The organism is Streptomyces sp. WZ.A104, from assembly GCF_002382885.1.
Classification (GTDB): Bacteria; Actinomycetota; Actinomycetes; order Streptomycetales; family Streptomycetaceae; genus Streptomyces.
In genome coordinates this window covers 1-115,343 of sequence record NZ_NWVL01000004.1, presented here as the reverse complement: position 1 = coordinate 115,343, position 115,343 = coordinate 1, and the positions used below count along the sequence as shown (strand labels likewise).

73 protein-coding genes and 4 pseudogenes (1 of these 77 running past the window's edge) are annotated in these 115,343 nt (G+C 70.8%); 46 read left to right on the top strand and 31 right to left on the bottom strand.

All coding sequences use genetic code 11. The annotated features are described in order from the left end of the window. A protein-coding gene (locus CIB93_RS03280; RefSeq protein ID WP_096623857.1) for a non-ribosomal peptide synthetase crosses the window boundary here: on the top strand, positions 1–8,824 show its 3' portion. The gene continues 2,075 nt to the left of window position 1, outside the view; only the last 8,824 of its 10,899 coding nucleotides appear in the window; the start codon falls outside the window, past its left edge; its stop codon occupies positions 8,822–8,824. A 9-nt stretch (positions 8,825–8,833) separates the two neighbouring features. After that, complete coding sequence (locus tag CIB93_RS03275; protein ID WP_096623855.1) at positions 8,834–10,534, top strand: ABC transporter ATP-binding protein; 1,701 nt, start codon at positions 8,834–8,836, stop codon at positions 10,532–10,534. A 25-nt stretch (positions 10,535–10,559) separates the two neighbouring features. Here the strand turns inward: CIB93_RS03275 and CIB93_RS03270 are convergent, their stop codons facing one another. The 3 genes from CIB93_RS03270 to CIB93_RS03260 all read right to left on the bottom strand — a co-directional run bounded on the left by CIB93_RS03270 (position 10,560) and on the right by CIB93_RS03260 (position 13,958). After that, positions 10,560–11,684, bottom strand: coding sequence for an alpha/beta hydrolase-fold protein (locus tag CIB93_RS03270; RefSeq protein WP_096623853.1), 1,125 nt, complete (start codon positions 11,682–11,684; stop codon positions 10,560–10,562). A gap of 136 nt (positions 11,685–11,820) precedes the next feature. Continuing rightward, positions 11,821–12,771 (bottom strand): arsenic resistance protein, encoded by a 951-nt coding sequence (locus CIB93_RS03265; protein ID WP_096623959.1) that lies wholly within the window; start codon positions 12,769–12,771, stop codon positions 11,821–11,823. 209 nt (positions 12,772–12,980) lie between these two features. Continuing rightward, positions 12,981–13,958: a DUF3048 domain-containing protein gene (locus tag CIB93_RS03260; protein WP_096623851.1), complete on the bottom strand. Its 978-nt coding sequence runs from the start codon at positions 13,956–13,958 to the stop codon at positions 12,981–12,983. A 396-nt stretch (positions 13,959–14,354) separates the two neighbouring features. Between CIB93_RS03260 and CIB93_RS03255 the strand changes: the two genes are divergently transcribed. Together CIB93_RS03255 and CIB93_RS03250 are read left to right on the top strand one after the other, a co-directional pair. Then, entirely contained in the window at positions 14,355–14,810 is a 456-nt protein-coding gene (locus CIB93_RS03255) for a hypothetical protein (protein ID WP_096623849.1), read from the top strand. Next, positions 14,807–16,981, top strand: coding sequence for an NB-ARC domain-containing protein (locus tag CIB93_RS03250; protein WP_096623847.1), 2,175 nt, complete (start codon positions 14,807–14,809; stop codon positions 16,979–16,981). The genes CIB93_RS03255 and CIB93_RS03250 overlap by 4 nt, the downstream gene beginning before the upstream one ends. 20 nt (positions 16,982–17,001) lie before the next feature. Here the strand turns inward: CIB93_RS03250 and CIB93_RS03245 are convergent, their stop codons facing one another. Next, positions 17,002–18,690 carry a hypothetical protein gene (locus CIB93_RS03245; RefSeq protein ID WP_179499941.1) on the bottom strand — a complete coding sequence of 563 codons (1,689 nt, stop codon included), beginning with the start codon at positions 18,688–18,690 and terminating at the stop codon, positions 17,002–17,004. Positions 18,691–19,065: 375 nt separating this feature from the next. Here CIB93_RS03245 and CIB93_RS03240 point away from each other — a divergent pair, with 375 nt between their 5' ends. Continuing rightward, a complete protein-coding gene (locus CIB93_RS03240) occupies positions 19,066–20,115 on the top strand; it encodes a chitinase (RefSeq protein ID WP_096623843.1) in 1,050 nt (349 codons plus the stop codon). A 218-nt stretch (positions 20,116–20,333) separates the two neighbouring features. Then, entirely contained in the window at positions 20,334–21,977 is a 1,644-nt protein-coding gene (gene pgm, locus CIB93_RS03235) for a phosphoglucomutase (alpha-D-glucose-1,6-bisphosphate-dependent) (RefSeq protein ID WP_096623841.1), read from the top strand. Positions 21,978–22,207: 230 nt separating this feature from the next. Here the strand turns inward: pgm and meaB are convergent, their stop codons facing one another. From meaB to CIB93_RS03220, 3 genes are read right to left on the bottom strand one after another with little or no spacing between them, the layout of a single operon-like run. Then, the gene (gene meaB, locus CIB93_RS03230; RefSeq protein ID WP_096623839.1) at positions 22,208–23,209 is read right to left on the bottom strand and encodes a methylmalonyl Co-A mutase-associated GTPase MeaB; all 1,002 of its coding nucleotides are present in this window, start codon (positions 23,207–23,209) and stop codon (positions 22,208–22,210) included. 12 nt (positions 23,210–23,221) lie between these two features. Then, positions 23,222–25,450 carry a methylmalonyl-CoA mutase gene (gene scpA, locus CIB93_RS03225; protein WP_096623837.1) on the bottom strand — a complete coding sequence of 743 codons (2,229 nt, stop codon included), beginning with the start codon at positions 25,448–25,450 and terminating at the stop codon, positions 23,222–23,224. After that, entirely contained in the window at positions 25,450–27,312 is a 1,863-nt protein-coding gene (locus CIB93_RS03220) for a methylmalonyl-CoA mutase family protein (protein ID WP_096623835.1), read from the bottom strand. The genes scpA and CIB93_RS03220 overlap by 1 nt, the downstream gene beginning before the upstream one ends. 269 nt (positions 27,313–27,581) lie before the next feature. Between CIB93_RS03220 and CIB93_RS03215 the strand changes: the two genes are divergently transcribed. The 3 genes from CIB93_RS03215 (at position 27,582) to CIB93_RS03205 (ending at position 29,537) form a co-directional block, all read left to right on the top strand. Further along, on the top strand, positions 27,582–28,100 hold the full coding sequence (locus tag CIB93_RS03215; RefSeq protein WP_096623833.1) for an SHOCT domain-containing protein: 519 nt from the start codon (positions 27,582–27,584) through the stop codon (positions 28,098–28,100). A 96-nt stretch (positions 28,101–28,196) separates the two neighbouring features. Further along, a complete protein-coding gene (locus CIB93_RS03210; RefSeq protein WP_096623831.1) occupies positions 28,197–28,994 on the top strand; it encodes a tyrosine-protein phosphatase in 798 nt (265 codons plus the stop codon). A 51-nt stretch (positions 28,995–29,045) separates the two neighbouring features. Further along, on the top strand, positions 29,046–29,537 hold the full coding sequence (locus CIB93_RS03205; protein WP_096623829.1) for a GNAT family N-acetyltransferase: 492 nt from the start codon (positions 29,046–29,048) through the stop codon (positions 29,535–29,537). Positions 29,538–29,598: 61 nt separating this feature from the next. Here the strand turns inward: CIB93_RS03205 and CIB93_RS03200 are convergent, their stop codons facing one another. After that, positions 29,599–29,979, bottom strand: coding sequence for a VOC family protein (locus tag CIB93_RS03200; protein WP_096623827.1), 381 nt, complete (start codon positions 29,977–29,979; stop codon positions 29,599–29,601). A 133-nt stretch (positions 29,980–30,112) separates the two neighbouring features. Between CIB93_RS03200 and CIB93_RS03195 the strand changes: the two genes are divergently transcribed. Further along, positions 30,113–30,619 carry a DUF6328 family protein gene (locus CIB93_RS03195; protein WP_096623825.1) on the top strand — a complete coding sequence of 169 codons (507 nt, stop codon included), beginning with the start codon at positions 30,113–30,115 and terminating at the stop codon, positions 30,617–30,619. On the opposite strand, the gene CIB93_RS03190 is transcribed toward CIB93_RS03195, so the two are convergent. From CIB93_RS03190 to CIB93_RS03185, 3 genes and pseudogenes are all read right to left on the bottom strand, one after another. Then, positions 30,616–31,443: a VOC family protein gene (locus tag CIB93_RS03190; RefSeq protein WP_096623823.1), complete on the bottom strand. Its 828-nt coding sequence runs from the start codon at positions 31,441–31,443 to the stop codon at positions 30,616–30,618. The genes CIB93_RS03195 and CIB93_RS03190 overlap by 4 nt on opposite strands. Positions 31,444–31,627: 184 nt before the next feature. Next, a pseudogene (locus tag CIB93_RS37635) lies at positions 31,628–31,872 on the bottom strand (cation transporter); the annotation flags it as partial. Positions 31,873–31,892: 20 nt separating this feature from the next. Then, positions 31,893–32,225, bottom strand: coding sequence for a DUF6479 family protein (locus CIB93_RS03185; protein ID WP_096623821.1), 333 nt, complete (start codon positions 32,223–32,225; stop codon positions 31,893–31,895). A gap of 181 nt (positions 32,226–32,406) precedes the next feature. Between CIB93_RS03185 and CIB93_RS03180 the strand changes: the two genes are divergently transcribed. The 8 genes and pseudogenes from CIB93_RS03180 (at position 32,407) to CIB93_RS03145 (ending at position 42,425) form a co-directional block, all read left to right on the top strand. Further along, positions 32,407–32,796 carry a hypothetical protein gene (locus CIB93_RS03180; RefSeq protein WP_096623819.1) on the top strand — a complete coding sequence of 130 codons (390 nt, stop codon included), beginning with the start codon at positions 32,407–32,409 and terminating at the stop codon, positions 32,794–32,796. A 49-nt stretch (positions 32,797–32,845) separates the two neighbouring features. Then, complete coding sequence (locus CIB93_RS03175; protein WP_096623817.1) at positions 32,846–33,409, top strand: (2Fe-2S)-binding protein; 564 nt, start codon at positions 32,846–32,848, stop codon at positions 33,407–33,409. Further along, complete coding sequence (locus CIB93_RS03170; protein WP_096623815.1) at positions 33,406–34,410, top strand: xanthine dehydrogenase family protein subunit M; 1,005 nt, start codon at positions 33,406–33,408, stop codon at positions 34,408–34,410. The genes CIB93_RS03175 and CIB93_RS03170 overlap by 4 nt, the downstream gene beginning before the upstream one ends. A 235-nt stretch (positions 34,411–34,645) precedes the next feature. After that, complete coding sequence (locus CIB93_RS03165) at positions 34,646–36,742, top strand: xanthine dehydrogenase family protein molybdopterin-binding subunit (protein WP_096623813.1); 2,097 nt, start codon at positions 34,646–34,648, stop codon at positions 36,740–36,742. A gap of 181 nt (positions 36,743–36,923) precedes the next feature. Then, the gene (locus CIB93_RS03160) at positions 36,924–37,382 is read left to right on the top strand and encodes an ATP-binding protein (protein ID WP_096623811.1); all 459 of its coding nucleotides are present in this window, start codon (positions 36,924–36,926) and stop codon (positions 37,380–37,382) included. Positions 37,383–37,550: 168 nt separating this feature from the next. Then, positions 37,551–38,963 carry an NADP-dependent succinic semialdehyde dehydrogenase gene (locus CIB93_RS03155; RefSeq protein ID WP_096623809.1) on the top strand — a complete coding sequence of 471 codons (1,413 nt, stop codon included), beginning with the start codon at positions 37,551–37,553 and terminating at the stop codon, positions 38,961–38,963. A gap of 46 nt (positions 38,964–39,009) precedes the next feature. Beyond that, positions 39,010–41,401 (top strand): annotated as a pseudogene (locus CIB93_RS03150) (phosphoketolase). A gap of 64 nt (positions 41,402–41,465) precedes the next feature. Beyond that, positions 41,466–42,425, top strand: a complete 960-nt coding sequence (locus CIB93_RS03145; protein WP_096623807.1) for a D-2-hydroxyacid dehydrogenase family protein — start codon at positions 41,466–41,468, stop codon at positions 42,423–42,425. A 24-nt stretch (positions 42,426–42,449) separates the two neighbouring features. On the opposite strand, the gene CIB93_RS03140 is transcribed toward CIB93_RS03145, so the two are convergent. Beyond that, positions 42,450–43,565 carry a chemotaxis protein gene (locus CIB93_RS03140; protein ID WP_096623805.1) on the bottom strand — a complete coding sequence of 372 codons (1,116 nt, stop codon included), beginning with the start codon at positions 43,563–43,565 and terminating at the stop codon, positions 42,450–42,452. Between the two features lie 118 nt (positions 43,566–43,683). On the opposite strand from CIB93_RS03140, the gene CIB93_RS03135 reads away from it, so the two are divergent. From CIB93_RS03135 to glsA, 3 genes are all read left to right on the top strand, one after another. Further along, complete coding sequence (locus tag CIB93_RS03135; RefSeq protein ID WP_096623803.1) at positions 43,684–44,178, top strand: DUF1269 domain-containing protein; 495 nt, start codon at positions 43,684–43,686, stop codon at positions 44,176–44,178. A gap of 75 nt (positions 44,179–44,253) precedes the next feature. After that, on the top strand, positions 44,254–44,799 hold the full coding sequence (locus CIB93_RS03130) for a hypothetical protein (protein ID WP_096623801.1): 546 nt from the start codon (positions 44,254–44,256) through the stop codon (positions 44,797–44,799). A gap of 13 nt (positions 44,800–44,812) precedes the next feature. Continuing rightward, entirely contained in the window at positions 44,813–46,162 is a 1,350-nt protein-coding gene (gene glsA, locus CIB93_RS03125) for a glutaminase A (protein ID WP_096623799.1), read from the top strand. A 7-nt stretch (positions 46,163–46,169) separates the two neighbouring features. On the opposite strand, the gene CIB93_RS03120 is transcribed toward glsA, so the two are convergent. Continuing rightward, on the bottom strand, positions 46,170–47,006 hold the full coding sequence (locus CIB93_RS03120) for an endonuclease I family protein (RefSeq protein WP_096623797.1): 837 nt from the start codon (positions 47,004–47,006) through the stop codon (positions 46,170–46,172). Positions 47,007–47,241: 235 nt separating this feature from the next. Here CIB93_RS03120 and CIB93_RS03115 point away from each other — a divergent pair, with 235 nt between their 5' ends. The 3 genes from CIB93_RS03115 to CIB93_RS03105 all read left to right on the top strand — a co-directional run bounded on the left by CIB93_RS03115 (position 47,242) and on the right by CIB93_RS03105 (position 50,005). Beyond that, positions 47,242–47,454, top strand: coding sequence for a hypothetical protein (locus CIB93_RS03115; protein ID WP_096623795.1), 213 nt, complete (start codon positions 47,242–47,244; stop codon positions 47,452–47,454). Positions 47,455–47,569: 115 nt separating this feature from the next. Continuing rightward, positions 47,570–48,724 carry a methyltransferase gene (locus CIB93_RS03110; protein WP_096623793.1) on the top strand — a complete coding sequence of 385 codons (1,155 nt, stop codon included), beginning with the start codon at positions 47,570–47,572 and terminating at the stop codon, positions 48,722–48,724. A gap of 102 nt (positions 48,725–48,826) precedes the next feature. Beyond that, positions 48,827–50,005 (top strand): acyl-CoA dehydrogenase family protein, encoded by a 1,179-nt coding sequence (locus tag CIB93_RS03105; protein WP_096623791.1) that lies wholly within the window; start codon positions 48,827–48,829, stop codon positions 50,003–50,005. Between the two features lie 258 nt (positions 50,006–50,263). Here the strand turns inward: CIB93_RS03105 and CIB93_RS37380 are convergent, their stop codons facing one another. Next, complete coding sequence (locus CIB93_RS37380) at positions 50,264–50,473, bottom strand: DUF4158 domain-containing protein (protein WP_143659979.1); 210 nt, start codon at positions 50,471–50,473, stop codon at positions 50,264–50,266. Positions 50,474–50,699: 226 nt separating this feature from the next. After that, complete coding sequence (locus CIB93_RS03100) at positions 50,700–51,098, bottom strand: DUF302 domain-containing protein (RefSeq protein ID WP_096623789.1); 399 nt, start codon at positions 51,096–51,098, stop codon at positions 50,700–50,702. A 153-nt stretch (positions 51,099–51,251) separates the two neighbouring features. On the opposite strand from CIB93_RS03100, the gene CIB93_RS03095 reads away from it, so the two are divergent. The 3 genes from CIB93_RS03095 to CIB93_RS03085 all read left to right on the top strand — a co-directional run bounded on the left by CIB93_RS03095 (position 51,252) and on the right by CIB93_RS03085 (position 53,783). Next, a complete protein-coding gene (locus CIB93_RS03095) occupies positions 51,252–52,610 on the top strand; it encodes a rhodanese-like domain-containing protein (protein WP_096623787.1) in 1,359 nt (452 codons plus the stop codon). 67 nt (positions 52,611–52,677) lie between these two features. Then, the gene (locus CIB93_RS03090) at positions 52,678–53,043 is read left to right on the top strand and encodes a rhodanese-like domain-containing protein (protein WP_096623785.1); all 366 of its coding nucleotides are present in this window, start codon (positions 52,678–52,680) and stop codon (positions 53,041–53,043) included. Continuing rightward, positions 53,040–53,783, top strand: coding sequence for a sulfite exporter TauE/SafE family protein (locus CIB93_RS03085; protein WP_096623783.1), 744 nt, complete (start codon positions 53,040–53,042; stop codon positions 53,781–53,783). The genes CIB93_RS03090 and CIB93_RS03085 overlap by 4 nt, the downstream gene beginning before the upstream one ends. Positions 53,784–53,803: 20 nt before the next feature. Here the strand turns inward: CIB93_RS03085 and CIB93_RS03080 are convergent, their stop codons facing one another. Beyond that, positions 53,804–54,091 carry a metal-sensitive transcriptional regulator gene (locus tag CIB93_RS03080; RefSeq protein ID WP_030329940.1) on the bottom strand — a complete coding sequence of 96 codons (288 nt, stop codon included), beginning with the start codon at positions 54,089–54,091 and terminating at the stop codon, positions 53,804–53,806. A gap of 83 nt (positions 54,092–54,174) precedes the next feature. On the opposite strand from CIB93_RS03080, the gene CIB93_RS03075 reads away from it, so the two are divergent. Further along, positions 54,175–54,747, top strand: a complete 573-nt coding sequence (locus tag CIB93_RS03075) for a rhodanese-like domain-containing protein (RefSeq protein ID WP_096623781.1) — start codon at positions 54,175–54,177, stop codon at positions 54,745–54,747. 92 nt (positions 54,748–54,839) lie between these two features. Here CIB93_RS03075 and CIB93_RS03070 read toward each other — a convergent pair whose 3' ends face one another. Next, positions 54,840–55,715, bottom strand: a complete 876-nt coding sequence (locus CIB93_RS03070) for a universal stress protein (protein ID WP_096623957.1) — start codon at positions 55,713–55,715, stop codon at positions 54,840–54,842. Between the two features lie 287 nt (positions 55,716–56,002). Here CIB93_RS03070 and CIB93_RS03065 point away from each other — a divergent pair, with 287 nt between their 5' ends. Together CIB93_RS03065 and CIB93_RS03060 are read left to right on the top strand one after the other, a co-directional pair. Beyond that, positions 56,003–56,902 (top strand): universal stress protein, encoded by a 900-nt coding sequence (locus CIB93_RS03065; protein WP_179499940.1) that lies wholly within the window; start codon positions 56,003–56,005, stop codon positions 56,900–56,902. 109 nt (positions 56,903–57,011) lie between these two features. Then, positions 57,012–57,689 carry a pyridoxamine 5'-phosphate oxidase family protein gene (locus tag CIB93_RS03060; protein WP_096623777.1) on the top strand — a complete coding sequence of 226 codons (678 nt, stop codon included), beginning with the start codon at positions 57,012–57,014 and terminating at the stop codon, positions 57,687–57,689. 86 nt (positions 57,690–57,775) lie between these two features. Here CIB93_RS03060 and CIB93_RS03055 read toward each other — a convergent pair whose 3' ends face one another. Continuing rightward, positions 57,776–58,657 carry a universal stress protein gene (locus CIB93_RS03055; RefSeq protein ID WP_096623775.1) on the bottom strand — a complete coding sequence of 294 codons (882 nt, stop codon included), beginning with the start codon at positions 58,655–58,657 and terminating at the stop codon, positions 57,776–57,778. A gap of 181 nt (positions 58,658–58,838) precedes the next feature. Between CIB93_RS03055 and CIB93_RS03050 the strand changes: the two genes are divergently transcribed. The 3 genes from CIB93_RS03050 to CIB93_RS03040 all read left to right on the top strand — a co-directional run bounded on the left by CIB93_RS03050 (position 58,839) and on the right by CIB93_RS03040 (position 62,753). Continuing rightward, on the top strand, positions 58,839–59,744 hold the full coding sequence (locus CIB93_RS03050) for a universal stress protein (RefSeq protein ID WP_096623773.1): 906 nt from the start codon (positions 58,839–58,841) through the stop codon (positions 59,742–59,744). Positions 59,745–59,838: 94 nt separating this feature from the next. Next, entirely contained in the window at positions 59,839–62,244 is a 2,406-nt protein-coding gene (gene ppsA / locus CIB93_RS03045) for a phosphoenolpyruvate synthase (RefSeq protein WP_096623771.1), read from the top strand. A gap of 5 nt (positions 62,245–62,249) precedes the next feature. Beyond that, the gene (locus CIB93_RS03040; RefSeq protein ID WP_096623769.1) at positions 62,250–62,753 is read left to right on the top strand and encodes a flavodoxin domain-containing protein; all 504 of its coding nucleotides are present in this window, start codon (positions 62,250–62,252) and stop codon (positions 62,751–62,753) included. A gap of 195 nt (positions 62,754–62,948) precedes the next feature. Here the strand turns inward: CIB93_RS03040 and CIB93_RS03035 are convergent. Further along, positions 62,949–63,515 (bottom strand): annotated as a pseudogene (locus CIB93_RS03035) (CBS domain-containing protein); the annotation flags it as partial. A gap of 106 nt (positions 63,516–63,621) precedes the next feature. Continuing rightward, complete coding sequence (locus CIB93_RS03030) at positions 63,622–65,049, bottom strand: MBL fold metallo-hydrolase RNA specificity domain-containing protein (protein WP_096623767.1); 1,428 nt, start codon at positions 65,047–65,049, stop codon at positions 63,622–63,624. Between the two features lie 174 nt (positions 65,050–65,223). Between CIB93_RS03030 and CIB93_RS03025 the strand changes: the two genes are divergently transcribed. The 3 genes from CIB93_RS03025 to CIB93_RS03015 are packed head-to-tail and all read left to right on the top strand — an operon-like array spanning position 65,224 to position 69,498. Beyond that, entirely contained in the window at positions 65,224–66,267 is a 1,044-nt protein-coding gene (locus CIB93_RS03025) for a zinc-dependent alcohol dehydrogenase family protein (RefSeq protein ID WP_096623765.1), read from the top strand. A gap of 22 nt (positions 66,268–66,289) precedes the next feature. Continuing rightward, a complete protein-coding gene (locus CIB93_RS03020; RefSeq protein ID WP_257001986.1) occupies positions 66,290–67,093 on the top strand; it encodes an HAD family phosphatase in 804 nt (267 codons plus the stop codon). Next, positions 67,075–69,498: a glycoside hydrolase family 65 protein gene (locus CIB93_RS03015; RefSeq protein ID WP_257001985.1), complete on the top strand. Its 2,424-nt coding sequence runs from the start codon at positions 67,075–67,077 to the stop codon at positions 69,496–69,498. The genes CIB93_RS03020 and CIB93_RS03015 overlap by 19 nt, the downstream gene beginning before the upstream one ends. Positions 69,499–69,548: 50 nt before the next feature. Here CIB93_RS03015 and CIB93_RS03010 read toward each other — a convergent pair whose 3' ends face one another. After that, a complete protein-coding gene (locus CIB93_RS03010) occupies positions 69,549–70,541 on the bottom strand; it encodes a nitroreductase family protein (protein WP_096623761.1) in 993 nt (330 codons plus the stop codon). Next, complete coding sequence (locus CIB93_RS03005) at positions 70,535–71,206, bottom strand: CBS domain-containing protein (RefSeq protein WP_179499936.1); 672 nt, start codon at positions 71,204–71,206, stop codon at positions 70,535–70,537. Before CIB93_RS03005 ends, CIB93_RS03010 begins: the two co-directional genes overlap by 7 nt. Positions 71,207–71,538: 332 nt before the next feature. Here CIB93_RS03005 and CIB93_RS03000 point away from each other — a divergent pair, with 332 nt between their 5' ends. The 3 genes and pseudogenes from CIB93_RS03000 to CIB93_RS02990 form a co-directional block, all read left to right on the top strand. After that, a complete protein-coding gene (locus CIB93_RS03000) occupies positions 71,539–71,928 on the top strand; it encodes a hypothetical protein (RefSeq protein ID WP_179499935.1) in 390 nt (129 codons plus the stop codon). 10 nt (positions 71,929–71,938) lie between these two features. After that, positions 71,939–74,617, top strand: coding sequence for a cation-translocating P-type ATPase (locus CIB93_RS02995; RefSeq protein ID WP_306454799.1), 2,679 nt, complete (start codon positions 71,939–71,941; stop codon positions 74,615–74,617). A 29-nt stretch (positions 74,618–74,646) separates the two neighbouring features. Next, positions 74,647–75,884, top strand: a pseudogene (locus CIB93_RS02990) (GAF domain-containing protein); the annotation flags it as partial. 111 nt (positions 75,885–75,995) lie between these two features. Here CIB93_RS02990 and CIB93_RS02985 read toward each other — a convergent pair. The 4 genes from CIB93_RS02985 to CIB93_RS02970 form a co-directional block, all read right to left on the bottom strand. Next, positions 75,996–76,688 carry a response regulator transcription factor gene (locus tag CIB93_RS02985; RefSeq protein WP_096623755.1) on the bottom strand — a complete coding sequence of 231 codons (693 nt, stop codon included), beginning with the start codon at positions 76,686–76,688 and terminating at the stop codon, positions 75,996–75,998. A 1,389-nt stretch (positions 76,689–78,077) separates the two neighbouring features. Further along, entirely contained in the window at positions 78,078–78,680 is a 603-nt protein-coding gene (locus tag CIB93_RS02980) for a GNAT family N-acetyltransferase (protein WP_096623753.1), read from the bottom strand. Next, positions 78,673–79,290 carry a hypothetical protein gene (locus tag CIB93_RS02975; protein ID WP_096623751.1) on the bottom strand — a complete coding sequence of 206 codons (618 nt, stop codon included), beginning with the start codon at positions 79,288–79,290 and terminating at the stop codon, positions 78,673–78,675. Before CIB93_RS02975 ends, CIB93_RS02980 begins: the two co-directional genes overlap by 8 nt. After that, on the bottom strand, positions 79,280–79,912 hold the full coding sequence (locus CIB93_RS02970) for a TetR/AcrR family transcriptional regulator (protein ID WP_096623749.1): 633 nt from the start codon (positions 79,910–79,912) through the stop codon (positions 79,280–79,282). Before CIB93_RS02970 ends, CIB93_RS02975 begins: the two co-directional genes overlap by 11 nt. 826 nt (positions 79,913–80,738) lie before the next feature. On the opposite strand from CIB93_RS02970, the gene CIB93_RS02965 reads away from it, so the two are divergent. Genes CIB93_RS02965 through fabD form a run of 6 tightly spaced genes read left to right on the top strand, consistent with a single transcriptional unit; the run spans position 80,739 to position 107,220 of the window. Next, positions 80,739–81,446, top strand: a complete 708-nt coding sequence (locus CIB93_RS02965) for a Rieske 2Fe-2S domain-containing protein (RefSeq protein ID WP_218839750.1) — start codon at positions 80,739–80,741, stop codon at positions 81,444–81,446. Then, complete coding sequence (locus CIB93_RS02960) at positions 81,443–92,101, top strand: non-ribosomal peptide synthetase (protein WP_096623747.1); 10,659 nt, start codon at positions 81,443–81,445, stop codon at positions 92,099–92,101. The genes CIB93_RS02965 and CIB93_RS02960 overlap by 4 nt, the downstream gene beginning before the upstream one ends. Positions 92,102–92,125: 24 nt before the next feature. Next, complete coding sequence (locus CIB93_RS02955) at positions 92,126–96,550, top strand: beta-ketoacyl synthase N-terminal-like domain-containing protein (RefSeq protein WP_096623745.1); 4,425 nt, start codon at positions 92,126–92,128, stop codon at positions 96,548–96,550. Then, positions 96,543–104,912, top strand: a complete 8,370-nt coding sequence (locus tag CIB93_RS02950) for a type I polyketide synthase (protein WP_096623743.1) — start codon at positions 96,543–96,545, stop codon at positions 104,910–104,912. Before CIB93_RS02955 ends, CIB93_RS02950 begins: the two co-directional genes overlap by 8 nt. Beyond that, entirely contained in the window at positions 104,909–105,973 is a 1,065-nt protein-coding gene (locus CIB93_RS02945) for a ketoacyl-ACP synthase III family protein (RefSeq protein ID WP_096623741.1), read from the top strand. The genes CIB93_RS02950 and CIB93_RS02945 overlap by 4 nt, the downstream gene beginning before the upstream one ends. After that, entirely contained in the window at positions 105,973–107,220 is a 1,248-nt protein-coding gene (fabD, locus tag CIB93_RS02940; RefSeq protein ID WP_096623739.1) for an ACP S-malonyltransferase, read from the top strand. Before CIB93_RS02945 ends, fabD begins: the two co-directional genes overlap by 1 nt. Positions 107,221–107,313: 93 nt before the next feature. Here fabD and CIB93_RS02935 read toward each other — a convergent pair whose 3' ends face one another. The 5 genes from CIB93_RS02935 to CIB93_RS02915 are packed head-to-tail and all read right to left on the bottom strand — an operon-like array spanning position 107,314 to position 110,396. Then, the gene (locus CIB93_RS02935; RefSeq protein ID WP_096623737.1) at positions 107,314–107,946 is read right to left on the bottom strand and encodes a DUF6875 domain-containing protein; all 633 of its coding nucleotides are present in this window, start codon (positions 107,944–107,946) and stop codon (positions 107,314–107,316) included. Then, positions 107,943–108,506, bottom strand: coding sequence for a hypothetical protein (locus tag CIB93_RS02930; protein WP_096623735.1), 564 nt, complete (start codon positions 108,504–108,506; stop codon positions 107,943–107,945). The genes CIB93_RS02935 and CIB93_RS02930 overlap by 4 nt, the downstream gene beginning before the upstream one ends. A gap of 9 nt (positions 108,507–108,515) precedes the next feature. After that, a complete protein-coding gene (locus CIB93_RS02925) occupies positions 108,516–108,716 on the bottom strand; it encodes an MbtH family protein (protein WP_306454798.1) in 201 nt (66 codons plus the stop codon). Positions 108,717–108,759: 43 nt separating this feature from the next. Next, positions 108,760–108,996, bottom strand: coding sequence for a hypothetical protein (locus CIB93_RS02920; protein WP_096623731.1), 237 nt, complete (start codon positions 108,994–108,996; stop codon positions 108,760–108,762). Beyond that, positions 108,993–110,396 carry a class I adenylate-forming enzyme family protein gene (locus tag CIB93_RS02915; protein WP_096623729.1) on the bottom strand — a complete coding sequence of 468 codons (1,404 nt, stop codon included), beginning with the start codon at positions 110,394–110,396 and terminating at the stop codon, positions 108,993–108,995. The genes CIB93_RS02920 and CIB93_RS02915 overlap by 4 nt, the downstream gene beginning before the upstream one ends. 496 nt (positions 110,397–110,892) lie before the next feature. Here CIB93_RS02915 and CIB93_RS02910 point away from each other — a divergent pair. Continuing rightward, positions 110,893–115,343, top strand: a 4,451-nt coding sequence (locus tag CIB93_RS02910) for an amino acid adenylation domain-containing protein (protein WP_257001983.1), incomplete at its 3' end; no start/stop codon positions are given.

Genomic DNA, 115,343 nt, shown 5'->3' with positions numbered 1-115,343 from the left:
GGGCCTCCATGTGACGCCACGCCAGATCTTCACCAACACCGTCATCGGGGCACTGGCGGCGGTGGCGAGCCGTGAGGACGTCACCGCCGTGGACCGCGGTGACGTAGCCACCGGCCCGGTCATGGGATCGCCCATCGTGCAGTGGCTCGGCGAGACCACGGACGCGATCGACGGCTTCGTCCAGTCGGTCGTCCTGAACACCCCGGCCGCCCTCACCGCCGACGCGCTCGACCGCATCCTCGCCGCCGTGCTCGCCCGGCACGACATGCTGCGCGCCCGGCTGGTGCGCGGCGGCCGCTGGGGCTTCGCCATCCCGCAGCCCGGCCAGGGCGCCATCGGGTGGCAGGAGAGCGACGCCCCGCTGGAGCAGTGCGTCGCGCTGGCCACCGACGGGCTCGACCCGGCGGGCGGGGTGATGCTGCGCGCCGTCTGGCGCCGCGAGGCCCGGCAACTGGTCCTGGTGGCCCACCACGTCGTGATCGACGGCGTGTCCTGGCGCATCCTGATGGACGATCTGGCCACGGCCTGGCGTCAGTCGGCCTCCGGAAGCCCCGTCGACCTGCCGCCCGTCGGAACCTCGTTCCGCCGCTGGACCCAGCTGCTGGCCCGTGCCCCCTTCGCCGCGGACCGTACGCACTACGAGGCCCCGCTGCCCGCGCCGGACGCGCCGCTCGGCAGGCGGGCCCTGGCCGAGACCGACACCGTGGCCCGCGAGCGGACCCGGACCGTCTCCGTCGGGCCCGAGCACACGGCCGCGCTGCTCGGCGAGGTCCCCGCGAAGTTCCACGCGGGCGCCAACGACGTCCTGCTCACCGCCCTCGCGGTCGCCCTCGCCCGCTGGCGCCGCGACCACGGGCAGGACCAGACGTTCGCCCACATCGAGCTGGAGGGGCACGGCCGAGAAGGGCGGTTCGTCGCTGAAGCGGCGGGATGCGAACCCGAACTGTCGCGTACGGTCGGCTGGTTCACCACTCTCTTCCCGGTCACCGTGGACCCCGGAACGGCCGCCGACCTCACCGCGCCCGCCTACCTCGCCGCCGCCCTCAAGGCGGTCAAGGAGGACCTCGCCCGCACCCCTTCCGGCGGCCTCTCCTACGGCGCCCTGCGCTATCTGTCCGGAGCGGGCCTGGCCGGACCGGCCCCCCAGGTCCTCTTCAACTACCTGGGCCGCTACGACGCGGGAGCCTCCGGTGACTGGCAGCTCGCGGGCACCACAGGGCAGTTGGGCGAGAGGCGCGACCCGGACATGCGCCTGCCGCGTGCCCTGGAGTTCAACGCGATCGCCGAGCCCGACCCGAACGGCCACTACGCACTGGTCACCACCATCTCCTGGCCCGAAGGCGTCTTCACCGACGACGACATCGACACCCTCGCCGACTACTTCCGCTCGGCCCTCACCGCACTCGCCACCCTCGAAACGGGCGGTCACACGCCCAGCGACTTCCCGCTGGTGCCGCTCACCCAGGCCGACGTGGACGAGCTCGACGGACCGGCCCTGCGCGACATCCTTCCGCTCACCCCGTTGCAGGAAGGCCTCTACTTCCACTCCGTCTTCGACGGCGCCACCACGGGCAGCTACGTCGAACAGCAACTCCTCACGCTGGACGGCGAGGTGGACCCCGAACGGCTCGCCGCGGCGGCCACCCGGCTGCTCACGCTCCACCCCGGCCTGGCGGCCCGCTTCACGTCCCTCGCCGACGGCCGGGTCGTCTCCGTCGTCGAGAGCGGCATACGGGCGCCCTTCACCACACTGGACCGTCCCTCCATCACCGAGGACGAGATCCGCGACCTCGCGGAGCGGGACCGCCGTGCCGGGTTCGACCTCGCCGCCGGGCCGCTGATGCGGTACACCCTCATCCGCGCCGGTGCGGGCCGCACGGTCCTGGTGCAGACGGTGCACCACATCATCGCCGACGGCTGGTCGGTGCCTCCCATGCTCCGTACGCTGCTGGCCGAATACCACGCGCCCGGGACGGTGTACCCGCTCGGCGGCTACCGCGACTACGTGAACTGGCTCGCCGGGCGCGACCAGGACGAGAGCGGCCGCGTGTGGCGCGAGGAACTCGACGGCCTGCCCGGCCCGTCCCTCGTGGCCGAAGGGCACACCCCCTCCGCGCGGTTCGCCGACCTCGCCGCCGAGCCCGCCGAGGACGTCGACGCAGCCGCACGGTCGGCCGGGGTGCCCCTCAGCGTGGCCGTGCACAGCGCGTGGGCGGTGACGCTGGGCGGCATCCTGTGCGGCAGGGACGTCGTCTTCGGCTCCACCGTGTCGGGGCGCGACGCGGCCGTGCCCGGCATTCGGGACATGGTGGGCCTGTTCATCAACACCGTTCCGGTGCGCGTCCGTTGGGAAGGCACCGACACCGCACGGGACCTGCTCGCGGCGGTCAAGGCGCACCAGGGCAGGGTGCTGGCCCACCAGCATGTCTCCCTGGCGAGGATCGGCCGGCAGAGCGGCGCGGGCTCCCTCTTCGACACCCTGGTGGTGTTCGACGTGGCGACCGACGTGGACGCCCTGCGCGGCCCGGACGACACCCTCGTCATCACCGACATCGTCAACGAGGGATCCCCGCACTACCCGTTGACGCTGGTGGTCGAGCGAGGGCGCGACGGCCGCCCGCGCTTCAACCTCATCTACGACGGTGAGCTGCTGCGCCGGGAGGGCGCTGAGGCGATCCTGCACACCTTCACCCGGACCCTCGCCGAGCTGCTGGCCGACCCGGACACCCCGGTCGACGAGCTGGCCCCGAAGGCCGACAGGGCGCCGGAACGGTCCGCCCCGGTGACCCTGGGCGCGCTGTTCGACGCCGCGGCACGGCGCCACCCGGCGGCCACCGCCGTCACGCAATGCGCCCTCGGCGGCGGTACCCGCTCACGGACGTACGGAGAACTCGCCGCGGAGAAGGACGCGTTGGCGGCAACCCTGCGCGCGGCCGGAGTGCTCCCCGGCCGACGGGTCGCCGTAGCCGTGCCCCGCTCCCTGGAGCAGGTCGTCGCCCTGATCGCGGTCGTCACCGCCTCAGGCGCGTACGTACCCCTGGACCTCGCCTACCCGGACGAGCGGCTGGAGTACATCCTCGCCGACGCCGCCCCGCAGGTCGTCCTCGTGGACCGCGAACAGCACGGCCGCTTCACCCGGCTGCTGGAACGGGCGGGCGTGGCGGCCCGCGTCCTCGTCCAGGGCGACCGGCTCCCGGCCGACGAGGAGACCGCCGCGCCCGAAGCGACCCCGCAGGACCCGGCGTACATCATCTACACCTCCGGCTCGACCGGCCGGCCCAAGGGCGTCGTCGTACCGCACTCCGCGGTGTCGGCGCTCCTCGCGAACACCCGCCCCGACATGGGCTTCGGACCCGACGACGTGTGGGTCCAGTTCCACTCCTTCTCCTTCGACTTCGCCGTCTGGGAGCTGTGGGGCGCGCTGGCACACGGCGGCGAGCTGCTGGTCCCGGAGTACGCACTGACCCGCTCCCCGGTCGACTTCCACAGGCTGGTCCGCGAGCGCGGCGTGACCGTCCTCAACCAGACCCCGTCCGCGTTCTACCGGTTCATCGAGGCCGACCTGCACGCCGACCGGCCTGTCACGGCGCTGCGCCGGATCATCTTCGGCGGCGAGGCCCTCGACCTCGGGCGGCTGCGCGGCTGGGTCGAACGGCACGGCACCGGCACGCCCGAACTGGTCAACATGTACGGCATCACCGAAACCACCGTCCACGTCACCCACCGGGTGCTGACGGACGACGACTTCGCCCGGGGCACGGACGCCAGCCCCATCGGCGGCCCCATCCCCGGCCTGACCGCCTATCTGCTCGACGACCGGCTCCGCCCGGTGCCGCCGGGGCGGGTGGGAACCATCTACGTCGCGGGCGACCAGGTCTCTCCGGGATACCTGGGCCGGCCCGGACTCACCGCCGGACGGTTCGTGGCCGACCCGTTCGCGGCCGACGGCTCCCGCATGTACCACACGGGAGACCTCGCCCGGCGGACGCTCGACGGCGAGCTGGAGTTCGCCGGCCGCGCCGACGACCAGGTACAGCTGAAGGGATTCCGGGTCGAGCTCGGCGAAGTGGAGGGAGCCGTACGGGAGCTGGACGGGGTCGTCGATGCGGCCGTCACCGTGGCGGACAGCGGCGACCACCTCGTCGCCCATGTCGTGGGCGAGGTGCCCGCTGACTGCACCGCCCGGCTCTCCGCCAAGCTGCCCGTACACATGGTCCCGGGCCGGGTGCTGCCGGTCGACGCGCTGCCGCTGACGGTCAACGGAAAGCTCGACCGCGAGGCCCTCACCGAGCGCGCCGCACAGCAGGAGGTCAGCCAGCGGGAGCAGGCCACCGACGACTCCGCACTCACCGCACTGGTCGACATCTTCGCAGCCGCGCTGCCCGGGGCCGCCGTGGACGCCGACACCGACTTCTTCGCCGCCGGGGGCGACAGCATCGTCGCCATCACCGTGATCAACCGGGCCCGCGCACTCGGCCTGCCGATCGCACCCCGGGACGTATTCCTCCTCAAGACCCCGCACGCCCTCGCGGACCACCTCGCCACGCGCGCCCCGCAACGCGCCGCACCCGTGCCGCCCCGCCGCGAGGACGGTCCGCTCCCGGCGACACCGATCATCCTGCGTCAACGCGAACTCGGCGGCTCACTCGCCCGGTTCGCCCAGGCCAGGACCCTCGTCGCCGCCGAAGGAACGGGACTCGCGGACGTACGGCGCGCGGCGAGTGCCGTCCTGGCCGCGCACCCCGCCCTGCGCCTGCGCCTCCAGGTCGAGCACGGCGTGTGGGCCCTTCGCACCGAACCCGCCCGCGAGGCCGACGTCGTGCAGGTGGACACCACCGACGCGACGGCCGCCGCGAACGAGGCCGCCGGACGGCTCGACCCCGAGACCGGAGAGGTGGCCGCCTTCACCTGGCTGAAGCCGAGCCGCACCCTGGTGGTCACCGTGCACCACCTCGCCGTGGACGCCGTCTCCTGGCTCGTTCTCCTCGACGACCTGGCCACCGCCCTCGGCGGCTCCCCGCTGCCGCCGCCGACGACCTCGTACGCCGAGTACGCCGAAGCCCTGGCCGTACGGTCGGGGGAGCCGGCCGAGGCCCTCGGCCACTGGATCACCACCCTTCAGTCACCGCCGCTGCTGCCCGCCGTCACGGGGACGCGCGAGATCACGGTGGTCCTGCCGCCCGAAACGAGCGACCGGGTGACGCGCACCGCGCCCGGCGCACTCGGCCTCGGCCTCACCGAGCTGCTGTGCGGCGCCCTGCGCACCGCGCTGACGCAGATCCAGGCCGCCGCGCCCACCGACCTCGCCGTCGACCTTGAGCGGCACGGCCGGGTCCCGGCCCTGGAGCACCACGACTACTCCCGTACCGTCGGCTGGTTCACCTCCATCGCCCCCGTACGCCTCACGGCCCACACCGACCCGGTCACCGCCGCGCGCGAGGTCGCCGAACGCCAGCCGGACGAGCACGGCCACACCGCCTACGGCCGGCTCCGGTACCTCAACCCGCAGACCGCCCCGCTGCTGACCGCCCGCCCTCAGATCCTCTTCAACTACCTCGGCCGGGGCGCCGAATCCCGCGCCCCCCACCTCACCGGCGGCGAGCGGAGCAGCCCGTACGCCGTCGAGGTCAACGCCTGGACCGACGAGGCCACCGGAAGCCTGCACGCGGCCTTCACCCTCGCCGACGGCGTCCCGGACGCGATCGCCGGACACTGGCTCGCCGCCCTGGAGCAGATCGCCCACGCCTCCGCGACGGCCGAACGCACGGCCCCGGTCACCCCGCTCCAGCGGGGCCTGTTCTTCCAGGCCCAGATGGCGGGCGCGGCCGGGCACTACGTCGCCCAGAGCTACTTCACCTTCGACCGCCGCCTGGACACCGACGCGCTGGCCGACGCCATGGCGTACGTCATCGCGCGCCACCCGGTCGTCGGCGCGGGCTTCACCACCGGCGACGACGGAAACCCGGTCCAGGTCCTGAAGTCGGGCCGCCGGGTCGGCGTCCGGGTGGTCGAGGCGACGACGGACGCCGAGACCGAGGCCCTGCGCACCCGGGACCGCGAGCGAGGCTTCGACCCGGGGGAGCCGCCGCTGATCCGGATCACCGTCGTGCGGCGGCCCGACGGCCACGACGACCTGCTGCTCAGCTACCACCTGCTGCTCTGGGACGGCTGGTCCCGCGAGATCCTGCTGCGCGACCTGTTCGACGCGTACGAGGCCGTCGTCGCGGGCGAGCCGTGGGACACGGCCCCCGCCGTGCCGGGCTTCGAGGAGTACGCCCGGGAGCTCGCCGCGAAGGACCCGTCCGAGTCCGAGCGCTTCTGGGCGGAGCACCTCAAGGGCCTGCCGGGGCCGACGCTGCTCGCCGGACCGGCCCCGGCCCTGGCCCAGGAGCTGCCCCAGCCGCTCGTGCACTCCCTCTCGGCCGAACTGACCGAGCTGCTGCGGGAAGCGGCCCGGGTCCACGGCGTCACCCTGAACTCGGTGCTGACCGGGGCCTTCGGCCTCCTCCTCGGGGCCCGCACCGGCCGCGCCGACGCCGTCTTCGGCGTCACCGTCTCCGGCCGCGAGGGCGAGGGGCACTCCGGCATCGTCGGCGTACTCCTCAACACCGTCCCGATGTGGACGCGGGCCCGGCCCGACGACACGGTCGGCGCCTACCTGGCGGCCGTGCAGGCGTCGCGGGTCGCGGCGATGGACCATGAGCACCTGGGGCTCGGAGAGATCCAGCGCGCCAGCGGCCACGACACCCTCTTCGACAACCTGTTCGTGCTCCAGAACTTCCTGGACCGGGACGCCTTCGCCGCGATGAACGCCCGCCACGGCATCACATCCGTCCGGGCGGACGACTCCACCCACTACCCGTACACCTGGGTCGTCACGCCTGGCGACCGGCTCACGGTCAAGCTGGAGCACCGCCACGGCGACCCCGAAGCCGCCCGCCTGCTCCTCGACGACTACCTGCGTGTCCTGGAGGACGTGGCGGGGGCGACCGGCCCGATGGGCGCGCTGCCCGGTCCGGGACCGGACCCCGAGCCCGCCGACCGCACGGACATCGGCACGGACACCGTCGTGGACCGCTTCGACCTCGCGGCCGACCGCGATCCGCAACGGATCGCGCTCGTCGCCGACGGTGCGACCATGACCTTCGCCGAACTGCGTGACCGCAGCCGGGCCGTGGCGGGCGTACTCGCCGGGCGGGGCATCGGCCCGGAGACCACCGTGGGGCTGGCGATCCCGCGCTCCCCCGACTGGATCGCGGCGCTGTTCGCCGTCCTGCGGGTCGGCGCCGCGTACGTGCCGCTGGAACTGGACCACCCCGACGAGCGGATCGCGGCGATCGTCGAGGACGCGCGGCCCGAGGTCATCCTCACCGTGAGCAGCGTGTCGCCCCGGCTGAGCGGCGAACTGATCGAACTGGACCGCCCGTTGCCCGAGGCGGAGCCGTTCGTGACGTTCACGCCCGAGGACCCGGACCGGCTGCGCCACCCCGCGTACACGATCTACACCTCGGGATCGACCGGGAAGCCGAAGGGCGTGGTGACCGCCTACGCCGGGCTCACCAACATGCTGATCAACCATCAGCGCCGGATCTTCGAACCGGTGCTCGCCGACCACGGCCACCGGACCTTCAGGATCGCGCACACCGTGTCGTTCGCGTTCGACATGTCGTGGGAGGAGCTGCTGTGGCTCGCCGACGGCCACGAAGTCCACATCTGCGACGAGGAGTTGCGCCGCGACGCACCCCGGCTGGTCGAGTACTGCGGCGAGCACGGCATCGACGTCGTCAACGTGACCCCGACCTACGCCCAGCAGCTGGTCGCCGAAGGGCTGCTCGACAACCCCGAACGACGCCCCGCGCTCGTGCTGTTGGGTGGTGAAGCCGTCACCCCGACGCTGTGGCGGCGGCTCGCCGGGACGAAGGGCACGGTCGGCTACAACCTGTACGGGCCCACCGAGTACACCATCAACACCCTTGGCGTCGGCACCTTCGAATGCCAGGACCCGGTGGTCGGCGTGGCGATCGACAACACCGACGTGTACGTCCTCGACCCCTGGCTGCGGCCGCTGCCCGACGGAGTGGCCGGCGAGCTGTACGTGGCGGGCGTCGGCATCGCGCGCGGCTACCTGGGCCAGAGCGCCCAGACCGCGCTCCGCTTCGTCGCCTGCCCCTTCGGCGCACCCGGCGAGCGCATGTACCGCACCGGGGACCTGGTGCTCCGCAGGCCCGATGGGAACATCGCCTACCTGGGCCGCACCGACCAACAGGTCAAGATCCGCGGCCACCGCGTCGAACTGGGCGAGGTCGAGGCCGTGTTCGCGGCCCACCCGGCGGTCCGCTTCGTCGCCGCGGTCGCCCAGCCGGACCCCCAGGTCGACGGGGCTCACCGGCTGGCCGCCTATCTCGTCCTGGCGGACTGGGCCGACCTGGCCCGGGTCGCCGCCGAAGTCGGCGCGGGACTTCCGGACTTCCTGCGCCCCACCCACTACGCGCAGGTCGACAGCATCCCCCTCACCGTGAACGGGAAGGCTGACACCAAGGCGCTCCCCGATGCCAGGCCGCTGGGCGCGCTGGCCACGGCGCAGGAGCGCGGACCGGAGACCGAAACCGAGAGGGTGGTCTGCGAGTTCTTCGCCGAGGCGCTGGACCTGGACGACGACGAGGTGAGTGCGGTGAGCGACTTCGTGTCCCTCGGCGGACACTCCATGCTGGCGGTGCGGCTGATCGGGCTGCTCCGCCGGGAGTACGGTCCTGTGATCACCATCCGTGATCTGTTCACCCTGCGAACCCCGGAAGCGATGGCCCGCCACCTCGATGAGAACTGACGTCCATTGATGAAGACCGACACGCAGCGGCCCCGCCCGGGCGCCGCCATCCTGCGAACCGCCCTGCGCCGCAACATCGGCGCCATGATCGCGGGCACCGTCCTCATGGGCCTGTACCAGGCGGCGGAGACCGCGTTCCCCATCGCGCTCGGCATGATCGTCGAGCACACGATGCAGGACCGCAGCCTCCCCTCGCTCGGAGTGTCGATCGGCGCGCTCGCCGTGATCATCACGACGGTGTCCCTGTCGTGGCGGTTCGGCATGCGGGTGCTGCAGAAGGCCAACACGACCGAGGCGCACCGCTGGCGGGTCCGGGTCGCGGCCTGCGGGCTCCAACCGGTGGCCAGGGACGTCGACGGCCTCAAGTCCGGTGAGATCCTGACCATCGCCACCGAGGACGCCGACCAGACCGCCGACATCATCGAAGTGGTGCCGCTGCTGATCAGCTCTCTGGTCGCCGTGTCGGTCGCGGCCGTGGCACTGAGCCTGGCCGACCTCCGGCTCGGCCTGCTGGTGGTCGTGGGGACCGTCGCGATCCTGTCGGTCCTGGCCGTGATGTCCAAGCGGATCGGCGCCAGCACCCAGGAGCAGCAGGCCAAGGTGGCACGGGCGGGAGCCAAGGTCGCCGACCTCATCATCGGCCTGCGCCCGCTCCACGGCTTCGGCGGCAACCACGCCGCGTTCGGCTCCTACCGCAAGGTCAGCACCGACGCGAAGCGCCAGGCCGTCACCGTGGCCCGGGTGAACGGCCGGTACGCGGGCACCGCGCTGGCCCTCAACGCGGTCCTCGCCGCGGCGGTCTCCCTGACGGCGGGCTGGCTGGCGTTCGAGGACCGGATCACCATCGGGGAACTGGTGATGGCCGTGGGCCTCGCGCAGTTCATCATGGAACCGCTGAAGATGTTCTCCGAGATGCCCAAGTACGTGATGATCGCCCGGGCTTCGGCCGAACGGATGGCGCTGGTGCTCTCCGCCCCACCGGTGGCGACACCGGGCCCCGGCCGCCCGGAGCCGGGCGGAACCCTGGAGGTCGACTGCGTACGGCACGGCACCCTGCGGGAGCTCAAGTTCACCGTGAACGCGGGCGAGTTCTTGGCGATCGCCGCCTATCAGCCGCGCGCGGCGGCAGACCTCGCCGCCGTCCTCGCGGTGAACGTCGCCCCCCACGCGTACGGGGGAGTGGTGCGCATCGGAGGCCAGGAGATCGCGGAGCTGTCGGTCGAAGCCGTACGCGAGCACATGCTGGTGAACCCGTACGACGGGGAGATCTTCGCCGGTACACTCCGGACGAACATCGACCCGTCGGGCACCAGCCGGACGGTCGAGGAGGCCGTCGAGGCGTCCATGCTCACCGACGTCGTCGCCCTTCACCGCGAGGGCCTGGACTACGCGGTCCGCGACCGAGGGGCGAACCTCTCCGGAGGCCAGCGGCAACGCCTTTCGCTGGCCCGCGCGTTGGCCGCCGACACAGAGGTGCTGGTCCTGCACGACCCGACGACGGCCGTCGACGCGGTCACCGAGCAGCTCATCGCGCGCAACATCGCGAAACTGCGCAGAGGCCGGACGACGGTGGTGATCACCAGCAGCCCACCGCTCCTGGACGCGGCGGACCGTGTCCTGGTCCTCGACGAGGGCGTGATCACCGCGGAGGACACGCACCGCAACCTGCTGGCACGGGACGAGGCGTACTGCCTGGCCGTGGCGAGGTGAACCGGGGGGCCCGCCCTGCAACCCCTCAGCCCAGCGCCCAGGCCACATCCCTCAGCAGCGCCTGCCGCCAGCCCGCGCGGTCGTGCGCGGAAGCCGAACGTGACACGCGCACGGTGGCGCCCGACCGCTCGGTCAGCGTCTCGGTCAGCTCGCAGTGGGGCAGCATGGAGGCCTCGTGCTCCCCCACGTCGAACGCGCACCGCAGCCGGGACAGGTGGGCGTCCCGCCGCAGCCGCCCGGCGATCGCGCCCCCGACGGCCCCGCCCAGCGGATCCGCCGACTCCATGGCCCCGGGCGCCCACCAGAAGGACCCCGACTGACAGGCGATACGGGAGACCAGCTCCGGGAACTCCAGAGCCGCGTACAGCGCGCTCAGCCCGCCCAGGCTCTGCCCGGCCACCACCAGCCGGTCCGGATCGGCCACCACGCCGGACTCGGCCACCAGCGGCAGCAGTTCGTCCCGGACCGCCTCCCACAGCTCGGGGCGGCAGCCGAACTCCGCCTCCCGGTCCTTGGCGGGCACGAAGACGAGGGTGACCGGAGGCATGTCACCCGCGTCGAAGGCCGCGTCGAAGGCAGTCATGGCCGGGTGCAGATACAGCCAGTCGTCCCCGTCGAGCAGCAGCACCACGGGACCGCCGCCGCCCACCGGGTGGACGCGCACGGTGCGCCGCCCGCCGAGCCGGCCGCTGTTCCAGCGGAGCCGGGTACGGGGAAGGGGCAGGACGTCGTCCGGGCCGAGGGCGGGCCAGTGTGGCTGGGGCGGGGCATCCGGCGTCGCGGCGATGGACCGCTCGCCGCCTGCGCCGACCGGGTTGCACGGATCGGCGTGGGCGGCCCCTCCCGCCAGGACGCGGTAGGTCACCCGCAGCCGCGCGGGCATGCGCACCTCGGCGTACCAGCAGTCCGTGGAGCCCCAGCGACGCAGCGGCACGGGCGGTGACCAGCTCTCGAAGTCGAGTACAGCCTCGGAGCCGCGCCACAGGAAGAGGGTCAGCCAGCCCCCGCCGTCGGCGGGTACCGACACGGGTGTCCGTGCCGCCGCCCAGAACGCGTCGGTACCGGGCCGGGACAGCAGCCCGAACGCGGCGAAGGGGTGCTTGTCGTCGGTGGTCGCGCCGGAGGGGGGAGGCGGTGAGGCACTCGTCATCAGGTGACCCTAACCCAACGGGCGCAGGGGTGGGTTACCCGAACTGGCCTATGAACAAACGCACTTGTGTCCCGATGTGCCCGCCCCTGCCCCGGTGGGCCGGAACGCGCCCGCGCGCGGCCGTGGCGGGTGCGGGTCAGTCCCGGGGCGGAAGCAGCCGGGGTACGACCCGCACGTAGGCCACCATGCCGATCACCTCGACCAGGGTCTGCGCGACCACGACCACCGCGGCGACGGCCAGCGCGTCCGGGAGCGCCAGGGCCAGGGGGAGGACCACCAGGGAGTTGCGGGTCGCGCCCGTGAACACGATCGCCCGCCCGGCGGGGACGTCCAGGCGGAACGCGCGGGCGACGCCGAGCCCCGCGAACGCCATCACGACGAGAAAGAGTACGTAGAACGGGACGACGCGGGCCACGTACGCCACGCTGCCGGTGTCGCCGAGCTTCGGCAGCTGGGAGGCGGCCACCGTGAACAGGACGGCGGCCATCAGCGGCACCATCGCCGTGCCCATGGCGTCGGCGGCCTTCCGCCCCGCCGGGCGGCGTGCGGTCCAGGCCTGGGTCAGCCAGGCCAGAACCAGCGGGATCACGATCAGGACGACGAACGCCTCGACGAACGGTCCGGCCTCCACCACGTCGGCCAGGCCCGGCCCCAGGAACAGGAACAGATAGCCCGGCAGCAGCACCATCTGGGCGAGCAGCAGGAGAGGGGTGGCGGCCAGCAGGCGCTGGTTGTCGCCTCCGGCGAGCCCGCTGAAGACGATCACGTAGTCGATGCACGGTGCCAGCAGCACCAGCAGGACACCGACGCGGACCGCCTGTTCGTCGGGGAGGAAGGCGAACATCGCGGCGACCACCAGCGGCACCACGACGAAGTTCACCACCAGTGCGGCGGCCAGGAAACGGCCCGCCCGCAACGAGCGCCACAGTTCCGCGGCCGGCACCTGGAGGAACGTCACGTACAGCAGGGCGGCCAGCGCCGGGTTGATGGCGTGCTCCAGGCCCGGTCCCGCATCCGGAGCGAACCGGCCCACCAGGCCTCCGGCGGCGAGGGCCCCGACATAGACGGCGACCTGGTGGCGTTCCATGCCTGCGACCAGGCCGGACGGGGACGACGACAACGTACGTGCTCCTTGTGCGCGGCTGCGTGCGGCGGGCTGCGGCCCCCCGACGCAGTCGACCGTAGACCGTCGGCCCGGCCCCGGTGCGCCTGCCCCGCTGCTGGAAGGGGGGCAGGCGCCCGGCCGCCCTCCCGAGGGATCGCCCGTACCGTCTCGTCGGCCCCGCCGCCGGCTGTTCAGCGGGCGGGGCTTCCCCCGCTCGGCGCGTAGAGGATCCAGAGCGGCCCCTCGGCGAGATCGACGCGCTCGCCGTCCGGGGTGCTGAACCCGGTGGGGTCCTCGGCCGAGGCGCGCGACCACCGGGCCTCGTGGGCGCGGCCGTCACGCAGGACGAGCGCGTCGCCCGAGCCCACGGTCTCGGTGAACGGGCTGACGCTCCCGGACCGGTCGCGGAAGTCCGAAGGGCGTACAGTCACGTCCTGGACGATGACCGTACCGGCCCCGATCCGCGCCCCGTCGGAGGTACGGGCGGGGGAGCCGTCCAGCGAGACCAGCCACCGGCCCCGCTCGGCGGACCAGGTGAAGCTGACGGCGGCGGACGGGTAGCGGACCGTATGGCTGTCCTCCGGCTCCCCGCCCGGCGGAGCCGCCCCGAAGCGCAGCCCCAGCGCCTCGACGGCGTTGACACCGGACGCGGCGTACGGGATCTTCTCCGGCCGCAGGTAGAGATTGTGCGGGGCGGGCCGGTCGGGCCCCCGGAAGTAGGCCTGCGGTGCCTTCGACGGAGGTACGGCCTCCAGCGGCGCCCGGTCGATGACCGGCAGCAGTCTGCTGTGGGCGCCGGAGAACGCCAGCGTCGGCCGTTCGAACTGGCGCAGCAGCTCCAGATCGGTCTCCCGGGCGCTGCGGACCGGGCCGATGGCCGGTGGCAGATCCGAGGAGTAGACGGCGAGGATGCGGCTGAGCCCGGCCTCCACCTGCTCGACGTAGACGATGTCGGCCCGCTCCAGCCCGGTGTGGGGCCGGGCGGGTGCCACTTTGTCGATCTTCACGGCGAGCACGTGGCCCTCGGTGCCCGAGCCCGTCCCAGACGGGGAGCTGCCGCGGGGTGTCGGCCCGGAGCCGTCCCCGCCCGTGCACCCGACCGAGAGGAGGGCCAGGACGAGCGTGGTGAGCAGCGCTGCGGCCCACGTCTTCACTCCGGCTGGGGACATGACGACCGCCCTTCCTGGGTGCCGGCCGGCGGTGCCGGCGGAACGCTGCCGCGTCGCGGCCCCCTACCCATCATCACGCGCCGGGCGGCCCGACGGTTGCGGAGGGCGCCGCGAGGCAGCCTGTGGCCCGCGGGCCACAGGCTGAGTGAGTACTCACTCCGTGATCTCGGGGCACGCGGTCAGTGACCGACCTCGCGGCCCCGCCGTGGCACCGGCCTTTCCCGCGCACGGGAGCACAGCCCTCCACAGGGCCGGTACGCCACGGGCGACATGGCCGGAACTGCACCGCGCCGCGCCCTCGATTCCGCTTCCGCGGGGACTGTTCGCTCTCTACGGTTGCTACCAGTGACGGGCCACCCGCCCGTACGGTGTGAGGAGCGAGGCAGAGGGGGTTCGGTGGAAGCCGAGTTGATGACACTGGCGGCATCGGGTGCGACGACCGTCGTGGGGCTGATGGCGACGGAGGCCTGGACGCAGGTACGCGGGCGGCTGGCCCGGTTCCTGTCCCGAGGCGAGGGCACCGACGCGGTCGACGCCGAGCTGGAGGAGTCCCGCGCCGAGCTGACGGCGGCCCGGGCCGACGCGGACGAGGCGACGGCGGCCGACATCGAGGCGGAGTGGCGGACCAGGCTCCGCCGGGCCCTGCGCGCCAACCCGGAGGCCGCCGAGGAGCTGCGGACCCTGCTCGACGAACTGGCGCCCCTCCAGCCGTCGGCCCCCACGGTGTCGGTCTCCAACTCCGTCAGCGGAGGCACCCAGTACGCCCCGGTGGTCCAGGGGCAGAACATCTCCCACTTCACGCTGAACGGCTCCGGTGTGACGGCCCCGGAGCAGCGGCCGGGCGCGGAGTGACGGCGGGGCGGACGGGCGGGTCCGAGCCGGTCTCCTCGCGCAACGACCTGTCCGGCACCACCTACGGGCCGACCGTCCAGGCCGGGGCGATCCACGGCGGCATCACGTTCAACGTCCAGGAGACGCCGCCGTCCGGAACGTATGTTCCACCCGATGAGATCCCGCCACTGGCCGTACGGTTCGTCAACCGGGCCAAGGGCCTGGCCGCGCTCGACACCTGGCTGGCCCGGAACGGAGCCGACGGTGGGGCGAGCGTCGGCTTCGCCGCGTTGTACGGTCTGCCCGGCGTCGGCAAGACCGCCCTCGCGACCCACTGGGCGGAGCGCGAACGGGAACGGTTCCCCGACGGGCAGATCTACGTGGACTACGCCTCCCTGCGCACGGAGTCGAAGGCCCCCGACATCTCCGAGGCCGTACGGCGCTGTCTGAAGTCCCTGGGGGTCGACGACCCCTACATCCCGGCGACGCTGGAGGACCGGACCCGGCTGCTGCGGACCCGGTCGGCGGGCCGACGGCTGCTGATCTTCCTGGACAACGTCTCGGGCCCCGCCCAGGCAGCCGCCCTCATGCCGAAGGGAAAGGGCAGCGCGCTGCTCGTCGCGAGCGGGAGCCTCATCGGGGAACTCGCCCTGGACGGGGCACGGTTGATGCCGGTGGAGCCGCTCGACCAGGACAGTGGCCTGAAGGTGCTCGCCGACCGGTGCGGAACCGGCACGGTCGAGGCCGACCCCGCCTCGGCGGAACGCCTCGTGGAGCTGTGCGGCGGGCTGCCGGTGGCGCTGCACGTGGTCGCCGCCCGGCTGGCGGCCGACACCCGGCTGACCCTGGCGGGGCTCGTGGCGGAGCTGGCCACGGAATCGCGCCGACTGGCAGGAATGTCCCTGGGAGAGGAACGGTCCGTGTCCGCCGCCTTCGACCTCGCCTATCGTGAACTCGCTCCGGAAGCCGCCCGGCTCTACCGTCTGCTGGGCTGGCACCCGGGCGCCTCCTTCGACGCCGGGGTCGCCGCGGTGGCGGCGGACCTGGCCCCGGGCCCGGCCGCGGACGCGCTGGAATCCCTCCACCGGGCAGGCCTCCTCGACCGGACGGCGGACGGACGCCTCCGCTTCCACGACCTCGTACGCCTGCACGCCCGGGAACGTGCGACGGAGGAGGAGCGCCCCGGCGAACGGCTGGCGCTGGTACGGCGGGTGACCCTGCACTATCTGGCCCTGACCGCGCTGGCCGACCGGGCCGTGCGGGAGGACCGGCTCCGCATCGCCGACCACACGCGGTTGCTCGCCGGCGTTCCCGACCCCTTCGCCGCCGAGGGCGCACCGCAGCCCGTGGACTGGCTGGAGGCCGAACACCGCAACATCCTCGGCGTACTGCGGGCCGCCGCGCGCGAGGAGACGCTGCAGACCGAGGTGTGGCAGCTCGCCGAGGCGCTGACCGTACTGTTCCTCCACCACCGGCATCTCGGTGACTGGCAGGAGTCGCTCGAACTGGGTGCGGCGGCGGCCGCCGAGTCCGTGGTGCCCGCGGCGGAGGCGAGGCTCCGCAGTCTCCTCTCCCGCCCCCTGATGGATCTCGGGGAGTACGCGGCCGCACGGAGCCAGCTGGAGCGGGCCCAGGCCTGCGCCGAGGTCTCGGGAGACCTGGTCGTCCGCGCCTCCGTACAGGAATTCTCCGGCCGGTACTGGGACCAGCGCGACCCGGTCCGGGCCATGGAGGCCTACCGCGGCGCCCTCGAACTCAACACGGCCGCGAACGAGGGGCGCGGAGCCGCCATAGCGTCCTACTTCCTGGGTTGTGCCCAGGACGCCGCCGGGAACCCCGCCGAGGCGCTGGAGACCTTGCGCGGCGCGCACGAACAGCTCATCGCCCGCGAGGACCTGAGAATGGCGGCCCGGGTCCGCATGGCCATCGGCCTCGTACACAACCGCCTGGACGAGACGGAGGAAGCGGTCCGGTCCCTGAGCGAAGCCGCCGAGGTCCTCCGCGCGCAGGAGGCGACCCACTACGAGGCCCAGGCGCTCGTCGCGCTGGCCGACATCGAACAGCGCATCCAGGGCGACCCCCGCCGGGTGCGCGGCCATCTGGAACGGGCGCTCGCGATCTTCGAGGCCGGGGGAAGCCCCCGGGCGCAGGAACTCCGCGAGCGGCTGGAGGAAGGACCGGCGGACGACTGACCCGCCCAACAGCTATGTGCTCAGGCCGAGATGCCGCCCGCCGGCGGTGTACGCAGCCTGAGTACCACGTCCTCGTCGCGCGCTCCGAAGCGGACGGTCAGCTGGGCGTCCGCCAGCGGAGCGGCGGCCCGCAGCAGGGCGTGGACGGCTGCTGCGGGCAGGCCCGGACCGGTCGCCGGTCCGGTCATCGCCGCCTCCACGATCCGCCCGTCCCGCAGTCCCACCAGATGCCCGCCTCCGCGCACGGAGGCCGCTGCGAGACGACACCCCGGGAAGCGGCTCAGTGTGTCCCCGATCCACTGGAGCGCCGCCGTCGCGGCAGGGGCGGGAGCGCCTCGGAGCAGCGCCGAGGCGTTCTCCTTCGTGTTCCGGTCCGCCTCCCGCTCGTCGCAGGCGAGATGGACGAAGCGCCCGGCCGTCTCGTCCTCGCCCGGAGACACCGCCGCGGGCCGCCTGCGTACGGTGACGGTGTCCGCCGAGACGGTGGTGGTGACCCGCCAGGAGGTGACCGCCGCTCCCGTCTCCTCGGGCTCGCCCAGGTAACGGTCGGGCGGGGGCGTGTGCGTCGGTTCCGGGAGGTCCAGCAGGTGGTAGAGGGCGGTACGCAGCCGGGCCAGGGCCCGTCCCGGCTGGTCGAACGCCCCCTCCGCGACCGCGGTGAACCGGTCCCGGCCGGCCAGCGCGGACGTGATCTGTTCGTATAGGTCCCCCGGACCGTGGAGGCGGGGCGCGGCCCGCCCGAGCGCGGCCACGGCGGTGCCGTCGACCGCCTCGCTGCCGAAGGCCCCGAGCAGGACGGGTTTGCCGAGCGCCGCCCCGTACAAGGTCACCGAACCGTGATCGCCGACCACGACATCCGCCGCGACCAGGGCCGACCGCCAGGCATGCACATGCGGGACCAGCATCAGACCGGCTTCCAGAGCCGGGGCGAGAAGGGTGCGTACCTGCCAGGAACCGTGCCCCGCCCAGACGTTGGGGTGAATGATCGCCGCCACCCGGAACTCGTCGTAGGGCAGTGCCGCCAGCACCCGGGCCGCCAGCCCCGGGTCCCGGCCGATCAGCGAACTGCCGCCCCAGGTGGAACTGAGCACCACCAGCCGGTGCCCGGCCGGAACCCCGAGCGCGCGCCGGTACGCCCCCGCCCGCCCGGCGCTGACGAGCAGCTCGTCGTAGCACGGGTCGCCCACGAGCAGGGTGCGCCCGGCCGCCTTGGGGTGCGAGGAGAGCAACTGCTCCTCCTGGCTCGGATGCGAGATCGCCAGCCATGCGCGCCCGGACTCCAGGAGGCTGTCCGGTACGACCCCGGACAGCCGGTCGCGTGGCCCCCGGGAGTCCGGTACCTGCTTCTGGAAGCCGATGCCGTGCGGCAGCACGAGGACCGGGCAATGCCCCTCGGGAACCTCGATGTTCTCGCTGGCGGTGAGGATCAGGTCGGGCTCGGCGTGACCTACCTGTTCCCAGGGGATGACCCGGCAGCCCGCGTCGTGCAGCAGCTCCAGCACTCCGTCGTTGAACGCGGAGGTGGGGTCGTGGGCGAAGACGACCGTCACCCGGGCGTCCCCGCGCAGCAGGGCGGGGAGGCATTCGAGGACCCGTACGGTCGAGGTGACCGTACGGGCCGCTACGACCAGGGTCTTCTCACCCCGAAAGGTGTTCCACCGTTCGGCGTCGGTCCCGACGGGGACGCGGAGGGGCTGGCTAGCGTGCATGGCCACCCCGAAAGGCTACGGGCACACCGCTCGATCGCGGCTCGCGGCTCGCGGCTCGCGGCTCGCGGCTCGCGGCTCGCGGCTCGCGGCTCGCGGCTCGCGGCTCGCGGCTCGCGGCTATGGTAGGCCTATCGCATGTCAAGTGGTACTGCAACCCTTTCGGGTATCGAACTGAGGTCCCTGGCAGTCGTATTGTACGGGCATCATCCCTGGTCGGGCCGCTCGTCCGCCCCCCGCCAGGTCCGCTTCGACTTGGTCCAGACCTCTTGACCGTAGGTCTGGACCATTCTACGGTTTGTCAGGGGCACGACATGGGGTGGGCGGTGCGAACCCTTCGCACCGGCGCGGCAGACCCGGGCAGGAAGGACACGCGTCATGGGCAGGACATCACGGCTGCTGGGCACCGCACTGGCCGCGGCACTCGTCGTACCGACGCTGGTCGGGGCCGCACCCCCGAAGGCCGCCGACGAGACCTGTGCGGTCAAGTCGAAGCCCGCCGGCAAGGTGCTCCAGGGGTACTGGGAGAACTGGGACGGCGCGGCCAACGGAGTGCACCCGCCGCTCGGCTGGATCCCGATCACCGACTCCCGTATCGCCGAACACGGCTACAACGTCATCAACGCGGCCTTCCCCGTCATCCGCTCCGACGGAACCGTGCTGTGGGAGGACGGTATGGACAACACCGTCAAGGTCGCCACCCCCGCCGAGATGTGCGAGGCCAAGGCCTCCGGCAGCACCATCCTCATGTCGATCGGAGGTGCCACGGCGGGGATCGACCTCAGCTCCAGCGCGGTGGCCGACCGGTTCGTCGAGACGATCGTCCCGATCCTGAAGAAGTACAACTTCGACGGCATCGACATCGACATCGAGACCGGCCTCATCAGCACCGGCAACATCAACGAACTCTCCGCCTCCCAGGCCAATCTGATCCGCATCATCGACGGCGTCCTCGCCGCGATGCCCCCTGGCTTCGGACTCACCATGGCCCCCGAGACGGCGTACGTCACCGGCGGCAGCGTCGTCTACGGCTCGATCTGGGGCGCCTACCTCCCGATCATCAAGAAGTACGCCGACAACGGCCGGCTGTGGTGGCTGAACATGCAGTACTACAACGGCAGCATGTACGGCTGTTCCGGCGACGCCTACTCCGCCGGTACGGTCGAGGGCTTCGTCGCCCAGACCGACTGCCTCGACGCCGGGCTCGTCATCCAGGGCACCACTGTCAAGGTGCCCTACGACAAGCAGGTGCCGGGCCTGCCCGCCCAGGTCGGAGCGGGCGGCGGCCACATGTCCACCGGCCTCGTCGCCCAGGCGTGGAACCACTACGACGGCGCGCTCAAGGGGCTGATGACCTGGTCCCTGAACTGGGACGGCTCCAAGGGCTGGACCTTCGGCGACAATGTGAAGGCCCTGCAGGGCCGTTGAGCACGCGTGCCTGCGCTCTCCCCGCCCCCGGCCCCCCGCGGACCGGGGGCGCGGTGCCGACCCGGCCGGGGAGCGACGCGAGGAAGGCGTGAACCGGTCGCGCACCGGGGCGGCCGAGGCGACAGAATCGGGTACGGACCGGGGGTGATCCTTATCCCCGGTGCGCCGGCCCGTCTCCCCGCGGCCCGGCCGACGACGAAGACGTACGAGGAGACCCGATGGCGCACGAACGGGCCGGGCAGCCGGCGCAGTCCGCGGACCTGGTCGACGTGGCACGACTGGTGACGGCCTACTACGCCCTGCACCCCGATCCGGCCGACCCCGCCCAGCGGGTGGCCTTCGGCACCTCGGGCCACCGCGGGTCCTCGCTCGCCGCCGCGTTCAACGACGACCACATCGCCGCCACCACCCAGGCGATCTGTGACTACCGCACCCGCCGGGGCACCGACGGGCCGCTGTACCTCGGGGCCGACACCCACGCCCTGTCCGAACCGGCCCGGGGCACCGCCCTGGAGGTGCTCGCCGCCAACGGGGTCACCGCCCTCATCGACAGCGCCGACGGCTACACCCCGACTCCCGCCGTCTCGCACGCCATCCTCACGTACAACCGGGGGCGCGCCGAGCACCTGGCCGACGGCATCGTCGTCACCCCGTCGCACAACCCGCCGGCCGACGGCGGCTTCAAGTACAACCCGCCCAACGGCGGCCCGGCCGCATCGGACGCCACCTCCTGGATCCAGGACCGGGCGAACGCCCTGATCGAGGCCGGACTCGGAGAGGTCCGCCGCATTCCGTACGCCCGTGCCCTGGCCGCCGACACCACGCACCGGCACGACTTCCTGAGCACGTACGTCGACGACCTGCCCGCCGTCCTGGACCTGGACGCTGTACGGGAGGCGGGCATCCGGATCGGCGCGGACCCGCTCGGCGGCGCCTCCGTCGCGTACTGGGGGCGCATCGCGGAACGCCACCGGATCGACCTCACCGTGGTCAACCCGCTCGCCGACCCCACCTGGCGGTTCATGACGCTGGACTGGGACGGCAAGATCCGCATGGACTGCTCGTCCCCGCACGCCATGGCCTCGCTGATCGAGCAGCGCGACGCGTACACCATCGCCACTGGGAACGACGCGGACGCCGACCGGCACGGCATCGTCACCCCCGACGGCGGCCTGATGAACCCCAACCACTACCTGGCCGTAGCCATCGACTACCTCTACACCCACCGCGACGCCTGGCCCGCCCGAACAGGTATCGGCAAGACCCTGGTCTCCTCCTCGATGATCGACCGGGTCGCCCACGACCTCGGCCGCAGCCTGGTGGAGGTCCCGGTCGGCTTCAAGTGGTTCGTCGACAGCCTCTACGACGGCAGCCTCGGCTTCGGCGGCGAGGAGTCCGCCGGGGCCTCGTTCCTGCGCCGCGACGGCCGCGTCTGGACGACGGACAAGGACGGCATCCTGCTCGCCCTCCTCGCCTCCGAGATCACCGCCGTCACCGGCTCCACCCCCTCCCAGCACTACGCGCAGCTCACCGCCCGGTTCGGCAGCCCGGCGTACGCGCGCATCGACGCGCCCGCCACCCGCGAGGAGAAGGCGGTCCTGGCGAAGCTCTCCCCGCAGCAGGTCAAGGCCGACACCCTGGCCGGGGAACCCGTCACCGCCGTCCTCACCGAGGCACCCGGCAACGGGGCGCCGATCGGTGGCCTCAAGGTCTGCACCGACAGCGCCTGGTTCGCCGCCCGCCCCTCGGGCACCGAGGACGTCTACAAGGTGTACGCGGAGAGCTTCCAGGGACCCGAACACCTCGCCCAGGTCCAGGAAGAGGCGCGCGCCCTGGTCTCGGAGGCGCTCGGCAGCGCCTGAACCGGCAGTGCGTACGCCGCCGGGGGCCGGGACGGACCGTGTCCCGGCCCCGGACGGTTCAGGCCCCCGTCGTCCTGCTCGACGAGCCCGCCACCGCCCTCGGCCATGCGGTCGAGGTCCTGGACCCCGTGCGTGAAGTCGCAGCCGAGGACCGGACCATCGTCCGGGTCGTCCACGACCTCGCCGCCGCCCGTGAGCCGACACCTTGGCCGCCCCGCGCGCGGGACGGTTCAGCCGGACGTCCCCGCGTCCCCCCGGAACACCCGAAGGATCTCCTCGGCGGCCAGCGTCGCCGTCAACGTGCCCTCCCTGACCCGCTGTTCCAGCTCCGGCGTGAGCTTCCGCACCGCCGGATGGGACCGCAGGCTGTCCAGCAGCTCGTCCCGGACCATCGACCAGGTCCAGTCGACCTGCTGGTCCCGGCGCTTGGCCGCCAGCCGCCCGGTCGACTCCAGGACCCTACGGTGCTGCTCCAGGCGGTCCCAGAGCGTGTCGAGCCCCGTCGACTCGCGTGCGCTGCACGTCAGTACCGGGGGAGTCCAGGCCGCGTCCGCCGGGTGCATCAGCCGCAGTGCGCCCGCCAGTTCGCGTGCCGCCGAGCGGGCGTCGCGCTCGTGCGGACCGTCGGCCTTGTTCACGGCGATGGCGTCGGCCAGCTCCAGGACACCCTTCTTGATGCCCTGCAACTGGTCGCCGGTCCGGGCCAGGGTCAGCAGCAGGAACGTGTCGACCATGTTGGCCACCGCAGTCTCCGACTGCCCGACCCCCACCGTCTCCACGAGCACCACGTCATACCCCGCCGCCTCCATCACCACGATGGACTCCCGGGTCGCCTTCGCCACCCCGCCCAGCGTGCCCGCCGTGGGGGAGGGGCGGACGAAGGCCGCAGGGTCCACCGCGAGGCGTTCCATCCGGGTCTTGTCGCCCAGGATGGAACCGCCCGTACGGCTGGAGGACGGGTCCACGGCCAGCACCGCCACCCGGTGCCCGAGCCCCGTGAGCATCGTGCCGAGCGCATCGATGAACGTGGACTTGCCCACGCCCGGCACCCCGCTGATCCCGATCCGCCGCGCCGCTCCCGCGTGCGGCAGCAGGCGGCTCAGCAACTCCTGCGCCAGCACCCGGTGTTCGGCCCGCGTCGACTCGACGAGCGTGATCGCACGAGCCACGAAGGCCCGCTTGCCGTCGAGCACTCCCTGCACATAACCGTCGATGTCGATCTTCACAGCCATCCGGTCAGCGGCTCACAGCTCGTGGCCGAGCGCGGCGCCGAGCCGCGTCACCAGATCGTGGGCCGCGTCCGGGATCACCGTGCCCGGCGGGAAGACCGAGGCCGCTCCCGCCGCGTGCAGGGCCTCGATGTCCTGCGGCGGAATCACCCCGCCCACCACGATCATGATGTCCTCCCGGCCCTCGGCGGCCAGCTCCTCGCGCAGCGCGGGCACCAGGGTCAGGTGCCCGGCCGCCAGCGAGGAGACGCCCACGATGTGCACGTCCGCCTCGACGGCCTGCCGCGCCACCTCGCCCGGCGTCTGGAACAGCGGGCCGACATCCACGTCGAAGCCCAGGTCGGCGAAGGCCGTGGCGATCACCTTCTGGCCCCGGTCGTGGCCGTCCTGGCCCATCTTGGCGACGAGGATGCGCGGACGGCGCCCTTCCGCCTCCTCGAAAGCGTCGACCAGCTTGCGTGTGCGGTCCACCGAAGGGGATTCCCCTGCCTCTTTGCGGTACACACCGGAGATCGTACGGATCTGCCCGGCGTGCCGCCCGTACACCTTCTCCAGGGCGTCCGAGATCTCCCCGACCGTGGCCATCGCGCGGGCCGCGTCGACCGCCAGCGCCAGCAGATTGCCCTCCAGGCCCGGCCCCGGGTCCCGCTCGGCGGCGGCCGTCAGCGCCCGCAGCGCCTCCTGGCACACCACCTCGTCGCGCTCCTCGCGCAGCCGCCGCAGCTTCTCGATCTGCTGGGTGCGCACCGAGGAGTTGTCGACCTTGAGCACATCGATCTGCTCGTCGGTCTCCACCCGGTACTTGTTCACCCCGATCACCGGCTGCCGCCCGGAGTCGATCCGCGCCTGCGTACGGGCGGCGGCCTCCTCCACCCGGAGCTTGGGGATGCCCGCGTCGATCGCCTTGGCCATCCCACCGGCCGCCTCCACCTCCTCGATGTGCTGCCAGGCCCTCTCCGCCAGGTCGCGCGTCAGCTTCTCCACGTACGCGCTGCCGCCCCACGGGTCGATGACCCGGCAGGTACCCGACTCCTGCTGGAGCAGGAGCTGGGTGTTGCGGGCGATCCGCGCCGAGAAGTCGGTGGGCAGCGCCAGTGCCTCGTCCAGTGCGTTGGTGTGCAGCGACTGGGTGTGCCCCTGGGTCGCGGCCATCGCCTCCACGCACGTACGCGTCACATTGTTGAACACGTCCTGCGCGGTCAGCGACCACCCCGAGGTCTGCGAATGGGTACGCAGGGAAAGCGACTTGGCGTTCTTCGGGTCGAACTGCTTGACCAGGCGCGCCCACAGCAGCCGGGCCGCCCGCAACTTGGCGACCTCCATGAAGAAGTTCATGCCGATCGCCCAGAAGAACGACAGCCGGGGAGCGAACGCGTCGACGTCCAGGCCTGCTTCCTGCCCGGCGCGCAGATACTCCACCCCGTCGGCAAGCGTGTACGCCAGCTCCAGATCGGCCGTCGCCCCGGCCTCCTGGATGTGGTAGCCGGAGATCGAGATGGAGTTGTAGCGCGGCATCTTCTGCGAGGTGAACGCGAAGATGTCGGAGATGATCCGCATCGAGGGCGTCGGCGGATAGATGTAGGTGTTGCGGACCATGAACTCCTTGAGAATGTCGTTCTGAATGGTCCCGGCCAGCTTCTCGGGCGGTACGCCCTGCTCCTCGGCGGCCACGATGTACAGGGCCAGCACGGGGAGCACCGCGCCGTTCATCGTCATCGACACCGACATCCGGTCCAGCGGAATGCCGTCGAACAGCTGGCGCATGTCGTAGATCGAATCGATCGCCACCCCGGCCATGCCGACATCGCCGGTCACCCGGGGGTGGTCGCTGTCGTAGCCCCGGTGGGTCGGCAGGTCGAAGGCGACCGAGAGGCCCTTCTGCCCGGCCGCGAGGTTGCGGCGGTAGAAGGCGTTGGACTCCTCGGCCGTGGAGAACCCGGCGTACTGACGGATCGTCCAGGGCTGGTTGACGTACATCGTCGGGTACGGCCCGCGCAGATACGGGGCGATGCCCGGGTACGAGTGCAGCGCGTCCAGGCCTTCGAGGTCGTCGCCGGTGTAGAGGGGCTTGACCGTGATGCCCTCGGGCGTCTCCCACAGCGGGGCGGCCTCGGAGCCGTCCGCCGCCTTCGCCACGGCCGCCTGCCACTCCTCGGCGGAGCCGGCGGGCGCTGCGGCGGAAGTGAGCGGCACGTCGGAGAAGTCGGGAACGGAGGACTTCCGGTCCGTGGGCGGTGTCGGCATCACGCCACTCCCATGCGGTCGAGTACGGAGGTGAGAACGGCGACCGTGTCGCAGCCCGCGAAGACGTAGGAGTCGACACCGGCGTACTCGCCGGGGCGTCCGGCGAGGAACACCTGTTCCGCGCCCGCCGACTTCAGCGCCCCGGCCACCTGCTCCGCCTGTTCGGCGTACAGCGCGTCCGACGAGCACAGACACGCGACGCCCGCCCCGGAGGCGGTCAGCGCGCCGGCCGCCGTCTCCGCGTCCACGGACACCGGATCGTGCACCGCCTCGATCCCGCCCGCCCCGAAGAGGTTGACGGCGAAGGAGACCCGCGCGGTGTGCGCGGCGGCCGGTCCCAGTGCGGCGATGAACACCTTCGGGCGGGCGCCCGTCGCGGCGAGGTGCGCGTCGGAGCGGGCCCGCAGTGCCTCGAACGCCTCGTCCCGGCGGACCCGGGGCAGACCGCCCGGAGCCCCGGCGTACGGGTCGGGCGCGGGCTCGCGCTCCACCGGGCGCTCGGAGGGCATCGGGAACTCGCTCACCCCGGTGACCGGCTCCTTGCGGCGGGCCAGCTTCGCACTGCGCGCCGCCCAGGTGGCGGCCAGCCGCTCCGCGACCATTCCGGAGCGCAGGGCCGCGGGCAGCCCGCCCGCCCGCTCGGTCTCCTGGAAGAACGCCCAGGCGGCCGCGGCCAGCTCGTCGGTCAGCCGCTCCACATACCAGGAGCCGCCCGCCGGGTCGATGACCCGGGCCAGATGCGACTCCTCCATCAGGATCGTGGAGGTGTTGCGGGCGATCCTGCGCGCGAACGCGTCGGGGAGACCCAGCGCGTGATCGAACGGCAGGACGGTCACGGAGTCCGCGCCGCCGACACCCGCGCCCAGGGTGGCCAGCGTGGTGCGCAGCATGTTCACCCACGGGTCGCGGCGGGTCATCATCACCGGCGAGGTGACGGCGTGCTGCCGCTGGGCCCCGGCCCCGGGCGCGCCCGAGGCCTCGGCGACCCGCGCCCACAGCCGGCGCGCCGCGCGCAGCTTGGCGATGGTCAGGAACTGGTCGGCGGTGGCCGCGTAGCGGAACTCCAGCTGGCCGCAGGCCGCGTCCACGCTCATCCCGGCCTCGGTCAGGGCCCGCAGATAGGCGACCCCGGTGGCCAGGGAGAGCCCCAGCTCCTCACCGGCCGAACCGCCCGCCTCGTGGTACGGCAGCGCGTCCACGGCGAGCGCCCGCAGGCCCGGGTACTCCGCGCCGCACACCCGCGCCCAGCGCACCGCGGCGGTGAGGTCCCCCTCGACGCCGGTCCGCGCCTCGTGGCCGAGCGGGTCGACGCCCAGCGTGCCGCGTGCCTGGCCCTTCGCGACGCCGCGCTTCTCGTACAGCGCGAGCAGCGCGCCCACCGCGGCATCGGTGTCGTCCGGGGCGTCCAGGGCGATGGGGGCGAGGTCGAGGTAGACCCCGTCCAGCGCGCGGGCCAGCGCGTCGGCGGGGACACCCGCCGGGCCGCCCACGGTGAGCCAGAGCGAGGTGACCCCGTTCTCCAGATCGCCGAGCACCGCCTCGTTCAGCCGGGCGGGGCCGGTGAGGGTGTGGCGTTGGCGCACGTCCCAGCCGCCCGCCGCGTTCCCCTCGGCCCTGCTGCCCCGGGTGAAGGGGGCGAAGCCGGGAAAGCCGGTGTCCGGCGACCTGTCGTGCGCGGTGTAGAGGGGGCGGGTGATGAGCCCGTCCTCCAGTGTGGTGGACAGCGCTTCCTCGGCGGCCGAGCCCGAGACTTCCTTGCCCGACTTGCGCAGTACGCCTTCGACGAGGCGTTGCCACTGGTCATGGGAGGGGTCGGGGAACGCGGCGGCCTGAGAGAGCCCGTCAGCAGGCTGGACCGTCATGCTCAGATGCTAGGCCAGTGCGCGGAATGAGCAGCAGGGGCACGTGCTGTGACCTTGCCCTCTCGGGTATGCACTTGATCCTTTACGTACGGTCGCGTAACCGGCGCGGTGGCCGGGCTTCGGGCAACACGGCGGCCCTCGGTATCGGGATGAAATCGGATGTAGATGCATATTATGTGCGAAGTTTCCCGATTTCTTATTCATTCTCTGGAATGCCCGTATCCACCCCGGCGCGCCCGAGGCCGCCGGGATACGGAGAGGACGCGACCGTGGCCGTCGGACCTGTGGAGTACCTCGTCATCGCCTTCCCCGGCAGCCGCTTCACCGGGGCCGTCGCTCCCGCCCTCGCCGACGCCGTGGCGTCCGGATCCCCGCGCGCCACGGACCTGGCCTTCGTCCGCCGGGCCGAGGACGGCTCACTGGTCCGGGCCGGGCTGCGGGAGCTGGACCCGGAAGGGGTCGTGCCGCTCGACGCGGGGGAGGGCGGGGCGGCGCCGGAGCTGAACCCCGAGGACATCGAGGTGCTCGGCGGCAGCGTGCCCGAGGGCGATTTCGCCGCGCTCGTCGTCCGGGAGGACCTGTGGACCACTCCGGTCGCCCGTGCCGTCCGTGCGGCGGGGGGCGCGTTCGTCGCGCACGAGCGCCTCGGCACGGACGGGACCGACGCGGAGGAGGCCGTTGGCGACGACATCATCGACCGGCTGGAGCGGCTCGCCGACCTGTGGAAGCGGGACGTGCTCAGCGACGAGGAGTTCGTGCAGCAGAAGACGAAGCTCCTGTCGGACTGATGCTCCCGCCGGACCGGGCTCCCGCCGGACTCGGGGTCCGGACGCCGCCTGGTATGTGGAGTTCCTGGAATTCATCGGGGAAAGAGGCAGTTCATCGTGCAGACCGCCCGCACCGTTCCGGCCGCCACCGTTGTCAATCTGCGCGACCTGGGGGGTATCACCCTGGGCCGTGACAGCAGGGTGCGGCAGGGCGTCCTGTTCCGTTCGGGGCAGCTGAGCGAGCTCGACCCGGCCCGCGACCGGGCGGTGGCCGCACTCGGTATCCGTACCGTCGTCGACCTGCGCACCGCCGACGAACGCCAGTGGGCCCCGGACCGGCTCCCGGACCGGGCCAGGCTCTTCGTCGCCGATGTGCTCGGCGACCACCCGGGCGTCGCGCCCGCCAGACTGCGGTCCCTGCTCGCCGACCCGGACGAGGCGGAGCGGACCCTCGGGGGCGGCCGGGCCGAGGAACTCTTCGCCGACACCTACCGCAAGATGGTGCTCTCACTCGGTGCCGCGGCCGCCTACCGGGCCTTCCTGGAGACCGCCGCCGACCCCGGCGCACGTCCGGTGCTCTTCCACTGCACGGCGGGCAAGGACCGCACCGGCTGGGCGGCGGCCGTCCTGCTGATGATCCTCGGGGCGTCCCGCGCGAGCGTGCGGGCGGACTTCCTCGCGGTGAATCCCGCGGCGCGGCGGGCCTTCGCCCCCTACGTCCAGAAGTTCCTCGACGGCGGCGGCGATCCCGCGGTGGCGGCGGCGATCATCGAGGTCCGCCCCCGCTACCTGGAGGCGGCGCTCGACGCCATGGACGAGCGCTGGGGCGGCCTCGACGGCTATGTGCGCAACGGGCTGCGCGTGCCCGAGGGAGCGCTGAGGCGGTTGCGCGAGGGCCTCGTGATCAGTGGCTGAAACAGCGGAGACCGGCCCGAAGCCGCCGCTGTGGTGCGTCATACTCACCGTATGACAGCAGGCATGCCGCGGCCCGGTCGTGCCGCACGATCCACTGATGCGACGATCCGCCGTGCCCTTGCGGGCGACGCCGCACGGCTGACCCGGCTGGTCCGCACCTCCCGCGCCTACGAGGGCCCGTACGCCCCGATGGTCCAGGGCTACCGGATCGGCCCCGACTACATCGAGACGCACCGGGTCTTCGTCGCCGCGGACCTCGGCACGGACCGGGTCCTCGGCTTCTACGCCCTGCTCCTCGACCCGCCCGAGCTGGACCTGATGTTCGTTGCGGACGAGGCCCAGGGGCGCGGGATCGGCCGCCTGCTCATCGGCCATCTGCGCGAGGAGGCCAGGAGCGCCGGCCTGAGCGGCGTCCGGATCGTGTCCCACCCGCCCGCCGAGGGCTTCTACCGCAGTGTGGGCGCCGAGCCCGTCGGTACGGTCCGGGCCAACCCGCCCGCCGTGCTGTGGGACCGCCCCGAGCTCCTGCTCCGCACCGGCTGAGCATCACGGGAAGGGCCCGGCCGCGTGGAGCGGGCCGGGCCCCGAAGGTGTCTGTTGGTGATCAGCCGCCGTACGGGCGGGTGATCAGCTCCAGACCGTGACCGCTCGGATCGGGGAAGTAGACCCCCCGGCCGCCGTCGTTGTGGTTGATCTCGCCGGGGTGCTTTCCGTGCGGATCGGCGAAGTACTCGATGCCCAGCTCCTGGATCCGCGCGAACGCGGTGTCGAACTCCGCCTCCGAGATCAGAAAGGCGTAATGCTGCGGGGTGATCGACTCCGCGGGAACCGTCGCGAAGTCCAGGGTGACGCTGTTCGCGAGAACGACCGGAACGAACGGACCCCACTGTGCTCCGACCGCCAGGCCCAGCAGATCCGCCAGGAACTCGGCGGACTCCCGGTTGTCCCGGCCATGAATGATGGTGTGGTTCAACTCGACTGACACGGTGGAATGCCTCCAACAGGCATCTCACGGGCTACCTCCACGCCTCACCCGGCCGGTGACCGACGCGCGATGCCCTGCGGACGAGCTTAAGCGGACGGCACGCCCCGGTGCACGGAACGGAGAGGGAGGCCGCGTGACATCCAGCAGTGGACGTCAGGAGACCCAGGAGGAGCGGGCGGACCGGCAGTGGTCCGAGCTGCTCCAGGAACTGCGTGTCGCACAGACCGGGGTGCAGATCCTCTTCGGCTTCCTGCTCGCGGTGGTCTTCCAGTCGAGGTTCACGGAACTGGGGGACACCGACCGGACCATCTACGTGGTGACGGTCATGCTGGGGTCAGGGACAGCGGCGACCCTCATCGGCCCCGTCTCGTACCACCGACTGCTCACCGGCCGCCGGATGAAGCCCCAGACAGTCATCTGGGCGTCGCGGCTGACCGTCCTCGGGCTGGTGATGCTGTTCTGCACGATGTGCTCGACGCTCCTGCTGATCCTGCGCCTCTCCGTGGAGAACGCCCTCGCCCTGTGGCTGGTCGGGGCGATGGCCCTCTGGTTCGTGATCTGCTGGTTCGTCCTGCCCGTCTGGGCGCTGGCCCGGGACCGGTCCGGCGCGCGCGACGGGGAACCGCGGCGCGAGCCCTAGACGGTGCCCGAGCCCACCGGTGTACGTACATCGGTCACCGTGAACAGCGCGCCGTCGGGATCCCGCAGCGTGACCTCCGTGCCACCGAGGACCGTACGCTCCTCGACGAGCACGCCACCGAGCCGGCCGGCCGCTGTGACCGTCTCCGCGAGGTCCGCCACCGGGAACTGCACCTGCCAGTGCGGGCGCACCAGGGGATCGACCGCGGACTCCACCGCCCCGGAACTGATCCGGGCCAGCGGCCGCCCCTCGCAGCGCACGATGACCTCCTCGCCCTCGTACGCGACATCGCAGCATCCGGGCCGTCCGCTCGCCCAGTCGAGTACTTCGCCGTAGAAGATCGCCGCGTCGAAGGCGTTGCGGGTCCGCAGCCGCAGCCAGGCGTGCGCGTGGTCGGCCGGGGCCGGCGGCGAGGCGGCGGCCTCGGCGCGCTCCCACAGGCCGAAGGCCGCCCCGTCCCGGTCCGACGCCAGCACCCCGCGCCCCGTGGCGATCGTCAGCGGCCCCACCGCCACCGTCCCGCTGCGTTCACGGACCCGGGCGGCGGCCACGTCCGCGTCGGCCACCGCGAAGTACGGCATCCAGGCCACCGCGACCTGATACGTGGACGAGACGGCGACGACACCGGCGACCGGCACCTCCCCGCGGCGCGCCACGGAGAACTCCGCGCCGAGCCGCCCGGGCCGGAACGACCAGCCCAGTACCTCGGCGTAGAACCGTTGGGCGGCCCCCAGGTCCCGGGTCATCAGGTTGACCCAGCACGGCGCGGCCGGTCCGGTCAGCGGAGCCGCCGACGGGGCCGTACGAGGATCGCTTCCGGTCATGTCCACTGCCTTCTTCGGGCGGCGGCCCCTGTTCCGCCGCCGCGGTCCAGCAACCAGCCTCGGACGGCCCGCCCGGTCCCGCAACGCGGCCGCGCCCTCACAGTCCGGTGCGCGGCGGGGCGTTCGTGATGTCGGGGAAGACGTGGTGGGCCTCGGGCCACCGGTCGGTCATCGCCTCCCTGGTACGCGCATCGGCGCGGCGGCGGCTGCGCCGAAGCGCGGCGAGCAGGAAGACCTCGTTGAGGCTGTCGGCGACCGAGTGGGCGGCCTCCGACAGCAGGCGGCCGATCCGGAGACCGGACCGCCCACGGTCTTGGCGGCGGCGATCACCGGATCGGCCGCCAGCGCTACGAGGACGGTGAAGCGGGTGCGTCGGTCGGCAGCGTGCCGGCCGTCACGACCTCCTGGCCGGAGGGGGCCGACGCACAGCCCCCGCAGGAGGGGGGCGATCAGCTGCGCGGGGGCTCGCTGTCGGGGGGCAGAGGCCCGTTGCCGTGGTCCTTGAGCTCGTACGGAGACAGGGCGTGGCCGTCCTCGGGGAACCGGTCGGAGGAGTGGGTGTCGTGCTGGTCGATGTGGGTGCGGTGGTCCGGCTTCTGCGGCTGCTCATGCGGGTGGGGCGGCGGCGGTTCGGCGTCACGCTTGCGCTTTCCGAGGATGAAGCCGCCGATCAGCATGCCTACGACGGCCAGGGCCGCGACGCCCATGAGGACCCCGAGGGGCCCTGCGCCGTCGGCGAGGGTGGCCGGGGCGGAAAGTTCTACTCCGTTCAGAACGTCCATACAGTCCGCATACCCCGCGGGGCGAGGGTCAGTCCGCTATTCGTAGCAATTCATGTTTTATGGGTATCTCATCGGAAAAGCGTTTCGTGGCGAAGTTGCCCTCCCGTGTCGCCGTCGGACGGATGCGGGGTCAGCCTGGAGTGGGTCCCCGAAGGCCGGCACCCCGGCGAAAGGAACCACGGTGAACAGCACACCCGAGCAGAGCGGCGCGGACCACCCGGCGGGCCGGGAGGTGGTGATCTCGCTCAGCCGGGGCGAAGCCCAGGACGTCCGGACCGTCTTCGACGTCCTTGCCGACGCCTTCGAGTCCGACCGGCGGGCGGGCGAGATCCCCGGACAGACCCTGGGGCACCACCCGACCGCCTGGGTCACCACCGTCGACGTGTCCGAACCCCGGCCCACGACCGCCCCCGTCCGCCTCTCCGCACCGGTCACGGTGGACGCCCAGGGCGGCTACTGGGCGGTCGACCGGCTGCGTGACCACCTCGGCGGCGCCTTCGCCGTGAGCGTCGTCGGCACGGCTGCCGGGGACCAGGAGCTGGAGGTCCGGCTGCGGCTGGAGAGCCGCTGAAGGCCTGAACGGTCCCCCGTGGAGAACAGCAAGCGTGAAAGGCGGGCGCATGGATTCCCTCGCTCTGGGAGCGGACCTCGAACCGGAACCGGTCGTCGACGAACGCTCCACCGTGACTCTGCACGTCAACGGCACCGCGACGACGCTGACGATCGACCACCGCAGCACGGTCCTGGAGACCCTGCGTGACCGACTCGGTCTCACCGGCGCCAAGAAGGGCTGCGACCACGGCCAGTGCGGAGCCTGCACGGTTCTGGTCGACGGGCGGCGGGTCACCAGCTGCCTGCTGCTCGCCGTCACCCAGGACGGCGCCGCGATCACCACCGTGGAAGGGCTCGCCGACGGCGGGACCCTGCACCCCGTGCAGCAGGCGTTCGTCGAACGGGACGCCCTCCAGTGCGGGTTCTGCACCCCCGGCCAGATCTGCTCCGCCGTCGGCATGCTCGGCGAGGCCGCCGACGGCTTCCCCTCCCACGCCACCGAACCGGATGCGCCCTCCGGCGGACGGGCGGACCTCGGCCCCGACGAGATCCGCGAACGCATGAGCGGCAACCTGTGCCGGTGCGGGGCCTACCCCCGGATCGTCGAAGCCATCGAGGACGTGATCCCGTGAGGCCCTTCGGCTATGTACGCCCCGCCTCCACCGCCGAGGCCGTACGTCTCTGCGCGGCCAGGCCCGGAGCCCGCTTCCTGGGCGGCGGCACCAACCTGGTGGACCTGATGAAGCTCGGCGTGGAGGCGCCCCGCGTCCTCATCGACGTCGCGGGGCTTCCCCTGGACCGGGTGACCCGGACGGCGGACGGCGGCCTGGCCATCGGCGCCACCGTCCGCAACAGCGATCTCGCCGCCCACCCCGAGGTACGGGAGCGCTATCCGGCGCTCTCGCAGGCGCTGCTGGCCGGGGCCTCCGGGCAGCTCCGCAACACCGCCACCACCGGCGGCAACCTGCTCCAGCGCACCCGGTGCCGCTACTTCCAGGACGTCTCCAAACCCTGCAACAAACGGCTTCCGGGCTCCGGCTGCCCGGCCCGCGAGGGAACCCACCGCGACCTCGCCGTTCTCGGCCACTCCGAGGAGTGCGTGGCCACCAACCCCTCCGACATGGCCGTGGCCCTCGCGGCGCTCGACGCCACCGTGCTGCTGCTCGGCCCCGAGGGCGAACGCACGGTCCACGCCACCGACTTCCACCGCCTCCCGGGCCGCAATCCGGACCAGGACACCGTCGTCAGACCCGGCGAACTGATCACCGGGGTGATACTGCCGCCTCCGGTGCCGGGCGCCCTCTCCCGCTACCGCAAGGCCCGCGACCGGGCCTCGTACGCCTTCGCCCTGGCCTCCGCCGCCGCGAACGTCCGGGTGGAGGGCGGGTACGTGACGCACGCGGCCCTCGCTTTCGGCGGCCTCGCGCACCGGCCCTGGCGGGCCCGGCGGGCCGAGGCCGAGCTGCGCGGGGCGCCGGCCACCCCGGCCGCCTTCGAACGCGCCGTGGACGCGGAGCTGGCGGGGGCCCGGCCGCTGCGCGACAACGCCTTCAAGGTGGACCTCGCCCGCCGGCTCGCCGTGGACGTGCTCGGCGAACTGACCGGCAGACAGCAGCCGGCCCGGACGGGCTGAACCGACCCGTCGGGCGGCCGCCCGACTCGCCAGGTGGCCGCGCCCGCCCTGCCGGACTGTCCCCGTTGGTCTGTCGGACTGCCGCCCGCCCTGCCGGACTGTCCGCGTCGGCCCGACAAGCTCCGCCCGGACCGGCTGGACCAGCCCCGCGCGCACTGCCTGAGCCGCTCGGCTCCCGCCCCCCGAGGGCCTGCCCCCGAGGCCCCCAAGCCCCCCCGACCCGAGGACCCGCCCCATGACCCACGTCCCGCAGTTCCCCGGTGCGAGCCTCGTCCGCAGAGAGGCCCGGGAGAAGGTCACCGGTACCGCCCGCTACGCGGCCGACGTCGTTCCGCCCGGCTGTCTCTACGCCTGGCCGGTCCCGGCCACCATCGCGGCCGGGCGGGTCGCCGCGGTGCGGGCCGTCGATGCCCTCGCCGTCCCGGGGGTCCACACCGTCCTGACCCACGACAACGCGCCGACGCTCGAAGAGCCCGACGACCCGATCCTCTCGGTGCTTCAGAACGACCGCGTCCCGCACCACGGCTGGCCCATCGCCCTGGTGATCGCCGAAAGCCCCGAGGCGGCCAGGACCGGGGCCGGGGAGCTGCTGGTCGCCTATGAACGCGACCCCCACGACGTGACCCTCTCGGAGGACCATCCCGGCCTGTACACCCCCGAGGAGGCCAACGGTGGTCACCCCGCCGTGCGGGAGCGCGGCGACGTGGACAAGGCCCTGGCCTCGTCCCCCGTACAGATCGACGCGACCTACCGGATGGGCGCGCTGCACAACCACCCGATGGAGCCGCACGCCGCCACGGCCTCGTGGAGCGGCGGACACCTGACCGTCCACGACTCCAGCCAGGGGTCCGCCACCGTGCGCGGCAGCCTCGCGCGGGTCTTCGGCCTCGACCCGGACCGGATCACCGTCGTCTCCGAGCACGTGGGCGGCGGCTTCGGCTCGAAGGGCACCACGCGTCCCCAGGCGGTCCTGGCCGCGATGGCCGCCCGGCACACCGGACGGCCGGTCACGCTGGCCTTCCCCCGCGGCCAGCTGGCGGAGGTCGTCGGCCACCGTGCGCCCACCGTCCAGCGGGTCCGGCTCGGCGCGGACCTCGACGGGACGCTCAGCGCCGTCTGCCACGAGGCCGTCACCCACACCTCCACGGTGAAGGAGTTCGTCGAGCAGGCCGCCGTGCCCGCACGGGTCATGTACGCCTCACCGCACAGCCGCACCGCGCACCGGGTCGCCGTCCTCGACGTGCCCAGCCCCTCCTGGATGCGCGCACCGGGGGAGGCCTCGGGGATGTACGCCCTGGAGTCCGCGATGGACGAACTCGCCTCCGCGCTCGGGCTCGACCCCGTGGAGCTGCGGCTGCGCAACGAGCCGGAGACCGAGCCGGACAGCGGCCGCCCCTTCAGCAGCCACGGCCTGGCCGCCTGCCTGCGCGAGGGCGCGGCGCGGTTCGGCTGGCACGACCGCGACCCCCGCCCCGCCGCCCGCCAGGAGGGCGGCTGGCTCCTCGGTACGGGCGTGGCCTCCGCGACGTACCCGGTGCTCGTCTCCCGCTCCACCGCGAGCGCCCACGCGGCGGAGGACGGCACGTACCGCGTCGAGGTGAACGCCACCGACATCGGCACCGGGGCCCGCACGGTTCTCGCCCGGATCGCCGCCGACGCCCTCGGTACGGACCCGGACGCCGTCGCCGTCGCCATCGGCTCCACCGAGCTGCCCACCGCCCCGCTGGCCGGCGGCTCCTCCGGCACCGCGTCCTGGGGCTGGGCGGTGCACAAGGCCGCCTCGGAGCTGGCCGACCGGCTCGCCGCGCACTCCGGCCCGCTGCCCGCCGAGGGGCTCACCGCGACCGCCGACACCGAACAGGAGACCGCCGCCGAGTCCCCGTACGCGCGGCATGCCTTCGGTGCCCACTTCGCCGAGACGGCCGTCGACGCCGTCACCGGAGAGGTGCGCGTACGCCGTCTGCTGGGCGTGTACGCCGCCGGGCGCATCCTCAACGCGGCCACCGCACGCTCCCAGTTCACCGGTGGCATGGTGATGGGCATCGGCATGGCGCTCACCGAGGGCTCCGGCATCGACCCGGCCTTCGGCGACTTCACCGCCAAGGACCTCGCCTCCTACCACGTGCCCGTCTGCGCCGACACGGCCGACATCCGGGCGCACTGGATCGAGGAGGACGACCGTCATCTGAACCCGATGGGCAGCAAGGGCATCGGCGAGATCGGGATCGTCGGCACCGCCGCCGCCATCGGCAACGCCGTCCGCCACGCCACCGGCGCCCGGCTGCGCGAACTTCCCCTCACCCCGGACCGGTTGCTGCCCTACCTGCTGTGACCGCCCCCCGCCCCCACCGACACGGACGGTCCCCCTGTTGCGCGACCGGCGTCCCCGGCGCACCCTGATGAGTGACCCAGAAGTGATAAGTGCTCACGCTTCGTGTTCGGGGGTCGTTCGTACGACGGGGTGAAGTACGACGGGGTGAAGCACGTGGGCCTCGTGGTGAGGAGCCCCGACGATGACCGTTCCCCTCGACCGGCACTACTCGGTCGAACTGCAGGTGTCGGCAGAGCGCGTTTCCCAGCTGCGGCGGATCGTCGCCGCACACCTTCGTCACTGGAGTCTCGATCTGCACGTCCGGCCCGTGTGCCGGGCCCTGGACGAACTCCTGACCAACGTCCACCGGCACGTCGGCGACGGCAACAGCTGCGTCGTCGAACTCCGCTGGACCGGACGGCACGTCACCGTGTCCGTGGCGGACAACAGCGCCCGGATGCCCCGGCTGCTGCCGGCCGGCGGCGGGCTGAGCCGGGTGATGGCCCTCAGCGACAGCTGGGGCACCTGCCGGACCACGGACGGCAAAGTGGTCTGGTTCACCCGCTACGCCGAGGCTCCGCGCGCCGCGGGACTGGTCCCGCGGGCTCCGCTGACCGGTGTCCGTACCTCCCGCCGCACCCCTCTCGCGGCGCTCGTATAACCCGTCCGGCAAGGACGGCCCGCACCCCGGCCGACGCGGAACGTGCCCTCCGGCACGCATGATCCGCGTCGGCCGGGTACGTGCGGGGCGGGGGAGGGCCGCGTTGCGCGCACCGGTGCGGCGCGGCACGGTCGAAGTACCGAGGCACCACGCAAGGAGGCCACTGTCATGCCCATCGCGACGGTCAACCCCGCGAACGGCGAACTGATCAAGTCCTACGACGCCCTCGGCGAGGAGGAGACCGAACGGCGGATCGCCGCGGCCGCCGACACCTTCCGCCAGTACCGCACCACCCCCTTCGCGCAGCGGGCCGCCTGGCTGAACCGGGCCGCCGACCTGCTCGACGAGGACGGCGACACCATCGCCCGCACCATGACCGTCGAGATGGGCAAGCCGGTCACGGCGGCCCGCGCGGAGGCCGCCAAGTGCGCGAAGGCGATGCGCTGGTACGCCGCCCACGCCGAGGCCCTGCTCGCCGACGAGCACCCCGACCCCGACGACGTACACGACTCCGGTGCCTCCCGGGCGCTGGTCCGCTACCGTCCGCTCGGCGTGGTCCTCGCCGTGATGCCGTGGAACTTCCCGCTGTGGCAGGTGGTGCGGTTCGCCGCCCCCGCACTGATGGCGGGCAACGTCGGCCTCCTCAAGCACGCCTCGAACGTCCCCCAGACCGCCCTGTACCTGGAGGACCTCTTCCACCGGGCCGGATTCCCCGCGGGCTGCTTCCGCACGCTGCTGATCGGCTCGGGCGCCGTCGAGGCCGTGCTGCGCGATCCCCGGGTCGCCGCCGCCACCCTGACCGGCAGCGAACCGGCGGGCCGCTCCGTCGCGGCCGTCGCGGGCGACGAGGTGAAGAAGACCGTGCTGGAGCTGGGTGGCAGCGACCCCTACCTCGTCCTGCCCTCCGCGGACGTGGCGAAGGCCGCCGCCACCGCCGTCACCGCACGCGTCCAGAACAACGGCCAGTCCTGCATCGCCGCCAAGCGGTTCATCGTGCACGCCGACGTCTACGACACCTTCGCCGAGCACTTCACCGCGGGCATGCTCGCCCTGACCGTCGGCGACCCGCTGGAGGAGGCCACCGACATCGGTCCGCTCTCCACCGAACAGGGCCGCACCGACCTGGAGGAACTCGTCGACGACGCCGTCGGACGGGGTGCCGAGGCGCTGTGCGGCGGTCGCCGTCCGGAGAAGCTCGGCGGCGGCCTGGAGAACGGCTGGTTCTACGAGGCCACCGTGCTCGCGGGTATCACCACCGCGATGCGCATCCACCGCGAGGAGACCTTCGGACCGGTCGCCACGCTCTACCGGGTCGCCGACCTCGACGAGGCCGTCCACCTGGCCAACGACACGCCCTTCGGCCTCAGCTCCAACGTCTGGACCCGCGACCCGGCCGAGATCGAGCGCTGCGCCCGCGATCTGGAGGCCGGCGGCGTCTTCTTCAACGGGATGACCGCCTCGCACCCCGCCCTGCCCTTCGGCGGCATCAAGCGCTCCGGTTACGGCCGGGAGCTCGCCGGACACGGCATCCGCGAGTTCTGCAACGCCACCACGCTCTGGTACGGCCCCGAGACGCCCTGACGCGGCACCCGCCCCTGTGCCGTCACCCGACGAGGAGACCTGCCCCGTGAGCGACACCTCCGCCCCGTCCGCGCCCCCCGGGCTCCCCGCCGAGGAGCTCGCCGCCCTCGACGCGCACTGGCGCGCCGCCAACTACCTCGCCGTCGGCCAGATCTACCTGATGGCCAACCCCCTGCTGACCCGGCCGCTCGTCCCCGAGGACATCAAGCCCCGGCTGCTCGGCCACTGGGGCACCTCGCCGGGGCTCAACCTCGTCCACACCCACCTCAACCGCGTCGTCAAGGCCCGAGACCTGAGCGCGCTGTGCGTCTGGGGACCCGGACACGGCGGACCGGCCGTCCTCGCCAACGCCTGGCTGGAGGGCAGCTACTCCGCGACCTACCCGGACGTCGGCCGGGACGCCGAGGGCATGGGCCTGCTGTTCAGACAGTTCTCCTTCCCCGGCGGTGTGCCCAGTCATGTCGCGCCCGAGGTCCCCGGCTCCATCCACGAGGGCGGCGAACTGGGCTACGCACTCGCCCATGCCTACGGGGCCGCCCTGGACCACCCGGACCTGCTGGTCGTGTGCGTGGTCGGCGACGGCGAGGCCGAGACCGGGCCGCTCGCCGGGTCCTGGCACGCGAACAAGTTCCTCGACCCCGTCCACGACGGCGCGGTCCTGCCGGTCCTGCACCTCAACGGCTACAAGATCGCCAATCCGACGGTGCTCGCCCGGCTGCCCGAACAGGAGCTGGACCAACTGCTGCGCGGCTACGGGCACGATCCGCTGTACGTCACCGGCGACGACCCGGACGCCGTGCACCGGGCGCTCGCCGCCGCGATGGACACCGCCCTCGACCGCATCGCCGCGTACCAGCGGGCCGCCCGCGAGGACGGGACCACCGGACGCCCCCGCTGGCCCATGATCGTCCTGCGTACCCCCAAGGGCTGGACCGGCCCCGAGGAGGTCGACGGCCTCCCCGTCGAGAACACCTGGCGCTCCCACCAGGTCCCGCTCTCCGGCGTCCGCGACAACCCCGAGCACCTGCGGCAGTTGGAGGCCTGGCTGCGCTCCTACCGTCCCCGGGAGCTCTTCGGCGCCGACGGGCGCCCCACCGAACAGGTCCTGGCCTGTGTGCCCGAGGGGGACGCCCGGCTCGGCTCGACCCCGTACGCCAACGGCGGCCTCCTCCTGCGGGACCTCCCGCTCCCCTCCCTGGAGGACCACGCCGTACGCGTAGACAAACCCGGCACCGTACTCCACGAGCCCACCAAGGTGCTCGGCGGTCTCCTGGAAAGCGTCATGGCCGCCACCGAGGGGCGCAGGGACTTCCGGGTCGTCGGCCCCGACGAGACCGCCTCCAACCGGCTGGACGCCCTCTACCACGCGACCGGCAAGGCCTGGCAGGCGTCCACCCTGCCCACCGACGAACACCTCTCCCGCGACGGCCGGGTGATGGAGGTGCTGTCCGAACACCTCTGCCAGGGCTGGCTGGAGGGCTATCTGCTCACCGGACGGCACGGTCTCTTCTCCAGCTACGAGGCGTTCGCCCACATCGTCGACTCCATGGTCAACCAGCACATCAAATGGCTGCGCACCTCGCGCCGACTGCCCTGGCGCAGGCCCATCGCCTCGCTCAACTACCTGCTGACCTCGCACGTCTGGCGCCAGGACCACAACGGCTTCTCGCACCAGGATCCCGGCTTCGTCGACCACATCCTGAACAAGAGCTCCGCGGTCGTCCGCGTCTACCTCCCGCCGGACACCAACACCCTGCTCTCCGTCACCGACCACGTCCTGCGCAGCCGGGACTACGTCAACGTCGTCGTGGCCGGGAAACAGCCCACGTTCGACTGGCTGACCCTGGAGGAGGCCCGCGCCCACTGCGCCCGGGGGGGCCGGGACCTGGGAGTGGGCCGGGACCGAGCACGGCGGGCGGGAGCCGGACGTCGTCCTCGCCTGTGCGGGAGACGTGCCCACCCAGGAGACACTGGCCGCGGCAGGCCTGCTCCGCCGTCATCTGCCCGAACTGGCCGTACGTGTGGTCAACGTGGTCGACATCGCCCGGATGATGCCGCACGAGGAGCATCCGCACGGCATGCCGGACGCCGAGTACGACGCCCTGTTCACCCGCGAGAAGCCGGTGATCTTCGCGTACCACGGCTACCCCTGGCTGATCCACCGGCTCGCCTACCGCCGGGCGGGCCACCCCAACCTGCATGTGCGCGGCTACAAGGAGGAAGGCACCACGACCACGCCGTTCGACATGGTCGTACGCAACGACCTCGACCGCTACCGGCTGGTCATGGACGTCATCGACCGCGTGCCGGGACTGGGCGTCCGCGCTGTCGCCGTACGCCAGGCGATGGCGGACGTGCGCACCCGCCACCACGCCTGGATCCGCGAGCACGGCACGGATCTTCCCGAGGTCGTGGAGTGGCGGTGGGACGGCGGCTGACTCCCGGCTCGGTCTGATGGGCGATCATGGACGGCGACACCCGCCCCGACGGAGAGAGCCTGCCATGAAGCTGCGCTGTGCCGTGATAGAAGACTTCCAGTCCGTGGCGACCACGGTCGTCGACTGGTCGCCCGTCACCACCGATGTGGAGGTCGTGACCTTCACCGGGCATCTCGCCACGGAGGACGAACAGGCCGCGGCCCTCGCGGACTTCGACATCGTGGTCACTCTGCGCGAGAGGGTGCCGTTCCCGGCGGCGCTGTTCGCCCGGCTGCCCCGGCTCCGGCTGCTGGTCGCCTCCGGCATGCGCAACACCGTCATCGACTACGCGGCCGCCGAACGGCACGGCGTGGTCGTCTGCGGCACGGCCAGCTCCTCCACCTCGCCGCTCGAACTCACCTGGGCCCTGCTCCTCGGCCTGGCCCGCGGGATCGTCCCGGAGAGCGAGGCCATCCGCACGGGCGGCCCCTGGCAGTCCACCCTGGGCGCCGATCTGCACGGCCGACGGCTCGGACTGCTCGGACTGGGGAAGATCGGCGGGCGGATGGCGCAGGTGGGCCGGGCCTTCGGCATGGACGTGCTGGCCTGGAGCCAGAACCTCACCAAGGAGCGGGCCGAGGAGGCCGGAGCCGCCCTCGCCGCCTCCAAGGAAGAGCTGCTGGAATCCAGCGACTTCGTCTCCGTCCACCTGGCCCTGAGCGACCGGACCCGGGGCCTGATCGGTGCGCCCGAACTCGCGCTGATGCGCCGCGGCGCCTATCTGATCAACACCTCCAGGGCGGCCATCGTCGACCAGGACGCCCTGCTCGCGGCCCTGCACGCGGGCGCCATCGCCGGGGCCGGGGTCGACGTGTTCGACATCGAACCCCTCCCGGCCGACCACCCGATGCGCACGGCCCCGCGCCTGCTGGCCACCCCGCACCTGGGCTACGTCTCCCGCGCGAACTACGAGCTCTACTACGGCCAGGCCGTGGAGGACATCCGGGCGTTCCTGGACGGCGAGCCGGTCCGCCGCCTCCCGTAGGTCCTGTCGCGCAGGGGGGCGTCCTCAGTAGCGCAGCGCCGCCGCGATCCGGCCGTGGCCGTCCAGCGAGCCGTCCTCGACGAACACCACATCGGCGCCGCCGTCCAGCGCGGATTCGACCAGTTCGTCGACGACGTCCTCGCGGACCTGCCCGTCCGCGCTCTGCGTCGTCCCCTCGGGCACCGGCTCCAGGTGCTCGTCGGTCACCCGGGCGGTGGCCTGGAAGTGCTCCTCGACCGCCACCAGACCAGCCCGGCCCTCCCGGACGGCGGCCCACACCTCGTCGAGCCCGCCCGCGAAGGTATGGGCGCTGCGGGCATGGTCGAGGCGGGTGTCGACCTGCGCGGCCGCCTGCCGGGCGCCCTCCGCGAGGGCGGGCCGCAGCTCTCTGAGCACCTCGGCGGGCGGCAGGTCGGCCGGAGCGCCCTTGGCGACCCGGCCGACGGCCGAGGCGGAGGCCGCACCGACCTCGTCCAGGAGGGCGAGGGCCGGTGCCAGGCCCATCAGATACAGCGGCCGCGGATCGTCGGCGAGCACCGCGCGCAGCTTCTCGTCGACCGTACGGAAGAAGTTCCGCGTCTCCTCGTCGGTGAAGGTGCTCGGGGTGTCGCCGATCCGCTCCTCGCGCTGCGGGTTGGGCGGCTCCTTCGGGGCGGTCAGCGGGAAGCCGCCCGTCTCCTCCGGCCGGATGCCGTCGCCCGTGCCGATCCACAGCGTGGCGTGGTCGGCGGCGAGCGTGAGTACCCGGAACGGCCGGGTCTGGGCCTTGGCCGCGACGAGATTGCGGGTGAGGAAGGTGTCGCTGAACACCACCCGTTCGGGCGCGACACGCGGGAGCCGCCAGATCCGGTACTCCTCGGTGGTGGCCAGGATGACCAGGGAGTCCAGCGCCCCGCGCGGATCCACCTCGGCCGCGGCCCGCTCCAGCTGGGCCTGGAGCGCGGCCCGGACCTCGCGGCTGACCTCCGGGTCGGCCTCCAGGCGGTGGCCCGCCTCCGCCATCAGGTTGCGCAGCCGCACGGGGTCCTGGGCGTTGTCCGGGGCCTTGCGGTGGGTCGGCATGGTCAGGGACAGGGCCGGATAGGGCCGGGTCGCCCGCAGCTCCCGCAACAGGTCGGCGGTCAGGGCGTCCGTATCCATCGTTCCCTCCCAGGGCTCGACCCGCTCCCGTATGAAGCGGATGCTTCGACGAGTCAATTCATACCTTTTGATCCTAGTATGAGCGAGTTGGTGATCATTGGCTGCGGAGGTGCGCGCGATGTCCACGCTCACGGTGTGGAAGTTCCGGACGGCCGAGGGCGCGGAGAACGTCGAGGAGGCGCTGAAGTCCCTGCAGAAGGAGGGGCTGATCAAGATCCTCGACGCCGCGGTGGTCAGCTGGCCCGCCGACCGGGCCAAGCCCAGGACGAGGCAGCTGCTCAGCCTTGTCGGCGCCGGAGCCCTCAGCGGCACCTTCTGGGGCATGCTCTTCGGGCTGATCTTCCTCATGCCGCTGCTGGGTGCGGCCATTGGTGCGGCCGCCGGGGCGCTGGGCGGAAAGCTGGCCGACGTCGGCATCGACGACGACTTCATCGCCGAGGTCAAGGAGAAGGTGACCCCCGGAACGTCGGCGCTGTTCCTGCTCACCATGAACGAGGTGCCCGACCGGATCGGCGCTCAACTGCCCGGTGGCGGCGCCGAACTGCTCCACAGCAACCTCGACACCGAGCGCGAGGCGAAGCTCCGCGACATCTTCGGCGACGAGACGGCGTGAGGGGGCACGCGCTCGATCGCCCCCCAGTCCGACGCCTTCCCGATCTTCTCTCTCCTTCGATTGGACGGACCGTCCGTGAAAGCGAACCTCCCCGCGCGCGCCCTGACCCCCGTCGTGGCCGTCGCCCTTCTCGCCGCCGGTGCGGCGGCCTGCGACTCCGACATCAGCGGCCAAGGCACCAACCAGGGCGTCCACACCCTCACGCCCGAGTCGCCCGAGGCGCACGCGTCGCCGTCGGAGTCCCCGAGCCCGCGCACCCAGCAGAGCTTCGCCGCCTCCGTGTCCGCCGAGTCCGAACGCGTGCGGCAGGAGGCCGCCCAACGGCTCGAAGGGGTCGAGGGCCGGGGCAACGCGGCCGGTGACGTCTCGGTGAACGGACTGCCGCTCACCGCGTCCGAGGAGGTTCGCAGCGCGCTCGTCCGGGTCACCAACTCCACCGACGAGCCCGCGTTCTACGCCGTGAAGGTGGAGTTCGTCGATGCCGAGGACAAGGTCCTCGACACCGTCGTCGTCGGCGTTGAGGACGCGCCGCCGGACCGCACGGTCAGCCTCCAGGCCAACAGTCGCGAGGCCGCCGGGGTGAAGACCTTCCCCCGCGTCGCCCAGGCCGAGCGCGGCTGAGGGGGCGGCGAAGATGAGCGCCGTCGACGCGGTGACCGACTCGCTCCAGCGGCTGCACGCCGAATTCGTGGCCGTACGGGACGGGAAACCGGCCGACTACATCCCCCAGCTGACCCACGCCGACCCGGACACCTTCGGACTGGCCCTGGTCAGCATGGACGGGCACCGCTACAGCGCGGGCGAGGCCGAGACTCCTTTCACCCTCCAGTCCGTCTCCAAACCATTCATCTACGCTCTCGCCCTGTCCCTCCTCGGCCTCGACGAGGTGAGCCGGTGGGTGGGCGCCGAGCCGAGCGGTGAGGCGTTCAACGCCATCAGTCTGGAACCCGGCACGGGCAGGCCCGCCAACGCCATGGTCAACGCCGGGGCCATCGTCACCACCGCCCTGATCCCCGACGCCCCCGACGCCCCCGCCTTCGACCGGATCCTGCACTGCCTCGGCCGCTTCGCCGGACGGGAACTGGACGTCGACGAAGAGGTGTTCACCTCCGAGTCCATGACCGGTGACCGCAACCGGGCCCTGGCGTATCTGATCCGTTCCACCGGCACCATGCCGGTCGACCCGGTGCTGGCGGTGGACCGCTACTTCCGGCAGTGCGCCATCCGTGTCACCGCCCTCGACCTCGCCACGATGGCCGCGACGCTCGCCTACGGAGGGCTGAACCCGGTCACCCGGACGAGGGTCGTCTCCGACGAGGTCGCCGCCCGGGTCCTCGCCGTCATGGCGACCTGCGGCATGTACGACGGCTCCGGCGACTGGCTGCTGCGCGTCGGGCTGCCCGCCAAGAGCGGTGTGTCCGGCGGCCTCATCGCGGTGGGCCCGGCCCGCTTCGGGGTGGCGACGTACAGCCCACCGCTGGACGCCACCGGCAGTTCGGTACGCGGTCACGCCGCACTGGAGGCGATGTCGGAACGCTACGGGCTCCACCTCATGCTCAACCCCGCGCTCCCCGGTTCCACCGTCACCCTCGTCACGACCGCGGACGACCTCCCCTCAGCACCCTCGGCCGAGCGCGAACGGGTCCTGCACGAACAGGTCGGCGTCGTCGCCGCCCAGGGGTCCATCGACTTCACGGCCGCCGAGCGCGTGCTGTACGCCCTGGACGAGTCGGGGCCGGACGGCGGCTCGGTGGTGCTCGACCTGCACGACGTCACCTCCGTCGACTCGGTGGCCCTGGGGATGCTGCACACCGGCCTCGCCCGCCTCGCCTCCGACGGGCGCCGCGCGGCGGTCGTCGATCCGCGCGACCTGCTGGGCCCGCCGGACGTCGTACGGCAGGGGACCGGCCAGGACCTGCCCCGCTACGCCACCCGTGTGGAGGCGGTCGAAGGGTGCGCGCGGGCCCTGGCCGGGGAGGGCTGAACCGGGACTACCAGATGGCGCCGACCCACTCGGGGTGATCGATGAACGGGTTGCGGTTGTGCTGGAACCGCTCGAATATGACGTCGTTGCGGCGCTTCTCGAAGGCGTCCGGCGGGTCCTCCTGGCTCCACCGCTTCAGGACGGACAGCCTGCCCATCCACGGCGTGGAACCGTTGTTCACCCGGTCGTTGGGTTCGAGGTCGGCGAAGGCGTCGTTGCCCTCGTAGCGCACGGCCATGTAGAGGATCATGCGCGCGACGTCGCCCTTGACCGCGTCGCGCGGCTCGAAGGAGTCGCCGTCGGTGAAGTTCCCCGGTGCGGAGCCCAGTTCGCTGCCGCCGTTGTCGAAGTCCTTGTTCCCGCGGATGGAGTTGACCTGGACGTCCTCGGGGCGCAGATGGTGGATGTCGGTCCCCGGACCCCTTGCGGTGCCGAAGCCGCCGTGGGACTTGGCCCAGACGTGCTCCCGGTTCCACTGGCCCGGATTGCCGCCGTTGTCGTTCTTGGACCGGGAGCGCCCGGTGTAGAGCAGGACGACGGCAGAGGGGTTGGCGGGGTCCTCGTCCGTGGCCTTGAGGGCGTCCCACACCTGGCTGTAGGAGAGCTTGGTCTGGTCGCTGATGATCGCGTGCAGGGCGGTCTTCAGCTCGGCGCCGGTCTTGCCGAGGGCGTCCTGGTAGTAGGTGTCATCGAGGGTGGCGGAGGTGGCGTAGGTGGCGGTGTAGGGTCCGGGCGCTGGGACGGCGAGGTTCGCCGGGGCCGCGGCCGCGGTGCCGCCGAGTATGGCGACAGCGGCCACCGCGGCCGACAGCGGACGCGCGTAGAGCGAATGACGACGGGACATGTGGGGTGTCCTCTCCGGAACACTGGCACCGCGACGAGAACCCTGGGTGGGGGCGCTGACGCGGCGGCCGTGCGGTAGGTGGTCAGCGGGGAGCGTCGCACACGCACCGTGCCGTAGGTGTGAACACGGCGTATCTATCATGTGCAGGTCAAAAATCGGGTTCGTGTCGCCCGTGCCCCTCGGATGCGGCCGGGTGTCCGCGGGGCGAGAATGACCGAAAGGACGAGGAGGCGGCATGAGCGAAGAGCCCGAATCCGTATCCGCAGCCATGGCCGAGGCGCGGCGCGTCACGCCCGACCGGCTTCTGCACACCGGCGCGAGCGACCGGCCGAGCGCCGAGGACCTGGTGCTCGCCTCGGGGCGGGACCTGACACCCCGGACGCTGGAATGGGCGCGGCGCAAGCTGGCGGTCGAGGGCCGGTCGGCCCTCGACAAACAGCTGCCCTGACCGGGCCGACCGGTGCAGGGAGTGTGCCGTGGGCCGTACGCAGAAGGCGGGCGCGGCCGGTGAGCCGGGGAGCGTGTGGGGCGCCCCCGGTTCCCTCGGCTAGCCTGAGTCACATATGAACCGTCTGACGACCTCACAGGGCGCTTTCGAGCTCGCCCGCTTCCCCGAGCACCCGCGCGATCCCTTCCGGGCGTGGGACGCTGCCGACGAATACCTGCTCCGGCAGCTGACGGACCCCGAGGCGGGCCCGGTCGACCTCTCGGGCACGGTCGCCGTCGTGGGGGACCGGTGGGGAGCGCTCGCCACCGCGCTGGCCGCGCACCGGCCCGTCCAGATCAGCGACTCGTACCTGGCCCGGCGCGCCACGCTCGCCAACCTCGCGCGCAACGGCCTGGACGCCGGCGCCGTACAGCTGCTGTCCTCGCGCGACACTCCGCCGGACCGGATCGACGTCCTGCTGATCCGGGTGCCCAAGTCGCTGGCGTTCCTGGAGGACCAGCTCCACCGGATCGCCCCCGCAGTCCACCCCGGCACCGTGATCATCGGCACCGGCATGGTCAAGGAGATCCACACCTCCACGCTCAAGCTCTTCGAGCGGATCATCGGCCCGACCCGCACCTCTCTCGCGGTGCGCAAGGCGCGGCTCATCTTCTGCACGCCGGACGCCGGGCTGCCGCGTACGCCGAGCCCCTGGCCCTACCGCTACGAGCTGCCCGCCGACGTGGGCCCCGTCTCCGGCCGGACCGCCGTCAACCACGCCGGGATCTTCTGCGCCGAGCGCCTCGACATCGGCACCCGCTTCTTCCTGAAGCACCTGCCCACCCGCAACGGGCCCGTCCGGGTCGTCGACCTGGGCTGCGGCAACGGCGTCCTCGGGCTCTCCGCCGCGATCGCCAACCCCGAGGCGCACGTCACCTTCGTCGACGAGTCCTACGGGGCCGTGGCCTCCGCCGAGGAGACCTTCCGGGCGGGTGCCCCGGACGGCGCGAAGGCCGACTTCCTGGTCGGCGACGGGCTCGACGGGCTCGCCCCGGGCAGCGTGGACCTGGTGCTGAACAACCCGCCGTTCCACTCCCACCTGGCGACCACCGACGCCACGGCCCGCACGATGTTCGCCGGCGCACGCACCGCGCTGCGGCAGGGCGGTGAGCTCTGGGTCGTCGGCAACCGCCACCTCTCGTACCACACCCATCTGCGCCGGATCTTCGGCAACTGCACCACGGTCGCGGGCGACCCGAAGTTCGTGGTCCTGCGCGCCGTCAAGCGCTGACGCCGAACCCCCGCGTCCCGGCCCCTTCCGGATTCTTGCAACACGTTCTACTGTGTGCGCCGCCGTACACGCGCGACGCGGAAGCGAGACTCTGGAGGGGCCGTGCACCTCGAATACACGCTTGAGCAGCAGCAGTTGCGTGCCGAACTGCGTACGTACTTCGCGACCCTGGTGCCCGACAACGCCTACGCACGCTATGCGGAACCCGCGGCCCAGAAACGCTTCTACCGCGAGACCGTCCGCAGGCTGGGAGCCGACGGCTGGCTGGGGGTCGGCTGGCCGAAGGAGTACGGCGGCCGGGGGCTGACCCCGATGGAACAGTTCATCTTCTTCGACGAGGCCGCCCAGGCCGGCGTCCCGCTGCCGCTGATGGCACTGAACACCGTCGGCCCCACGATCATGCAGTTCGGCACCGACGAGCAGAAGGCCCGCTTCCTGCCCGGGATACTCGCCGGGGAGATCGACTTCGCGATCGGCTACAGCGAACCGGACGCGGGCACCGACCTCGCCGCCCTCAAGACCCGTGCGGTCCGCGAGGGCGACACCTACCTCGTCAACGGCCAGAAGATCTGGACCACCAACGGCGACACCGCCGACTGGGTCTGGCTCGCCGTGCGCACCGACCCCGACGCCCCGCCCCACAAGGGCATCACCATGCTCCTGGTCCCCACGAGCGACCCCGGCTACTCCTGCACCCTGATCAACACCCTCGCCTCGCACGACACCACGGCCAGCTACTACGAGAACGTGCGCGTCCCCCTCACCCACCGCGTAGGCGAGGAGAACAAGGGCTGGCGGCTCATCACCAACCAGCTCAACCACGAACGCGTCACCCTGGCCGCCCACGGCACGATGGCGGTCCGCGCCCTGCGCAACGTCCAGTGCTGGGCCGCCGACACCAAGCTCGCCGACGGCCGCCGGGTCATCGACCTCGGCTGGGTCCGCGCCCTCCTCGCCCGCACCCACACCCGCCTGGACGCGATGAAGCTGCTCAACTGGCAGATGGTCACCGCGCTCCAGGACGCCACCCTCACCCCCCAGGACGCCTCCGCCGTCAAGGTCTACGGCTCCGAGGCCCGCCGCGACGCCTACGCCTGGCTGATGGAGATCGTCGGCTCGGCTGGCCCCCTGAAGGAGGGCTCCGCCGGAGCGGTCCTCCACGGGGAGCTGGAACGGGGCTACCGGTCAGCGGTGATCTTCACCTTCGGCGGCGGCAACAACGAGATCCAGCGCGAGATCATCTCCTGGATCGGGTTGGGGATGCCGCGCGTACGGCGGTGAGCGCGGGTGATGGGGCTCTTTGGCCGGCGCAGGAGCGGGATGGTCGCCTTGGACACGCTCACGCCGTAGACCTCGGCCAGGCGGGCGGACAGGCTCGCTCCCTTGTCCCACGCCGCCCCGGCTTCGGGTGCGGCGCCTCGTCGTTCACGGATCACGCCTACCGGACGCCATGTCGTCAGCGATGCCGGTCCCGGCAGAACTCGCGGCCGACCCACGGTCGCCTCGCCAGTGTCCGCTCTGGGAGAGCCGGACCAGCACCTACGCGGTTGCCTGGTCATCGGTGGTGACCAAGGGGAGCCCTCCACGTGCGTCCACGCACGCCCATGCGGGGAGGTACGGGGAAGTCTCGCCCCACGCCGGATCGTCGTACGGGTGGTAGCCGTAGGCGTCACGGATCTCCCACGCGTGGTTGTACGCCGTCTTGGGCTGAAGCCCAGTCGGTGATGCTTCGTAACGACTGGGGCGCATGACGGCGAGAACAGGGAACAGGACCGTCACCCAGCCCGGGCAGCACGAGGCCGTCCGCCCGTTGCGCGGCTGTACACCTGGCTGTATGCCGAAGAGGCGAGCGGACGTCAGGCAGTGGGCAGAGCTGGGGCTCGTTGTGCCCGGACTGGTGATCCGTCGGAGGCCGCGTCGACTGCGGACCCGGGCGGGCGCGTGACCGTCGTCGGCGGCCCGCCCGGTGATGGGGTTATGAGTGTGATGCCCTGACGGAAGCGAGAGCCGCATCCAGGCGCAGGGCGACTTCGTCGGCCACGGGGCCCATGCCCTCGATCCCCGTGAGGGTGACCATGGTCGCTGGGTCGATTGCCTGCACCAGTACGCCGTCGCCGTCCTTCCGGACCACGATGTTGCAGGGCAGGAGAAGCCCGATCGTCCGGTCCAGCTCCAGTGCCCGGTGCGCCAGGGAGGGGTTGCAGGCTCCGAGGATCAGGTACGGCTCCATGTCGTGTCCGAGCTTGGCCTTGAGCGTGGCCTGTACGTCGATCTCTGTGAGGACGCCGAAGCCCTGGTCGGCCAGGGCTCGACGGACAGCCTGCACGGTCTCCTCGAACGTGTCGTCGACGCTCACAGTGCGGTCGTAGGCCATGGATCTCCACCTCGTTCTCACGTCATCGGAATGCCCGACGGGCGCGGTTCGCGCGTGGCGGTCGCCACACTTCGAAATATACCCCCGGGGGTAATGGTGTTACGGTGAACAACATACCCCCCGGGGTAATTTTTCGTCGGAAGGAGACTTTCCGTGTTCTTCGTTGAAGCCATCGAGCTGGAGGGCCTGGGCAACCGCAGCTACCTCACCGGCGGCCGTCGGACGGCGGTCGCCGTGGATCCGCCCCGTGACATCGACCGGGTGCTGGCCGCCGCGGCCCGGCGTGGTGTGGCGATAACCCACGTGGTCGAGACACACATCCACAACGACTACGTGACCGGCGGTCTTGAGCTGGCCCGCATCACCGGGGCCGCCTACCTCGTTCCGGCCGACGCACACGTGTCATTCGCCCGGACCGCCGTGTCCGACGGCGACACCGTCATCATCGACGCGGAACTGACCCTGACTGCGGTAGCGACGCCCGGGCATACGCCGCATCACACGTCGTACGTGCTGAGCGAGGCGGGCCGGCCCGTTGCCGCGTTCACCGGTGGCTCCCTCCTCATCGGTACGGTGGGGCGGCCCGATCTCGTGGAGCCACGCCTCACCGAGCAGCTGGCCCGCTCCCAGCACGCCTCCGCCCGCCGCCTCGCGGACGCACTGCCGGATGAGACCGAGGTGCTGCCCACCCATGGATTCGGCAGCTTCTGCTCATCCGCCCAGGCCGGCGGGGAATCGACCACGATCGGAAAGGAGAAGGCCGCCAACCCGGCACTCACCATCGATGTGGACACCTTCGTCGCCGAGCTGTTGGCGGGCCTGGAGGACGTGCCCGCCTACTACGCGCACATGGGCCCCGCCAATGCGGCTGGTCCCGCACCCGTGGACCTGACCGCGCCGGCCGTCGCCGATCCCGACGACATCGCCGAGCGTCTCGCGGCGGGGGAGTGGGTGGTGGACCTGCGCAACCGCATCGCTTTCGCCGAGGGGCATGTCGCGGGGTCGTTCAACTTCGAGGCGGACGGCAAGCTCGCCACGTACCTCGCCTGGCTGATCCCCTGGGGCAAGCCGGTGACCCTGCTTGCCGAGTCGGCCGAGCAGCTCGCAGCGGCCCAGCGGGAGCTGGTGCGCGTCGGTATCGACCGCCCAGCCTCCGCCGCGACCGGCGGTCCCGCGGACTGGCTTCGCGCCGGCGAGAGTCCCGCGTCCTTTCCCCGTGCCACGTTCGCCGAACTGGCCGGTCAGAACCGGGGCCGGATCGTCGTGCTGGACGTACGCCGCTCATCCGAACGTGCGGAGGGCTGGATCGAAGGCTCGGTCCACATCCCGATCCACCAGGTCCACCGCCGTATCGACGACGTGCCCGACGGCACGGTCTGGGTGCACTGCGCCGGCGGCATGCGCGCGGGCATCGCCGCTTCGCTGCTGGACGCGGCCGGGCGGGACGTGGTGGCCGTGGACGACGGCTTCGGCGCCGCCGCCGAGGCCGGACTGACCATCGTCACCGGCTGAACCGGCGAAGGTCCGGTCGAACTGAACTGGATCACTAGGACAAGCAACAAGAAAGGTGACGTCGTCAATGTTCCTTCACCGTGGAAGTGGACAGCGCCTGTCCGTCGACGAGGCGTGGACCCGTACGGCAGGGAGCTGCCCCGAAGCTGTTCTGCTGGATGTCCGGGAAGAGCCCGAGTGGCGAACCGGCCATGCTCCCGGCGCGGTGCATGCACCGCTCACCGGCCTGGCCGCGGGTACGACGATGCCGGTGGCAGCGCGGGGACGGCCCTTGGTGGTGATCTGTCGCAGCGGACACCGCTCGCAGCAGGCTGTGCAGCTCCTGGCCGAGCGGGGAGCGGACGCGGTGGACGTCACGGGCGGCATGATCGCGTGGGCCGCCGCAGGGCTGCCGGTGATCGATGAGCGCGGTGATGGCGGCTCGATAGCGTGAGCACCTTGGTTCTCGCCCTTGCCGCAGGCGCCCTGATCGGGCTGGCGCTCGGTGCGCTCGGCGGCGGTGGCAGCGTTCTGGCGGTGCCGGCACTGATCTACCTGCTCGGCTTCTCGGCGGCCTCAGCCACCACGGCCAGTCTGATCATCGTCGCCGCCACATCGGCCACCGCCCTCTACGCCCACGCGAGAGACGGCCATGTCGCCTGGAAGGCCGGGACATTGTTCGCGGCGGCGGGAGTTGTGCCGGCGTTCCTCGCCGGAGCAGCCGCCGGCCATGTGCCCGAAACGGCTCTCACCGCGGGTTTCGTGGTGATCGCCGCCCTGGCGGCGCTGCGGATGCTACGGCCCTCCGCCGACGAGTCGACACAGGGGGTGCGGCCCGCGAAGGCGGCCGGAGCCGGTGCCGGCCTCGGCGCCGTGACGGGATTCCTCGGTGTGGGGGGCGGATTCCTTGCCGTGCCCGCCCTCGTCGGAGTCCTCGGTCTGCAGATGAACCGGGCCGTGGGCACCAGCCTCCTGGTCATCACCGTCAATTCCGTCGCCGCCCTCGGCGCCCGCTCGGGAACCGGTGATGACCTGCGATGGGAGGTGATCGCCCCGTTCGCAGGAGCGGCCATCCTCGGGGCCTGGGACGGCAAACGGCTGGCGGCGAAGGTCGCAGGTGCCACTCTGCGGCGAGTCTTCGCGTTCACGCTGCTCGCGGTGGCGGCTTTCATGGCCATCGACGTGGTCGCCTGAGCACGAGGGCCGCCCCGGTGTCAGGCGAGTGAGAGGAAGAGCTTCTCCAGCCGGGCGCGCATCTCGTCCCGGGACTCACCGGAACGCCGACCGTCCTCCACCTCGGTGAGGCACTGCTGGAGCCCGGTGGCGATGATCGCGAACCCGGCGCGGTCCAGCGCTCGCGACGCCGCCGCCAGCTGTGTCACGACCTCCTCGCAGTCCCGCCCTTCCTCGATCATCCGGATCACCCCGGCGATCTGCCCCTGCGCCCGGCGCAGCCGGTTCAGGACCGCCTTGAGCTCCGCTCCCGCCAGATCAAGTTCCATCATCACTCCTCATGAGATACCCCCAGGGGTAATGTACTCCCCCTTGGTGGGGACCCCACAGCCAGAAAAGGACGACACCCGCCATGACCACGCCCTCCTCCCTTGCCATCCACGAGACTCGCGACCGCCTCCACGAGCTGATCGTCATCGACGTCCGTACCCCCGGTGAGTACGCCGGTGGCCATCTCCCCGGTTCCCTCAACATCCCCCTGGACCGGATTCAGCGAGCACTCGCCGACATTCGACACGCCACCGACCGTGGTGACGTTCTGATCGTCTGCGCGTCCGGGGCCCGCTCGGAGAACGCCTGTCGCATCCTCGCCGAGAACAACATCACCGCCGCCACCCTCAGCGGCGGCACCAGCGCCTGGACGGCCGACGGTCACGACCTGCACCGCCCCCAAGGAGCCCCCGCGACCTGGGGCATGGAACGGCAGGTCCGCCTCACCGCCGGAACCGTAGTCCTCCTCGGCCTGCTCCTCGGTCTCCTCGTCCACCCCGCGTTCCAGATCCTCTCGGCAGGCATCGCCGCCGGACTGGTCTTCTCCGCCCTCACCAACACCTGCGGCATGGCCGCGATGCTCGCCAAGCTCCCCCGCAACCGCCCCGACGCGGCCGACCTCGACAACACTCTCGCGGCACTGCGCAGGCGCTGACCGAGCACGACGCGAAGGGAGCGGCATGCTCGGTCGGGAACGTCGACCCGTTGCCGCTTCTGCGGTGTCCGTCGCATCGCTGAGCGACGCGCTCAGGTGAGGGGAACGACGACCACGGGCGTCCGGGCGTGATGGAGCACCGCGTGGGCGACGGGACCGATACGCGTGCCCAGGGAAGAATCCCGTACTCGGCGGCCGACGACGGTCAGTCCGGCTTCACGGCCACAGTCGACGAGCTGCGCGGCAGCGTGCCCGACGCTCGCCTGTGCCGCGGTCCGCACGTCCGGGTACCGCTTCTTCCACGGCAGCAGGACATCGTCCAGGCTCGCCTTGGCGCTCATCTCCAACTGAGCGTGCACCCTTGGGTCGTACGCTGCCCCGTATCCCACGAGCGGGGGCAGCGCCCAAGCGCTCAGGAAGCGAATGCCGCAACCGCGCCGCTCCGCTTCGTCGAAGGCGAAGCCCAGCAGCGCCTCACAGTGTTGGCGTACGTCGACGCCCACTGTCAGGTCGCCGCACGGGGCCTCGTCCCGCCGACCGGCCGGAGCGTCGTTCTTGGCCCGCACCGACACAACCGGGCAGTTCACGGCGCCCATGACCGCCATGCTCACGGAGCCGAGGACGAAGCCCATGACCGGCCCGAGCCCACGGGAGCCAAGGACGATCATGTCCGACCCCGCAGCGGACTCGGACAGTACGTCAGTCGGTCTGCCGTCCACTGAACGGACGCTGATGTCCACGGCGGGAAATGCCCTGCGGAGCTCGTCGGCTTCCTGGGCGAGGAGATGCTGTGCAGGACGGCGGCAGGGACCGTCCGGTGCGCGGAAGACATGTCCAGGAGCCGACGGCTCCTGGACATGAACGAGTCGAAGAGGGACAGCACGTAGGTCGGCCTCCCGGGCAGCCCAGTATGCGGCCACGCTGCTCTGCGGGGATCCGTCGAAACCCGCGACCACAGAACCGGTCATGCCGCTTGCCTGCGGCCCGCCCGCATTCGAGGGAAAGCCCGTCCTTGTCATGTCGGCTCAGTCCCGTCTGCCGAGGAGTGACGACCCTCGTCTCAGCATCGACGTGGATGCCTTCGGTCGAGGAGGGGCCATGCGGCCCTGTCCGGTACCGATCAGCCCACAGCACACCCAGCCGTACGGCTCCTGGGTCGGTCGGCGAGAGGTGGGGACCGACCGGCCCTGGCCCGGCATTTTGCCCGGTGCCAGCCTGGGAGCAGTCAATCCTTCGAAGAAGGGTGGTGGGCATGATGCGAGCGCCGCTGGTTGTAGGGGTCGACGGCTCCGAATCCAGTCTCCAAGCAGTGGATTGGGCCGCTGACGAGGCCGCGCGTCATGCGATCCCGCTGAGGCTGGTGTACGCCTCGCTCTGGGAGCGGTACGAGGCAGGGGTATTGGTGGGCCGGCTGGAGCGGCCTGCGGGTCGGGTTCTCGCCGAGAACATCATCGGCGCCGCTGCCGAGCGTGCACGGCTTCGCGTGCCCGATCTTGCCGTCTCCGCCGAAGTGCTGGCCGAGGACGCGACCAGCGCCCTACTGAGAGAGGGTGCCTCGGCCTCGGCGGTTGTCGTGGGATCACGGGGGCGAGGACAACTGGCGTCCGTGTTGCTGGGTTCGGTGAGCCTCGTCGTGGCGGCCCGCAGCGTGTGTCCCGTGGTCGTGGTGCGTGGAGATGACATAGCGCTCGCCTCCCGACACCAACGCATCCTCCTGGGGGTGGGCGGCAGGGACGTCGGGGCTCCTGCGGTGCGCTTCGCCTTCCGTGAGGCAGCCGCTCGCGGCTGCGCCCTCAGAGTTCTCAGCGTCTGGCGCCAACCGGCCCCGAGGCCCGCCGAGCACGCGCTCATCACGGGTGATCCGGCACACTCGGCGGAAGCGCGTGCCGCCACGCTTCTCGACAAGGCTCTCGAAGGACCGGCCCGGGAGTACCCGGATGTCCGGGTGAGCAGGGACACCCCTGAGGGGGCGGCTGCCAGGATCCTGGTCGAGCGGTCGGCCGCGGCCGACCTGCTGGTCGTCGGAGCACGGCGTCAGGGGAGCTTCATCGGCCTGGAGCTCGGCAGAGTGGCCCACCGAGCGCTGCACCACGCCGCGTGCCCCGTCGTCATCGTGCCCCAGCGCGTCAAGGATGCCGCGACGATCGATGTCTGAGTCCCGACACCGGGACGGCACCCGCGCTGCGTCTGCTCCCGGCTCTGGCTAGCGTGAGCCGCATGACCCGCCCCGGTGGGAGAAGACGATGAGCAGCAAGGAGCCAGCGATGTCTTCAGCACCGCCTCCGGCCAAAGGCGACCTGGGCCGACGCATCGCGGCACGCCGCCTGCAGCTCGGACTGTCCCGGCAGGACGTAGCGCTGCGGGCAGGCGCCGCGCCCGGCTACATCGAATACGTCGAAGAACAGCCCGCCGCACCGGGCATCGGCTTCCTGCTCCGGCTGGCCGACGCGCTGGAGACCACGGTTCAGGAACTGTCGGGAGGTACGAGCGACCTGCCACCCGGCTTCGGCCGCGGAGCTCGTAGGGCCCGGATGGTCGAACTCGACCAGGCAATGTGCTGGACGCTGCTGGGAGACCACGGCGTAGGAAGGGTGGCCCTGACGCTGGGTGACGGACCGGTCGTGCTGCCGGTCAACTACCAGGTGCTGGACGGCGAGGTCATGTTCAGTACGGGGGGCGCTTCCCCGCTCGCCGCTGCTGCCGACACGGAGATCGCCTTCGAGGCCGACCATATCGACGACGCCTTCAGTAAAGGCTGGAGCGTGTTGATCGTCGGAACCGTGCGTTCGGTGGCGGACGAACAGGCCGCCCAGCGGCTCAGGGAAATGGCTTACTCGACTCCCTGGGCAGGTGAGGAGCGCGAGCACGTCATGCTCCTCAGGGCCCGGCGAGTCACCGGGCGGAAGATTGTTGTTCCCGATGCCCCGGACGACGCCGACTGATGCGGCTTGTGAGGGCCTGGTGCTGCGCCCCGTTGGGGCGGCACAGCACCAGGCCCTCAGCTACGAAGGTTCCCCCACGGCTGACGTCACTCGTAGGGGACTACGGCGACCGGCGCGGAGCTGTGGTGAATCACGGCGTGGGTGACGTGGCCGACATGGGGCCCCACAGGTCTGCTGCTGCGCCGCCCTACGACGACGAGATCGGCTCCCTGGGACGCCTGGACGAGCTCGCTGGCCGGCGGGGTCACGACTGCCGTCTCCGTGACGTCGACCTGGGGGAATTCGGCCCGCCAGGGGCGCAGCATGTCGGTGAGTGCCTGGGCGGCGTGCTGACCGAGTCCACTGCCGACCTTGGGATTGAGGATCGCCGCATATGTGTAGGTCGCCGGAAGCGACCAGCTGTGTACGACCTGCAGCGCCGCGCTTCTGCGGGCCGCTTGTTCGAAGGCGAAGGCGAGCAGCGGGTCGCAGGGGTGGGATACATCAAGGCCCAGGACGATCCCGGGTCGGCCGTCAGAGGGTTCCTCGGAGATGGAGGAGGTGGCGTCGGTCTCCTGGGGACGCACGAGAACCACCGGGTTCCGCGTCCTGGCTACGACGCCCAGTGACACCGAGCCGATGAGGAAGCCGAGGAGTCTTCCGAGTCCCCGTGAACCGAGAGCGGTGACCTCGGCTTCGTTCGCGGCGCGCGTCAACTCGTCGATGGCCCGGCCCTGAACCAGTTCCGTGGTCACCTCCAGGCCGGGGTGATCGCGGCGGGCCCGGTCCGCGGTGTCGCGCAGCAGAGCTTCGTACCGTTCGACGAGTGACTGCGTGAAGACCTGCGGGATCTCCGGAGTGACCGGCCACTCCTCCACATGCACGAGGTGCAACGGGACACCGCGCAGTGCGGCCTCGGGCGCGGCCCACCGGGCTGCCGCGCGGCCTTCGGGGGACTCGTCCAGGCCGACAGTGACGTGACGCGTCATGACACAGCGCCTCCTCCGCGTGCGGGGCTCCTGGGGCGGAACCCTGCATCCAGCGTCCCGCCGTCACGCAGGTGAGGGGAGGGCCGACAGGTCTCGATCGGGACCGAACGGCCCATGCCGACCGCGCGCGGCGGTGGGACCGTGGCTTGTGCGAGCCTCTGGACCACCCCGAGGAGGAGCCATGGCCAGCGCCGCTCCCGACCCTGTCGAACTCGGTGCCGTCGTCGTCGGCGTGGACGCGTCGGCCCCGGCGCGCACGGCGGCGCTGTGGGCTGCGGAGGAAGCGGATCGTCGGGGTCGGCCGCTCCATGTCGTCCATGCCGCTGACACCGATCACCGAATGCTCTACGCGGGTGTGGAAGCTATCCAGGCGATACGCGAGGCCGGCCGTGACCTGCTGGTCGACACGGCGGAAGCAGTGGGCGACCGCCACCCCGGCCTCACGGTGACGAGAGAACTGAGCCGTTTCGACCCGGTGAGCGGGCTCCGCGCGGCGGCTGGGGAGCGCGGGACCATTGTGGTGGGCAGCAGAGGCCTGGGCGGCTTCGGTGCCCTGATGCTTGGATCTGTCGGGCTGGGGCTCGCCGCTCGGACCGAGGTGCCGGTGATCGTCGTGAGGGGCGAGCCCGACCGGCCTGCGACCGGTGTGATCACGGCGGCGGTGCACGGCGCGTCCGACCTCGAGTGGCTGATGCTGGCAGCCGCCGAGGCGCAGATCCGCAAGGCCTCGCTGCGGTTGCTGAGCGTCTGCAACGTGCTGGCTCAGGTCGGGGCGGTCACCACCATGCTCGACAGCCTCGGCGAAGTCGCCGAGCGGCAGGTGCACGAGGTAGCGGCGATGGCCGTGCGGATACGGGAGGTCTATCCAGATCTCACGGTCACCCATCACGTCGAGACGGGGACCAGCGTCCCGGGAATCCTCGTCGAGTCCTCGGAGCGCACAGATCTCATGGTTCTGGGAAGCCGACGACACCTGCTCGGACTCGGACCGGCGCTCGGCCGGGTCAGTCATGCCGTTCTGCATCACGGTCACTGCCCCGTCGAGATCGTCCCCCCTGAGTACGTGGACACAGGCAATCAGAAGTGAGTGTGCACCTGCGGGGCAGGCCCAGAGCTCGCGCACGCGTCCTTCGGGTGCTTTTCGCCTCGCTGACCGCTTACGCGAACCTACGGAGACCGCCATGGGACCCAGGCGCCACGTCATTCCGTTCACGGAGCTCGGCCGACAGGACATCGGGAGCGTAGGCGGGAAGAACGCCTCGCTCGGTGAGCTGACCGCGCACCTCGGCGCCGCAGGCGTGCGCATTCCGCCGGGATTCGCCACGACTGCTCAGGCGTACGAGGAACTACTGGCCGCGCACGGCTTGCGTGCCTCCATCGAGGATCGGATCGCGCGTCTGCACGGCGGCGCCCCGCTGGAGGAAGTCGGTCGGGCCATCCGCGCGCTGATACTGAGCGAACCACTGCCCACATCGCTCCCGGGCGAAATCGTCACCGCTTACGAGGATCTCGCTCGCCGCACGGGTGGCGAGGATCCACCCGTCGCCGTGCGCAGCAGCGCCACCGCCGAGGACCTGCCCGAGGCCAGTTTCGCCGGTCAGCAGGATACGTACCTCAATGTGCGCGGACCTGAACAGTTGCTCGAATCCTGCCATCGTTGTTTCGCCTCGCTGTTCACCGACCGGGCCATCGACTACCGGGAACGCATGGGCTTCGACCATCTGTCCGTCGCGCTGTCGGTGGGTGTGCAGGTCATGGTCCGCGCGGATCGGGCCGGCGCAGGAGTGATCTTCACCCTGGACCCCGAGACCGGATTCCCCGACGTGATCGTGGTCAGCGCGGCATGGGGACTCGGCGAGACGGTGGTGAGCGGACAGGTGGACCCCGATGAGTACACCGTCTTCAAGCCCAGCCTCAAGGACTCCTCCCTGAACCCGCTGATCGATGTGCGGGTGGGTGCCAAACAGCGCAAGACCGTGTACGCGGAGACCGGACTCACCCGCACCGTGGACACATCCCCGGGCGAACGCGTACGTCGAGTGCTCGGCGACGACGACGTCCGCACCCTCGCCGGATGGGCCAGAGCTGTCGAGGAGCACTACGGCTGCCCGATGGACCTGGAATGGGCCAAGGACGGTGTTACCGGAGAGCTCGCGATCGTCCAGGCCCGCCCCGAGACCGTTCAGTCCCGACGACGCATCACCGCGATTCGGGAATGCCGGCTGACGGTGGACCCCGGGCGGCCACTGATCGAAGGGACAGCCGTCGGTGAGGCGATCGGACAGGGTCCGGTCGTACCGCTGACCGCCCCGGTCGCCCGGGAGACATTTCCCGAGGGCGGCGTCCTGGTCACCGGCCTCACCGACCCGGACTGGGAGCCGGTGATGAAGCGTGCCTCGGCGATCATCACCGATCACGGCGGACGCACGTCCCACGCGGCCATCGTCAGCCGGGAGCTCGGAGTCCCCGCCGTCATCGGCACCGGCAGCGCGACGCGCGTCCTGCGACAGGCAAGCGATGTCACGGTGTCCTGTGCGGAAGGCGATCGCGGACGCGTCTACGACGGTCTGCTCCCCTACGAGGAGCGCGAGACCGATCTCTCGACCGTCCCGAAGACGCGTACGCGCATCATGCTCAATCTCGCTGATCCGTCCGCCGCCCTGCGGTGGTGGCGCCTGCCGGCCGACGGCGTAGGGCTCGCCCGGCTGGAGTTCATCGTCGCCCATCAGGTGAAGGCCCACCCCATGGCGCTGCTTCACCCGGAGAAGCTCGACGCGGATGACCGCCGCGGCATCGAGCGACTCACCGAGGGATACCAGGACCGGGGGGCGTATTTCGTCGACCGGCTTTCCCAAGGTATCGCCCGGATCGCCGCGTCACGCTGGCCCGACCCCGTGGTGGTGCGTACCAGCGACTTCAAGACAAACGAGTACGCGCGGCTGCTCGGGGGCCGCACCTTCGAGCCCGACGAGGCGAACCCGATGATCGGCTGGCGGGGCGCCAGCCGCTACTACAGCGATGGCTACCGCGAGGGATTCGCCTTGGAATGCCGCGCCCTTCGCCGGGTCCGCGACGAGATGGGTCTCACCAACGTCGTCGTCATGATTCCGTTCTGCCGGACGCCCGGCGAGGCCGACCTGGTGCTCGATGTGATGAGCGAGCAGGGCCTCCGGCGCGGGCAGAACGGGCTGAAGATCTACGTGATGGCGGAGATACCCTCCAACATCATCCTTGTCCGGGAGTTCGGTGAACGGTTCGACGGCTTCTCCATCGGAAGCAACGACCTGACCCAGCTGACGCTCGGCGTCGACCGGGATTCGGAAGCACTCGCCCATCTGTTTGACGAAAGCGACCCGGCGGTCACGCGCAGCATCCAGCGTCTGGTGGCCGGAGCCCATGAGACTGGACACCCCGTCGGTCTGTGCGGTCAGCGGCCCAGTGACGATCCCGCCTTCACCGAGTTCCTCGTGAGGTCCGGCATCGACTCGATCTCCGTGGCCCCGGACAGCTTCGCCGCGGTGAAGGAACATGTGGCGCGCGCCGAGGGCCTTCGGAGAGATGGGGATGTCCACCCAGGAGCAAGGTGAGTGACATGCACAACACACGTGTGCTGATCGCCTACGGAAGCAAGCACGGAGCGACACAGGGAATCGCTGAGGAGTTGGGAGCGGCGCTTCGCTCCGACGGATTCGACGCGATGGTGATGCCCGCCGACCGTGTCGACGACGTGAGCGGCTATGACGCCGTGATTCTCGGTGGCGCTGTCTACGCAGGACGCTGGCACGTCGAGGCCCGCCGGTGCGCCCGACGTCATGCGGGGCAGCTGAGGCAGCTGCCCGTCTGGCTCTTCAGCAGCGGTCCGGTCGACGATTCGGCCGAACAGCGGGATATCGCGCCGGTACGTGGGGTTGCCCGCTGGATGCAGCGTCTCGGCGCACGGGAGCACATCACGTTCGGCGGCGCTCTCACGGAGGAGACTCCGGGCCGGATCGCCCACAGCCTGGTCCGGCACGGGAAGGGCGGTGACTTCCGGAACCCGGAATGCATCCGCCGGTGGGCCCACCACAGCGCAACCCAACTCGCCTCGCCCTCCTGACCGGTCGAACGGCTCTGGGCTGTTCGAAGCAAGGAGGACGGGATGGTGAATGGCAACGACCATGAGCGGCCTGTTGACGAGCGCTGCTCCGTGGCCCGCCACCCCGCGCACCCCGCAGTGCGTCCGATGAGATTGCGCCACGGGACCGGCGATGACTGAGGAACCTCCGACCGAAGGCAAGGGCACCACTCCTTCGACAGCCCGTGCCAGACGGGTCGCCACCGGGAGCAGGCCTGCCTCCCTCACCACACCCGACATCGTCACGACGCCCGCATCGACCTGAACGGTCACCTTCTCCCGCGACACGGGGAAGAGCCGCGCGACCACCTGCTCCCGTACCTCCTCGGCGAGCTCGTCATCAGGTCTGAGGAAGACTTTGAGCAGGTCCGACCTGCTGACGATGCCTTTGAGGACGCCCGCCTCGACGACCGGCAGGCGCTTCACTCCGCGGGTCGCCATCAGTCGGGCGGCCTGCGGCAGCGGCGCGTCCGGGCCGATGGTCAGGGCCGGCCGGGTTATCAGGTCCTCGGCGGACAAGGAGGCTGCCTTTGCCGTCGCGTCCAGACGGCGCATCTGCTCCACGAGACCGGGACGCCGCTCGTGGAACTCCTCCTTCGGCAGCAGGTCGGCCTCCGACACCACCCCCACGACATGGCCCTCCCCTTCGATGACCGGGAGAGCACTGACGGACCACCGTGACATGGCGGTCACGATGTCCTTGAACGACGCCTTCGGCGCGACCGCGACGACCTTCTTCGTCATGACGTCGGCCACGGTGTACGGGTGTGGAGTCATGATCCTCTCCTCGACGCCGGCGAGCAGGTCTGTGGTGTGGATTCGTGAGGCCGGGGCCGTTTCTCGGAGTCGGTCATCGGACCAGCACGGCTTCCCCCGAGCGTGGGACGACGGCGGTCCAGCCGAGCTCGTCGGAGACGCGGGTGCGCAGCGTCGCAGCCGCCGACGGCTCTCCGTGCACCACATACGTCGTGTGCGGGGGCGGGGCGCCGCGCAGCCAGTCGAGGATCTGACTCCCGTCGGCGTGCGCCGAGAAGTGTGGAACATCGGCCACTTCAGCGCGGACGGGGATGTACTCACCGAACATCTTGAGAGCGGGGGCGCCGTCCACCAGGTCTCTGGCGCGGGTCCCGGCCGCGGCGAAGCCGACGACGACGACGGTGTTCCGCGGGTCGGGAAGCAACCGGCGCAGGTGGTGCAGGACCCGGCCGCCGGTGGCCATCCCTGCTGAGGAGACGATGACACACGGCCCGTGCGCACTGTTGATCGCGATGGACTCCTGGACCGTCCTGGCCGCCAGGAACGGGTCGGGACTCAGGGCTCCCGCGCCCTGGTCCAGGATGTCCGGCCTGAGCTCCGGTGACCGGTCGCGCACCGCTTGCCGGTAGACGTCCAGGGCTGCGAGGGCCATCGGGCTGTCCACGTACACGGGTACCGATGCGGGCAGGACGCCGACGGCGCGCAGCTCGACCAGTTCGTGCAGTACGACCTCGGTCCGGTCGATGGCGAAGGCTGGGATGACCACGGTGCCGCCCCGCGCGAGGGTGCGTCCGATCGTGGAGGCGAAGGCGGCGCGGCTCGCGGCCGGGGCGTGGCGGCGGTCGCCGTAGGTGCTCTCCACCAGTAGTACGTCGGCGCCCGAGAACGGCTCCGGGGGGAGCAGCAGCGGATGACCCGGGCGACCCAGATCGCCGGACACTGCCAACGTGTGACCGTCCTCCAGGGTGAGATGGGCCCAGGCGGAGCCAAGGATGTGGCCTGCGCGATGCAGCGTCAGCCGGGTGCCCGCCATGATCTCGACCTCGCTGCCGACCGGCACGGGATCGAAGAAGCTCAGCGTCTTCTCCACGTCGGCGTCGTCGTACAGCGGCTTGGCAGGGCGGTGCTTGGACCAGCCGTGGGTGTTCGCGTGCTGGGCCGATTCCATCTGGAGCCTTGCGCTGTCCCGCAGGACGATCTCGGCGAGCCGCGCCGTGTCGGTGCTCATGAGGACCGGGCCGCGGAACCCCTGCCGGACCAGGCGGGGGAGATACCCGCAGTGATCCAAGTGCGCGTGGGTGACAACGACGGCGTGGAGGTCGGCGGGGGGCCGGGCGAACCTCTCCCAGTTGCGGCGCCGCAGATCGGCGAAACCCTGGAAGAGGCCGCAGTCCACCAGGACGCGGGTGTGGTCGCTCTCGACCAGGAACTTGCTGCCGGTCACGGTCCCCGTGGCGCCGAGGAACGTGAGCAGAGCCGCACGGGAGGCTGGAAGGACGGGCGGTGATGCCGACCGGGACATGGAGTACCCCCTTGCCGTCGACGCGGGCGAACCTCCACTCTCCCACCGGTCCCCCCGGACCGCAGGGGCCCGCCGGGGGCTCTCATGGGGACCGACCGGCCCATGCGGACCTCTGGTCCGTGGAGTCAGTCTGGTGGCGACTCGCAGGATTACGGACAGGAAGAAGGCCATGTCATGAAGGCACTCGTCTTCCAGGAGCCAGGCCGCACCACATGGGGGGATGTTCCCGATCCGGCCATCGAGGATGCCGCAGATGTCATCGTGCGCGTCGACGCGGTCACCATCTGTGGTACCGACCTGCACATAGTCAAGGGTGATGTACCCGAGGTGACCCCGGGGCGGGTACTGGGCCACGAGGCGGTGGGCACAGTGGTGGAGGCCGGCGGTGACGTGCGCACCGTACGGCCGGGGGACCGGGTGCTGCTCTCCTGCATCTCGGCCTGCGGGAGGTGCCGCTTCTGCCGGGAGGCCCGCTACGGACAGTGCCGGGGCGGAGGTGGCTGGGTGCTCGGGCACACCATCGACGGAACCCAGGCGGAATACGTGCGCGTGCCGTTCGCCGACCTCTCGGTCTATCCGCTGCCCAATGCCGTCGACAGCGTCGACGCCGTCCTTCTGGCGGACATCTTTCCGACCGCTTACGAGGTCGGCGTCCGCAACGGCGGCGTCAGCCCGGGTGACACCGTCGTCGTGGTCGGCGCAGGGCCGATCGGCCTGGCCGCCGTCGCCACCTCCCGCCTCTACTCGCCGGAGCGGGTCATCGCCGTCGACCTCGCCGACGCCCGGCTGGACGCGGCCCGGTCCCTCGGTGCCGAAGCCACCGTCCGTGCCGACGAGGAGCCGCAGCAACTCGTGGCGGATCTGACGGACGGCCTGGGGGCAGACGTGGTCATGGAAGCGGTCGGCGTACCGGAGACCTTCGAGACGTGCACCCGGATGGTCCGGCCCGGCGGCAGGGTCGCCAACATCGGCGTGCACGGCAAACCCGCCACACTCCACCTGGAAGACCTCTGGATCAAGGACGTCACCATCACCACGGGCCTGGTGGACACCTCGTCGACTCCCCGGCTGCTGCGGATGCTGGCGAACGGAAGGCTGCCGTCGGCCGAGTTGGTCACGCACCGGTTCGAACTGGGTGAGATGGAGGAGGCGTACGACGTGTTCTCCCGGGCGGCGGACACCGGAGCCCTGAAGGTCGTACTCCATGCCCCGCGGTGACCCAACGGTTCACACCTGGCCGGTGTCTCCCTCCGAGCAGGCGGGCACAGGGACCGGAGCCGGTGTCACGCCCGGCACATGCGGCGTCGTCTTCGACACCGACGGTGTACTGCTCGATTCCGCGTCCCTTCACGCCGCTGCCTGGAAAGTCGCGTTCGACCACTGCATCGAGAAGCTGAGGCCCGGCGACCCGCGGCAGCCTCCCTTCGACGCGAACGCGGAGTACCGACGCCTCGTGGACGGCAAAGCACGGCTTGACGGAGCCCGCGCCTTCCTGCAGGACCGCGGCATCGTGCTGCCACTGGGCGCATCGGACGACCCGCCCGGCTGCACCAGCATCTGGGCGGTCGCCACCCGCAAGGAACAGGCCTTCACCCACATGCTCTCGACCCGGACCGTCCCCGTATTCGACGATGTGGCCCCCGCACTGCGGTCCCTTCGCGCAAAGCGAATTCGGTGTGCCGCGGCCTCCGCGTCACGGCATGCCGGTGTCCTGCTGGAAGCGGCAGGGATTCTGGGCCTCTTCGACACCGTGGTCGACGGCAGGGACCTGGCACGGCTCGGGCTTCCCGGCAAGCCGAACCCCGCGCTGTTCCTGGAGGCCGTTTCCCGGCTGGGACTGGGCCCGGCGCAAGCAGCGGTCGTCGAGGACGCGGAGGCCGGGGTTGCGGCGGCCCGTCGTGGAGGCTTCGGGCTCGTTGTCGGGCTGGACCGGACGGCGGACGCCGACAGGTCGGCCGCGTTGCACACCAGGGGCGCGGATCTGGTGATGCACGGCCTTGCCGCTCTCCTCGACGAGGTGAAGGTATGGACGGAGAGGCCGTGAACGACGCCTGGAGCTGGAACTACTCAGCGTACGATCCGCACACGGAACGGCTGGTCGAGTCCCTCTGTACCGTCGGCAACGGCAGGTTCGCCACGCGAGGCAGCGCTCCGGAATGCGCGGCGGACGACGCGCATTACCCGGGCACCTACATGGCGGGCTGCTACAACCGGCTCACCTCCACCGTCGCCGGGCGGACGGTCGAGAACGAAGACCTGGTCAACCTCCCGAACTGGACCCTGCTGCGCTACCGCTGCCTGCCCGAAGACGGACCACCCGGGGAGTGGCTCACGCCCGACTCCGCCGATCTGAGACGCTCCACCACCCATCTGGACCTACGAGCCGGAGTCCTCACCCGCCGCCTGCTCTACCGAGACGCAGCAGGACGCGGTCTGCGCGTCGCCCACCAGCGGTTCGTCCATATGGGAAACCCCTGGCTCGCCGCTCAACGCAGCGCGTTCAGAGCCTACGGCTGGAGCGGCCGAATCGAGGTCGAGTCGATTCTCGACGGCACCGTCACCAATGCCGGAGTGCGGCGATACGGCGACCTCGACGGACAGCACCTCACGGCGCATCGCAAAGGAGCGGAGCCCGGGGGAGTCGCCTGGCTCACCTGCCGGACCGTCCAATCGGCGGTCCTCCTCGCTCTCGCCGTCCGCACGACCTCCAGCCCAGCACGACCTGCCGAATACGTTCACGCCGCGCGGGCTGCCGTGCAGCGGTTCGTTCTCCCGGTTTCCCCCGGAAACTCGGTGACGGTTGCCAAGACGGTCGCCCTGCACACCTCCCTCGACCGCCCCGCCGGTGACCCGCTCGCCGCAGCCCTGGAGAGCCTCGCCCACGCCCCGGTCTTCGGCCGACTGCTCCGTTCGCACAGGTCTGCCTGGCGACGCATGTGGAACCAGGCTGAGCTGGACGTGCCCGGGCGGAGCGGGCACATACTGCGCCTGCACCTGTTCCATCTGCTGCAGACGCTGTCACCGCACACCGCGGAGCTCGACGTCGGGGTGCCTGCCCGGGGGCTGCACGGAGAGGCATACCGGGGCCATGTCTTCTGGGACGAACTGTTCGTCCTGCCGTATCTCACTCTCCATTTCCCCGAAGTGGCCCGAGCGATGCTGATGTACCGGCATCGACGGTTGCCCGCGGCCCGAGCTGCCGCACGGCGTACCGGGGCGCGTGGAGCCATGTATCCGTGGCAGAGTGCCGGTTCCGGTCGCGAGGAGACCCAGGCGATGCATCTCAACCCCGCTTCCGGTCGGTGGCTGCCGGACCATTCCCACCTCCAGCGCCATGTGGGATCCGCAGTGGCATTCAATGCCTGGCGGTACGCACAGGCAGCGGGTGATCCGGGGTTCCTCCACTCGGCCGGAGCGGACATCCTGCTGGAGGTGGCCCGGTACTGGGCGAGCGCGGCGGCCTTCGACCCCGGCCGCGGCCGGTACCGGCTGCGGGGGGTCGTCGGTCCGGACGAGTACCACGACGCCTATCCGGGGGCGGACAGGCCAGGCATCGACGACAACGCCTACACCAACGCGATGGCCGCATGGGTCCTGTCACGGGCCCTGGAGGTCTTCGACGCACTGCCCGGCCCCAGGCGCGAGGAGCTCGCGGAGCGACTGGCGATCGACACGCAGGAGCACGCGCGCTGGGACGATGTCTCCCGCCGTCTGTACATGCCCTTTCATCACGGCGTGCTGAGCCAGTTCGAGGGCTACGGGGACCTTGAGGAACTCGACTGGGAGCGCTATCGGCGCCTCTACCCCGACATCCGCAGGCTGGACCGGATCCTGGAGGCGGAGGGCGACTCGGTCAACAACTACCAGGCGTCCAAGCAAGCCGATGCTCTCATGCTCGGACATCTCTTCCGGCCCGCCGAACTCACCGCTCTTTTCGGCCGCCTCGGCTACCGGATCGACGACGAGATCTGGAGCCGGACTGTCGCCTACTACCTTCCGCGCACCAGTCACGGATCGACACTCAGCAGCCTGGTGCACGGCTGGGTGCTCGCACGGCAGAAGGGCCCGGACGCCTGGAAGTACGTGGAGGAGGCACTCCTCAGCGATGTGGCCGACATCCAGGGCGGCACGACCGGTGAGGGCATCCACTTGGGCGCCATGGCGGGAACACTTGATCTGGTCGCGCGAGGCATCACCGGGCTGGAACCCGGGGAGCAGGGCCTGCGCATCGATCCCGTGGCACTCAGAGAAATACCTCGCTTCTCCTTCACTCTGTGCTTCCGGGGCCACAACGGGGTGCGGCTCCGGTTGCTCCCGGGACGTATCGGCGTCAGTGTGCCGCCCTCGCCGCAGGGCTCACTCGTGGTGCTGCTTCCGGAGGGCAGAAGCGTCACTGTGCCTCCGGGGAGGGAACACTGGTTTCGCCTGCCTACGCGGGCATCCAGGTAGTGAGGGAGCGAAGAGACAGCCGCAAGGTGCCCCAGGACGGTGCGCTGGTGTCAGGCGATGTCCAAGGCCTCCATGACCGGTCGCCTGGGCGTGGCCGGGCCCGCCGGTCCGTATCCGAGCCGAAGGATTATCTGTACGAAGCCCATCTTGGAGTTCGGGTCACGTGTGAGGTGCCGAAGCTCAGGCCATTCCAGAGGCTGCGAGATCACGGAGGTCGCGAGTCCGTCGAGAGTGGCCTGAAGGAGCACGCGCTCCATGGCCTGTCCCGCCCTGAGCCAGTCCTCGGCAAGGTCTGCCTCCGTCCCCAACAAGGCGATCTGCGGCCGCTCCTCGAAGGTGGCGGACGCCCGGTCCCGTGAGCCTCGCGGCACGTCGAAGTCGCGCACAGGGGCGGTCACTCCGTGCTGACGCGGACCGAAAGCGAACGAGGGGACGCCCTCGGTATCCGGGCCCTCTCCGGCCTTGCCCGTGCGGGTCCAGGTGACGATTTCGGCCCTCATGGCGTCGTTGGCGGATTCGTAGAGTTCCGCGTCGTGCACCAGGTCCAGGACGGCGCCGGCGTGCCAGGCTCCGGGAACGATCAGCCGCGCCCCTTCCAGGAGCGCGGCCGCGCTCAACTCGTCCAGGATCTCGCGAGGAATCGACTCGTCCGAGAACGGGCAGCGGCTGGTGTGCCGGAGCCGCACGGCAGGGTGCAGGTCCGCGAGCAGATGATCCGTGGTTTCGGACTCCTCCAGCATGATGTCGGCGAGACGCCATGGGTCGCGACGGTCGGGCAGGAGATGGGCAACGGTGTTCCAGCCACGGTGTGCGGCAGCCACTCGTAGGTTCAGCAGCGCCGCCCCGCATCCGATGTGCAGACCACGGTTGTCCGGGTCGCCGACGGGCAGCGCGCGGTCCGGATCGCCGTACAGCGAGAGGAGGCGCGTTCCGGAGCGGTGGACGAACTTCCAGGGTTGCGCGTTGTGCATGGACGGCGCGGCCACGGCCTCCTCGACGAGCGAAGGGACAACTGAGGTGATGCGTTGTTCGATCGTCAGCATGGTCTTCCTGTCTCCTGTCGGCCATCGCCTTCACACGCGTTCGCCGGAGAACTGTCGCCGGGGAGTGCATTTGAGGTGGGCCGTGAACTAGCGTCCGGCTTCTTCTGCGAAGACGAGTCGTCTGTCTGTACTGACATGCGGTTCACGAAGGCGACGACTCCTTCCGTTCGAGAGGTGAGTGCGAGGGCGGCACGGATGAGGCTCCGATGCGGCAGCCGGCCGGCCAGGACGACAACACCGTCGAGCACGTGGACCTGGACGGCGTCGGCCTGAACGCGCAGGACACCGCTGAGTACGTCGTGCCGGATCCGGAGCTCCACCTCGGCGTCAGGACGGATAAAGAAGCCCAGGAGGTCACGTCGGGTCACCATGCCGACCAAGCGCTCCTCGTCATCGATGACGGGGAGCCGCTCGCAGCCTTGCCGGGTCATGAGCCGGGCTGCCTCTGCCACTGTCTGCTCGGCGTAGACGGTGACAGCCGGAGACGACATGACTCCGCCGACTGTGGGGGCCCGCCGACTGAGCAGATCACTCGCCGAAACCATCCCCACGACGTGATCGTCTTCATCCACCACAGGGACGCCGTTGATTGCATGCCGGGCGAGCAGCCCGGCCACCTCCGCTGATGGCGTCGAGCACTCGACCGTGACCACTTCGTCTGTCATCAGGTCACCTGTCCGGAGATGCCGCATCCTGCCGCGCCTCCACTTCTCCCCACTGTGCGGAGCGCTTCCGATACCACTCTCCGACACCGCCCGTACCAGGCGCAGGGGCCGAACGGTCCCATCCACAGACCGACCGGCTCCAACTGCGTGACCCCGCCTGGGGCGACTGCGGACATAGGCCCTTTGGGCCCAGGCTTGCCCCCTGCGGCCCCTTTCACGGACCAGGCCGAGTGCCAGCCTGGAACAGCGCCACCGCACTCGGTGCGCAGAGCATCCCTCCAGGGAGGCTCCGGCCGCACCCGTTGCCGGGGAGACGAGCATCGGAGCACGCTATGCACAGCGCAGAGAACCGCCAGGAGATCGTGGTGGGTGTCGACCCTCGCGGTGACTGGCACCCGGCCGTCGCCTGGGGTGCCGGCGAGGCTCGCCTCCGTGCGCTTCACCTCCGCCTCGCACTCTCCGTCCCTCCCCGGCACGACACCCAGCACGTCGACGACGGCCCGCACCACCGGAGACTCGAGCGGGACGGCCGACGAGCCCGGGAAGCCGCGATCCCGTGGGCGCACGCACGATGGCCCGGAACAAGGATCACCGGTTCGTTCCTCGACGGCTTTCCAGAGGGGCAACCGGCGCTCCTGTCCCTCCAGGTGCGCATGGTGGTGCTGGGCTCGCGACACCTGCACCGGGCCCGCTGTCCCGTCATCACGGTCCCCGCCCTGTAAGCCGATCGTGATGTCTCCCGCGGAAGGTGAAACAGGTGTCGGCCTTCACCGCCGGATGCCGGGACTCACCCAGGACGAGGCTACCCGTCGACTTGCCGAGGCGGGACGAAACGAAGTCGCCGTCCGAAGGGCGCGCCCGCTGTACTCGAGAGTGCTCTCACAGCTCGGCGACCCGCTGATGATGGTGCTGATCGCAGCCGTCGCCCTCACCCTGGCGATCGGAGATCACGCCGATTCCGTGGTCATCGGACTCGTCATCGTGGTCAACACCACCGTGGGTGTCGCTCAGGAGATAAGAGCCGACAACGCCGTTGCGGCTCTGTCGGCGCTCTCCGCGCCACACGCCCGGGTCCGCAGAGAAGGAACGGACCACGACGTCCCGGCCGCCACCGTCGTGCCCGGAGATGTTCTGTTGCTGGCGGAGGGGGATATCGTCGCTGCCGACGCCGCGATCGACGAAGCGGCTGCGCTGTTGGTCGACGAATCCATGCTCACCGGAGAGTCCGTTCCCGTGGACAAGGACGCGGCCACGTCGCTGCACGCCGGAACGGTGGTCGTCCGTGGCAGGGGGGTCGCGACCGTCACCGCCACCGGGAGAGCCGCCGCCCTCGGCCGCATCGCCGCCCTTCTCGACGACCGTCGTCGGCCCACGCCTCTTCAGCTGCGTCTCGCCTCCCTGGGACGTGTGCTCGCGGCTGTGACGCTGGTCCTGTGTGCCCTGGTTCTCGCGCAGGGACTCGTACGGGGGCTGCCCCTGGGAACCATGGCAGTGACCGCCATCAGCCTCGCTGTTGCCGCGGTGCCGGAGTCACTTCCCGCCGTCGTCACCCTTGCCCTGGCTCTCGGTGCCCGGCGTATGGCAGCCCGCCATGCGCTGGTGCGCCGGCTGCCCGCGGTGGAGACACTCGGCTCGGTATCCGTGCTCGCCACCGACAAGACCGGCACGCTGACCGAGGGGCGCATGGTCGTGCAGCACGTCTGGACACCCCTGACCACCGTCGAACTCCACGGGGTCGGCTACGAACCGGAGGGGGCCGTCCTGACCGAAGGACGGCCTGTGGGCCCCGTGGAACGGCATGAGGTACAGGAAGTGCTCACAGCGACGGCCCTGTGCAACGACGCCGCCCTACGGCCCCCGCCTTCTGCGTCACCCGACAGCCGCTGGGAGGCCATCGGCGACCCCATGGAGGGCGCTCTCCTCACGGCAGCCATCAAGGTGGGGTGCCCGGACCTCACGGAGCTGGCATCCACCCACCCCAGGATCGCAGAAGCACCGTTCGACAGCCTCCGCAGGAGGATGACCACCATCCACGCGGTGCCTTCCGGCGGCGTTCTGGTATGCCTGAAGGGCGCTCCCGAGGCCGTCCTTGCTGCGACGGTCCTCACCGAATCCCCGGAGACGCTACGTCTCGCTCGCGCTGAAGCGGCACGGTTCGCGGCGGGCGGCTATCGCGTGCTGGCTGTCGCATCGGGCCTGCGTCAGGAGTCGCCCCGGCCGGTCACAGCCGGGGAGTCACACCTGAGGCTGCTGGGCCTTGTGGCACTGAGTGACCCGCCGAAACCACACGCGGCTGCCACGCTGGCCTCGTGCAGGGCCGCGGGCATCACACCGATACTCGTCACCGGTGACCATCCCGCCACAGCGAGCGCCGTGGCCGACCGCGTCGAACTGCTCGGGCCGAACGCCACCGCCGACCACGTCGTCACCGGAAAGGACGTGGCCGCGGGACGCGTTCCCGACCTCACGGCGGTACGGGTGTTCGCCAGGACCGATCCGCAACAGAAGCTCGACATCGTGGCTGCCTGGCGCGCCCGCGGCGCGATCACCGCGATGACCGGCGACGGCGTGAACGACGGCCCGGCACTCCACCAAGCCGACATCGGCATCGCCATGGGCGGCCGGGGCACCGAAGTCGCCCGCCAAGCGGCGGACCTGGTGCTCACGGACGACGAACTGTCGACCGTGGTTGCCGCGATCGAAGAGGGACGCAGGGTCTTCGACAACATCCGGCGCTTCCTCGTCTACGGTATGGCGGGCGGTGCGGCGGAGATTCTCGTCATGCTGATCGGCCCGCTCCTGGGCCTCCCCCTGCCCCTGCGTGCCGGACAGATCCTCTGGATCAACCTCCTGACCCACGGGCTGACCGGCGTGGCCATGGGAGCGGAGCCGGCTTCCCCAGGTGTGATGCATCGCCCCCCGCGTCGCGCGGACCAGCACATTCTGGGAGGGGGTGCCTGGCAGCAGCTGCTGCTGACAGCAGCTGTCGTCACAGTGGTCAGTCTCACTGCCGGACTGATAGCTCAGGCATGGGACGCGCCGTGGCAGAGCGTGCTCTTCCTCGCCCTTCTCGCCGCCCAGCTGGGAGTGGTCCTCGGCCTCCGGGATCGGCCGATGACGTTGGACAACCCGTTCCTCCTGGTCTCCGTCCTGGCCTCCGCCCTCCTGGCGGCGGCTGCTCTCTACTTCCCGCCGCTGGGCGCCGTACTGGACACCGAGCCCTTGGGGTGGAGGGCCGCCGGTCTGGCCACTGCCTGCGCCCCGGCCGGATTCCTTGCGGCCAGACTCGCACGTGCCACCTTCCGTTCCGGGAATCCTCGTCACCTCCACGAGCGCGGAGCCGGCCATGCCCGACATGAAGCGATCGAGTCCGAGCGTCAGATTGGAACCGCATCGGGTTCACGCGCGTGAGTCGCTCTCGCGACCGTCGGAGGTACCCCATGGGCGGTGTCGGTAACGACGATCACCGGCTCCCGCGGCTGAGACTCGACGAGCTGCTCGACGAGCTTCAGGTGCACATCGACCAGGTCCGGGGGCCCGGGACCGGTTGAACGGCCTGCTCGATGCTGTCATGTCGGTGGGGCGGGAACTCGCCCTGCCCCAGGTGCTGCGCGACATCGTCGAATCCGCGGTCTCCCTCGTCGATGCCGAATACGGAGCCCTCGGAGTGGTGGGCAGCGACCAGAAACTCGCCGAGTTCCTTCCGACCGGCATCGACGAGGAGACGCGGCAACAGATCGGCGGCCTCCCCACAGGACACGGACTCCTGGGCGAGCTGATCAGACATCCGGAACCTCTGAGGTTGCCCGAGCTCTCCGGCCATCCGGCCTCGGCGGGATTCTCGCCCCACCATCCGCCGATGCACTCCTTCCTGGGAGTGCCCATCCGCGTGCGCGACGAAGTGTTCGGCAATCTGTATCTCACGGAGAAGCGGGGGGCGGATGATTTCGACGCGGAGGACGAAGCCGTAGTCTCGACCCTGGCCGTCGCAGCCGGGATAGCCATCGAGAACGCCCGCCTCTACGAAGAGAGACGGATCAGAGAGCGATGGCTCGCCGCCAGTTCCGACCTCACCCGTGCCTTGCTCTCCGGTGAGGCCGAGTCGGAAGTTCTCGAAGACATGCTGGAACAGGCTGTCGACATAGCGGGGGCGGACCTTGGGGTCTTCTACCTCATCGGCACGGACGGGGAGATGACCGGCTCGCTGGCTCTCGGGGAGAGGGCCGAGTGCCATCGGGGCGTGGTCCTCGCGAGCAGTCGGGGCACGCTTGCCGCAGTAGCGCTCGCTGAAGACGGCCTGGTCACGGTGGCGGATGTCAGCAGCGACCCACGGGTGCAGGTGCAGCGCGAGCGGTGGGAGGGTTTCGGACCCGCAGTGGCTGTCACGCTGGGGACCAAGGAACGGCTGAGCGGAGTCATGATCCTCGTGCGCGTCCGGAACAGGGCGGCGTTCGTGAGCGCGGAGATCACCGCGTTGCCCGGATTCGCCGGGCAGGCAGCCCTGGCGCTCGAACTGGCCGACCACCGCAGCGACTCCGAGCGGATGAGCCTGCTGGCCGATCGTGAGCGGATCGCCCGAGATCTGCACGACTTGGCCATTCAACGGCTGTTCGCCACCGGAATGACGCTGCAGAGCGCCCGTCCCTTGGTGGAGCACCCGGAAGCGGCCGAGCGGCTGGGAGGCACTCTGTCCCTCCGCGCGAAGCCGCGTCCGCGGAGAGGCACAGTGCTGGAATGGCGGGTACCTATTGCCCCGGCCGCACCTGACCGGATCTCGAAGTGAGCGCACTCACCGCTCGTGCTGCTGATGCTCCCGGACCTCGGCCGCAATGACAGCTGCCTGCACCCGGCGTTCGACCCCGAGTTTCCCGAGCAGACGGGAAATGTGGTTCTTCACTGTCTTCTCCGACAGATAGAGCCGCTTGGCGATCTGCCGGTTGGTCAGTCCCTCGCCGATGAGGTCGAGAACGGAACGCTCGCGCTCGGAGAGGACCGCGAGCCTCTCGTCCTCCGGCGGCGAATCGGCCTCCGCCTCGCGCAGGGACCGCATGAGCCGGGCCGTGGTCGACGGGTCGAGCATCGACCGACCTGATGCCACGGTCCGTACGGCCGATACCAGGTCCGAACCGTTGATCTGCTTGAGCACGTATCCGGCCGCGCCCGCCATGATGGCGTCGAGAAGGGCGTCCTCGTCGTCGAACGAGGTGAGTATCAGGCAGGCGAGGTCGGGCATGCGTGATCGCAGTTCCCGGCACACAGTGATGCCGTTACCGTCCGGCAGCCTGACGTCGAGCACCGCTACGTCGGGTCGCAGCGCCGGTCCGCGGGCCAGGGCTTGATCAGCCGTCGATGCCTCGCCGACGACGACGAGATCCTGCTCGGCCTCCAGCAGGTCCCGTATCCCGCGGCGAACGACCTCGTGGTCGTCCAGCAGAAAAATGCGCGTCACGGCAGTGTCGGTGTCAGTCGGTGTATCACCCATCTGCGGTCCTTGCTGTCGGATGCGTCTGTTGCGCCCCCACTGGATATTGTCCCAGGAGTGTGGGTCCGAGGGCATGCGGTGGACCGGCCCATCAAGGTCACCGCCACTGAGGGAATGCGGCTGCCCAAGATCCATCCGTACGTTCACCACTCCTTCGACCGCTCGAACGGCGTTGGCCAGGAGCGTCACCATGGAACGGTCTGCCGGAGAGCCCTTCAGAGTGACCACGCCCTTTTTGACTGTGGTGAAGAGGGCCGACGGTGGTGAGGCCGGGCCGAGCACCTCACTTCTGAAGTAGGCGAGGAGGCCCTCATCCTGTCTGAGGAAGATCTTGAGCGAGTCGCCTCGGCTGACCACTCCCTCCAACAGGCCATCGGAGTCGACTACGGGGAGGCGGTTGACGGGCTTGGTCCTCGAAGCCGTACCCGGCGTAGGCGACAGCCCCTGCTGGTTCGGGTCAGCTCCGCAGAGCAGATGGCGCCTCGCAGCACTCACCGGAATCAGCGCCACCCGCACCCAGCTCGGCACCCACGTCTTCACGCACGCCACCGACTGGCGGCTGCGCGCCCTCGACCCGCGGAAGTCGCCCAGCCTCTGTGCGGCCGGCCGATCTCCACCACCATCCGGGCCCAGGCCCACCTCGACGATCGCGACGCGCTGACCAGTCTGCTGGCCGCCGTCCCCGAAATGCGGGCGCGCATCGGCCTCGCTGGGGGCAATACGAATCTGCTCATCAGTGTCTGGCTCCCCTCCCTTTCCGGCATCCGCGGCCTGGAATCCCCTCTCACCCGCGCACTGCCTCAGTTGAAGGTGCTACCAGGCGGTTTCTCTGCGCTTCGTCAAGCGCATGGGCCGCGTCCTCGACCCTGCCGGCCGCAGCGTGAGTACCGTCCCCATGGATATCTGGTCCGATCCGTGTTGAAGCGCCACTTCAGCACGGGATGCCTGCGCGCGGTTCCGGTCTGCCGGAGGGAGCCGCCTGTCGCCGGTTCTTGGGGGATTACTGGACGCGGGCCACGTCGGTGCCGCAGGTGCGGTGGAGCAAGGGTGAGGAAGGCGCCGTTGACGATCACGAGTCCGACGAGAAACCACAGGGACACCGAGCGCAGTCCGCAGGCGTCGCCGAGGAAGCCCGCTCCGAGGCTGAACGCGACGATGGTGGCGGCCTCCTCAAGCCGGCGGTCGGCACACGAGGGGCGGCACCACATTCGTTCACCCGAGGAGGAGGTTCGTGCTACTGAACAAGATCGCCTTGTCCACGGGGACCGCGCTGGGTCTCGCACTCGCCCGTACGGCGCCGGCCGACGCCGTCGTGGGTGGAAGCGACACGACCGTGAGCACCATTGCTCCCACGGGATCGAGTAGGACGGGCATGAGGGTGCTGATCGGTCAGGTAATGCCCGGTCTCGCCATCGCCGTGATGCCCAGCCGCCCCAGCGCCGTCCAATGCAGATCGGTGAAACCGAAACGACGGTAGTAGGACAAATTCGCGGGATCGGCCGTAGTCAGGAAGAAGCCCGCGGGGGCCTCCGTGGCCGCGAGCACATGGTCCAGGAGGAACCGTCCGGCGCCACGTCCCGCAACGTCGGGCCGGACCCCGATGAACTCCAGCGTCCACGCGTCTGCCGGGGCCGAGGCTTCACTGTGGCGCAGGTAGCGCAACGTCCTCCACAACGCGGGCGGGCCGCACCGGATGCCTGTCCGCGCCGCCCAGACCGCACGGTCTGACGCCCCGGGCACCGCTCCTGACGGCGTGAGGACCGCAGAGCCGACCGGCTGCCCGCCCGGAGTCGTGAGCATGTACCGGCGGGCACCGGGGAGAGTGGCGTGGGCCCGCAGGGTGGCTTCGAACCAGTGGGTCCGTACGGTCTCCGAGGAGCCGCAGATCCACGAGACGGCGGGCTCCGAGGCGAAGGCGGCGGCCAGGGTGCGGGCGCAGGCGGCGGGATCCGGGTTCGATACGATCCTCCACTTCCGGGCGGCCTCAGGCATGGTGCCTCCTCTCCAGCGGCGCTTCCGGGACGAGATGGCAGACGAGCAGCTTCAGGAAGAACAGCGGTGCGAACCAACCGAGTGCGGCCGGGACCTCCAGCCAGAACAGATTGACCAAAACGGCGGCCATCAGGGCCGCCATCGAGACAGGGCGCTTGAGGTGCAGCGGCGCGAACTCCACGATGGCCGCCCCGGCGAACAGCAGCGCGGCGTTGGCCAGCGTCCAGCGCCAGTCACCCGACAGGACGACAAACCCCATGGCCATGAGGTGGATCAGGTGCGCGGCGACGAACAGCAACCGCGCCCGCCTGGCCCCGGAAGCCCGGCGGTGATACCAGCGTTTCGCCGCGTTGGTCGCGTTGGTGAGCACTCCGCCGATGAGATCCAGTCCCGCCAGCCCCACCACGACCAACTGCACTCCCGACAACTCGTGCCAGACTCCCGAGGCCCACACCCCGACGGCCAGGAGCAGGCCGCAGCCGACGATGCCGGCGATCTCCACCGCCGACTCGGAACGTGACTTGCCCGGACCCATGAACCGCTCCACACGGCCTGCGAGCCCGGGCGGGGTCGCGGGTACGTCCCAGACGATCTTCAGGTCAGTGCGCATCGGTGAACCCCTCGCCGAAGACTGACGAGGTCTCGCTCCACAGTCCGCGCAGCAGCCCCCACAACTGCGCGCTCTCATCGCCTTCCACCAGGTCTGCGGGCGTGGGCGACGAGTTCATGCGTGCGAGTGCCCACGCGTCGGCGGCCCGAACGACCGCCGCCGTCACCGTCACCAGCAATCCGTGGTCCACGTCGGTACGGATGACGCCCAGCCTCTGGCCGTTCGAGACCAGGTCGTCGAACCACTCCAGCCACGGCCCCTCACGCGTGTTTCCGATGGCCGCGTCGGCGAGCGCCAGGTCGTCGGGGTGGTCCCGCAGATGAGCGGCGAGTGCGCCGGAGCTCGCGTCGAGGCGGGACCAGAACGCCGTCTCCTCATGCGCCGCAACCCAGGGGCCAAGGGCGCCGAGCAGTCGCCCGAGCACGCCGTCGAGTACGGCGGATAGCAGGTCCTCCCGACCGTCGAAGTAGTGGTAGGCCGCGGTCTTCGAGAACCCCGCGGCCTCGATGATCTTGTTGTAGGAGGCGCCCTCGACGCCGTGGTCGGCGAAATGGCGGCGCGCCACGCCAAGGATCAGTTCCTGGCGTTCGGCGGGAAGGCGATCAAATCGAGGCAGAGGCATGTACGCATACTACGCACCAGTGGTGTGTACCGCCAGTGCACCCCACTGGTTTCCGACAAGGAGAGGGCTTGCTGATAGAGGCGGGCCGGGCGTGTCGCGCGTCCGATTCGCGCAGCTCACAGCGCCGCGAGGAAGACTCTTCACGCCAGCTGACGAAGGCTCCGGGGTGCCCCCAGAGTGACGCGTCACCGAGCGGGCATTCGTCGAACTCCGCGAGCATCATGCGCGTCAGGAACCTGACCATGCCGCAGTCGAAGATCGCCCACCGGGACTCTCCGTAGGAGACCTGGCGCCGCCATGCCACCACAGGCCAGTTGTCCGGGTCCGAGTCGGTCATGAGCCAGGCCGGCTCGTTGGCGTTGCAGCCGGTTCCCCGCGGCCTCCGCGGCCGTCCAGTCCACTCGCTCTTCGCCCCGGTGCCCTGTGGGAACAATCCTGAGCAAAGCCTCTACATCAGGGTGAACGGTCATGATTCGGACTCCTTGAGCGTGGCGGCCGCTCACCCTGACCCGAGCACCAGACAGCATCGCCCGGCAAACCGGCCATGACATGTCGGTCGGATCGTGAGACAGCTCGCCGCCCGGACGGGCTGACGAGCTCGCTGCGAGAACGCCGCTTCCGTCGAAGCCGACTCGCCTGAGAGCGACGCCCGCCGACATCCTCAAACCACCGGCAACCTCACGGGCCGGAGCCCCAGCCGCTGACAGCTCGAATGAGACAGGACGCAAGTGGACCGGTCAGACGCTGACTCGCGGCGGCGGCACGCACCACGCACTCCACGCTGACCGAAACATATAAGTGATGTACCCCACAGTGGAACAAACGTGTGAACGTGCAACGGTCTGCGGGACATACTGATTGTCATGACACCGACGGCACATCCGTGGGCGCCTGCTGTTCGCCGCCGCGCGCAGGCCTCAAGCGCCCGGCCGAGATGTCGCGTTCGACCGACCTCCCGGGGTTCGGCGACGCCGAGGGCGGACCGGTGGACCGTGGCGCGTTCACCGATGCGGAACTCTACCGACGGGAGCGGGGCCGCGTGTTCGCCCGGATCCGTGCCTGCCTCGACTCGTGCCCTCACCGCGGCACCCTGGTGTGCCGCGCCGATCTTGGCTCGATCCGCGATCGCACCTGTACCCACCACGGCTGGTCCCACGACCTGGCCGACGCGCTGGTGAACGCGCCGAAGCGGTCAGACCGTCCCGAGTCGTTCGACACCCACGCGTGGGATCCGGCCGAGGTGCTGTACGTCGAATCACTGCACCAATCGATCTTCGGCACCCGGAACCCGGAGCCGGTGCCTCTGCGGGAGCCACTCGGGGACGCGGCCTGGTACAGGGAAGCGATGTCCGACCACGATGATCAGGGAACGGTCGTGGTCGGCGGGGTGCGCGAGCGGGAGTGGAGCGAGCGGGAGCGGGGCGACAACGGGAAGCCCGCTCCGCGCGGACTCGGGCAGAGTCCTTCCCCTCGCTCGCGATCTTCTGCCGCAGCGTCATGTCTGGGCGGCGTGGCAGGAAGGAGTCCGTCATGAGCCTTCGCGCGATCGCCCGCATGTATGCCGACGGCGAGATATCGACGACGGGGGTACTGGCCGAGCTCGGCAGACATGCGGACATTCCCTTGTCCGAGGGGCAGCGCGGCCTGTGGGCACTTGCCAAGCTGGAGCCGGAGACGTATGCGTACAACGTTCCCGTGTGCTTCTCGTGTGCGGACGTGGATGTCGCGGCGCTTCAGGCCGCATTCCGCGACACGCTGTCCCGGCATCCACTTCTCTCGGCCGCGGTGCGCGAGACGGATGACGGGCCGCGTCTGTCCCACGGAGATGCGGACGGTTTCTCGGTCGAGTATGTGGACATCTCCGATGTGCCGTCCGGTGGAGTGCTGGACTTTCTGAAGGAAAGGGCGAGGCGGCCGTTCGACCTGGCCGGTGATCCCTTGACCAGGCTGGCTGTCCTGCGTCGCTCCGCGTCCGAGGCGTACGTTCTGCTGGTCGTTCATCACCTCGTGATCGATGGAGTGTCGGGGCGTCTCGTCATCGACACGCTGTTCAGCTCGTACCGGGCGCGGGTCGAGGGGCGGGACGTGCCGATCGAGGTGGGCTCCGCCTCGTTCGGTGAGTTCGTCGCGTGGGAGCGGGACGCACTCACCGGCGAACGCGCCGAGGAGGACCGCGAATTCTGGCTGCGGGAGCTCGCCGGCGCGGACGTCCTCACAGGGTTACCCTCACAGGTGGCTCTGCTGCCGGACGCGCCTCATGTGGGCGAGGTGTACACCAGCCGCCTGCCGGAAGAGCAGGCCGCCGCCATCGCGGCCTTCACCGCTTCACACGAGATCAGCCCGGGGACCTTCTTCCTGGCGGCCTTCCTGACTTTGCTGCACCGGTACACCGGAAGCGAGGACCTCGTCATCGGGATGCCGGTGGCCGGGCGCCCGACGGAGCACTTCGACCCGATCGTCGGCTGCTTCGTCAACACGTTACCCGTCCGGAGCAGGCCGGACGCCTCCGAGGAGTTCACCTCGTTCGCCCGGCGCGTACAGTCCACGGTGCTCGAAGTACTTGAGCACGGAACCTACCCGTTCCACCGGATCGTGGGCGATCTCGGTGCTCGGGGCGCGAATCCGCGGTCGCCTCTCTATCAGATCGTGTACAACTATCAGGATTCCGCTCTCTCCGGATACCTGGGCGAGCGGGCCCGCGTCACCGGCGAGACGGACTTCGAGCTCGTCGACGGGCTGTACCAGCTGGGTGAGTACGACCTCACGGTGGACGTGGCTCCCGGTGACGGGTTCCTGGTGAACTGGAAGTACCACCCCGACGCCTTCTCGGCCGACGCCGTCTCGGGCATGGCAGAACACTTCGCCACCCTGGTGGACAGCATCCTCGACTCGGACGGGCGGTCGCCGACAGGCAGGCTGAACCTGCTCGGCGACGAGGAACGGCGCCTCGTCATCGAGGCATGGAACCGGACCGAGGTCGACTTTCCCACGCATCGCACGTGCTGGGATCTCTTCGCGGAGCAGGCAGAGGCGAACCCGGATGCCCCGGCGGCCACCTGCGGGGAGAGGACTCTCACCTATCGCGAACTCGCGGACCGCAGCTCGGCGCTGGCACAGGCGCTGACACGTCAAGGCATCGGCCCCGGGGACGTCGTAGGGGTCTGCTACGAACGGTCACTCGACCTCGTCGTGGCCCTCCTCGCCGTCATGAGGCTCGGCGCGGTGTACCTGCCCCTGGACGACCGACTGCCGACCGAACGCCTCTCCTACATGGTCGAGGACAGCGGCGCGCAACTCGTCATCTGCCATGAGGCGGTGATGGACAGGCTGGCGGCCGTGGCGACGCCGAAGACGGGACTGTACCCGACAGACCGCCAGGATGATCAGGTCCCCCAGGCATGGGCAACGGCGGGGGAGAGGACCGCCGCTGCGCCGGACTCGTCGGCCTCGACACCCCAAGCCGCCTACATCATCTACACCTCCGGCAGCACGGGGAAGCCCAAGGGCGTCGTAGTTCCGCACGCGGCGCTGACCAATTTCCTGCTGGCCATGGCGCACACGCTGGGAGTGGCGTCCAACGATCGGCTGTTGGCCGTCACCACGCACAGCTTCGACATCGCCGCCCTGGAGCTCTACCTCCCGCTGATCACCGGCGGGCAGGTCTGCGTCTGTGAATCGGCCACGGCCGCCGATGCCACCTTGCTGGCCGAGAAGGTCGCCGACTGGCGGCCCACCATCATGCAGGCCACTCCGGCGACCTGGGCCATGCTGGTGCGCGTCGGGTGGCAGAACACCGAGGGCGTCAAGGTGTTGTGTGGCGGCGAGGCGCTGCCCGACGGCCTGAAGGACCAACTCGTGGCGCGCGGCGAGGCCTGGAACCTGTACGGGCCCACGGAGACGACCATCTGGTCAGCGGCCAAGCGGCTGCGCCGTGAGGAGCCGGTGACCATCGGCAGCCCCATCGCGAACACCCGGCTCTACGTTCTCGACCAGAACCTGAGTCCCCTGCCTGTGGGCGTAACCGGCGAGCTTCACATCGCAGGCGACGGGGTCGCCCTGGGCTACCACCGGAAGCCGGAGTTGACGGCCGAGCGCTTCCTGGACAACCCGTTCGCGCCCGGACGGCTGTACCGGACCGGCGACAGCGCGCGCCGACTGCCCAATGGCGAGATCGTCGTCCTGGGCCGGATGGACAACCAGGTCAAACTGCGCGGCCACCGCATCGAACCCGGTGAGATCGAGGCGGTTCTCAACGCCCGCCCGGAGATCGGCCGAAGCGTCGTCCTGCTTGAGCATGCCGGCCTGTCGGACAGGCTCACGGCCTACTACACCGGGAACGGGGACGCGCCGGTCGACGCCGCACTGCTGCGCGCGGAACTCGCCAGGACCCTCCCCGCCTACATGCTGCCCGCCGCATTCGTGGCCCTGGACGCCTTCCCGCTCACGGCACACGGCAAGGTCGACCGGGCGAAGCTGACCGAGGCCGCCGGGACGGTGCCGCTCCCGGCCGGCGACAGCCCGGTGGCCGCGCTCGACATCGAGCGGACCGTGCGCGGGATCTTCGAAGGGGTGCTCGGCACGCGTGATATCGATCGTGCCGCAGGCTTCTTCGACATCGGCGGAGACTCCTTCGCGGCCATCGAAGCGGTGGAGCAGATCAACCGCGAGTTCGGCTGCTCGTTGCGACCCACCAGCGTTTTCGCCCACCCGTCCGTCGCCACGATGGCCCGACACCTGACGGGGCTGCTGCCTGCCGGGCAGGCACCCGCGGCCCAGCCCGCCGAGGCCGAGCAGCGACCTGATCCCCGCCATGCCACTCCGGCGGCCGACGACGCCTCGCTCGATGATTCGATCGCGGTGATCGGCATCTCCTGCCGGTTCCCGGGAGCCGTGGACCACCGCGCATTCTGGTCCGCGCTCGTGGAAGGACACAGCGGCGGCACGTCATGGTCGGTCGAGGAACTGCGCACGCTCGGAGTGCCGGAGGAGATGATCACCCGACCCGGATACGTGCCGCAGCGGTCGGTCGTGGACGGCAGGGCGGAGTTCGACGCGGCGTTCTTCGACATCTCCCCCCGCGACGCCGAGTTCATGGACCCACAGGCACGCCTGCTGTTGCAGCACGCGTGGCAGGCGTTGGAGGACGCCGGTTACCGCCCGGAGGACGTTCCCGAGACCAGCGTCACCACGTCCACGAGCACGAACTTCTACCAGGCCCTGCTCCCGGCTCTGATGGCGAACGCGACGGGCCCGCGGGTCCTGGCGAGCTCCGAGACCTACGCCGCGTGGCTGTTCGCCCAAGGCGGCACGGTGCCCACGATGATCTCCACGAAGCTGGGCCTGCGCGGCCCCAGCATGGCGGTGAGCACCAACTGCTCCTCGGCGCTGAGCGCGGTGCACGTCGCCTGCCAGGGACTCCTGACCGGCGATGCCGACCAGGCGATCGTCGGCGCGGCCAGCCTGTTCTCCGCAGGGGAACTGGGATACGTGCACCAGCCGGGCCTGAACTTCTCCAGCGACGGGCGCAGCCGCGCGTTCGCCGACGGCGCCGACGGAATGTCCGGCGGTGAAGGCGTCGGTGTGGTCGTCCTCAAGCGCGCCAGCGAGGCGATCGCGGCCGGCGATCACATCTACTGCCTGATCCGCGGCATCGCGGTGAACAACGACGGCGGCGACAAAGCAGGGTTCTACGCGCCCGGTGTGCGCGGCCAGGCCGAGGTGATCCGCAAGGCGCTGGACAAGGCGGGCACGGACCCGTCGACGATCAGCTACGTCGAAGCGCACGGCACGGGCACGAGGCTCGGCGATCCCATCGAGGTAGCGGCTCTGACCGAGGCGTACCGCCACTACACGGCACGCAGCCAGTACTGCGGCATCGGCTCGGTCAAGAGCAACATCGGCCACCTGGACGCGGCCGCGGGGATCGCCGGACTCATCAAGGTGGCCCTGGCCCTGCAGCACGGGCAGGTTCCGCGGACCCTGCACTGCGACGTGTCGAGCTCGGAGATCGACTGGGACGATTCGCCGTTCTTCGTGGCCGACCGGAATCTGCCGCTGGACGGCGAGGAGCCCGCGCGGGCGGGACTGAGCTCTTTCGGGATCGGCGGCACCAACGTGCACGCGGTACTGGAACAGGCGCCGACCGGTGCGCGGTCCGCCGGACTCCCCGGCTCCCAAGCGGTGATCCTCTCGGCCCGTGACGGGGAGCGGCTCGGCGTCCTCGCGCGGCAGCTCCTGGAGTTCCTGCCGGGATACCGGGACGCGCACGGCGATCTGGCGTCGCTCGCCTACACGCTGCAGGTCGGGCGGCGGGCGATGGCCGAACGAGTGGTCTTCGTCGCGAACGACGTCGACGGGCTGATCGCAACCCTTCAGGACTACGTCGGGCGCGGGGCGCGCGGAACGGTGTTCGAAGGTACGGCCCGACGGCCTGAGGACATGCTGCTCGGCCTCTTCGATCGCCCCGGGGAGCTGCGAGACCTGGTCGCCGGGTGGCTCGAACACGGGGAGTGGGACAAGATCGCGCCCCTGTGGGTCAACGGCATCGACGTCGACTGGCACGCCTGCCACGGCGCGAATCCGCCGGTGCGGGTGAGCCTGCCGACGTACCCGTTCGCTGCGAAACGGTACTGGCCGGCTGCCGAGGCGGTGCCGGTTCCTCGGGCCACTGACCCGCTCGACGCGGAATCGTTGCTCGTGGCCGCGGCCAGGCCGGAGAGCGTCGAGACGTTCCTTTCCGGTCGCACGTCCGCCACAGAGGAGATGGACAGCCTCTCGCGCCCGCTCGTGCTCGCACAGCTCGTGGCGGCGGGGCTCTTCGACGCGCCCGTTCGTCACGACCTGATCGGGCGGAGCATCACACCGTCCTTCGCCCAGTGGCTCGACCATACGGTGACCGTGCTGCTGAGCCGCGGAGAACTTGTGCGTGAGGGCGAGTTCGTGGCGCCCAGGAAGAGTGCGCCAGGCCTCGAACAGGCGTGGAGCACCTGGCGTGCGTGGAAGGACGCCCATGCCGGAGATCCGGAGCTGGCGGCCAAGACCGGCCTGACCGAGCGCATGATCGAGGCCTTGCCCGCGATCCTGTCCGGGCGGACGAAGGCCACGGCGGTCATGTTCCCGGGCGGCTCGTTCGAGTTGGTGGAACCGGCGTACCGGGGGAACGCGACGGCCGACTACTTCAACGACGTGACGGCCGGTGCGGTGCGCGCGGAGGTGGACGCCCGTCGCGACGGAATCCGGCTGCTGGAGATCGGAGCGGGCACCGGCAGCACCAGCGAGCGCGTTTTCGCCCAACTGGCGGGCCACGACCTCGCTGAGTACCGCTATACGGACGTTTCGAAGGCGTTCCTGATCGACGCGGAGCGGCGGTTCGCCGGTCAGGTGCCGTATCTGTCCTTCACGACCTTCGACGTGGAGCGGGAGCCCGGGGCACAGGGACTCGCGGTGGGCGACTACGACATCGTCATCGCCAACAACGTCCTGCACGCCACCAAGGACATCGTGCAGGCAGTGCGTCACGCCAGAGCACTGCTGCGGCCCGGCGGAGTCCTCGTAATCAACGAACTCGCCCGGAACGACTGGTGGTCGCATCTGACCTTCGGGCTTCTCGAAGGGTGGTGGCGGTTCACGGACGGAAGGCGTATCCAGGGCGGACCGGCGCTGTCCGCGAACTCGTGGCGCGAAGTGCTGCGGGAGTGCGGGTTCGACACGGTCGACCTGCTGGCGGAGCCCGCCCGCGACCTGGGCCAGCAGGTACTGCTGGCGCGCGCCGGTTCGCCCCTCCCGCGCCGGGATCCGCGGCCTGCCGGGTCCGCTTCGGTCGAGGAGCACGTCCGCGCGACCGTCGAGCGGATCCTCGCCGAAACGCTGAAGCTGACCGCGGATGAGCTCGCGGCCGACAAGCCCTTCGCCGACTACGGACTGGACTCGCTCACCGGCGTCTCCCTGGTGCACCGGCTCAACGAGTCGCTGAGCACTGACCTCGATCCGAGCGTGCTGTTCGAGAACCCGTCGATCAGGCGGCTGACGCGGTTCATCGTCGACGAGGAAGGCGCCGCCGTCCTGGCCGCGGTACCGGGGCCGTCCGTGGTACCCGGCCCGTCCGTGGCCCCGGAGACGTTCGCGGTACCTGAGCTGTCCGCCGTACCCGAGGCGCCCGCCGTACCTGAGTTGTCCGCCGTATCCGGGCCGTCCGCCGTATCCGGGCCGCCGGGCCGTGGCCGGGAGCCCGTCGCGATCGTCGGCATGAGCGGCCGGTTCCCGGGCGCCCGGGACGTCGACGAGTTCTGGGACCTGTTGGCCTCCGGCCGGGATGCTGTCTCGAAGGTGTCCCGCTGGGACCTCGCGTCGCTGGGCAGCGTCTGCCTCGACGGCGGTCTCCTGGACGGCGTCGACGAGTTCGACCCGCTCTTCTTCGGGATCTCCGGTGCAGAGGCCGTCTACATGGAGCCGCAGCAGCGGCTGTTCCTTCAGGAAGCGTGGCGGGCGCTTGAGGACGCGGGCCACGCGGGCGAGTCGCTCGACCGCGACCGGTGCGGTATCTACGTGGGCTGCGCCGCGGGCGACTACCTGGACCTGACGGGGCCTTCCGACTACCCGGGCCAGGCACTGTGGGGCAACATGAACTCGCTCGTGCCGTCCCGCATCGCGTACTACCTGGACCTGCACGGGCCGGCGATCGCGGTCGACACCGCATGCTCCAGCTCGCTGGTCTCCCTCCACCTGGCGTGTCAGGCGCTGTGGGCGGGCGAGGTCACCACGGCGATCGCGGGCGGGGTCTACGTCCAGAACTCGCCGCGGCTGTATCTGGCGGCGTCGCGGGCCGGGATGCTTTCCCCGACGGGCCGGTGCCGTTCGTTCGACCAGACGGCCGACGGATTCGTGCCCGCCGAGGGAGTCGGTGCGCTGATCCTCAAACGGCTCTCGGACGCCGAGGCGGACGGCGACCACATCCACGGCGTGATCCGTGGAATCGGGATCAACCACAACGGCACGACGAACGGGATCGCCGCGCCGAACGGGACCTCGCAGGAACGGCTGATCAGGCAGATCTATCAGGACTTCGAAATCGACCCCGCGGGGATCGGGTTGGTCGAGGCACACGGCACCGGAACCAAGCTCGGCGATCCGGTGGAGTTCCGGGCGCTCGATCGCGCGTTCCGCGGCTTCACGGACGCCGAGCGGTTCTGCTCGCTCGGCTCGACAAAGGCCTCCATCGGCCACGCGCAGGCCGCGGCCGGTGTGATCGGCGTCATCAGGGCACTGCTGGCGATGAGGCACGAGGTGATCCCCGGTCTGCCCCACCACACCGCGACGAACTCCAGTGTCACGCTGGCCGGCAGCCCGTTCTTCGTACACACGGAGCCCAGGCGGTGGGCCGTGCCCGAAGGCGGCAAGCGGCGCGCCGCGGTCACGTCGCTCGGCGCGAGCGGAACCAACGCCCACGCTGTCATCGAGCAGCCATCGGAGCCGCCTCCGCCGCCGCGGAGCAGGCAGGACGGGGCCCGGTTGATCGCGCTGTCGGCGGCGACGGAGCACGCCTTGCGCGAACAGGTGGTCCGGCTCGCGCACCACTGCCGCGAGCACCCGGACCTCGATGTCGGCGACGTGAGCCACACACTTCTGCTCGGCCGCAGGCACCTGCGGCATCGATGGGCGAGTGTGGTCCGGGATATCGCGGACCTGGAAAGCCGGTGCACTGCCTGGCTCTGCGGGCGGGACGTTCCGCCGCAGAGCGCAGACTCCGGGTTGCGGGCACTCGCCCAGCAGTTCCTCGACGGTGAGGCACCGGATTTCGCCGAGTTGTTCCGAGACAGCCGCTACCGCCGCGTCCCGCTGCCCGGCTACCCCTTCGAGGGGGAACGCTATGCGCTGCCGATCCGCGCGGCGGCGGACGACGGGCCGCGGCCCGACGGGGGAGTCCTCACCGGCGACGAGTTCTACCTGCGTGAACATCAGGTGCGGGGAACCGGGATCGCCCCGGGGGCCATGTATCTGCGGTGGGCCGCCGCAGCGGCCGGGCGGGCCCCGAGCGACGCGGTCCGCCTGCACGACGTCGTCTTCCTGCGACCTCTCTCGGTGCCGGGGCCGCCGCGAGCACTGCGGGTGGACCTCCGCGCCGACGGTGACGTCACCCGGTTCACGGTGTCCTCCACGGAGTCCGCCGGAGACGAGCCCGTACTCCATTGCCAGGGCGAGGTGTCCGCCACGGAGCCGACGGCTGCGCAGCCGCAGCTCGATCTGCCCGCGCTGCTCCGGGATTTCCGGCCCACCGCGTTCGACCCCCGGCGGTTCTACGCAGAGTGGCGGGATCGCGGCATCGTCTACGGCCCCACGTTCCAGGGGGTCGTGGCGGTGCACCGCCACGACAACGCGGTGCTGGCCGAACTACGGCTGCCCGGCACGGCGTCAGGAACGACGGACGGCCTCGTCCCGCACCCGGCGCTGGTGGACTCGGCGATGCAGTGCATGCGATTGCTCGACGGCGACGACCGGGTCGGGTTGGTGTTCAGCATCAAGTCGGCCGAGGTCCTCGCCCCCGGCGCGACCACCATGTGGGCCCTGATACGTCGTGCCGAGGACGTGCGCGGCGCGGACCGGATCGACATCGACCTGGCGACCGACGACGGCACGGTGTGCCTGCGTCTGCGGGGCATCGCAGGGCGTCGAGCCGAGCAGACGCCGGACCCGGCGGACGGCGTCGCCACGTTGGTGCCGGTGTGGGATCCCCTTCAGCGGACGGAATCCGCGACGTGGCCGCGGAGTTCCGAATCGGTGGGCGTCATCGCGTCCCCAGGGCAGGGGCGGGACGTTCTCACCGCGCGCTTTCCCGGCGCGCACGTGGTCGCGGACCCGTCGCGGAGTACGGACGAGGACCTGGAGACGTCCCTCCGGTCGGTCCCGGAACTCGACCATCTGATCTGGGTGGCGCCCAGCGCCGTGGATGACCGGTCCGGTGCGAGCGTCGTCGAGGGCCAGTCCAGCGGCTCGCTGCACGCCTTCCGCACGGTGAAAGCTCTTCTGGCGGCGGGGTACGGCGATCGCTCATTGGGCCTGACCCTGATCACTGAGCGGGCGCACGCCGTCCATGAGTCCGAGGCCGTCGACCCGGCGCACGCCGGTGTCGCAGGCCTCGCGGGGTCGACTGCGAAGGAGTACCCGCTCTGGCGGGTGCGGGTGGCGGACGTCGAGGACTACGCCGCGCCGTCACTCGCCGCGGTGCTCGACCTGCCCGCGGATACGGACGGCGACCTGCGTATCCACCGGGACGGCCGGTGGCACGGGCAGCGGTTGATGACTGTTCAGCCGGCCTCGCCGACGTCGTCCCGGCTGCGGCAGGGCGGCACCTACGTCATCATCGGCGGGGCGGGCGCCCTTGGCACGGTCATCAGCGAGTACCTGATCCGCCGGTACCACGCCCAGGTCGTGTGGCTCGGACGCAGGCCGCAGGACGCGCGGGTCGAAGCCGCTGTCGCCCAGGCGACCGGCGCGGACGGGCCTGCGCCGCTGTACCTGCGGTCCGACGCCACCGACCTCGCGTCCCTGCGTGCGGCGAAGGACGAGACCGTACGACGGTTCGGCGCGGTGCACGGCGTCATCCACTCGGGCCTGGTGTTCTCGGGGGCGAGCCTGGCCCGGATGAGCGAGGCTCAGTTCGAGGACGTGCTGCGCGGCAAGGTCGACGCGAGCGTCCGGTGCATGGAGGTGTTCGGCGGTGACTCGCTCGATTTCGCACTGTTCCTGTCCTCGATCAACTCCTACCTCAAAGCCATCAAGCAGGCGAACTACGCCGCAGCCTGCACGTTCCTCGATTCGTTCGCACTGACGGTGCAACGCCGCTACGGCACTGCCGGCAAGGTGCTGAACCTGGGCTACTGCTTCAACAACGCACCCACCGAGTCGGAGCGGGGCGCGGTGGTCGGAGCGCAGGCTCCGCTCATCCAGCCGGACGAGCTGACAGCGGCGATCGAACGGCTGTGCGCGGGGCCGGTCAGCAGGCTGACGTTGATGAAGTTCAGTCCCGCGCTCAACGACCGGGGCATCGTTCTGGGCGATGACGAAGTCATCCTCCCCACGGTCGTGCCGCCGGACGCCGTGCCCGCCGACGTCCAGGAACCGCCGGCGGCGCCGGGCGGCGAACTGGAGCGGCTACGCGCCCGCGTCGCAGAGCTGACCACGCTCGCGATCTGATCGCGGCCTTCGAAGGGACCGACCATGAAACAGCTGCTGCTCGACTTTCTCTGGTCCCATCTGCGCACGCTCGGCGCGTTCCGTGAATCCGGGCAGACACCGGAGGCCGCACGGGAGGCGGCTGGCCTCGCGCCGGGGTACGGCGCCTGGTTCGAGGAGAGCCTGCGCATCTTCGAGGGGGCCGGCTACATCGATCGGCGGGACGGCAGGATCCTGCTCGACGATGCCATGCGGTTTCGGCCGATCGAGCAGCTGTGGCGCGAGTGGGAGACGGGAAAGCCCGCGTGGCAGGAGAATCCCGACCTCGCGGCCACCCACCTACTGGTAGAGACCACCTTGCGCGCCTTCCCCGACATTCTCAGCGGACGGCGACCGGCCACCGAGGTCATCTTCCCCGGGGGATCGCTGGAGCTGGTGCAGAACGCCTACGCGACCAACCCGGCGTCAGCGTTCTTCAACCAGGTGCTGGCCGCCGACCTGGTGGCGCGGCTGCGACGGCGGGCACGGGCCCTGACGGCGGATGCCGCGCGGATTCTGGAGATCGGCGCCGGCACGGGTGCCACGAGCGCCGTCGTCCTGGAGGCGCTGCGGTCCGCGCAGCTGGACGTGCGCGAGTACTGCTACACCGACATATCAAGGGTCTTCCTGAACCATGCGGAGCGCTCGTTCGGTGCGCAAGCCCCTTGGCTGACCTGCGAAATCCTGGACATCGAGCGCCCGGTGGCGGATCAGGGCCTCACCCTCGGCGGGTACGACGTCGTGGTCGCCGCCAACGTCCTGCATGCCACCCGGGACATCCGCCACACCCTGCGCAACGCCAAGGCGCTTCTCCAGCCCGGCGGACTGCTGGTCCTGAACGAGCTGACCGCGAACAACCTGCTCAGCCAGTTCTCGTTCGGCCTCCTCGACGGATGGTGGCGCTACGAGGACCCGCACCTGCGTATCCAGGGCAGCCCGCTGCTCTCCACGGCCAACTGGCGGCACGTCCTGACGCAGGAGGGGTTCCGCGCGATCGCTCTGCCCGCGCAGGACGCCGAGGATCTGGGACAGCAGATCATCGTGGCCGAGAGCGACGGCGTCATACGGCAGGCGACCGCCGTACCGCGCCCGTCCGCGCCGCACGTGGCGCCGGTGCGCGAGAGTCCGGCGCGGGCCGTGGCCGATCACAGCGCCGGGAGCGAGCCCGGAGACCGGCTGCGCGCCCACATCGAGGCAGTCGCGCTGGATGTGCTGGCAGAGGCGCTGGACATCCCGCGGACGAGGATCGGGCGGGGCGAGCCCTTCTCGGACTACGGGCTCGATTCGATCTTCGCGGTGAACGTGGCCCGAACCCTCGGCGGGACGCTCGGCATCGACCTCGACATCACCGTGCTGTTCGAGCACAACACCCTGGCCGGGCTGGGCGAGTTCATCGTCTCCGAATACGCCGAGGACCTGCGGGACGTGCTTTTGCCGGAGCCCGCATCGCCGGACCGGGCGCCCGACCCCGTGCAGCCTCGACCTCGGCCTGAGAGCGACGAGTCCGCGCTCGACGGCATGGCGATCGTCGGCATGTCCGCACGCTTCCCCGGGGCCGACGACATCGACGAGTTCTGGCGGATCGTCGAGCAAGGCAGACGGTGCATCACCGCACCGCCGGAGAAGCGTGCGGACTGGGCGCACCACGGCGACGAGGCAGCCGCACTGCGGGGCGGATTCCTCGACGGGGTGCATGAATTCGATCCTCTCTTCTTCCGCATGTCGATGACCGAGGCGCGCCAGGTGACGCCGGAGCTGCGCCTGCTGTTGATGACGTCGTGGAACGCCGTCGAGGACGCGGGCTACCGGCCGGCCGAACTGCGGAGCCGGCCCACGGGCGTGTTCGTCGCCACGACGCAGAGCGAGTACCGGCCCGCGGCCATGGACCTGATGAGCCTGCCGTCGCCCGCGATGGTGCCCAACCGGATCTCGTACCTGCTCGACCTCAACGGCCCCAGCGAGCAGTGCGACACGACGTGCTCGTCCTCGTTCGTGGCTCTGCACCGGGCGATCCGGTCCATCCGCGACGGCGAGTGCGAGCAGGCGCTCGTCGGCGGGGTGAACCTGGTGATGTCGCCCGCGGGCTTCGGCGGGATGCAGGCCGCGGGGATGCTCAGCCCGCGCGGCGACGTCCGGCCGTTTCAGCAGGGCGCCGACGGTACGGCGCGCGGCGAGGGCGTCGCCGCCGTACTGATCAAACCACTGAGCCGGGCCATGGAGGACGGGGACTTCGTCCACTGCGTCGTGCGCGGCACCGGCGTGGCCCACGGCGGCAGGGGTGTGTCCTTGACGGCACCGAACATCAGGGGCATGAAGACAGCCGTCGCGCACGCCTACGCCGACGCCGCGATCGATCCGGGCGCCGTGGACTACATCGAGACCCACGGCATGAGCTCGATGCTGGCGGACAGCGCGGAGCTGGCGGCGCTCGGCGCCGGACTCCGCAGCGAGGACGACAGCGAAGACGTGACGTATCTGGGCAACGTGAAGCCCTGCATCGGGCACACGGAGGTGGTCTCCGGCCTGGCCGCGCTGGTGAAGACCGCGCAGGCGATGCGGCACGGCGTGATCCCGGCGCTCCCGGGCTTCGGGCGGCTGCACAGCGACCTCTCCCTCAAGGGGACGCGGCTGCGCATCGCCGCGCGGAACCTGCCATGGCCCGAGCGCACCGACGACGCCGGTCGGCCGCTACCGCGCCGCGCGAGCATGCACAGCTTCGGGATCGGCGGTGTGAACGCGCATGTGGTGCTGGAACAGCACACGGCCTCCGCGAACCTGGACGACGACCCGGGTGCGCAGGTCCTTGTGCTCTCGGCGCGGAGCGCCGACGCTCTGCGCGAGCGGGCGCGCCGGCTGATTCGTCGGCTGGCCGAAGCCGATCCGCGCTCCTGGGCGGACATCGCGTACACGTTGCAGGTCGGCCGGGAAGCGATGAGCTGCCGGCTGGCGTTCGTGGCGCGGAGCACTGACGAGGCCGCTCGCGTCCTGGGCGGTTGGCTGGACGGCGACCCGGACACGCTCGCCCACGTGGCGTTCGCCGATGGCGTCGACCCCGCCGCCGGCGCCGAGCACGACGGTGAACCGACGCAGCTCGACCACGTAGCAGGACACTGGGCCGCGGGCACGTCCATCGACTGGGACCTGATGCATCGCGGCGCTCGACGCAGGCGGATCGCACTGCCCGGGTACCCCTTCGCGCGTCTGACGTGTTTCGCCGAGCAGGCGCCGCGGTCGGATCAGGGCTCTCACACGGGCGTCGGCCCTCCGGACGGCGAAGCCTTCGTCGCCGACCTCGTCGCCTCGGTGCTGGGCCTGTCGCGCCACGAGATCGACGGCACGAGGTCGCTCGCCGACTACGGTCTCAACTCCCTGCTCCTGGTCGCGATGCTGGGCCGGATAAGCAATGTGTTTCCGGGTTTCCAGCCTGAATGGTGGCAGCCGCACGACACGTTGAACGACGTGGTCGCGAGGCTGTCCGAGGCGGCGGCCCGCTCCACGCGCGGGCAGGCACCGGAGCTGGTGCGCCTCAACGGCGCGACCGAGGGCAGGCCGGTCTTCTGGATTCACGGCGCCCTCGCCGGCGTCGAGTCCTACCGCACGATCGCCGAGCGGATCGACCGCCCCTTCTACGGCATCCAGGCCCGTGGCCTGCTGACCGAGGACGCGCCGATCGAGGGCGTCACGGCCATGGCCGAGTACTACACCGAGGCCATCCGCTCGGTGCAGCCCGAGGGCCCCTACGACATCGGCGGATTCTGCCTCGGCGGCATCGTGGCCTATGAGGTGACCCGGCGGCTGCAGGCGCAGGGCCAGGACGTGGCCTCGCTGACGATGGTGGACTCGCCGGACGAGACCGGCCTGGCGAAGTCGAACGCGAACGGGTTCCAGTCGGCGCGGAGCGCGGCTCTGCAGGTCGTCAATTCCTTGCTCTGGCCGACGGGGGAGAAGGACCCGGCGGTCCTGCGTGCCCGTCTCGTCCACCGGGACGAGGTCGCGGAGGACCTGGACGAGGACGCGTTCGTACTGCGGCTCGCGGAGTTGGCGGCCGAGCGCGGGCTCGCCATGAGACCTGCCCAGATCGCGCGGTTCGTCAGGCGCAACATGGCGATCCAGCTCGCCTACCGGCTCGGCGAGCACACCATCAGGCCTCTGCCGCGGCCGGAAGCCGTGGTGTGCACCTACTTCCGTAACCGGCGCGGGCTCTTCCTGGGCGAGGTCGCACCCTACTTCCAGGTCGCCGGCGAGACCTTCTCCCTCGACCACGTGAACTACCAGCAGGACTGGGGGCGCGAGATGCCGGGCCTTCGCCTGGTGGAGATCGACGCCGCGAACCACATGACGATCCTGAACGACGCGGGGCCGCTCGCCGCGATCGAGGAGACATGCCTGGCGCTCTACGCGTCCGACGAGATCGGGGCTTTCCGTGGCTGACCAGACCGCCGCCCGGACGTACGACCGCCACGAGCCGGTGGCGATCGTCGGCATCGGTTGCCGACTGCCGTCACTGATCGAGGATCCGACCGCACTCTGGCAGGCTCTGCTCAAGGGTGTCGACGCGGTGCGTCAGGTGCCTGCCAACCGGTGGAACGCCACCGCATGGGCCGACGCGGAGGCGTCCGGCTGGGCGGCGAACCGCCGGGGTGGATTCCTCGACGACGTCACGGGATTCGACGCGGAGTACTTCGGCATCCCACCGGCCGAGGCACGGCAGATGGACCCGCAGCAGCGGATCGCCCTGGAGGTGGCGTGCGCCGCCGTCGAGGACGCGCGGCGCTCCACCGCGAGCCTCGCGGGCACGCGCACCGGCGTCTTCATGGGCACGATGTGGCAGGAGTACCCGCTGTTCACACAGGGCGCCACCGAGGCGATCCACGCCCACTCGGCCATCGGCTGGGACAACTCGGTGATCCCGTCCCGCATCGCCTACGCGCTGGGGCTGCGCGGCCCCGCGATGGGCGTGGCGACCGCGTCCAGCTCCTCCCTGGTCGCGGTGCACCTCGCCGTGCAGAGCCTGCGCTCCGGCGAGTCGGACTTCGCCCTCGCCGGTGGCGTCAACCTGATGCTGCATCCGAACACCTCGGTGGCCATGACGAAACTCGGCACACAGAGCCCCGACGGCCTGTGCCGGGCCTTCGACGCCGACGGCGACGGCTACGCCCGGGGCGAGGGCTGCGCGGTGGTCGTGCTGCGCCGACTGTCCGACGCGCTCGCCGACGGCGACCGCGTCTATGCGCTGGTGCACGGCAGCGCCGTCAACAACGACGGCGCGACAGACGGACTGACCGCCCCCAGCCGCGAGGCGCAGACGGAGGTGCTGCGGTCGGCGTGGGAGAACGCCGGGGTCGCGCCGTGTGCGGTGTCGTACGTCGAGGCGCACGGCACGGGCACGCCCCTGGGCGACGTGACGGAGGCGGGCGCGCTCGGCACCGTGTTCGGGCCCGACCGGCCCACGCCGCTGCGCGTCGGCTCGGCGAAGACGAACTTCGGCCATCTTGAGCCGGCGGCCGGCGTGCTCGGGCTCGTCAAGGCCGCGCTGGCGGTCCACCACGGCGTCATTCCGCCGAGCCTGCACTTCCGCACACCGAATCCGCGCATCGACTTCTCCGCCGAACGTCTGGAAGTGGTCACCGAGGCGGCTGCGTGGCCGACCGGGCCGCGGTTCGCGGGGGTGAGCAGCTTCGGATACGGCGGCACCAACGCGCACATCGCCCTCGGCGAGGCGCCCGAGGGCACGCCGGTACAGGCCTCACCGGATGCGGGCGGTCCGGTCTGCCTGGCGGTGTCCGGCACGAGCCCGCACTCGCTCGCGCGTAACGCCGCGCGGCTGGCGAGCCACCTCGGGCAGTCGCCCGGGACGAGGCTGTCCGACGTCGCCTACTCGCTGGCGACGACCCGCACGCAACACCCCACGCGCGGCGTGGTGATCGCCGGCACGACGGACCAGGCGGTGGCCGGTCTGCGGGCGCTCGCCGCGGAGGAGAGCCACGACGCGGTAGTGACGGGCGCGGCTGCCGGTCGCGGCCGCGTCGCGTTCGTCTTCCCCGGCCAGGGCGCCCAGTGGTGGGGGATGGGCCGGTCGCTGTGGGAGCAGAGCGAGGCGTTCCGCGAGGCCGTGACGGCCTGCGACGAGGCCCTCGCCCCGCACACCGGGTTCTCGGTCGCCGCAGTCGTGCGCGGGCAGGACGGACTCGCGCCGCCCTTCACGCGGACGGACGTGGTGCAGCCGGCGCTGTTCGCGATGTATGTCGGTCTCGCCGCGATGTGGCGCGCCTGGGGCGTCGAGCCCGCGGCGGTCGTCGGCCACAGTCAGGGTGAGGTGGCCGCGGCGGTCGTCAGCGGGGCGTTGAGCCTGGCGGACGGCGCTCGCATCGTGGCGTTGCGCGCCCGGGCCGTGCACGATCATGCGCCGGACGGGGCGATGGGGCTCGTGGAGCGCCCGGTGGGTGAAGTCATCGAGGAGCTGGCGGTCTTCGGCGAGGCGCTGTCCGTCGCGGTGGTGAACACCGCGCGATCGACCGTCGTGGCCGGAGACGCCGAGGCGGTGGACCGCTTCCTCGCGCGGATGGAGGCCACCGGCGCGTACTGCCAGCGCGTGGACGTGGACTACGCATCGCACAGCCCGCACATGGATTCGCTGCTGCCCGCGCTGCGCGAGCAGCTCACGGGCCTTGCCACCGCGGATGCGGGGATCGCCTTCTATTCGAGCGTGACGGGGGAGCGGGCAGCCGGTCCGGAGCTCGACGCGGACTACTGGTGCCGCAACCTGCGCGAGCCGGTGCGCTTCGATCGCGCGCTGGAGCGCCTGCGAGCGGACGGGTTCGGGATCTTCGTCGAGGTGAGTCCGCATCCGGTGCTCCAGATAGCCCTGGCACAGGGAACCGAAGCCGACGGGGCGGCCGTCGTGGTGGGGAGCTTGCGCCGCGATCACGGCGGGATCGAACAGGCGCTGCGGGCGCTGGCAGAGCTGCACGTCCAAGGGGTCCCGATCCCATGGGAGCGTGTGTTCACGACCTCGGACACACGCAGGGCGGACCTTCCGACGTACGCGTATCAGCGCCGCAGCTACTGGCTGGACGAACACGACGACGCGATCCCGGTCGTCAGCAGTGCTTCGTGGCGCGAGGATGTGATGGCACTGCCCGAACCCGAGCGTCTGGGATCAATGGTCGCACTCGTCACGGAGGAGGCCGCGGCCCTGCTCGGCCGGCCCGCCGAAGGCGTGCGCCCCGACATGACGCTGCGCGAACAGGGGTTCGACTCCCTCATGGTGGTCGAGCTGCGAAACCGGCTCAGCGCACGCACACGGGTCTCGCTGCCCACAGTGCTCGCCTTCGATTACCCCACACCGCAAGCAATCGCGGCACTGCTGCTGACGCACGCCGGTGCGCGGGACGAGGCCCCGGAAGTCCCGCCCGCCGTCGCCGCGGTGCCCACGCGGCCCGACGATGACGACCCCGTCGTGATCGTGTCCATGGCCTGCCGGCTTCCGGACGCAATCGATACGCCCGAAGCGTTCTGGGAACTGCTCGTCGACGGCCGCGAAGCCTCCTCCCCGTTCCCACAGCGCTGGGACGGGTGGGATCTCGGCACGATCGAGGAGGCGGAGCGCGCCGCCACCGGCAGGCGCTTCGAGCGCAAGGGCGGCTTCGTACGCGACGTCGAGGACTTCGACGCGGCGTTCTTCGGGCTCAGCCCGCGTGAGGCGCTGTCCCTGGACCCGCAGCAGCGGCTCGTTCTGGAAGTCGTATGGGAGGCACTTGAGCGCGCCAATCTGCGCACCGCGTCCCTCGAAGGCAGCAACACAGGCGTCTACCTCGGCGCGATGAGTTCGGACTACGACGTCGCCCGGCGCTGGGACGTCGGGAGCAGCGACGGCTACAAGATCACCGGCAACGGGTCGAGCCTGATCTCCGGCCGTGTGGCCTACACCCTGGGCCTGTCCGGTCCTGCGCTCACCATCGACACCGCGTGCAGCTCGTCGCTCGTGGCCTTGCGCCTGGCGTGCGAGGCGCTGCGCAGCGGCGAATGCGACCTGGCGTTCGCCGGCGGAGTGACCGTGATGAGCACCCCGCAGATCTTCGTCGAGTTCAGCCGCCTCAATGGGCTCGCGGCCGACGGCCGCTGCAAGAGCTTCGCCGAGGACGCCGACGGGACGAGCTGGGCGGAAGGCTGCGGCGTCCTGGTGCTCAAGCGGCTTTCGGACGCGAGGCGCGACGGTGACCGTGTGCTGGCCCTCGTGCGGGGCACCGCCATGAACCAGGACGGCCGCAGCCAGGGGCTCACCGCGCCGAACGGACTCGCGCAGCAGCGCGTGCTGCGCAGTGCCTTGGCCGACGGGGGACTGGCCCCGGCAGACATCGACGCCGTCGAAGCGCACGCCACGGGCACCGTGCTCGGCGATCCCATCGAGGCCGGAGCCCTCGCCGCGGTGTTCTCGGGCCGGGTGCGACCCTTGCACCTGGGATCGGCCAAGTCCAACATCGGCCACGCTCAGGCGGCCTCCGGCGTCATCGGCGTCATCAAGATGGTGATGGCGCTTCAGCACGAGTGGCTGCCGCGCACGCTCCACGCGGAAAGGCCGAACACCCGGATCGACTGGACCGGCGGCGAACTGGAGCTCCTGCGGCAGCCGAGGCGGTGGCCGCGGACACGGCGGGTGCGTCGCGCCGGCATCAGCTCATTCGGTATCAGTGGGACGAACACGCACGTCATCATCGAAGAAGCACCGGAGACCGTGGCCGAGGACCGGCCTGGCGACGATCTCGTCCGCCCGTTGGTGATCTCAGGCACCGACGTGGCCGCCCTGCGTGCGCAGGCCCGGCACTGGGCCGAGTGGCTCGACGCGCGGCCCGCCGCGTCGATGCGAGACATCGCCTACACCTCCGCCGTCGGCCGGACGCACTTCGACGCGCGCGCCGTGGTCTTCGCGGGCAACGCCATGGACGCCGCCGAAGCCCTGCGGGCGGTCGAGCCCGGCTCCGGCACGGCGCCCGGGGAGATCGCCTTCGTATTCGGTGGCCAGGACGCGCAGCCGCCAGCGATGAACAGTCAACTGCTGGAGCAGAGCGCGGTCTTCCGTGACACCGTGGCGGAGTGCGACGCGGTCCTCTCGCCGTTGACCGGCTGGTCCGTGCTGAAGGTGTTGCGCGGTGAGGAGGTCCGGAACAGTCCGGATGTGGTGCCGTGCACGCTGTTCGCGACACATCTCGGACGTGCGGCGCTGTGGCGCAGCTGGGGTGTGGAGCCGGCGGCGGCGGTGGGCGACGCACAGGGCGAGGTCGCCGCCGCCGTGGTGAGCGGGGCGTTGAGCTTGGAGGACGGCGCCCGCGTCATCGCCCTTCGGGCTCGCGCGCGCTCGGGGGACGCGGTCGGCGGTGCGATTTCAGGGATTGTCCCCGCCCGTACTTCCATCCCCTTCCGTTCGCGCCTGACGGGCGAGGTCGTGCCGGGCACGGAACTCGGCGGCGACTACTGGTTCCGCGACCTGCCGGAGCCGGAGCCCACGGGGCTCGACCGCGCGCTGGAGCGGCTGCGCGGCGAGGGCTTCGGAGCGTTCGTCGAGGTCGGCCCACCCTCCGAAGGTGCCTCGGGCGGCGTGGACCAGCTCTGGAGAGCGGCCGCCACGTTGTTCGAGCAGGGCTTCCCTCTGGACTGGGAGCGAGTCCTCGGGTCCCGTGGCGCCGGCAAGGTCGACGTTCCGACGTACGCGTTCCAACGTCAACGCTTCTGGCTCGGCGAGCTTCCGGCCGGGCCCGGTGCGGTGACGGCGAGTCAGTCTGCGGACGGCCACCCGTGGTTCGACGCGATCACGACTCTCGCCGGCAGCGGCGGTCACCTGTTCACCGGCCGGCTGTCGCTCGACGATGGCCCGTGGCTGGCCGATCACGTCGTCGGCGGGCAGGTCTACGTGCCGGGTGCGGGCTTGGCCGACGCCGCGCTGTCCGCCGCCCGGGCCGCGGGTGCCGACGCCGTGGCAGACCTGACGCTGCTGGAGCCGGTCGTCCTGCTTCCCGGCCGCGCGCTGCGGATCCAGGCCACCGTCGGCGATCCGGACGCGCACGGACGACGCCCCTTCGCGTTCCACAGCCAACCCGAGGACACGGATGCCCCGCTGATCTGGCAGCAGCACGTGACCGGAGAGTGCGTGACCCGCGAGTGCGGCGGCTCCACGATGCCGCCGGACCTCGACCACTGGCCGGTGCCCGATGCCCGGGCGCTCGACATCGAAGCCTTCTACGGACGCGCCCTCGCGAACGGGCTCGACTACGGCCCGGCCTTCCGAGGACTGCGCGAACTCGCCTGCCGCGACGGCGTCTACTACGCGCGGGTATCCCTCCCGGACGCGCTGGATCCGGCCGACCACGGCCTGCATCCGTCGCTGTTCGACGCGGCACTGCAGGTCGTCGTCGCCGGTCTGATGGAGGCGGGTGCGGCTCCTGGGCCGCTCGTCCCGTTCATCTGGTCGGACGTCGAGCTGTTCCGTGCCGCGGGCAGAGAGCTGACCGTGCGCGTGTCGTTCGAATCCGGCGGAGACGAGGACCTCGCGCCGGCCACCGTATGGCTGGCCGACCCGGCAGGCCACCTGGTGGCCCGGATCGGCAGACTGAAGTTCCAGCGCGGCAGGCGTCGCGGGCACCCGTTCGCAGAGCACCTCTACCGCGTCGGCTTCGAACGCCTACACCCCGTGGCCGAGATCCCCGACCCTGCGGGCACCCTCGTGGTCGGCGACGCAGAGGTGGGCGCGGGGCTCGGCGCCGACGCCGTACCCGACCTGGACGCCCTCGTGAAGCGGCTCGATGACCGCGCGGACACGCCTCGGCGACTGCTGTTCACGCTGCCCGACTGCGCGTCCGCTCAGTGGCACGATCCGGAACGGAGCGCCGCCGAAGCCCTGCGGACGCTTCAGGTGTGCCTCGGCGATGCCCGGCTCCAGGGCGCGGAGCTCGTCTGGATCACCCGTGACGCAGTGTCATCGAGCCCGGACGATCAGGTAGGAAACTGGGCCCATGCCGCAGTGTGGGGCATGGTGCGCACGGCCCGCACGGAACAACCTGAGCGCGTCCTGCGCCTGATCGACCTCGATCCCGGTGCCCCGGACTTCCGGCTCCTGGCCCGCGTGATCGGGACCGGCGGCGAGCCGGAGTGCGTGCTGCGCGGCGAGAGCGCCCACGTGCCACGGGCAAGGCCGACGGTCGAGGAGGTCGACGCGCTCGTCCTGCCGGACGAAGGCGGCTGGCACCTGAATCAGCGGGAGGACGATCAGCTGGACGTCATCGCCGCCACGCACGACGAGGGGCCGCCGGAGCCGGTCGCGCCGTGGGAAGTCCGCGTCGAGGTGCGCGCCGCCGGGATGAGCCCGGGGCACGCAAAGGTCCTGGAGTTCGCGGGGATCGCCATGGAGGTCGGCAGCGGCGTCACCTCCGTACACGCGGGTGACCGGGTCATGGGCAGTGCGGCAGGCGCGCTCGGCCATCGGATCCGCGTGGACGGTGCCGCCCTCAGGCCGATGCCCGCGAACCTCACCTTCGCACAGGCGGCCGCTGATCCGTCCGCCCCCGATTCGGGGCAGGGCAAGGGGGCGTTCACTGCCTTCGACGTACGCGACGCGCCGTATGCCCTGCGCCACGCGCGGCAGAACGCCGTGCACAGGACCGTGCTGGCCTTGCCGCGCGCCCTCGACCCGGACGGCACGGTGCTGATCACCGGCGGTCTCGGCGAGCTCGGCAGTGCGCTCGCCGCACACCTGGTCCGCGCGCACGGAGCGCGGCGGCTCGTGCTGCTGTCGCGGCGCGGTGGCAACGTCCCCGAAGCCGGCTCGTTCGTGCGGGAGCTCGAAGCCGCGGGCGCCGAGCGAGTGGACCTGGTCGCGGGTGACGTCGCGGACCGGACCGCGGTGGCCGCGGTACTGGAAGGGATCCACCCGAGCCATCCCCTCACGGCCGTGTTCCACCTCGCCGGCGTGCTCGACGACGGACTGGTGGACGGCTTCACCGCGGAGCGGCTGCACCGGGTGATGGCACCCAAGGTCCAGGGCGCGCGCCTGCTGGACGAGTTGACCGAGCGGCTGGACCTGGCGGCGTTCGTACTCTTCTCCTCGGCGGCCGGAACGCTGGGCACCGCAGGACAGGGCGGGTACGCCGCGGCGAACGCGACGCTGGACGCACTGGCGGCCAACCGGCGCAAGCGGGGTCTGGCGGGACTCAGCCTCGCTTTCGGGCTCTGGGAGCAGGCCGGAGTGGGCATGACCGCCCACCTCGGCAAGGCCGAGCTGGGACGCCTGCGGCGTCAGGGGATCGGCGCCCTGACCTTGGCCGAGGGGCTGAACGCCCTGGATATCGCACTCGCGCGGCCCGAGTCCCAGCTGATGCCCGTGCGCCTGGAACTGGCATCGTTGCGACACGCGCTCGGCGACGCGGAAGCGCCTCCCTTGCTGCGCGACATGCTGCGGCGCACAACTGAAGGGCGCCGAGCCGGAGTTTCCGGGACCGCGGAGTCGCTCGATACGCGGATGGCGGACGCCTCCGAAGCCGAACGTCCGGCTCTGCTGCTGGACCTCGTCCGCGGCGAAGTCGCCGACGTGCTCGGCCTGCCCGGACCCGACAGCGTGCCGGCCGACAGAGCACTGCGTTCCCTCGGGATCGACTCGCTCACCATGGTCCAGTTGCGCAAGCGCCTCGCCAAGCGGCTGAACACCACACTGCCCGCCACACTGGTGTTCGACTATCCGACCGCCGAGGCCATCGCCGGGCTCCTGCTCCGCGACGCCACCACCCTGAGAGGGAACGAGAAGTGAAGACAGAGGCCCTGTTCATCGCGGGTACCGCAACCTACCTGCCCCCGGCGACCAAGGTCGAACAGGCGGTCGCCGACGGCCGGTTCGACGCACAGGACGCCGAGGACACGCAGCTCCAGTCGGTCTGCGAGGCCACGGACGAAGCTCCGCCCGAGATGGCGGTGGCCGCTGCCAGGGACGCCCTGGAAAGGTCGGGTCACCGGGCCGAGGACATCGCGCTGCTGTTGCACGCCTGCGTGTACTTCCAAGGCCTTGAGCTCTACCCGACGGCTTCCTACATCCACCGCGAAGTACTCGGGGACCATTCGGCGCTCGCCTTCGAGGTCAAGAACGCTTCCAACGGCTGCATGACCGCGTTGGACATCGCGGCGCGCTCCCTTCAGGCCACCGACGACGTGGCGGCGCTGGTGACCACCGCCGACAAGGTCGGTCCGCCGGCGATCGACCGCTGGAACAGCGACATCGGCATCGTCCCCGGCGACGGCGCGTCGGCGATGGTGCTCAGCAAGAGGTCCGGGTTCGCACAGGTGCTGAGCACCTCCACGGTGTCGGATCCCACCCTTGAGCGCCTGCATCGCGGGGACGCGCCCTTTACGCCTCACCACGACCCCACGCTCCCCATCGACCTGCGTCTGCGCAAACTGCAGTACCTGGGCGACGTGGAGCTCGACGAGTTCACCCGCCGGTTCCGGGCAGGCCTCAGCGACTGCGTCAGTCGAGCCCTGCACGACGCGGACGTACGTCTGGGTGATGTCGCCCGGTTCGTCGTTCCGCACTTCGGACGCATCGTGCTGCAGCGCGAGGTCCTCGCCGCACTCGATATCGACCTCGATCTCACGACCTGGTCCTGGGGCCGCACGGTCGGCCACCTCGGCGCGGGCGACCAGATCGCCGGACTCGACCACCTCGTGCAGGAGCGTGCCGTAGACGTCGGCGACCTCTGCATGCTGCTCGGCGTCGGCGCCGGCTTCACCTGGACGTGCGCCGTGGTCCGGATCATCGAGCTTCCCGCGTGGCCGACGCAGCCGACCGGATTCCACCTCGGGGGCGGGCGGATCTGATGCGCGCTCACGTGTTCCCGGGACAGGGCATCCAGAAGAAGGGGATGGGACGAAGCCTGTTCGGAAGGTTCCCCGACCTCCGCTGCCGCGCCGACCGGGTGCTCGGATACTCGATCGAAGAGCTCTGTCTGGAAAACCCGGAACGACGGCTGTCCGAGACCGCGTACGCGCAGCCCGCGATCTACGTCGTCAACGCGCTGCACTGGTCAGCGGCGCAGGAGGACCTGCCACCCGCGGACTTCTTCGCGGGCCACAGCCTCGGCGAGTACAGCGCACTGTTCGCGGCCGGTGCCTTCGACTTCGAAACCGGCCTGACGCTGGTGCAACGCCGTGCGGAACTGATGAGCCAGGTCAGCGGCGGTGCGATGGCCGCAGTCGTCGGTGTCTGCGAACAGATCGTCGAGCAGACCCTGAAGCAGCACGATGCCACCGGCGTCGTCATCGCCAACTACAACGCGCCCGAGCAGTTCGTGCTCTCCGGCAGCCACGAGGAACTGGCGCGGATCAAGTCGGCCTTCGAGGAGGTGGAGGGTGTGCGAGGCTTCGTCCCGGTCCGAGTCAGCGGACCTTTCCACTCGCCGGCGATGGCCCCGGCCGCCGCGCGCTTCCGCGACCTGCTGGCCTCGGTCGACCTGGGCGAACTGCGGACACCGGTCATCTCCAACGTGACCGGCCGGCCGTTCGGTCCCGATGCGCAGGAAGTCCGCGAATTGCTCGCCGAGCAGATCGCCAACCCCGTCCGATGGACCGACTGCATCCGGTATCTGAGGGACGCCGGCGTGTCGGTTTTCACGGAACTGGGCGAATCGAAAGTGCTCACCTCGCTCATCGACCGGATCACCACCGTGCAAGAGCCCGCGTCCGACCCACGCCGAGACCTGGTCGAGCGCATCAAGCGCGAGGTCCTCCGGCCGGAGATCGGCGACGAGGCGCTGGGATTCGACGAGGACGCGTCGTTCCGGCAGCTCGGCCTGAACTCCATCATCTACGTGCGCCTGGCCCGCCGGGTCGGGACGGTCCTCGGCGTTCCGATCAAGCCGGACGTCATCTTCCAGCACCGTTCCTGCGCCGCCCTGGCGGACTACCTCCTGACCCGCGACGACATCGCCCGAGCCGCAGCGCCCGAGGACCCACCCGCGCCTCTGCGGGAATACCAGGACGAACGGGTGACGGCCCTGCTGCGCGACTGCGCGGACGGGACCCTCAGCGTCGACCGGACCATCGAGGCGATCCGCGCCCTCGTGTGACGAGCGCCGAACGCGCCACCACTTCGTCCGGCGTTCGCTTCGACATCGGCATCGACATGGGCAGGTCGTTTTCCGGTCGGTAGCAGAAGATCGTTATGACGCCTTGCCGTAAGCCTGCTCGCTCTCCCGGTAGCGCTCCACCAGAAGCGGATCCATCAGGGTGGAATCCGGTCCGTAGAACTTGCCGAACTTCTCCCGGTACTTCTGGAACCAGTGCGGCCGTTCGGACAGGAAGAAGACGTCGTGGAGGGCGATGGCGCGGATCGCGAGGACCGGCACCGGTGCCCGGCTCACCACGAAGCGGGGGTTGCGCGCCGCCGTCACATCGCAGTTCTCGTGGAACTGGCCGATCATGAGTCCCTGCGCCACGAAGTCGTCCTTCACGTGCGCCTGGGCCAGGTCGAGCAGTCCGGTGTCCTCGCTACGGAGGTCGGGGAGGACGATCACCATGGCCTGGAGCATGGGATTGCGGCCCTGCCAGGTCGTCAGCTCGTACTCTCGCAGACTGCTGCGTGCGATCTCCTCGACCAGTTCGAGGCTCGGCGCGTGCCCGACCAGCCGTAGACGAACCTCCAACGTCCGGTTCCTGCGGGAAGGTGACACGAACGGACAGATCGGTCCCGTGCGGCCGATCTCCGGATGGCTCGCCGATATGTACTCCGTCAGCCACGAGTCGACCGACTCCAGCGCGGACTCGAAGTCGACGACGGATGCCTTGGGCGTCATGACGTACCCGTCAGGTCGACGACGCGATCGATGGCGATACGGGCGAGCCGATGGATCTCGGACGCCTCCGGAATGCGGGTGTTGATGAAGCTGAGGATGCCGTCCGTCGGCACGATCACCCACGCGGTCTCGATACGGAAGTGGTCGACGGTGGACAGCCAGCGCACCAGGAAGCCGCCGTCCCCCAGCTCGATCGGCTCCACAGCCACCTTCGTGATGTCGAGCTGCACGCCGTCGTTCAGCCCCATCCGGTAGTGCGAGCAGTCGCGGACCGCGTCGAGGAGTTCCTGGTACACCTGTCGGCAGGCCCCGTCGCCGAACTGCGCGACGTGATGGAAGACCACCGAGCCCACGATGTTCGTGAACAGTGCGGAGGCGTGATGTGTCGTCTCGGGGTGCGTGCCATGCGTGAGCATGTTCGTCAGGTCGACGATGGTCCGCCCCGAGGCGTCGCCGGAGACGAAGACGGGATCGTAAGCGGCGCTCGGCTCCTCGCCGTAGAACGACTCCTCCAGATCCTCTTCGCCCAGCAGCAGTTGTGAGAATGCGGCGTCGTCCATCACGTTCTCCTATCGGCGTACGAGGCTCAGCGGGCGCATGTCGGTCCAGTGCTCCTCGACGTAGGCGAGGCAGGTCGGGCGGTCGGTCTCGGCGAGCACGACCGTCCAGCCCGCGGGCACCTCGGCGAACGCAGGCCACAGCGAGTGCTGGCCCTCGTCGTTGACGAGAACGTGGAAGGTGCCGTCGGGGCTCTCGAAGGGGTTGCTCATCATTGCTCCCTGCGTAAACGGTCGAGGCGGGGGGACGGGTTCGTCATTTCTCTTCCAGAAGCGTCATCACGTACTTGTGGATGCCGTTGATGGACGTGAACAGCGCCATGTCCTCGAACTGCGGGTCGATGACGACACCGTGCCGATCCTCCAGTCCGTGCTGGAGGACGACCAGCGTGAACGAGTCGATGGCCAGCTCGGCATCGTCCGGTAGTTCCTCGGGCGGTCCAAGTCCCGCGCTCTCGGACAGAATCGTTCTGATGTCGTTTTTCGAGATCACCGGTCCCCCTGTGTCTGTGATGGCAATTCCGACTCGACGTGCTCGTGCATCAGCGCACGGTCGCGGACCAGCTTTCCCATGGAGTTCCTCGGCAGCCGCTTCGCGACGAAGAACCGCTTGGGATTCTTTGCCGGGCTCAGCCGCTCACGGCACCAGGCGACGAGTTCGTCCGAGGCGAGTTCCTGGTCGGTCCCCACGAACGCCTCGATGACCTCCCCATGGGTCACCACCGTCTCGGTCACCCGAGGGTGATCCAGCAGGACGGTCTCCACCTCCGCGAGGTCGACCTTGAGCCCGCCCACGACGGCCAGGGAGTCGGCCCGGCCGAGCATGGTGAGAACCCCGGTCGCCGGGTCCTGGCGTACCCGGTCGTAGGTCCGCAGCCAACCGTCCGCGAAACGGTCGGTGTGCCCGCCGTACAGATACGGCGACCGCTTCATCCGGACGAAGAGTTCCTCGTCGACCACCTTCACCTCGGCCCCCGGTACCGGGGGCCCCAGCTGAGGAGGCACGGACGCACCGGACAGGTCGCCCGCGATCAGCCCGAACTCGGTCACACCGTAGACCGGACTGATCGGCAGGCCGAAGTGTGTGCGGAACCGGTCATGGGTTTCCTGCGGCACCCGTTCACCGCCGGACACCGCGAGCCGCAGCGCGGGAAGCTCCGGCCGGCTATCGACCCGGGACAGCAGGTCGTAGTGAACGGGGGTTCCGTAGACGGCGGACGTCTCGGTTCGCGCCATCATGCGTACCACTTCGGCCGGGCGGAGCGTCGGTGGGACGATCAGGGTCGCCCCGGCCGCTAGAGCATGCAGCACACCGCTGACCAGGCCCATGTTGTGCATGACCGAGTTCAGCAGCATCACCCGCTCCCCCTTGCCGGGGATTCCGGGCACTGCACTGTGCCGGTCGATCTCGGCCAGTACGGAGTCGGCCGGTCGGCCGATCACCTTGGGCCGGCCCGTCGAGCCCGAGCTGAACTGCACCAGGCGGACGCCGTCGACGGCCGGCCGGCCGTTCGGCAGTCGTTGGACGGAGAAGCCTGACTCCTGCCGGAATCCGGCCACCGGACCGCCGGCCCCGGTCGCGGCGACGAGGTACTGCGGACGCACCAGGTCGCTCAGCGGCTCGTATTCGGCCGGCTTCAGCCGGAAGTCGACCAGAACCACCTGTGCGCCACGGCTCCACAGGGCCAACAGCACGTGCAGATAGGTGAAACTCGGTTTCATCCGCAGAAGAACCGAGCTGCCTTCGGTAATGCCCTGCTCCCGAAAGCGTTCACCGAGATCAGTGACCGACGTGCGTAACTGCCCCCGAGTTACCGGGGCGCTGGAGACGGCCCACAGCTCGTCATCCGCGCCCGAGCTCAGCAGATGGCTTCCCCACCATGTGTTTGCCATGCACGCTTCCTTTTGTAAAAGGAGGTCAGCGAAACGTTCGATCCGGCATTTAGCGAGGGTGAAACTAGCACCACCGTGAAACGTCGGGCAAGCACTCCATGATCAGTGAGGGCCCGCCCGTATAAAGAGTCCGGCTAAAGAGTCCAGGGGCTTTGGTCCGCTTCGGCCGGTGGCCGGGCGCCGCCGACTGTCGTGGCCGTGCGCGCTCCCACCGCTCGCCGGTCGATCTCCTGTCCCGCCGGCGGGACATGTGCGTGGCATATCCCGAATGGATTCCTTGACCCTTCGAGGATCCCGGGTTAGGTTGCCCATTGATTGTTTCCCGGGCCGTTGTGCCCGATTCCCATGCGCACGGCGAAACCTGTCGCCCAGATGGTCCGGCGGACGCCGTTCTCCTGTTACCCGGTCGGATTTACGAAGAGTTCTCCGGGCCGTTACGAGCTTTTCATTCCTGTCTCTCCGGCCGTCCGTGCGGGGAATTTTCGGAGGTGGAGACTTGTCCGTCAGCGTCGGCACCAAGCTGCCCCTCGCGGCTGCGCAACGCGAGATATGGATCGCCGAGCAGCGGCTCGGGGAAGCGAATCGAGTTTTCCGGGTGGGTGAATTTCTGGAGATCCATGGGCAGGTGGACCCGGCCCTGTTCGAGCAGGCGCTGCTGCTGGTCGTCGCTGAGGCGGAGGCCCTGCATGTCGGTTTCGTCGAGGAACGCGGCGAGGTCCGTCAGGTCGTCCGCGAGCTCGGCGACTGGTCACCCTCTCTGGTCGATCTCCGTGCGGAGCCGGACCCCGAACGGGCCGCCCGCCACTGGCTGGACGCCGCGGTCGCCCGGCCGATGGACCTGGCCGAGGACCGGCTGTTCGAGTACGCGCTCCTGCGCCTGGACGCCGACCGCTTCTACTGGTATCAGGGCTACCACCACGCCGTGATGGACGCCTTCGGATCGCTGCTCATCACCCGCCGGGTCGCGGACGTCTACACCGCGCTCGTCGAGGGCCGCCCGGTGGCACCGAGCCCGTTCGGCTCCCTGCCCGAGATGCTCGCCGCCGAACAGGCGTACCGCGGATCGGAACGGTTCACCGAAGACCGGGTGTACTGGACGGAACGGTTCGCCGACCGCCCCGAGCCGACAGGGATCGTCGACCGCCCGTCCACCACCCCCGACCGCTACCTTCGGCACACCGCGGGCCTGGACCCCGACGGGCTGACGGAGCTGCGCGAGGCGGCCCGCCGGGCACGGGTCCCCTGGTCGTACCTGGTCATCGCCGCCACAGCCGTCTATCTGCATCGGATGACCGGCGCGCCGACCGTGGTGCTCGGCCTGCCGGTGACGGCACGCCTGAGCCAGGTCCAGCGCCGCACGCCCGGCACGGCCGCCAATATCCTGCCGCTCAGACTCTCGCTCCGGCCCGGCATGACGCTGCGCGAACTCCTCGACCAGGTGGGCGAGCGGGTACGCGAACTGGGCAGCCACCAGTGCTACCGCGCCGAGGACCTCCAGCGCGACCTCGATCTGCCCGGCCACGCGGGGACCTGGTACGCGCCGGTGATCAACATCATGTCCTTCGACTACGCGGTGACCTTCGCCGGTCTGCCGACCACCGCGCACAACCTCTCCTCGGGCCTGGTGGGCGACTTCACGCTCGCGGTGTGGGACCGACGCGACGGCACCGGACTGACCCTCGACCTCAACGCCCACCCCGAAATCCTCGCGGATCACGAACTGGCCGCGCATCAGGAGCGCCTGCTCGCCCTCCTGCGCGCCGTCACGGCGGCGGAGCCTTCCCTGCCGATCGGCCGGATCGACCTGCTCACCGAGGAGGAACGGGCCGCCGTCCTGGCCGTACCCGACGATGTCCCTCCGAAGACGGAGGCGACGCTGACGGGGCTGTTCGAGGCGCAGGTCCGCAGGACTCCCGACGCGGCGGCTGTGACCTGCGGCGATCTGGCCTTGACGTACCGGGACCTGAATGAGCGGGCGAACCGGCTGGCCCACCGGCTGGTGGCCCGGGGCATGGGTCCCGAACAGGTCGTCGCGCTGGCCCTGCCCCGCTCCGCCGACCTGGTCGTGGCGATCCTGGCGACACTGAAAGCGGGCGCGGCCTATCTTCCCCTGGACCCCGAATACCCGCCGGCCCGTCTGGCCCACATGGTCACCGACGCCCGCCCGGGCCTTCTCCTCACGACCACGGCGGCACAGGCCAACATTCCGGCGGTGCAAGGCACTTCGGTCATCCTCCTGGACGCCCAGGACGCCCAGGACGCCACCACCGACGTCACGCGCAACCCCGCCCCCGCCCTCGCACCCGATCACCCCGCCTACGTCATCTACACCTCGGGCTCCACCGGACAACCCAAAGGCGTCCTCAACACCCACCGGAACGTGGTGCGGCTGTTCGTGAACACCCGCAAGTGGTTCGACTTCGGCCCGGACGACGTCTGGACGCTCTTCCACAGCTACGCCTTCGACTTCTCCGTCTGGGAGCTGTGGGGAGCGCTGCTGCACGGCGGACGGCTGGTCGTGGTGCCCTACGAGGTCAGCCGGACACCGCGTGCCTTCCTGGACCTGCTGGCCGAAGAAGGCGTCACCGTCCTCAACCAAACCCCTTCGGCCTTCTACCAGCTGGCGCAGGCCGACGCGGACGCCCGGGCAGAGGCCTCCCGGCCGCCTCACAGGCTCGGCCTGCGGACTGTGGTGTTCGGCGGCGAGGCGCTGCAACCGTCCCGCCTGGCCGACTGGTACGAGCGGCATCCCGATGACGCGCCGCTCCTGGTCAACATGTACGGCATCACCGAGACCACGGTGCATGTGACGTACCAGCCGCTGGACCGTGACCGGGCCACCGCCGACGCGAACGGCGTGATCGGTACAAGCATCCCGGATCTGCGTGCCTATGTGCTCGACGGCGGACTCCAGCTGGTGCCGCCCGGCGTGGTGGGGGAGTTGTACGTCTCGGGGGGCGGCGTGGCTCGCGGCTATCTGGGCCGACCGGGTCTGACCTCCGAGCGTTTCGTGGCCGACCCCTACGCTCCCGAGCCCGGCGCGCGGATGTACCGTACCGGTGACCTGGTGCGCCGGAACCCGGACGGGGAGCTGGAGTTCGTCGGCCGTGCCGACCACCAGGTCAAGATCCGCGGGTTCCGTATCGAGCCGGGCGAGATCGAGGCCGTGCTGACCGACCACCCGGGCGTCGCCGAGGCGACGGTGGTGGTGGTCCGCCAGGAACAGTCCGGTGACGACCGCCTCGTCGCCTACGTGGTCGCGAGGGACGTACCCGGGGCCGAGGACCTGCGGGTGTTCGCGCGGGACAGGTTGCCCGAGTACATGGTTCCGGCCGCCGTCGTCCTGCTGGACCGCATGCCGCTGACGGCCAACGGCAAGCTGGACCGTGCGGCGCTCCCGGAGCCGGACTTCTCGGTGTCGGCCGCGGGGCGGGAGGCGCGTACGCCGCAGGAACAGATCGTGTGCGATCTGTTCGCGCAGGTCCTCGGGCTGCCGCGGGTCGGGGTCGACGACCACTTCTTCGAGCTGGGCGGCCACTCCTTGCTGGCCACGCGTCTGATCGCGCTGATCCGGGCCGCCTTCGGGGTCGAGCTCGAACTGCGCCTGCTGTTCGAGGGCCCGACCCCGGCCGCGGTGGCCACCCGCCTCGACACCGCCGGACCCGGGCGCCTCGCGCTCACGCGGCGCCGCCGACCGCCGGTCGTCCCCCTCTCCTCGGCCCAGCGGCGGCTCTGGTTCCTGACCCGGATGGAGGGGCCGAGCGCCACCTACAACATCCCGCTCGTCATACGGCTGACCGGCGAGCTGGACCACGGCGCGCTGCGAGCCGCCCTCGGTGACGTGGTGGCCCGTCACGAGAGTCTGCGGACGGTGTTCCCGGAGACCGAGGGCGTGCCCTGCCAGCAGGTGCTGGCCCCTGAGGAGGCCGTGCCGCGCCTGAACCTCACCCCGACGACCGTCACCGAACTCCCCGCCGCGCTGGAGGCGGGAGCCCGGTACGCCTTCGACCTCACGGCCGAACCTCCGCTGCGGGCCGAGCTGTTCACACTGTCGGCACGGGAGCACGCGCTTCTGGTCGTGGTACACCACATCGCCGGTGACGGCTGGTCGATGGGTCCGCTGTCACGGGAGCTGACGCAGGCGTACGCGGCACGTACGCAGGGCCGGGCGCCGGAATGGCCCGAGCTTCCGGTGCAGTACGCCGACTACACCTTGTGGCAGAACGAACTCCTCGGAGACCAGAACGACCCCGACAGCCTCTTCGCCACTCAGATCAGCTACTGGACGCGTGCCCTCGCCGATCTGCCCGACCAGCTCACCCTGCCCACGGACCGCCCGCGCCCGGCCGTCATGACCTACCGGGGCGACTACCTCACCGTCGACATCGACCCCGGACTCCACCAACGCCTCGCCGACCTCTCACGGTCGAACGGCGCCAGCCTCTTCATGGTCCTCCAGGCAGGACTCGCCGCTCTCCTCACCCGCCTCGGGGCAGGGGAGGACATTCCCCTCGGCAGTCCCATCGCGGGCCGCACCGACCAGAACCTCGACCACCTCGTGGGCTTCTTCGTCAACACCCTCGTCCTGCGCACCGAGACCGCGGGCAACCCCACCTTCACCGAGCTCATCAGCCGTGTCCGCGAGACCTCCCTGGCCGCCTACGCCCATCAGGACGTCCCCTTCGAGTACCTCGTGGAGCACCTCAACCCCACCCGTACCCTGGCCCACCACCCCCTCTTCCAGGTCATGCTCGCCCTCCAGAACGCCCCCGAGAGCGAGTTCGAACTCCCCGGACTGCAAGCGGGCGTCGAGCTGGGCAGGACGGGTACGGCGAAGTTCGATCTGTTCTTCAGCTTGGCGGAGCGGCGTGGTGGTCAGGGTGAGCCGCTGGGGATCACCGGTGCCGTCGAGTACTCCAGTGACCTGTATGACGCGTCCACGGTCCA

What these genes read in the sequence shown, in the direction of transcription:
- CIB93_RS03165 (WP_096623813.1), top strand. Translation starts at nt 34,646, where the DNA reads ATGACCCACGTCCCGCAGTTCCCCGGTGCGAGCCTCGTCCGCAGAGAG.
- CIB93_RS02970 (WP_096623749.1), bottom strand. Translation starts at nt 79,912, where the DNA reads ATGCCTCTGCCTCGATTTGATCGCCTTCCCGCCGAACGCCAGGAACTG.
- CIB93_RS03070 (WP_096623957.1), bottom strand. Translation starts at nt 55,715, where the DNA reads ATGACCGGTTCTGTGGTCGCGGGTTTCGACGGATCCCCGCAGAGCAGC.
- CIB93_RS03100 (WP_096623789.1), bottom strand. Translation starts at nt 51,098, where the DNA reads ATGGCCTACGACCGCACTGTGAGCGTCGACGACACGTTCGAGGAGACC.
- CIB93_RS03015 (WP_257001985.1), top strand. Translation starts at nt 67,075, where the DNA reads ATGGACGGAGAGGCCGTGAACGACGCCTGGAGCTGGAACTACTCAGCG.
- CIB93_RS02980 (WP_096623753.1), bottom strand. Translation starts at nt 78,680, where the DNA reads ATGCCTGAGGCCGCCCGGAAGTGGAGGATCGTATCGAACCCGGATCCC.
- CIB93_RS03000 (WP_179499935.1), top strand. Translation starts at nt 71,539, where the DNA reads ATGCACAGCGCAGAGAACCGCCAGGAGATCGTGGTGGGTGTCGACCCT.
- CIB93_RS03140 (WP_096623805.1), bottom strand. Translation starts at nt 43,565, where the DNA reads ATGGATACGGACGCCCTGACCGCCGACCTGTTGCGGGAGCTGCGGGCG.
- CIB93_RS03145 (WP_096623807.1), top strand. Translation starts at nt 41,466, where the DNA reads ATGAAGCTGCGCTGTGCCGTGATAGAAGACTTCCAGTCCGTGGCGACC.
- CIB93_RS03030 (WP_096623767.1), bottom strand. Translation starts at nt 65,049, where the DNA reads ATGTCCCGGTCGGCATCACCGCCCGTCCTTCCAGCCTCCCGTGCGGCT.
- CIB93_RS02930 (WP_096623735.1), bottom strand. Translation starts at nt 108,506, where the DNA reads ATGGACGACGCCGCATTCTCACAACTGCTGCTGGGCGAAGAGGATCTG.
- CIB93_RS03135 (WP_096623803.1), top strand. Translation starts at nt 43,684, where the DNA reads ATGTCCACGCTCACGGTGTGGAAGTTCCGGACGGCCGAGGGCGCGGAG.
- CIB93_RS03270 (WP_096623853.1), bottom strand. Translation starts at nt 11,684, where the DNA reads ATGACGAGTGCCTCACCGCCTCCCCCCTCCGGCGCGACCACCGACGAC.
- CIB93_RS03050 (WP_096623773.1), top strand. Translation starts at nt 58,839, where the DNA reads ATGGCCAGCGCCGCTCCCGACCCTGTCGAACTCGGTGCCGTCGTCGTC.
- CIB93_RS03115 (WP_096623795.1), top strand. Translation starts at nt 47,242, where the DNA reads ATGAGCGAAGAGCCCGAATCCGTATCCGCAGCCATGGCCGAGGCGCGG.
- CIB93_RS02995 (WP_306454799.1), top strand. Translation starts at nt 71,939, where the DNA reads ATGTCTCCCGCGGAAGGTGAAACAGGTGTCGGCCTTCACCGCCGGATG.
- CIB93_RS03275 (WP_096623855.1), top strand. Translation starts at nt 8,834, where the DNA reads ATGAAGACCGACACGCAGCGGCCCCGCCCGGGCGCCGCCATCCTGCGA.
- CIB93_RS03075 (WP_096623781.1), top strand. Translation starts at nt 54,175, where the DNA reads ATGACCACGCCCTCCTCCCTTGCCATCCACGAGACTCGCGACCGCCTC.
- CIB93_RS03080 (WP_030329940.1), bottom strand. Translation starts at nt 54,091, where the DNA reads ATGGAACTTGATCTGGCGGGAGCGGAGCTCAAGGCGGTCCTGAACCGG.
- CIB93_RS03060 (WP_096623777.1), top strand. Translation starts at nt 57,012, where the DNA reads ATGTCTTCAGCACCGCCTCCGGCCAAAGGCGACCTGGGCCGACGCATC.
- CIB93_RS03155 (WP_096623809.1), top strand. Translation starts at nt 37,551, where the DNA reads ATGCCCATCGCGACGGTCAACCCCGCGAACGGCGAACTGATCAAGTCC.
- CIB93_RS03220 (WP_096623835.1), bottom strand. Translation starts at nt 27,312, where the DNA reads ATGACGGTCCAGCCTGCTGACGGGCTCTCTCAGGCCGCCGCGTTCCCC.
- CIB93_RS02985 (WP_096623755.1), bottom strand. Translation starts at nt 76,688, where the DNA reads ATGGGTGATACACCGACTGACACCGACACTGCCGTGACGCGCATTTTT.
- CIB93_RS02925 (WP_306454798.1), bottom strand. Translation starts at nt 108,716, where the DNA reads ATGAGCAACCCCTTCGAGAGCCCCGACGGCACCTTCCACGTTCTCGTC.
- CIB93_RS03175 (WP_096623817.1), top strand. Translation starts at nt 32,846, where the DNA reads ATGGATTCCCTCGCTCTGGGAGCGGACCTCGAACCGGAACCGGTCGTC.
- CIB93_RS03025 (WP_096623765.1), top strand. Translation starts at nt 65,224, where the DNA reads ATGAAGGCACTCGTCTTCCAGGAGCCAGGCCGCACCACATGGGGGGAT.
- CIB93_RS03260 (WP_096623851.1), bottom strand. Translation starts at nt 13,958, where the DNA reads ATGTCCCCAGCCGGAGTGAAGACGTGGGCCGCAGCGCTGCTCACCACG.
- CIB93_RS03065 (WP_179499940.1), top strand. Translation starts at nt 56,003, where the DNA reads ATGCGAGCGCCGCTGGTTGTAGGGGTCGACGGCTCCGAATCCAGTCTC.
- CIB93_RS03240 (WP_096623843.1), top strand. Translation starts at nt 19,066, where the DNA reads ATGGGCAGGACATCACGGCTGCTGGGCACCGCACTGGCCGCGGCACTC.
- pgm (WP_096623841.1), top strand. Translation starts at nt 20,334, where the DNA reads ATGGCGCACGAACGGGCCGGGCAGCCGGCGCAGTCCGCGGACCTGGTC.
- CIB93_RS02955 (WP_096623745.1), top strand. Translation starts at nt 92,126, where the DNA reads ATGAAACAGCTGCTGCTCGACTTTCTCTGGTCCCATCTGCGCACGCTC.
- CIB93_RS03190 (WP_096623823.1), bottom strand. Translation starts at nt 31,443, where the DNA reads ATGACCGGAAGCGATCCTCGTACGGCCCCGTCGGCGGCTCCGCTGACC.
- meaB (WP_096623839.1), bottom strand. Translation starts at nt 23,209, where the DNA reads ATGGCTGTGAAGATCGACATCGACGGTTATGTGCAGGGAGTGCTCGAC.
- CIB93_RS03205 (WP_096623829.1), top strand. Translation starts at nt 29,046, where the DNA reads ATGACAGCAGGCATGCCGCGGCCCGGTCGTGCCGCACGATCCACTGAT.
- CIB93_RS02915 (WP_096623729.1), bottom strand. Translation starts at nt 110,396, where the DNA reads ATGGCAAACACATGGTGGGGAAGCCATCTGCTGAGCTCGGGCGCGGAT.
- CIB93_RS02975 (WP_096623751.1), bottom strand. Translation starts at nt 79,290, where the DNA reads ATGCGCACTGACCTGAAGATCGTCTGGGACGTACCCGCGACCCCGCCC.
- CIB93_RS02935 (WP_096623737.1), bottom strand. Translation starts at nt 107,946, where the DNA reads ATGACGCCCAAGGCATCCGTCGTCGACTTCGAGTCCGCGCTGGAGTCG.
- CIB93_RS02960 (WP_096623747.1), top strand. Translation starts at nt 81,443, where the DNA reads ATGAGCCTTCGCGCGATCGCCCGCATGTATGCCGACGGCGAGATATCG.
- CIB93_RS03120 (WP_096623797.1), bottom strand. Translation starts at nt 47,006, where the DNA reads ATGTCCCGTCGTCATTCGCTCTACGCGCGTCCGCTGTCGGCCGCGGTG.
- CIB93_RS03055 (WP_096623775.1), bottom strand. Translation starts at nt 58,657, where the DNA reads ATGACGCGTCACGTCACTGTCGGCCTGGACGAGTCCCCCGAAGGCCGC.
- CIB93_RS03160 (WP_096623811.1), top strand. Translation starts at nt 36,924, where the DNA reads ATGACCGTTCCCCTCGACCGGCACTACTCGGTCGAACTGCAGGTGTCG.
- CIB93_RS03010 (WP_096623761.1), bottom strand. Translation starts at nt 70,541, where the DNA reads ATGCTGACGATCGAACAACGCATCACCTCAGTTGTCCCTTCGCTCGTC.
- CIB93_RS03110 (WP_096623793.1), top strand. Translation starts at nt 47,570, where the DNA reads ATGAACCGTCTGACGACCTCACAGGGCGCTTTCGAGCTCGCCCGCTTC.
- CIB93_RS03245 (WP_179499941.1), bottom strand. Translation starts at nt 18,690, where the DNA reads ATGCACGCTAGCCAGCCCCTCCGCGTCCCCGTCGGGACCGACGCCGAA.
- CIB93_RS03040 (WP_096623769.1), top strand. Translation starts at nt 62,250, where the DNA reads ATGCACAACACACGTGTGCTGATCGCCTACGGAAGCAAGCACGGAGCG.
- CIB93_RS03005 (WP_179499936.1), bottom strand. Translation starts at nt 71,206, where the DNA reads ATGACAGACGAAGTGGTCACGGTCGAGTGCTCGACGCCATCAGCGGAG.
- scpA (WP_096623837.1), bottom strand. Translation starts at nt 25,450, where the DNA reads ATGCCGACACCGCCCACGGACCGGAAGTCCTCCGTTCCCGACTTCTCC.
- CIB93_RS37380 (WP_143659979.1), bottom strand. Translation starts at nt 50,473, where the DNA reads ATGCGCCCCAGTCGTTACGAAGCATCACCGACTGGGCTTCAGCCCAAG.
- CIB93_RS03090 (WP_096623785.1), top strand. Translation starts at nt 52,678, where the DNA reads ATGTTCCTTCACCGTGGAAGTGGACAGCGCCTGTCCGTCGACGAGGCG.
- fabD (WP_096623739.1), top strand. Translation starts at nt 105,973, where the DNA reads ATGCGCGCTCACGTGTTCCCGGGACAGGGCATCCAGAAGAAGGGGATG.
- glsA (WP_096623799.1), top strand. Translation starts at nt 44,813, where the DNA reads ATGAGCGCCGTCGACGCGGTGACCGACTCGCTCCAGCGGCTGCACGCC.
- ppsA (WP_096623771.1), top strand. Translation starts at nt 59,839, where the DNA reads ATGGGACCCAGGCGCCACGTCATTCCGTTCACGGAGCTCGGCCGACAG.
- CIB93_RS03185 (WP_096623821.1), bottom strand. Translation starts at nt 32,225, where the DNA reads ATGGACGTTCTGAACGGAGTAGAACTTTCCGCCCCGGCCACCCTCGCC.
- CIB93_RS03265 (WP_096623959.1), bottom strand. Translation starts at nt 12,771, where the DNA reads ATGGAACGCCACCAGGTCGCCGTCTATGTCGGGGCCCTCGCCGCCGGA.